The 115,343-nt window shown below is 53.9% G+C and carries 95 protein-coding genes and 1 tRNA gene (2 of these 96 running past the window's edge); 52 read left to right on the forward strand and 44 right to left on the reverse strand.

The genetic code is table 11. The features are described 5' to 3' along the window. The 4 genes in view from NHM04_RS12510 to NHM04_RS12525 are tightly spaced (at most 1 nt apart) and all read left to right on the forward strand, a layout consistent with a single transcriptional unit that may run on beyond the window. Window positions 1-5,541, forward strand: the 3' portion of a protein-coding gene (locus NHM04_RS12510) for an Hpt domain-containing protein (RefSeq protein WP_254264122.1). Its footprint begins 750 nt before the window's first position; the window shows 5,541 of its 6,291 coding nt (coding positions 751-6,291); its start codon lies beyond the left edge, outside the window; its stop codon occupies window positions 5,539-5,541. A 1-nt stretch (window position 5,542) separates the two neighbouring features. Next, entirely contained in the window at window positions 5,543-6,538 is a 996-nt protein-coding gene (locus tag NHM04_RS12515) for a chemotaxis protein CheB (protein WP_254264123.1), read from the forward strand. Continuing rightward, window positions 6,516-7,004 (forward strand): chemotaxis protein CheW, encoded by a 489-nt coding sequence (locus NHM04_RS12520; protein WP_254264124.1) that lies wholly within the window; start codon window positions 6,516-6,518, stop codon window positions 7,002-7,004. The genes NHM04_RS12515 and NHM04_RS12520 overlap by 23 nt, the downstream gene beginning before the upstream one ends. Beyond that, window positions 7,001-7,522, forward strand: a complete 522-nt coding sequence (locus tag NHM04_RS12525) for a hypothetical protein (protein ID WP_254264125.1) — start codon at window positions 7,001-7,003, stop codon at window positions 7,520-7,522. The genes NHM04_RS12520 and NHM04_RS12525 overlap by 4 nt, the downstream gene beginning before the upstream one ends. 10 nt (window positions 7,523-7,532) lie before the next feature. Here the strand turns inward: NHM04_RS12525 and NHM04_RS12530 are convergent, their stop codons facing one another. Then, on the reverse strand, window positions 7,533-8,258 hold the full coding sequence (locus NHM04_RS12530) for a 16S rRNA (uracil(1498)-N(3))-methyltransferase (RefSeq protein ID WP_254264126.1): 726 nt from the start codon (window positions 8,256-8,258) through the stop codon (window positions 7,533-7,535). Between the two features lie 102 nt (window positions 8,259-8,360). On the opposite strand from NHM04_RS12530, the gene NHM04_RS12535 reads away from it, so the two are divergent. Continuing rightward, the gene (locus NHM04_RS12535) at window positions 8,361-8,897 is read left to right on the forward strand and encodes a glutathione peroxidase (RefSeq protein ID WP_254264127.1); all 537 of its coding nucleotides are present in this window, start codon (window positions 8,361-8,363) and stop codon (window positions 8,895-8,897) included. A 2-nt stretch (window positions 8,898-8,899) separates the two neighbouring features. Here the strand turns inward: NHM04_RS12535 and NHM04_RS12540 are convergent, their stop codons facing one another. Genes NHM04_RS12540 through sugE form a run of 5 tightly spaced genes read right to left on the reverse strand, consistent with a single transcriptional unit; the run spans window position 8,900 to window position 10,715 of the window. Then, window positions 8,900-9,085 carry a CPXCG motif-containing cysteine-rich protein gene (locus NHM04_RS12540; RefSeq protein ID WP_254264128.1) on the reverse strand — a complete coding sequence of 62 codons (186 nt, stop codon included), beginning with the start codon at window positions 9,083-9,085 and terminating at the stop codon, window positions 8,900-8,902. Then, the gene (locus NHM04_RS12545; protein ID WP_254264129.1) at window positions 9,085-9,657 is read right to left on the reverse strand and encodes a porin family protein; all 573 of its coding nucleotides are present in this window, start codon (window positions 9,655-9,657) and stop codon (window positions 9,085-9,087) included. The genes NHM04_RS12540 and NHM04_RS12545 overlap by 1 nt, the downstream gene beginning before the upstream one ends. A gap of 46 nt (window positions 9,658-9,703) precedes the next feature. Further along, window positions 9,704-10,012 carry a hypothetical protein gene (locus tag NHM04_RS12550; protein WP_254264130.1) on the reverse strand — a complete coding sequence of 103 codons (309 nt, stop codon included), beginning with the start codon at window positions 10,010-10,012 and terminating at the stop codon, window positions 9,704-9,706. A gap of 11 nt (window positions 10,013-10,023) precedes the next feature. Continuing rightward, complete coding sequence (locus NHM04_RS12555) at window positions 10,024-10,392, reverse strand: PH domain-containing protein (RefSeq protein ID WP_254264131.1); 369 nt, start codon at window positions 10,390-10,392, stop codon at window positions 10,024-10,026. Window positions 10,393-10,400: 8 nt separating this feature from the next. Then, window positions 10,401-10,715: a quaternary ammonium compound efflux SMR transporter SugE gene (gene sugE / locus NHM04_RS12560; protein ID WP_254264132.1), complete on the reverse strand. Its 315-nt coding sequence runs from the start codon at window positions 10,713-10,715 to the stop codon at window positions 10,401-10,403. Between the two features lie 165 nt (window positions 10,716-10,880). Between sugE and NHM04_RS12565 the strand changes: the two genes are divergently transcribed. Further along, window positions 10,881-12,434: a cation:proton antiporter family protein gene (locus NHM04_RS12565; protein ID WP_254264133.1), complete on the forward strand. Its 1,554-nt coding sequence runs from the start codon at window positions 10,881-10,883 to the stop codon at window positions 12,432-12,434. Between the two features lie 8 nt (window positions 12,435-12,442). On the opposite strand, the gene NHM04_RS12570 is transcribed toward NHM04_RS12565, so the two are convergent. The 3 genes from NHM04_RS12570 to NHM04_RS12580 all read right to left on the reverse strand — a co-directional run bounded on the left by NHM04_RS12570 (window position 12,443) and on the right by NHM04_RS12580 (window position 18,230). After that, window positions 12,443-14,137 (reverse strand): hypothetical protein, encoded by a 1,695-nt coding sequence (locus NHM04_RS12570; RefSeq protein WP_254264134.1) that lies wholly within the window; start codon window positions 14,135-14,137, stop codon window positions 12,443-12,445. A 178-nt stretch (window positions 14,138-14,315) separates the two neighbouring features. Beyond that, window positions 14,316-15,821: an MFS transporter gene (locus tag NHM04_RS12575; protein ID WP_254264135.1), complete on the reverse strand. Its 1,506-nt coding sequence runs from the start codon at window positions 15,819-15,821 to the stop codon at window positions 14,316-14,318. Window positions 15,822-15,848: 27 nt separating this feature from the next. After that, window positions 15,849-18,230, reverse strand: coding sequence for a glucan 1,4-alpha-glucosidase (locus NHM04_RS12580; protein WP_254264136.1), 2,382 nt, complete (start codon window positions 18,228-18,230; stop codon window positions 15,849-15,851). 299 nt (window positions 18,231-18,529) lie between these two features. On the opposite strand from NHM04_RS12580, the gene NHM04_RS12585 reads away from it, so the two are divergent. From NHM04_RS12585 to NHM04_RS12600, 4 genes are all read left to right on the forward strand, one after another. Continuing rightward, window positions 18,530-20,146, forward strand: a complete 1,617-nt coding sequence (locus NHM04_RS12585; RefSeq protein WP_254264137.1) for an alpha-glucosidase family protein — start codon at window positions 18,530-18,532, stop codon at window positions 20,144-20,146. Continuing rightward, a complete protein-coding gene (locus NHM04_RS12590) occupies window positions 20,146-21,996 on the forward strand; it encodes a glycoside hydrolase family 13 protein (RefSeq protein WP_254264138.1) in 1,851 nt (616 codons plus the stop codon). The genes NHM04_RS12585 and NHM04_RS12590 overlap by 1 nt, the downstream gene beginning before the upstream one ends. Before the next feature lie 175 nt (window positions 21,997-22,171). Next, a complete protein-coding gene (locus NHM04_RS12595; RefSeq protein ID WP_254264139.1) occupies window positions 22,172-25,000 on the forward strand; it encodes a TonB-dependent receptor in 2,829 nt (942 codons plus the stop codon). 78 nt (window positions 25,001-25,078) lie between these two features. Beyond that, window positions 25,079-26,566: a tryptophan halogenase family protein gene (locus tag NHM04_RS12600; protein ID WP_254264140.1), complete on the forward strand. Its 1,488-nt coding sequence runs from the start codon at window positions 25,079-25,081 to the stop codon at window positions 26,564-26,566. 286 nt (window positions 26,567-26,852) lie between these two features. Here the strand turns inward: NHM04_RS12600 and xerC are convergent, their stop codons facing one another. Genes xerC through lysA form a run of 4 tightly spaced genes read right to left on the reverse strand, consistent with a single transcriptional unit; the run spans window position 26,853 to window position 30,617 of the window. Beyond that, window positions 26,853-27,785: a tyrosine recombinase XerC gene (gene xerC / locus NHM04_RS12605; protein ID WP_305881945.1), complete on the reverse strand. Its 933-nt coding sequence runs from the start codon at window positions 27,783-27,785 to the stop codon at window positions 26,853-26,855. Window positions 27,786-27,789: 4 nt separating this feature from the next. Then, complete coding sequence (locus tag NHM04_RS12610; RefSeq protein WP_254264141.1) at window positions 27,790-28,479, reverse strand: DUF484 family protein; 690 nt, start codon at window positions 28,477-28,479, stop codon at window positions 27,790-27,792. A 1-nt stretch (window position 28,480) separates the two neighbouring features. After that, a complete protein-coding gene (gene dapF, locus NHM04_RS12615) occupies window positions 28,481-29,311 on the reverse strand; it encodes a diaminopimelate epimerase (protein WP_254264142.1) in 831 nt (276 codons plus the stop codon). A gap of 58 nt (window positions 29,312-29,369) precedes the next feature. Then, on the reverse strand, window positions 29,370-30,617 hold the full coding sequence (lysA, locus tag NHM04_RS12620) for a diaminopimelate decarboxylase (RefSeq protein WP_254264143.1): 1,248 nt from the start codon (window positions 30,615-30,617) through the stop codon (window positions 29,370-29,372). A gap of 535 nt (window positions 30,618-31,152) precedes the next feature. On the opposite strand from lysA, the gene NHM04_RS12625 reads away from it, so the two are divergent. From NHM04_RS12625 to NHM04_RS12645, 5 genes are all read left to right on the forward strand, one after another. After that, window positions 31,153-31,857 (forward strand): ABC transporter ATP-binding protein, encoded by a 705-nt coding sequence (locus NHM04_RS12625; protein ID WP_305881946.1) that lies wholly within the window; start codon window positions 31,153-31,155, stop codon window positions 31,855-31,857. Continuing rightward, on the forward strand, window positions 31,838-32,794 hold the full coding sequence (locus NHM04_RS12630; protein WP_254264144.1) for an HlyD family secretion protein: 957 nt from the start codon (window positions 31,838-31,840) through the stop codon (window positions 32,792-32,794). The genes NHM04_RS12625 and NHM04_RS12630 overlap by 20 nt, the downstream gene beginning before the upstream one ends. After that, window positions 32,791-33,957, forward strand: a complete 1,167-nt coding sequence (locus NHM04_RS12635; RefSeq protein WP_254264145.1) for an efflux RND transporter periplasmic adaptor subunit — start codon at window positions 32,791-32,793, stop codon at window positions 33,955-33,957. Before NHM04_RS12630 ends, NHM04_RS12635 begins: the two co-directional genes overlap by 4 nt. 86 nt (window positions 33,958-34,043) lie before the next feature. Further along, entirely contained in the window at window positions 34,044-35,159 is a 1,116-nt protein-coding gene (locus tag NHM04_RS12640; protein WP_254264146.1) for an efflux RND transporter periplasmic adaptor subunit, read from the forward strand. Beyond that, window positions 35,156-36,394: an ABC transporter permease gene (locus tag NHM04_RS12645; protein WP_254264147.1), complete on the forward strand. Its 1,239-nt coding sequence runs from the start codon at window positions 35,156-35,158 to the stop codon at window positions 36,392-36,394. The genes NHM04_RS12640 and NHM04_RS12645 overlap by 4 nt, the downstream gene beginning before the upstream one ends. A 69-nt stretch (window positions 36,395-36,463) precedes the next feature. Here NHM04_RS12645 and glnG read toward each other — a convergent pair whose 3' ends face one another. The 4 genes from glnG to glnA form a co-directional block, all read right to left on the reverse strand. After that, window positions 36,464-37,882: a nitrogen regulation protein NR(I) gene (gene glnG / locus NHM04_RS12650; RefSeq protein ID WP_254264148.1), complete on the reverse strand. Its 1,419-nt coding sequence runs from the start codon at window positions 37,880-37,882 to the stop codon at window positions 36,464-36,466. Between the two features lie 16 nt (window positions 37,883-37,898). Further along, on the reverse strand, window positions 37,899-38,972 hold the full coding sequence (gene glnL / locus NHM04_RS12655; protein ID WP_305881947.1) for a nitrogen regulation protein NR(II): 1,074 nt from the start codon (window positions 38,970-38,972) through the stop codon (window positions 37,899-37,901). A 207-nt stretch (window positions 38,973-39,179) separates the two neighbouring features. Further along, window positions 39,180-39,731 carry a DUF4124 domain-containing protein gene (locus NHM04_RS12660; protein WP_254264149.1) on the reverse strand — a complete coding sequence of 184 codons (552 nt, stop codon included), beginning with the start codon at window positions 39,729-39,731 and terminating at the stop codon, window positions 39,180-39,182. A 117-nt stretch (window positions 39,732-39,848) separates the two neighbouring features. Next, on the reverse strand, window positions 39,849-41,255 hold the full coding sequence (glnA, locus tag NHM04_RS12665; protein ID WP_254264150.1) for a glutamate--ammonia ligase: 1,407 nt from the start codon (window positions 41,253-41,255) through the stop codon (window positions 39,849-39,851). 356 nt (window positions 41,256-41,611) lie between these two features. Between glnA and thiI the strand changes: the two genes are divergently transcribed. The 6 genes from thiI (at window position 41,612) to NHM04_RS12695 (ending at window position 50,305) form a co-directional block, all read left to right on the forward strand. Continuing rightward, entirely contained in the window at window positions 41,612-43,081 is a 1,470-nt protein-coding gene (thiI, locus tag NHM04_RS12670) for a tRNA uracil 4-sulfurtransferase ThiI (protein ID WP_254264151.1), read from the forward strand. A 24-nt stretch (window positions 43,082-43,105) separates the two neighbouring features. Then, window positions 43,106-43,570 carry a hypothetical protein gene (locus NHM04_RS12675; RefSeq protein WP_254264152.1) on the forward strand — a complete coding sequence of 155 codons (465 nt, stop codon included), beginning with the start codon at window positions 43,106-43,108 and terminating at the stop codon, window positions 43,568-43,570. A 139-nt stretch (window positions 43,571-43,709) separates the two neighbouring features. Next, a complete protein-coding gene (typA, locus tag NHM04_RS12680; protein ID WP_254264153.1) occupies window positions 43,710-45,533 on the forward strand; it encodes a translational GTPase TypA in 1,824 nt (607 codons plus the stop codon). Window positions 45,534-45,736: 203 nt separating this feature from the next. Beyond that, on the forward strand, window positions 45,737-47,062 hold the full coding sequence (locus tag NHM04_RS12685) for a glycoside hydrolase family 2 TIM barrel-domain containing protein (protein WP_254264154.1): 1,326 nt from the start codon (window positions 45,737-45,739) through the stop codon (window positions 47,060-47,062). A gap of 742 nt (window positions 47,063-47,804) precedes the next feature. Next, window positions 47,805-49,679, forward strand: coding sequence for a cellulase family glycosylhydrolase (locus NHM04_RS12690; protein WP_254264155.1), 1,875 nt, complete (start codon window positions 47,805-47,807; stop codon window positions 49,677-49,679). A 161-nt stretch (window positions 49,680-49,840) separates the two neighbouring features. After that, the gene (locus NHM04_RS12695; protein WP_254264156.1) at window positions 49,841-50,305 is read left to right on the forward strand and encodes a VapA/VapB family virulence-associated protein; all 465 of its coding nucleotides are present in this window, start codon (window positions 49,841-49,843) and stop codon (window positions 50,303-50,305) included. A 63-nt stretch (window positions 50,306-50,368) separates the two neighbouring features. On the opposite strand, the gene NHM04_RS12700 is transcribed toward NHM04_RS12695, so the two are convergent. The 3 genes from NHM04_RS12700 to NHM04_RS12710 all read right to left on the reverse strand — a co-directional run bounded on the left by NHM04_RS12700 (window position 50,369) and on the right by NHM04_RS12710 (window position 55,100). Then, window positions 50,369-50,713, reverse strand: a complete 345-nt coding sequence (locus NHM04_RS12700; protein WP_254264157.1) for a hypothetical protein — start codon at window positions 50,711-50,713, stop codon at window positions 50,369-50,371. A gap of 81 nt (window positions 50,714-50,794) precedes the next feature. Further along, complete coding sequence (locus NHM04_RS12705; protein ID WP_254264158.1) at window positions 50,795-51,784, reverse strand: two-component system response regulator; 990 nt, start codon at window positions 51,782-51,784, stop codon at window positions 50,795-50,797. Beyond that, window positions 51,777-55,100, reverse strand: coding sequence for an MHYT domain-containing protein (locus NHM04_RS12710; protein ID WP_254264159.1), 3,324 nt, complete (start codon window positions 55,098-55,100; stop codon window positions 51,777-51,779). The genes NHM04_RS12705 and NHM04_RS12710 overlap by 8 nt, the downstream gene beginning before the upstream one ends. A gap of 172 nt (window positions 55,101-55,272) precedes the next feature. Here NHM04_RS12710 and NHM04_RS12715 point away from each other — a divergent pair, with 172 nt between their 5' ends. Then, window positions 55,273-55,755, forward strand: coding sequence for a hypothetical protein (locus NHM04_RS12715; RefSeq protein ID WP_256527346.1), 483 nt, complete (start codon window positions 55,273-55,275; stop codon window positions 55,753-55,755). Between the two features lie 19 nt (window positions 55,756-55,774). After that, the gene (locus NHM04_RS12720) at window positions 55,775-56,137 is read left to right on the forward strand and encodes a cytochrome b562 (protein WP_254264161.1); all 363 of its coding nucleotides are present in this window, start codon (window positions 55,775-55,777) and stop codon (window positions 56,135-56,137) included. Window positions 56,138-56,152: 15 nt separating this feature from the next. Here NHM04_RS12720 and NHM04_RS12725 read toward each other — a convergent pair whose 3' ends face one another. From NHM04_RS12725 to NHM04_RS12750, 6 genes are all read right to left on the reverse strand, one after another. Beyond that, window positions 56,153-57,121 carry an ATP-binding cassette domain-containing protein gene (locus NHM04_RS12725; RefSeq protein ID WP_254264162.1) on the reverse strand — a complete coding sequence of 323 codons (969 nt, stop codon included), beginning with the start codon at window positions 57,119-57,121 and terminating at the stop codon, window positions 56,153-56,155. Next, window positions 57,108-57,770, reverse strand: coding sequence for a molybdate ABC transporter permease subunit (gene modB / locus NHM04_RS12730; protein WP_256526566.1), 663 nt, complete (start codon window positions 57,768-57,770; stop codon window positions 57,108-57,110). The genes NHM04_RS12725 and modB overlap by 14 nt, the downstream gene beginning before the upstream one ends. Before the next feature lie 4 nt (window positions 57,771-57,774). Next, a complete protein-coding gene (gene modA / locus NHM04_RS12735; protein WP_254264164.1) occupies window positions 57,775-58,476 on the reverse strand; it encodes a molybdate ABC transporter substrate-binding protein in 702 nt (233 codons plus the stop codon). Window positions 58,477-58,569: 93 nt separating this feature from the next. Beyond that, a complete protein-coding gene (locus NHM04_RS12740) occupies window positions 58,570-59,421 on the reverse strand; it encodes an ABC transporter ATP-binding protein (RefSeq protein ID WP_254264165.1) in 852 nt (283 codons plus the stop codon). 13 nt (window positions 59,422-59,434) lie between these two features. After that, entirely contained in the window at window positions 59,435-60,421 is a 987-nt protein-coding gene (locus NHM04_RS12745) for an ABC transporter permease (RefSeq protein ID WP_254264166.1), read from the reverse strand. A gap of 66 nt (window positions 60,422-60,487) precedes the next feature. After that, window positions 60,488-61,882 carry a CmpA/NrtA family ABC transporter substrate-binding protein gene (locus NHM04_RS12750; protein ID WP_254264167.1) on the reverse strand — a complete coding sequence of 465 codons (1,395 nt, stop codon included), beginning with the start codon at window positions 61,880-61,882 and terminating at the stop codon, window positions 60,488-60,490. A 336-nt stretch (window positions 61,883-62,218) separates the two neighbouring features. On the opposite strand from NHM04_RS12750, the gene NHM04_RS12755 reads away from it, so the two are divergent. The 4 genes from NHM04_RS12755 (at window position 62,219) to NHM04_RS12770 (ending at window position 65,659) form a co-directional block, all read left to right on the forward strand. Then, window positions 62,219-63,319 carry a tetratricopeptide repeat protein gene (locus tag NHM04_RS12755; protein ID WP_254264168.1) on the forward strand — a complete coding sequence of 367 codons (1,101 nt, stop codon included), beginning with the start codon at window positions 62,219-62,221 and terminating at the stop codon, window positions 63,317-63,319. Between the two features lie 137 nt (window positions 63,320-63,456). Beyond that, window positions 63,457-64,332 carry an endonuclease/exonuclease/phosphatase family protein gene (locus tag NHM04_RS12760; RefSeq protein WP_254264169.1) on the forward strand — a complete coding sequence of 292 codons (876 nt, stop codon included), beginning with the start codon at window positions 63,457-63,459 and terminating at the stop codon, window positions 64,330-64,332. After that, window positions 64,316-64,684, forward strand: a complete 369-nt coding sequence (locus tag NHM04_RS12765; protein WP_254264170.1) for a DUF5329 domain-containing protein — start codon at window positions 64,316-64,318, stop codon at window positions 64,682-64,684. The genes NHM04_RS12760 and NHM04_RS12765 overlap by 17 nt, the downstream gene beginning before the upstream one ends. 48 nt (window positions 64,685-64,732) lie before the next feature. Further along, window positions 64,733-65,659, forward strand: a complete 927-nt coding sequence (locus NHM04_RS12770) for a DUF6635 family protein (protein WP_254264171.1) — start codon at window positions 64,733-64,735, stop codon at window positions 65,657-65,659. A gap of 23 nt (window positions 65,660-65,682) precedes the next feature. On the opposite strand, the gene NHM04_RS12775 is transcribed toward NHM04_RS12770, so the two are convergent. The 3 genes from NHM04_RS12775 to NHM04_RS12785 all read right to left on the reverse strand — a co-directional run bounded on the left by NHM04_RS12775 (window position 65,683) and on the right by NHM04_RS12785 (window position 68,900). After that, a complete protein-coding gene (locus tag NHM04_RS12775; RefSeq protein WP_254264172.1) occupies window positions 65,683-66,810 on the reverse strand; it encodes an AI-2E family transporter in 1,128 nt (375 codons plus the stop codon). 83 nt (window positions 66,811-66,893) lie between these two features. Further along, a complete protein-coding gene (locus tag NHM04_RS12780; RefSeq protein WP_254264173.1) occupies window positions 66,894-67,205 on the reverse strand; it encodes a DUF805 domain-containing protein in 312 nt (103 codons plus the stop codon). 186 nt (window positions 67,206-67,391) lie between these two features. Further along, complete coding sequence (locus NHM04_RS12785) at window positions 67,392-68,900, reverse strand: beta-N-acetylhexosaminidase (protein WP_254264174.1); 1,509 nt, start codon at window positions 68,898-68,900, stop codon at window positions 67,392-67,394. A gap of 228 nt (window positions 68,901-69,128) precedes the next feature. Between NHM04_RS12785 and NHM04_RS12790 the strand changes: the two genes are divergently transcribed. Next, window positions 69,129-70,646 (forward strand): tryptophan halogenase family protein, encoded by a 1,518-nt coding sequence (locus NHM04_RS12790; RefSeq protein ID WP_254264175.1) that lies wholly within the window; start codon window positions 69,129-69,131, stop codon window positions 70,644-70,646. A gap of 10 nt (window positions 70,647-70,656) precedes the next feature. Here NHM04_RS12790 and dxs read toward each other — a convergent pair whose 3' ends face one another. The 3 genes from dxs to NHM04_RS12805 are packed head-to-tail and all read right to left on the reverse strand — an operon-like array spanning window position 70,657 to window position 73,714. Beyond that, window positions 70,657-72,546, reverse strand: a complete 1,890-nt coding sequence (dxs, locus tag NHM04_RS12795) for a 1-deoxy-D-xylulose-5-phosphate synthase (RefSeq protein WP_254264176.1) — start codon at window positions 72,544-72,546, stop codon at window positions 70,657-70,659. 41 nt (window positions 72,547-72,587) lie between these two features. After that, window positions 72,588-73,472, reverse strand: coding sequence for a polyprenyl synthetase family protein (locus tag NHM04_RS12800; protein ID WP_254264177.1), 885 nt, complete (start codon window positions 73,470-73,472; stop codon window positions 72,588-72,590). Beyond that, window positions 73,472-73,714, reverse strand: coding sequence for an exodeoxyribonuclease VII small subunit (locus NHM04_RS12805; protein ID WP_254266638.1), 243 nt, complete (start codon window positions 73,712-73,714; stop codon window positions 73,472-73,474). Before NHM04_RS12805 ends, NHM04_RS12800 begins: the two co-directional genes overlap by 1 nt. 181 nt (window positions 73,715-73,895) lie before the next feature. Here NHM04_RS12805 and pomA point away from each other — a divergent pair, with 181 nt between their 5' ends. From pomA to NHM04_RS12820, 3 genes are all read left to right on the forward strand, one after another. Then, window positions 73,896-74,660, forward strand: coding sequence for a flagellar motor protein PomA (gene pomA, locus NHM04_RS12810; RefSeq protein ID WP_254264178.1), 765 nt, complete (start codon window positions 73,896-73,898; stop codon window positions 74,658-74,660). A gap of 12 nt (window positions 74,661-74,672) precedes the next feature. Then, the gene (locus tag NHM04_RS12815; RefSeq protein ID WP_254264179.1) at window positions 74,673-75,659 is read left to right on the forward strand and encodes a flagellar motor protein MotB; all 987 of its coding nucleotides are present in this window, start codon (window positions 74,673-74,675) and stop codon (window positions 75,657-75,659) included. 627 nt (window positions 75,660-76,286) lie between these two features. Further along, the gene (locus NHM04_RS12820; RefSeq protein WP_254264180.1) at window positions 76,287-77,684 is read left to right on the forward strand and encodes an MFS transporter; all 1,398 of its coding nucleotides are present in this window, start codon (window positions 76,287-76,289) and stop codon (window positions 77,682-77,684) included. On the opposite strand, the gene NHM04_RS12825 is transcribed toward NHM04_RS12820, so the two are convergent. The 3 genes from NHM04_RS12825 to NHM04_RS12835 all read right to left on the reverse strand — a co-directional run bounded on the left by NHM04_RS12825 (window position 77,669) and on the right by NHM04_RS12835 (window position 80,666). Continuing rightward, window positions 77,669-79,039: an aspartate kinase gene (locus tag NHM04_RS12825; protein WP_254264181.1), complete on the reverse strand. Its 1,371-nt coding sequence runs from the start codon at window positions 79,037-79,039 to the stop codon at window positions 77,669-77,671. The two genes, NHM04_RS12820 and NHM04_RS12825, sit on opposite strands and share 16 nt — an antisense overlap. An 80-nt stretch (window positions 79,040-79,119) precedes the next feature. Then, window positions 79,120-80,388 (reverse strand): diaminobutyrate--2-oxoglutarate transaminase, encoded by a 1,269-nt coding sequence (gene ectB, locus NHM04_RS12830; protein ID WP_254264182.1) that lies wholly within the window; start codon window positions 80,386-80,388, stop codon window positions 79,120-79,122. Window positions 80,389-80,459: 71 nt separating this feature from the next. Next, window positions 80,460-80,666, reverse strand: coding sequence for a hypothetical protein (locus NHM04_RS12835; protein ID WP_254264183.1), 207 nt, complete (start codon window positions 80,664-80,666; stop codon window positions 80,460-80,462). Here NHM04_RS12835 and NHM04_RS12840 point away from each other — a divergent pair. The 3 genes from NHM04_RS12840 (at window position 80,665) to NHM04_RS12850 (ending at window position 83,076) form a co-directional block, all read left to right on the forward strand. Next, window positions 80,665-81,300 (forward strand): YigZ family protein, encoded by a 636-nt coding sequence (locus NHM04_RS12840; protein ID WP_254264184.1) that lies wholly within the window; start codon window positions 80,665-80,667, stop codon window positions 81,298-81,300. The two genes, NHM04_RS12835 and NHM04_RS12840, sit on opposite strands and share 2 nt — an antisense overlap. Window positions 81,301-81,474: 174 nt before the next feature. Further along, a complete protein-coding gene (locus NHM04_RS12845) occupies window positions 81,475-82,035 on the forward strand; it encodes an HNH endonuclease (RefSeq protein ID WP_254264185.1) in 561 nt (186 codons plus the stop codon). 72 nt (window positions 82,036-82,107) lie between these two features. Next, window positions 82,108-83,076 carry a sugar phosphate isomerase/epimerase gene (locus tag NHM04_RS12850; RefSeq protein WP_254264186.1) on the forward strand — a complete coding sequence of 323 codons (969 nt, stop codon included), beginning with the start codon at window positions 82,108-82,110 and terminating at the stop codon, window positions 83,074-83,076. Here NHM04_RS12850 and NHM04_RS12855 read toward each other — a convergent pair. Continuing rightward, window positions 83,073-83,432, reverse strand: a complete 360-nt coding sequence (locus NHM04_RS12855; RefSeq protein ID WP_254264187.1) for a hypothetical protein — start codon at window positions 83,430-83,432, stop codon at window positions 83,073-83,075. The two genes, NHM04_RS12850 and NHM04_RS12855, sit on opposite strands and share 4 nt — an antisense overlap. A 362-nt stretch (window positions 83,433-83,794) precedes the next feature. Here NHM04_RS12855 and NHM04_RS12860 point away from each other — a divergent pair, with 362 nt between their 5' ends. Beyond that, window positions 83,795-87,319 carry a HEAT repeat domain-containing protein gene (locus NHM04_RS12860; protein WP_254264188.1) on the forward strand — a complete coding sequence of 1,175 codons (3,525 nt, stop codon included), beginning with the start codon at window positions 83,795-83,797 and terminating at the stop codon, window positions 87,317-87,319. 67 nt (window positions 87,320-87,386) lie between these two features. Here NHM04_RS12860 and NHM04_RS12865 read toward each other — a convergent pair whose 3' ends face one another. The 4 genes from NHM04_RS12865 to NHM04_RS12880 form a co-directional block, all read right to left on the reverse strand. Continuing rightward, a complete protein-coding gene (locus NHM04_RS12865) occupies window positions 87,387-88,202 on the reverse strand; it encodes a DUF1080 domain-containing protein (protein ID WP_254264189.1) in 816 nt (271 codons plus the stop codon). A gap of 74 nt (window positions 88,203-88,276) precedes the next feature. Next, complete coding sequence (gene cysE / locus NHM04_RS12870; RefSeq protein WP_254264190.1) at window positions 88,277-89,077, reverse strand: serine O-acetyltransferase; 801 nt, start codon at window positions 89,075-89,077, stop codon at window positions 88,277-88,279. Between the two features lie 111 nt (window positions 89,078-89,188). Beyond that, a complete protein-coding gene (locus NHM04_RS12875) occupies window positions 89,189-90,187 on the reverse strand; it encodes a serine/threonine protein kinase (protein WP_254264191.1) in 999 nt (332 codons plus the stop codon). 44 nt (window positions 90,188-90,231) lie between these two features. Continuing rightward, window positions 90,232-90,828, reverse strand: a complete 597-nt coding sequence (locus NHM04_RS12880) for a ComF family protein (protein ID WP_254264192.1) — start codon at window positions 90,826-90,828, stop codon at window positions 90,232-90,234. A 204-nt stretch (window positions 90,829-91,032) separates the two neighbouring features. Here NHM04_RS12880 and bioB point away from each other — a divergent pair, with 204 nt between their 5' ends. The 15 genes from bioB to pnp all read left to right on the forward strand — a co-directional run bounded on the left by bioB (window position 91,033) and on the right by pnp (window position 106,418). Then, window positions 91,033-92,094, forward strand: coding sequence for a biotin synthase BioB (bioB, locus tag NHM04_RS12885; RefSeq protein ID WP_254264193.1), 1,062 nt, complete (start codon window positions 91,033-91,035; stop codon window positions 92,092-92,094). A gap of 8 nt (window positions 92,095-92,102) precedes the next feature. Continuing rightward, a complete protein-coding gene (gene bioF, locus NHM04_RS12890) occupies window positions 92,103-93,293 on the forward strand; it encodes an 8-amino-7-oxononanoate synthase (protein ID WP_254264194.1) in 1,191 nt (396 codons plus the stop codon). Next, entirely contained in the window at window positions 93,293-94,858 is a 1,566-nt protein-coding gene (gene bioC, locus NHM04_RS12895) for a malonyl-ACP O-methyltransferase BioC (RefSeq protein ID WP_256526576.1), read from the forward strand. The genes bioF and bioC overlap by 1 nt, the downstream gene beginning before the upstream one ends. Then, window positions 94,859-95,545, forward strand: coding sequence for a dethiobiotin synthase (gene bioD / locus NHM04_RS12900; RefSeq protein WP_254264196.1), 687 nt, complete (start codon window positions 94,859-94,861; stop codon window positions 95,543-95,545). Window positions 95,546-95,658: 113 nt separating this feature from the next. Beyond that, window positions 95,659-95,889, forward strand: coding sequence for a flagellar basal body rod C-terminal domain-containing protein (locus NHM04_RS12905; protein ID WP_254264197.1), 231 nt, complete (start codon window positions 95,659-95,661; stop codon window positions 95,887-95,889). Window positions 95,890-95,894: 5 nt separating this feature from the next. After that, window positions 95,895-96,770, forward strand: coding sequence for a putative metalloprotease CJM1_0395 family protein (locus NHM04_RS12910; protein WP_254264198.1), 876 nt, complete (start codon window positions 95,895-95,897; stop codon window positions 96,768-96,770). A gap of 143 nt (window positions 96,771-96,913) precedes the next feature. Continuing rightward, the gene (locus tag NHM04_RS12915; protein WP_254264199.1) at window positions 96,914-97,093 is read left to right on the forward strand and encodes a DUF3094 family protein; all 180 of its coding nucleotides are present in this window, start codon (window positions 96,914-96,916) and stop codon (window positions 97,091-97,093) included. A gap of 115 nt (window positions 97,094-97,208) precedes the next feature. After that, a tRNA-Met gene (locus NHM04_RS12920) sits at window positions 97,209-97,285 on the forward strand. A gap of 299 nt (window positions 97,286-97,584) precedes the next feature. After that, window positions 97,585-98,040, forward strand: a complete 456-nt coding sequence (gene rimP, locus NHM04_RS12925) for a ribosome maturation factor RimP (RefSeq protein WP_254264200.1) — start codon at window positions 97,585-97,587, stop codon at window positions 98,038-98,040. Window positions 98,041-98,080: 40 nt separating this feature from the next. Beyond that, on the forward strand, window positions 98,081-99,562 hold the full coding sequence (nusA, locus tag NHM04_RS12930) for a transcription termination factor NusA (RefSeq protein WP_254264201.1): 1,482 nt from the start codon (window positions 98,081-98,083) through the stop codon (window positions 99,560-99,562). 61 nt (window positions 99,563-99,623) lie between these two features. Further along, window positions 99,624-102,344, forward strand: a complete 2,721-nt coding sequence (infB, locus tag NHM04_RS12935) for a translation initiation factor IF-2 (RefSeq protein ID WP_254264202.1) — start codon at window positions 99,624-99,626, stop codon at window positions 102,342-102,344. A gap of 93 nt (window positions 102,345-102,437) precedes the next feature. Then, complete coding sequence (gene rbfA / locus NHM04_RS12940; RefSeq protein WP_254264203.1) at window positions 102,438-102,821, forward strand: 30S ribosome-binding factor RbfA; 384 nt, start codon at window positions 102,438-102,440, stop codon at window positions 102,819-102,821. Beyond that, the gene (gene truB, locus NHM04_RS12945) at window positions 102,821-103,771 is read left to right on the forward strand and encodes a tRNA pseudouridine(55) synthase TruB (RefSeq protein ID WP_254264204.1); all 951 of its coding nucleotides are present in this window, start codon (window positions 102,821-102,823) and stop codon (window positions 103,769-103,771) included. Before rbfA ends, truB begins: the two co-directional genes overlap by 1 nt. 113 nt (window positions 103,772-103,884) lie before the next feature. Then, the gene (gene rpsO, locus NHM04_RS12950) at window positions 103,885-104,154 is read left to right on the forward strand and encodes a 30S ribosomal protein S15 (protein ID WP_254264205.1); all 270 of its coding nucleotides are present in this window, start codon (window positions 103,885-103,887) and stop codon (window positions 104,152-104,154) included. A gap of 107 nt (window positions 104,155-104,261) precedes the next feature. Continuing rightward, window positions 104,262-106,418, forward strand: coding sequence for a polyribonucleotide nucleotidyltransferase (gene pnp, locus NHM04_RS12955; RefSeq protein WP_254264206.1), 2,157 nt, complete (start codon window positions 104,262-104,264; stop codon window positions 106,416-106,418). A 103-nt stretch (window positions 106,419-106,521) separates the two neighbouring features. Here pnp and NHM04_RS12960 read toward each other — a convergent pair whose 3' ends face one another. After that, entirely contained in the window at window positions 106,522-107,163 is a 642-nt protein-coding gene (locus tag NHM04_RS12960; RefSeq protein WP_254264207.1) for a ChrR family anti-sigma-E factor, read from the reverse strand. Then, window positions 107,160-107,744, reverse strand: coding sequence for a sigma-70 family RNA polymerase sigma factor (locus NHM04_RS12965; RefSeq protein ID WP_254264208.1), 585 nt, complete (start codon window positions 107,742-107,744; stop codon window positions 107,160-107,162). Before NHM04_RS12965 ends, NHM04_RS12960 begins: the two co-directional genes overlap by 4 nt. A 334-nt stretch (window positions 107,745-108,078) precedes the next feature. Here NHM04_RS12965 and NHM04_RS12970 point away from each other — a divergent pair, with 334 nt between their 5' ends. Next, complete coding sequence (locus NHM04_RS12970; RefSeq protein WP_254264209.1) at window positions 108,079-109,911, forward strand: fasciclin domain-containing protein; 1,833 nt, start codon at window positions 108,079-108,081, stop codon at window positions 109,909-109,911. A gap of 616 nt (window positions 109,912-110,527) precedes the next feature. Continuing rightward, window positions 110,528-111,739: a hypothetical protein gene (locus tag NHM04_RS12975; RefSeq protein WP_254264210.1), complete on the forward strand. Its 1,212-nt coding sequence runs from the start codon at window positions 110,528-110,530 to the stop codon at window positions 111,737-111,739. A 279-nt stretch (window positions 111,740-112,018) separates the two neighbouring features. Here NHM04_RS12975 and NHM04_RS12980 read toward each other — a convergent pair whose 3' ends face one another. Beyond that, window positions 112,019-113,206: a helix-turn-helix transcriptional regulator gene (locus tag NHM04_RS12980; RefSeq protein WP_254264211.1), complete on the reverse strand. Its 1,188-nt coding sequence runs from the start codon at window positions 113,204-113,206 to the stop codon at window positions 112,019-112,021. A 195-nt stretch (window positions 113,207-113,401) separates the two neighbouring features. After that, window positions 113,402-115,343, reverse strand: the 3' portion of a protein-coding gene (gene uca, locus NHM04_RS12985) for an urea carboxylase (protein WP_254264212.1). Its footprint extends 1,673 nt past the window's final position; the window shows 1,942 of its 3,615 coding nt (coding positions 1,674-3,615); its start codon lies off the right edge, out of view; it ends in the stop codon at window positions 113,402-113,404.

Raw genomic sequence — 115,343 nt, forward strand, 5'->3', positions numbered from 1 at the left:
GTGCATGGTGTGAAAGCGCTCGGCGTTTATACCGACAATGAGCTACTGAAAAACCTTTTGTACTATGTGGCGCGCTCGGGCAAGCATGCACCGGGCTTTGCCAGCGGCTCTTTTTTAAAACAAGTCTATGACAAGTACAGTTTGGAAACCGCGCTACTAGAGGCAAAGGAAACCTCTGACAGTGACGGTTTATTTACTGCACCTGATCCAGAGGCGATGCGTTCCGTAGTGGCCGCACTTAAAGCCGAGCTGGATGGCGTGAAATTGGCGCTCAACAACTGTTTGGCTGGCGCCGGAGATAACGCTTCTCTGGCCAACGCAGTTGGTATTATTAAACGCGTTGCCGATACCATGGCGGTGTTGGGCGTGGGAGATTTACGCCGTGAAGTCCTAGAGCAAGGTGCGGCCCTGGAGTTGGCCGTGAACGCCGATAGCGCGCTGTCTCACGATCAGTTGATGTCTGTTGCCAGCCGTATCATTGATATTGAAGGCGAGCTGGATGTATTGGCAGCCAACGCAGGGAAAAGCCCCAATAAGGTGGTTAAGGATCAGGCAGGGATAACTCTGTCAGATGCGAAAACATCTGTAATGCGAGAGTCGCGCAACGGCCTTGAACACGCCAAAGATGCGATCGTTGAGTACATTGCTTCGCAGTGGAATCGCGAACATCTGGTGAATGTGCCACAAATGTTGCGTGATATTCGTGGCAGTTTGGACATGCTGCCTTTGCCGCGCCCGGCAAAAATTTTGGGCGCCTGCGCCCGCTATATTGAAGAGCAATTGCTACAACAAGAGCTTACCCCGGAGTGGTCAACCCTGGACACCTTGGCGGATGCCATTACTAGCGTGGAGTATTATCTCGAGCGTCTCGGTGGTGAGAGCAGCGAAGAGGAAAACGACCTGCTGTTGTTGGTGGCTGAAGAAAGTGTGGCCGAGCTGGGTTACGCAGTAACCAAATATTCCTCAAATAAGTCTGAAGCTAATAACGAGCTTGATTCGGATGCAGGACTTCCTGAATCGGCAGACGACACGGTCGAGGTCGAGGTCGAGAACGAGGAAGATTTAGCAGATCAATTGCAAAGTGCTTACGCATCAGCGCTCGGGGATGGAGACGAATCGACGACAGATGCAGACGAAGATTCAGCCGAGATTGAAGAGATTGATTACTCCCTTGACGCTAGCACCGAGATGGCTGATGAACCATTCCCTGCAGATGAACTATCTCTGGATAGCCCCGTGCACCAAGCGGACGAGCGCGAGCCCGTAGAGAGCGCTCTGGCAACCGACTTTCAGCAGGATGATGAAGACGACGTTGACGAAGAGATTCTTGAAATATTCGTTGAGGAAGCTCAGGAAGTAACGGAGACGATTAATGAGTACTTTCCCCGCTGGGCGCAGAGCTTTGAAGACTCAGAGGCTCTGACCGAATTTCGCCGTGCCTTCCACACCCTAAAAGGCAGTGGTCGAATGGTTGGCGCTAGCGACATTGGTGAGCTCGCCTGGGCCGTGGAAAATATGTTGAACCGCATTATCGACGGTTCTGTGGCACCGGCAACGGCACACGTAACTTTTATTGAAAATGTCCGCCTCATGTTGCCGGGCATGATTCAGTCTTTCGCCGACAAACAACCGACACCTCAAATCGAATTAGTTAATCGGATGCGCGAACAGGGCGAGCAACTCTCCCGCGGCGAAGTACCCCACGACCTGCATGTTCTGCCTGCGCTTGACTCAACGGATACCGCTTTGCAAAGCGGAGCAGAGGATAATGTCAGTGAACATCATCACCTCCACGAAGATGTAGATAGCGAAGATGACGATGATAGCCAGCTGTGGGATATTTTTGGCAGCGAAGCTCTGGCGCATCTGGCGATCGTAGAAGATTATATCGAGCGCATGGATGAGGCGCGGCCATTGTTTGAGCCCCCCAGCGATGATATGCAGCGAGCTTTGCATACCCTGAAGGGCAGTGCGCATATGGCGGAGGTAACACCTATCGCCGAGTTGGCGACACCGCTGGAAAAATTTGTTAAAGAACTGCGCAGCTACCAGGTCAACATTAATGATGACATTTTGCAGCTTCTGCATGATGGCGTGAATTACACCCGTACAGCGCTAGACGATATCAGTGCTGGGCGCGATGTTGTTATTCCCAAGTTGGAACAGTACTTGGCGCGCGTTGCGGAGCTGCGGGAAATTTATGTTGCGCCATTAGCACAGTTGCAGGAAGCCGACGCTAATGGCAAGCGACCGGTTGATCCGGAGCTGCTAGAAATATTTATGGCTGAGGAGATGAACCTACTCCTCGATGCCGATCAGCTAATCGAACAGTGGAAATCTACCCCCGAAAACCTTGAGCAGTTGTTGCCGGTTATCGATGAGCTGAAAAACCTGACGCGGGGCGCCGCGCACGCGAACTTACCGCCTATGGCCAGTTTAGGGGATAAGTTACATCAGGTTTATCAGAGAGTTCTTGGCAATGAGTTGCAGTGCAGTGACGGTCTGTGTGCAGATCTTGTCAATATCCACACTGCACTTTTGGATATGGTAGATGCCATAGCGGCGGGGCAAAACTTGCAACCCATACCGCCTCAGATCGACGCGGCATTAGCACATTGGCTTGACGGCGCCACGGCGAGCAATAGCCTGTTAGCCGAAGCCGAAGCCGAAGCCGAAGCCGAAGCCGAAGCCGAAGCCGAAGCCGAAGCCGAAGCCGAAGCCGAAGCCGAAGCCGAAGCCGAAGCCGAAGCCGAAGCCGAAGCCGAAGCCGAAGCCGAAGCCGAAGCCGAAGCCGAAGCCGAAGCCGAAGCCGAAGCCGAAATCCCGCAGCCTGAGTCGCACGATAACTTGCCCGAAGTCGCAGCAGGCGAGTCATCGGATGCCGAGCTTGATGCTCCCTCTGCTGGTGTTGAGTTAGAAGATTTTGAATCATCTTCTGCGCCGGTAACGGTTGATAATACCGACGAGCAGCCTCTGGATGATGACTCGCAACAAGATACTGCCGACAGTCGCCACGAGCAGTCGCAGCAGGATAGCTCTGGGCAGCTTTCGGTGAAATCCAGTGGTGATTTTGCGGCCGATATTGAAGTAGAAGACGAGCTCGATGAAGAAATTCTCGAAATCTTTATGGAAGAGGCCGAGGAGCTTTGCGAAGAGATTGAGCGCGCTTTACATGATTGGCAGGAAGATTGGTCTAACCGTGAGTGCGCCGAAGAGCTCAAACGCTGCCTGCACACACTAAAAGGCGGTGCCAGGCTTGCAGGGCTGACTGAACTTGGGGATTTAACCCACGAGTTTGAAACTCGCTTAATCGAAATGAATCTTGAGGATATGGACCAGCCAACTTTCGCGGCGCTGGTGCAATATCAGGATCAGATACATCATGGTGTTACCGTTGTACGCGCTAAATTAAACGGCGAGGCTATACCGGTTGCTCCAACGACACAAGATTCGTCTAGTTCAGATAAAACGGCGGACGATAGCAATACTCTAAGTAACGAGCCGGCACCAACTTCAGATGAAGCGGGCGGAACCCAGCAGCTTGCTGGCGACGCGGGCAAGGTCCTCCCCTTTGCCCCCAAAGCTAAACCGCAATCGTCATTCAACGGTCAGCCGTCGCCAGGCGGCGGTGGTAGTGGCGCCCAGGTAGCTACCACAGCTGCCCAGGCGCAGCATCTGGCAGCGAAGCGCAGCGGCCCGCAAGAGGTCGTAAAAGTTTCTGCTGAGTTGCTGGAAGAACTGGTAAACCTCGCCGGTGAAACGTCCATTGCCCGAGCCCGTATTGAAGAGCAGGTGGGCGATGTGGGGCTGGCGCTGGAAGAGATGGATGCGACCATCGAACGCCTACAGGAGCAGCTGCGTCGTCTGGATATTGAAACCGAGGCACAGATTCTATTTCGCCAGGAACAAATGGCTCAGCATGAAGATTTCGATCCCTTGGAGATGGATCGCTATTCCGCTTTGCAGCAGCTTTCGCGCTCATTGGTCGAGTCAGCGTCGGATTTGTTGGATTTACGCATGACGCTCGCGGATAAAACTCGCGATACCGAAACTTTACTGTTGCAACAGTCTCGCATTAATACCGACCTGCAAGAAGGACTAATGCGCTCGCGTATGGTGCCTTTCTCGCGTTTGGTTCCGCGGCTGCGGCGTATCGTGCGTCAGGCCGCCTCTGAACTCAACAAAGAAGTCAGTTTTGAGTTAGACAATGTAGAAGGTGAACTGGACCGTTCGGTGTTGGAGCGCATGATTGCGCCGCTGGAGCATATGCTGCGCAATGCAGTGGACCATGGGATTGAGCCGGCTAAGGTTCGCGAGGCGAACGGCAAGCGTGAAGTGGGCACCATTTCTCTGAGTTTGTCACGTGAAGGTGGAGATGTTGTATTGCGACTGCGCGACGACGGACGCGGTATTAATCTGGAGCGTGTGCGTGCCAAGGCGATTGAGCGTGGCTTGATGAGTAGTGACGCTCAGCTTTCAGATCAGGATGTAATGCAGTTTATTCTGCACGCCGGCTTCAGTACGGCCGACAAGGTGACACAAATCTCCGGTCGTGGTGTGGGTATGGATGTCGTGCACTCCGAGATTAAACAGCTCGGGGGGGCCATGTTTATCGCTTCGGCGTTAGGCGAGGGCACCGAGTTCACCGTGCGTCTGCCCTTTACCGTATCGGTTAACCGTGCCCTGATGGTGGAAATCGGTGATGATCATTACGCCATTCCGCTTAACACGATCGAAGGTATTGTGCGTGTCAGTCCGTTCGAGCTGGAACACTACTATCAAGATGAAAGCGCGCGGTTTGAGTACGCCGGAGAAAATTATCTGGTGCGTTATCTCGGGTCGTTGCTCGATAGCGACGCGCTACCGAAGCTGGATGGCCAGGCCCTACCTCTGCCAGTGGTGTTAGTACGCAGTGCCGAAAACACTGTGGCGCTGCAGGTAGATAAGTTGATGGGTAGCCGTGAAATTGTGGTGAAAACCTTAGGGGCGCAGTTTAGCGCGGTTCGCGGTGTATCCGGGGCTACCGTAATGGGTGACGGCTCGGTTGTGGTTATTCTCGATTTGCACGCACTGATTCGCGAACAGCTGGCACTTGGCTTGGCAGAAACAACTTTGCTGGAGCCGTTCAAACAAGAGCCATACAGCAGCGCCGATGACGACGATGAAAAAACTATTATGGTTGTCGATGACTCGGTAACTGTGCGCAAGGTGACCGGTCGTTTCCTTGAGCGTGAAGGCTACAACGTGATAACCGCAAAAGACGGGGCCGAAGCGATATTATTGTTGCAAGACCATATTCCGGACGTGATGCTACTGGATATTGAAATGCCGCGTATGGATGGTTTTGAAGTGGCAAAGAATATTCGTACCAGCTCGCGCCTGAAGCATTTGCCCATCATTATGATCACCTCGCGCACCGGTGAAAAGCACCGCGAGCGCGCCCTGGGGCTTGGGGTTAACCGTTACATGGGTAAACCATACCAGGAAGATACTCTGCTGCAGAATATCGAGCAGCTTATCACCGAGGCCGGGGAGAAATGAGATGTCGCTGGCGCTGCGACTGGGCGTAATAGTCGACAGTGAAGCAAAGCTCGCATTGATCAAAACCGCTGTAGGGCAAGTGGGGCAAAGGATAGATTACAGTGCGCTGCTCGCTTGTGACGACAACTCAGGCGTCTCTGCCACGGTGTTAGCCGAGCTGGAGCAAATTCAGAATTTAGATGCCTGGGTGGTAGACTTAAATCACACGGGAATTAAATCCTCAGATGTTGAGAAGGTCTTACTGAGTGCTCCCTTGGTCGCCAGTATTCCCGTGATAGTTTGCGACAGCAGTGAGATGCGAGACGGTGCGGCCGAGCGTTTACAGTGGCTGAATAGACTCATAACACGCCTACAGCGTGTGCAGGGCGAAGTTAACCTGCAGTATCAACGCCCGGCGTCCAGCATTTGGCTATTGGCCGCATCTACAGGCGGTCCAAATGCTGTGTCTGAGTTCTTGCAGGCTTTGCCCAATGGCCTGGATGTCGCCTTCGTGTACTTGCAGCACATCAATGAAGGTTACTCTCCGGCGCTGTTGAATATGGTGTCTAAGGTATGCGGTTATAGCGCGCGTTTGGCGCAACAAGGTGATGTATTGGAAGCTGGAACTGTGACACTGGTAGATCCAGCGGCGAAAATAGAGGTGCAAAATAACGGAACATTAATGCGCTTTGATGAGCCCTGGAAGGGTTGCTACCGGCCTTCTATTGATCAGTTGGCGGCGAATTTAGCCCGTACCAGGGCGTTTCGCGGCGGCATCATTATTTTTTCTGGTATGGGGGATGACGGCGCTGCCAGCAGCCGCTTAATCGCCCAAAATAATGGCTTGGTGTGGGCGCAGGAGCCGGACTCTTGTGTTGTAGACTCCATGCCCCAGGCGGCATTGCAAACGGGTTGTGTCCAGCGCACCGGCTCGCCCGGCGAGCTGGCGCAGGCGCTGGCGCAGCATTTACATTTATTACAGGAGCGGCAGAGCCATGAAAGCTCAGCAACACATTGAAACCGAACAGGTGCAGGAGGTCGCAAGCCTGCTAGTGCCTCTGAGCGACAAATTACTGCTGATGCCCAACGTCACGGTTGCTGAAATCGTGCCTTTAGGGGAGCTGGAAACAATCGATAATGCTCCGGACTGGTTGCTGGGGCAGTTAATCTGGCGTGAACTGTCAGTACCTCTGATGTCCCTTGAAGTATTAAACGGACACGAGGCGCCAGAGACCGCTCGCAATGCTCGAGTCGCGGTTTTGAATACTACTGGTCTTAGCGAAGATTTGGGTTTTATTGCCATCCTAACCCAGGGGCTGCCGCGTTTGGCACGTATCACGCCCAGTGAAATATCCGAACGCGATGACCTTAGCCCCGAGGCCTACGACGATATGGTGGTCAGCTGGGCCGGAGAGACGGCGGTTATTCCTGCGGTGGCACGGCTAGAGCAAACTTATCTGGATTATCTGCACGAGGCGGTATGAGTTATAAGGCATGGTTTCTGACAGGTCTGGTCATTGCTTTGGGTGGGTGCGGTGCTGAAAGAGACGAACCTTTCGATCCCGACACCCCCGTTGAAGAGGATCCAGATGCTGTACGCATCAATGTCACCAAGGTGATTGACGGTCAGCAGCCACTGCTTGATATCGATGGCGAGAGGCAGATATTAGTCTTTCGCGAGCAGGAGGAGTACTGGCTTTTTTTAGACCGTTACACTGATACGCTACCTGCAAATGAGCCAGACTTTGAAGATGGCCAAGTGGTGTTGATAGACCTCGGCGAGCGCGATAATAGCCAGTGCGAGGAGTCTCTCAGCCTGACAACGGTGATCGGCGAGGAGTATGGTGATCGCGGCGCACGTCTGCGACTCAGTTATGATTTGACCGAGTCGGTAGAGGATGACACCTGCAGCGACGCAGAAGCCGAGCTGTTGCGCCCTTACTACTTTTATTATATTTCTACCCGGCGTCAGCTGGTTGTGTCTGAAGCGCTCAGCGAATAATTACAGATGCCTACAGGTCTCCCCACAAATGTTGCGCCAGGCTGATGGCGACAATCGGCGCGGTTTCTGTGCGCAGTACTCGAGGCCCTAACGTCAGCGGCTGAAACCCTGCAGTCCGGGCGGCAGTAATTTCCTCATCGCTTAGGCCTCCCTCGGGGCCGATCAGTAAAGAGACACTTGTCGGTGTGGGCTGGGCGGCCAGTCCCTGGCTGTCACGATGGTGCAGAACAAACTTGGCCGCTCCTTTGGCTTCGCCGATATAGTCGAGTAAATTGGTCAGTGGGGCGATCTCCGGCAGACGGTTTCTCTGGCTCTGCTCGCAGGCGCTGATGCCTATTTGTTGCCAGTGCTGTTGTTTTTTCTCCAGTCGGTCGCCTTTTAGTTTTACTTCGGTGCGCTCTGTAGATAGGGGTACAATTCGACTAACCCCTAGCTCGGTGGCCTTTTGCAGCACAAAATCCCAACGTTCACCGCGTGACAAGCCGATCGCAAGCTCAATGTCCAGCGGCGACTTTCGGTCATCTGGATTATAAGTATCAAGCTCAACGCTTACAGCTTTCTTGTCGGCGCTGACAATTTGGCCGTGATACTCCCCTCCTTGGCCGTTAAACAAAATCAGCGGTCGCCCCTCACCCATACGTAGCACACGGCTAACGTAATGGGCTGCATTGTCGCTTAAAACAATGACTTGCCCCTGACAAAGCGCTTGATCGACATAAACTCTGGGAATTCTCATAACACCTGTTTTCGACTACAGATTGGGCGTAAGATCATACCAAATACCTGTTCGGGTATGGGATTTTGGCGAGAGGTTCGCAATTTAGCGAAGGAGATAGAAATGAAAGTTGTATGCGCGGTTTTGTGGCTGGCACTTGTATTGCCGCTCAGTAGTGTGGCTGAGCAGTGTCCGAAGCATTTGCAGGGTGAGTATCGTAAGCTCCACTCGGCTGAATCCATTGATCTTTGTGATTTGCTGCAGGATGCTCCGGCACTGATTGTGAATACTGCCAGTCATTGCGGTTTTACCCCCCAGTTTGAAGCGCTCGAAGCCGTACATAAGAAATACCAAGGTCAGGGTTTGGTGGTAGTGGGCTTTGCCAGTGATGATTTTAAACAAGCGGCTAAGTCGGAAGAGGAGGCGGCGACCATTTGCTACACCAATTACGGTGTAACCTTTACGATGCTAGCACCGACCGCTGTTACCGGTGATGAAGCAAATGCCTATTTCAACTGGTTGGCAGCGCAGGCTGAAGAGCCCGGTTGGAACTTCAACAAATACTTAATTAACCCGAAGGACGGGTCCGTTACCCACTTTTCCAGCAAGGTTAAGCCTGATAGTGAAGAGCTTACAGAGGCCATTGAAGCCGCTTTGTGAGACTACTCCTGCTGCAGACTGACCGAGAAGCTCCCGTCTGCATCCTGAGTGATGCTAACTTCCATGGGTTGGCAGCAAACGTGACAGTCTTCGGTATAGGTTTGTGAGCCCGCCGACTCGTCAATCAGCAGAGTCAGGCGGGCGTCGCAAAAAGGGCAGTTGACGCTTTTCTCGGTCAATAAATCCATTAAAAGCGATAGTCGAGCGAAGCGGTAATGGTGGTAAAACGATACTCGGCCACATCCACCAGATTGCGGTATTCAAAGTTGAGATTCAGATGCGGGTCCAGAATAAAGCCCGCCCCTAGGCCCCAGGAAAAGTCATCTTCAGAGAGCGTATGGCTCACCTCAGAGCCCTTCATGGTGAACTCGATATCGGCGTAACCCAACAGGGCATAAAAACGTCCGGTTTGGTTGACTGCCTCGGCGCGATAATAAACGCCGCTGTAATGCTCAATATCCATGAGAACTTCGTCGCCAGCTGCAAGCGCTGCAGACTCGAAGGGTTCGTCCAAATACAGCCTTTCTTCGCCTAGGCCCATACCATAGCGGACTTCGCCGCCGATCCAGGGGTTAAACTTATAGCCGCCAAAAACCTCGCCCAGCCACAGGTTGGCTTTATCGAACGCGGGGCTGTCGTCGACATTAACGGCAGACACGCCGGCACCGGCGAAAAAGCCGCGGTTGTTGTCGGCGTGGCTTGGTGAGGCCAGCAGTGACAATGGTAGAGCAATAGCAGCGATACTTTTGAGGTAATTCATAGGGGGTAACCAGTAGTTGATTTAAATAGACGGTTGCGAAAAATTATTAAAAGATCCAGGCAATCATCAACCAGAGCACCAGAAAAAAAGAGAAAAAGCCTCCTAGTACAAATTGTAATTCGCCGATGAGCCCGTCGCCGGAGCTGATGGCGAAGACTACCAGAAGTGCGACTGTGACGAAAAAGGCAACGACGGCGGCGTCTTTTAAGCCCATGCCTTCGCTAAACAAGCCACTGGCGCTGTCGGCGATAAGCGGGACCATCACAAAAACCGCAGCCACCGCCAGTGCAAGTACCACAACCAGCGCAATCAGCGTGGTTCTGGCTTGACGTTTGTCCTTGTCGTCACTGCTCATGGTGGCGTCGCTCAGTCGTTGGCTTTAATAATATCGCGCACGGTATTCGGATCGGGCAGGCCTTTAGCAACAATCTCCGGGTTGTCGCCAGCGGTGTAGAGCTCTACGGTTCCGGTACCAAAAATCCGGTTGAGAAAAGACTGTTTTACCTTCACGGTACGGATGCTCCTCAGGCTAAGCTCAGAGCGCTCCTTACTTAACAGGCCCTGCTCAAATAATACGTCAGACTCGGTAATTACCAGTTTGGAGGACTTATTGTTAAGGTGCCAAATCAGCAGAATAATAAGACCTAGACCGAAAGCGGCGATCAGCAGAACAGCCAATAGAAAGCCAAAGGGGTTGTCCTTCATAACCGGGTGAGCGGAGTAGAGCTCTTTCATAAACCTGCCTAGTTGGTTAGTTTCAATCCGATAATGCCAAGGAGTATAAGGGCAATGCATCCCAGGCGCAAAGCACTCATGTGCTCGCCAAATATCCAGGTTCCGATCATTACGGTACCCACAGCACCGATGCCAGACCAAATGGCGTAGGCCGTGCTGAGAGGGAGCTGACGCAGGGACAGTCCGAGCATCGCCAAGCTTAAAACGATGGCTACAGCGGTGATGACAGAGGGCCAGAGGCGAGTGAATCCGTCTGTGTACTTAAGGCCTGTGGCCCAGATAATTTCAAACAGACCTGCGAGGAGTAAGAATACCCATGACATTGTGACTTTCCCAGGGGCCGTCCCCTAAAGTAGTCGGCAAAGGCCGCATCCGGCGGGTCGTCCCGGCGGTAGTCACTGATGAATACACCCAAATGGGCGGTATTGGATGATAATTGAGGTTGCTATAGTACTAAAACACGTTACTGAAAGGAACAGATAAAGTCTATGTTGGAAGCTGTATGGATTGCCTGTGCGTTTACTTTGGGGCTGACAGTCCGGGCGATTGGACTGCCGCCGCTTGTGGGTTACTTGGCGGCTGGGTTCGCGATTACGGGGTTGGGACGGTTTATCGAGCTGCCCGAATACGGTGGTGAGGTCATCAATCACCTCGCTCACCTGGGGGTGCTGTTACTGTTATTTACCGTAGGCCTCAAGTTAAGAGTACGCAACCTGGTGCAGCCCGAAGTTATTGGTGGTGGCGTCCTGCATTTTTTGCTTGCGGTAGTGCTATTTAGTCCCGCTGTTTATGTGTTACTGCAGGTTTCCTATTACGAGGCACTGTTGCTGGGGGTGGCGCTGTCGTTTTCCAGCACCGTATTGGCTGCCAAGGTGCTGGATTCCAAGCGTGAGCTGCGGGCCTTTCACGGCCGCGTTGCCATTGGCATCCTGGTAGTACAGGACTTGCTCGCTCTTTTGGTGATCAGTGTTGCAGGGGGATCTACGCCGTCACCCTGGGCTTTATTAGTACTGGGGTTACCGTTGTTGCGACCAGTGTTATTCAAGTTGCTGGATGTGTGCGGCCACGATGAGTTAATGGTGCTACTTGGGCTGTTGCTGGCCTTAGTGGTTGGCGGCTTGGGGTTTGAGTATTTGGGGCTTAGTTCCGAGTTGGGTGCATTGGCGTTTGGGGTATTGTTGGCCAAACACAAACGTGCCACCGAGTTGTCGAACTCGCTTTGGAGTATCAAAGAAGTCTTTTTGGTGGGCTTCTTTTTACAAATTGGCATGAGCGGTTTGCCCGGTATGGATGCTCTAATTTTGGCTTTGGCCGCCACCATAGTCTTGCCGCTAAAGGGCGCGATGTTCTTCCTTTTGCTGGTATTGTTTAAGTTGCGCGCGCGCAGCGCCTTTTTGTCGTCTTTAGCACTGACCAACTACAGCGAATTTGGTTTGATTGTGGCGGCGATTGTGTTGCCGCAATGGCTGGTACCTTTGGCGCTAACGGTCGCCGTATCGTTTGTAATATCGGCGCCTTTGAACCGCATAGCGCATCCTTTTTACGAAAAGTTATCAAAAAAACTGCTGCGCTTTGAGCGCAATATTCATCATCCAGATCAGCAGCCGGTCTCTCTGGGAGAGGCGGAAGTATTAATTTTCGGTATGGGGCGCACGGGCACTGCCGCCTATGACCAACTAAAAGATCGGATACCTCGCCTTATCGCGCTGGACTCAGATCCGGGCAAGGTGGAACGTCATCGCAGTGAGGGCCGTAACGTGCTATTTGCCGATGCGGAGGATCAGGTGTTCTGGCAGGGGCTGGAAATGAATAGTGTACGCGCGGTGATCCTCAGTATGAGTGACATCGAGGCAAAGATAATCTCCGTGCGCCAATTGCGTCAGCGAGGCTATCAGGGGTTTATCGCCTCGCACACCCTTTTCCAGGATGAAGCGGAAAAAATTAATGCCGCCGGTGCCAATGAAACCTATCTGACCATGTCAGAGGCTGGTGTGGGTCTGGCCGAGCATGTGCAGGAGCAGCTGCACTCGATAGCTAACTGATACTTTGTTTACGAAATCGATAGCTCATCGAGACGCTCGAGAACCGGTGGTAGCAGGTCAAGAGCATCCAGATAACGTTGTTGGCTGAGGTGCAGCAGGAGGCTGGCGAGATAGCTGGCAATCTCCGCCAGAGCCACGTTTACGTCTAAATTGGCGTTATCAATGGCGCTGCGGAGGCACTTTTGTCCATAAGGTGTCGTGGGATACTGACTGCCCAGAATGTCCATACCCCATTGTCCCCATTGATAGGCGAGGGCGCTTTGTTCATTGGCTAGCACGGTGTGAGGTGCAATGTTGGGGTTATGTAAGCAAACTGGAAGGGTTGCCAACGCGCTTTTAATTTTAGGTAGGCGTTGTTGTATTTGCGTAATCAAGGTTTGTTCATTGGCGTCGGCTGCAATAACAAGTTGTTCGAAAGTTGTCATGTCGAGCTTTTGCCACAGAAGAGGGTGTGCTTTTAGATAGGCGCTACGTAACTCGTCCGGGACAGGCCAGAGCACCAATTTTTCCTTTATTGCGGTGGCTAGTTCGGCAAACTGCTCTTGATCTGTTAGGGGGGAAAAACCGTCCGTTTTTAAAAGGTTAATAGGCAATCCATTCAGTGAGCCAGTATAAATAAGGTCAGGTGCGGGCAGGCAATCTGCACTTGCGCTGACAAGCAAGCTGGCTTCGTGTTGAGCCAAAGCTTTTTTATTGCTATCAAAAAGCTTGATAATACAGCTTTGTTCCGTTGCGTTGTTTTTGATCCAGAGTGCAAATACATTGGCGACATTTGTCTGTAACCACTTGGTGCTGATCTGATAGCGGTCATCGATTTGCCACTGCGTTTTAGCTAGTATTTCCGGTAGCCAGTTTTCTCGTGCCTCGAAAGTTAGCATGCTCGCGAGACTGTCCTGGTGCGGAATACTTGTGTTAAAAAGGATGTGCTCTTCAAAAAATATGGCTGATACTTTCTCGCGTTTGTTTGCAATGTCCGCAAGATCAATAGCTGCTGCGCAAAATTTGCTGGACGCTTGACGGGATAAAATGAGTGCGATAATCGTGAGCAAAATTGACGGGGCGGACAAATAGAGATGATCTACGACAATAAAGGCAAAGCTCAGTAAAAAGCTGATGGTCCCTAAGTTTTGTACGGCGCGATTATAAATAGCTGGTTTTCTTTGCCGGCGACTTTTGTTTAAAAGCCATCTGGCGATGGGCGCGCTGACAAAGACGACGGCAGTAAGAAGCAGGAAAAGACCTGGGTAAATGATTCCGACCACTACAAATACTAGGCCGTTGAATAGTATTCCTGCTATCGAAGTGACGATTTTTTGGTAGGCGTTCTTTGCCAGCTCTTCTTGGTTTTCAAATAGTATTACCTTTCCAGTTTGCCTGACGATTTTATCGCACGATTTATGAATGCATTGTGCGCAAAGCTTGTCCGAGGCTAGGTATACAGTGAACATGGCAACTGCTACAAGAGTCAGCAGAAGAATTAGAGAGTCTTTGGATAATTGATCAAAAGGCGTGGGAATATACGCGGGGACGTCAGGAGTCCCCAGTAACATCACGACCTTAATGGGCAGTAAGGTACCCACCATAAGAGCGGCTTGGCTTACCAGTGACAAAAAAATCGCTGTATAAGAGTATGCAGGCGTGGACTGAAGCAATCGGACAGAGAGCTTGCTAATCCAGTTAAAGAAAGATGATTGATCTTGCAAGGCCGGCTCACGCTATTAAGTAGGAGGAATTAATTCGCGCTTTTACGCGCCATAAGCCAACCAGTAAAATTTTACCTGGTTGGCTGGGGCTCAATGTTAGCGGATTGGCTGGCTGAAAAGAAGGTGACGAGCTTGCTCGATTGGATTTAATGAATCCAGCAGCTTAGCCTGCGGGTGGCTAGGCCAGGGGTTGCTTTACCCTCAGTGTGGCTAAAGCCGCTATGCCAAAACAGACACCGCCTAATAGCATGGCGTAGATGCTTTGATCTTTGAAGACGGTGTGCACAATCAGGCCTAGCACGCTGGCGGCGAGTATTTGCGGAATGACGATAAAGAAATTAAATATTCCCATATATACGCCCATTTTATGGCCGGGTAAGGCGCAGGAGAGCATGGCGTAGGGTAGTGAGATAATCGAGGCCCAGGCAAAGCCAACGCCTACCATCGAGGCCAAGAGCCAGGCTGGGTCTTTTACCCACAAAAATGAAACAAACCCTAAGGCGCCCAGCAGCAGGTTGATGCTGTGTGTGAGTTTCTGGCCTAGCTTGCGCGCCATAGCTGGGATAATAAATGCGGCCAGCATAGCGTAGCCGTTGTATGAGCCCAGCAAAACACCGGTCCAGTCAGCCCCCTGGTTGTAGAGCTCGCCGTTTGTGTCCAGCGCCCCGTAGTGGTGGCTGGTGACAGCGGGCGTGATGTAAATCCACATTGAGAACAGAGCAAACCAGCTGAAAAACTGCACCAGTGCCAGTTGAACCATGGTGCGCGGCATGTGGAAAAAATCGTGGGTAATTTGATAAAGACCATGATTTGTGGCGCCGCGATCTTGCAGGCTGGCGGCAATGAGCTGTAAAACGCCAAAGCCGGTACTGCAGGCCGCGAGTATGTAGAGCTCTGCGTGCAGTGAAAAAACAGCGATCAGTGCTGCGCCCAAAGCCCCGATAGCAAACCACGCCAGGCCGCTTTTTTTGTAGTAGCTGGCGGGCTTAATAGCTGCCGAGTGCTCCGGGCTCAGCTGGCCTTCGGCCTCGTTGTATTTTGCCAGTTGCTCGGGCGAGTACTCTCGCGTGCGGATAATCGTCCAGCCCACCGCCAGTAATACGGCCAAACCGCCCAGGGTAAACGACCAGATAACCGAATCGGGTACAACACCGGGGGCCGCTGTATTGCTAATGCCGATAACATTGGCCATAAGCCATGGCAGGCACGAGGCGACCACAGAGCCAACGCCGATAAAAAACGCCTGCATGACAAAGCCGAGGGTGCGCTGCTTTTGTGGCAACATGTCGCCGACAAACGCGCGGAAAGGCTCCATGGAAATATTGATCGAGGCATCCATAATCCACAGCATTCCGGCTGCGATCCATAGCGTGGGCGAGTGCGGCATAAAAAATAACGATGCACTGGTCGCTATGGCGCCCACCAGAAAGTAGGGGCGGCGGCGGCCGAGCCGGTTCCAGGTTTTATCGCTGAAATAGCCGACAATAGGCTGCACCAGCAGTCCGGTCAGTGGTGCGGCGACCCAGAGTATGGGTAAGTCGTCTATTTGGGCCCCGAGGGTTTGGAAAATACGGCTGACATTGGCATTTTGCAGGGCAAAGCCAAATTGTATGCCGATAAAACCAAAGCACATGTTCCAGATTTGCCAGAAGCTAAGCTCTGGCCGTTGCGATGGTGTGCTCATAACTCAGTCTCGTCTGTTGTTATTCTTTTAATCGGCTGGCTGGTAGCGCTCGCCTACCGGAGGGTAATAGTCCCACACGGCTTCATCGGCAAGCGAGCGCAACAGTTTAATGTATTCGGCATGGGTCCAGGCCAGCGGGGTTGCCGAATTTGTGCCTTCGCCCAGCTCGTAACCGTACGCCTCGTTGCTGCCGACACCGTCCCAGACTTGCTCGGGCAGCATCAGCCCTTCGTTGGCAAAGTACTCCATGCTGGCCACATAACGACTTTTTAGCTGTGCGACATCTAATTCGCCGCGCACCTTTTGTCGAGCCAGCTCATAGTGAGCGCGTTCTCCGGTGAGAAATGGCCAGACACGGCCGCGCTGCGCCGGATGGTTTTCGCCCTCGGCTTGGTATCCTCGGCCATCAGTAATGCGCTCACCGTATCCGTCTCCACCGTAGCGGCGCCAACCGACATACGTATTGGATTTCTCTGGAAATTCGTAGCGTACGCGCAGGTAATCCGGGAGGGCATCGCTGTCCACTTCCTCCAGCGAAGCGACCACCTCAGGATGGTTGGCTGCGTGAACGCCGTAGCGCACCAATTCCAAAAAGCCCGGATCCACAATTTCGATTTCGTTCAGCGCGCCTTGGCCATTGCGTGGAGTAAGGCCGCCCTGATCATTAGGGTCCTCATTCTGAGAGATGCGCAAATAGTAGCGACCGTCTCCGGCCAAGGTTCCTTTATTGGTGAAGGTCTGCTGATCAAGCTGCTGACGATACTGATCCGCACGGGCCAGGTAACGCGCAGCGCGCTCGCTATCGCCCGTCTGGGTGGCAAATTCCGCCGCGGTGACCAGCCCCGCAATAATCGCTGCGGTAGTGGAAGGCGAGTAGCCCTCTTGTTCTTCCCAGCGCTCTTGCTGTGTATAGGGGGGCGTGATGTGAGTGTCGTTCCAGCCCAGGTTTACCTGGCCTCCGTCGGCTAAAAAGTCGGCCGCCGGGCGCAGCATTTTTTCATACCACTGGGTGGCGTCTGCGTTGCTGAGAATGCCTTTTTGCCAAAGCTGCCAGCCCAGCATAATCGGCATGGCCGTTTGGTCCAGTTGCACGGCGTACCACTCCAGTGTGCCGTCTACATGGGTTTTTTGCAGAAACCAGCCGGGCGCACCGGAATAGCCTGGGGTATTGGACGATGCCTGTACCTTTTCCAGATAACGGAACGCCACCAGTGGTGTTTCGGTATCGCCCATCGCCAGGAAAGCCATTGCGACTTGATAGAAATCCCGTGGCCACACGGCTTTATAACCGGTTGAGGATTCTGTGGCCGGGACAACGTCGCCCCAGGGGTTTGATAGTGAGGCAATCAGGGCGCCGGCGTGGGTTTTGTCTTCCTGCGCTTTGAGTACCATGGCGCTGGCGTAGGCGAGCTTTCCCCCGTCGGTAGCGGAGGCAGAGAGCTCTGATAAGGGGGCGAGGCCGGCTAGGTAATCTTCCCAGCCGATGGCATCGCCAGTGCCGTTGTAATGAGCCAGGGTGTCCGCGTAGCCCTGCGTTAAGCTGGCGTTGGCAACGGATTGCGCTTGCTCAGTGGTGTTGCCGTAGGCGAGGACAAAATCCCAGGTCTGTGGGTTTTTGCTGCCCACCGGTAAAGCATGGCTAATGCTTACATTGCCCAAGGCGTCACCGGTGGAGTTGTAATGCCAATCTTGGCTGCTATCGGCGAGGTCTGTGGCTAGATCAGAGGTGCCGACAAAGCCCACGCTTGGGTTACTGCCTTCTGGTCCGACAATGGCAATGACATTGTCGCCGTCGCGCGCGAAGGCTGTGCCACCTTGGGTCCAGGCGGAATCATTGGTGCCGGTGTTGGCGACGTGAGGGTTGGTCACCATATAGGCACTCAGGCCGTCTTCAAAGGCGGTAAAAATAACCCGCTGCCACAAGCTATTGCGATTGGGGTCGGTGAATACGTGTTTTTCGATTCGGTAGCGACCTTGTGGGTCCGTATTGGTGATTTTATAGGCCAAGGACAAAGGCCGGCCCGCGGCGTCCTTGTACAGATAATCAATTTTCGTGGTGGTGTCCTGGCTCTCGTAATGGACAAAGTCTGCTCCCTGAATCACCAGCTCCATGTCTTTTATTTGCGCCTCATGTATCAGCCCAAACATGGTTTCCGTGACAATGCCTTGGGCGATAGAAAACCACACCTTGCTGACATCACCGGTCGCGGCGGCATTGCTGTACTGCCCATCGAGGTATTGTTCATAGCTGGTGCCAATGCCGGTTTTGCCCGAGTAAGCCCAAGTGGGGGGCTGACCCGGAGCGCCGTGGGCCATGGCTGAAGGCGGCTGAGTGTTTAAATCGTTACAGCCACTGGTGCACAGGGCGCCGAAGCTGATAACCGAACAGGCAAGAAGTTTCTGTAGCATGATTATTTTTCTCATTCATCTTATGTTAGCTAGGTAAAAATCACACCTTGGCTAGTAGTGCTTGCACAATAATAGCTCGAATGTGTCCACTCAATGAATTACATACGTATTCAATGCATCTTTGTCATGCATACGTATGCAGTCTATTGCGCCTAATTTCCTCGCTGCACTAATCTAGCCTCATGCTATTGCAACTCGGCCCGCGCTCAAAGCAAGCCAGTTTCGGTTTTGCGGCGGGAGGCTTGAGGTTGCAAAAAACAATAACGATGCCAGCGCGTAACTGGTGAGGAAGTAGTTTCATGCAGCAGCAACCCTGGTGGCGCGGCGCCATCATCTATCAGGTATATCCCCGCTCTTTGATGGACAGCAACGGCGATGGTGTCGGTGATATACCCGGTATTATCAGTAAGCTTGATTACATAAAAAGCCTGGATGTGGATGCCATTTGGGTATCCCCGTTTTTTAAATCGCCAATGAAAGATTTTGGCTACGACATCAGCGACTACCGCGATGTTGATCCGCTGTTTGGCACATTGGATGATATTGATCGATTAATCGCCGAGGCGCACAGCCGCGACATTAAAGTCATAATTGATCAGGTGCTGAGTCATACCTCCGATCAGCATCAATGGTTTAGCGAAAGTCGGCTCGATAAAACCAATGATAAATCTGACTGGTATGTGTGGGCCGACCCCAAAGAAGATGGCACGCCCCCCAACAACTGGTTGTCTATTTTTGGTGGCTGCGCCTGGGAGTGGGAGCCGCGCCGCGGCCAGTATTACTTGCACAACTTTCTTAAAAGCCAGCCGGATTTAAACTTTCATAACCCGCAGGTGCAGGCGCAAATATTAGAAGAAGTAGAGTTTTGGCTGCAGCGAGGCGTAGACGGCTTACGTTTGGATGCCATTAACTTTTGCTTTCACGACCAGAAGCTTCGCGACAACCCGCCGAAACCACCGGCGGAAAGGCAAGGTAGAGGCTTCAGTGAAGACAACCCCTACGCCTTTCAGCGGCATTGGTACAACAATACCCAGCCAGAAAATTTAGCGTTTTTGCAGCGTTTGCGAGTTTTGCTGGATCACTATCCCGGCACAGTTAGTTTGGGCGAAATTTCGTCGGAAGATTCACTGGCCACCATGGCAGAGTACACACGCGGCGGTGACAAGCTGCACATGACCTACAGCTTTGAGTTGTTAACAGACGACTTCTCTCCTGAGTATGTGCGCTCGACGGTGGAATCCTTAGAGGAAGGCATAGGCGAGGGCTGGCCCTGCTGGGCTATTGGTAACCATGATGTTGCCCGAGTACTGAGCCGCTGGGGTGGCGACAAAGCCTGCGATGAGCTCGCCAAAATGCTTAACGCCATGGTGTTTTCCCTGCGCGGCAGTGTGTGCTCTTATCAGGGTGAAGAGCTGGGGCTGACCGAAGTCGATTTACCCCTGGAGCAATTGCAGGATCCCTACGGCATCACCTTTTGGCCTATGTTTAAAGGGCGCGACGGTTGCCGAACCCCTATGCCCTGGAGCGATGAGATAAACGGCGGTTTTTCCAGCGCCGCAAAAACCTGGTTGCCCGTTGCCTCGGAACACAAAGCGATGAATGTGGCCAGACAAGATAACGACCCCTCATCTGTCCTCAATGCTTACCGGCATTTTTTACACTGGCGCAAAGACCAGCCCGCGCTTTGTCATGGAAGCATTCAATTTTACGATCTCAACTCGGATGTGTTGGCTTTTACGCGCGTGGCCGAGGAAAAACTGTTTTGCTGTTTTAATTTTTCCGCCAAGCCGCAAACGCTCGAGCTACCCGAAGGTTTTACCCGTTTGTTAGAGGAATCCGGTTTTGCGGCAGAGCTGTGCGGCAATAAGCTACATTTGCCAGGTTATGGTGTGGCCTTTATGGCGGAGGCTGTGTAATGAACAGACTCCGCTCGATTATTTTTGTTGCTGCTATTACGGTTTTTGGCTATGCCGAAGGTGCTGACATAGATCGTATAGAACCGCCTTTTTGGTGGGCGGGAATGAAATCTGACACCTTGCAACTGATGGTGTACGGTGAAGATATTGGAAGCACTGACTCTGTCGTTATTGACGGGCCCGGCGTTAGCGTAACGCAGCTGCACTCTGCCGATAGCCCCAACTATTTGTTTGTCGATCTAAAACTTAAGGATGCGCTTAGTGCACAATCGGTGTCCTTAAACTTTTACGCCGATCAACAGTTACTGGCCAGTACTCAATATATCTTCAAATCCCGTCGCCCCAATTCAGCGGAGCGTAAAGGGTTTTCAGCGCAAGATGTCATTTACCTGATTACCCCCGATCGCTTTGCCAATGGCGATTTGCATAATGACCGGGTAAAAGGGTTAAGCGAAGGCGTAAACCGCGATAACCCCGGCGGTCGTCACGGTGGCGATATTGCGGGTGTCATACAAAATCTGGATTATTTAGCCGACATGGGCTTTACCCAATTGTGGTTAAACCCCGTATTGGAAAATGCTCAAGAAGATTATTCCTATCACGGCTATTCCACTACCGATTTTTACCGTGTCGATCCGCGCATGGGCAGTAACCAGCTCTATGTTTCTCTATCAAATCAGGCCTCTGAAAAAGGGTTGGGATTAATTAAAGATATTATTCTCAACCACTGTGGTTCCGGCCATTGGTGGATGAACGACTTACCCTTCACCGACTGGATAAACTACAACGCCTCGTTTTCTCCCACCAGTCACCGACGCGAATCTCTGCGCGACCCACATGCGGCCGAAATAGACAAGCAGGAATTTAGCGATGGCTGGTTTGTTCCCACCATGCCCGACTTGAATCAACGCAACCGGTTTATGGCGCGCTACCTGATGCAAAATTCTATTTGGTGGATTGAATACGCGGGGCTTTCGGGCATACGTGTGGACACTTACTCCTACCCGGACAAAACATTTTTGTCTGACTGGAGCCAAGCGGTAATGACCGAGTACCCCAATCTTAACATTGTCGGAGAAGAGTGGTCAGAAAACCCTGCGGTGGTTGCCTACTGGCAAGAGGGCAAGCAAACCTTTGATGGCTATCAATCTTTTACCCCCAGCATGATGGACTTCCCCTGGCAGCGCGCGCTTTTGAATTCGCTGAACAATCCGGAATCCTGGGGCGAGGGGATGGTGCAGATGTATCAGGCCCTGAGTAACGATTTTCTCTACGCCGACCCTTACAATCTGGTGATTTTTCCCGATAACCACGATATGAGCCGGATCTATACATCGCTGAATGAAAACTATGAGCACTGGAAAATGGCGATGATTATGACCCTAACGCTGCGCGGGATTCCGCAGATATATTACGGCACCGAGATTCTAATGACGAACCCCGGGACCGATGATCACGGCGTGATTCGCACGGATTTTCCCGGCGGCTGGCCGAATGATCAGGTTAACGCCTTTACCGCAGAAGGATTAACCGAGCGGCAAGTAGAGGCTCAGGAGTTTCTCAAATTCTGGCTTAATTGGCGCAAGAACAACGCCGCAGTGAAACAGGGTAAGTTAATGCACTATGCACCTCGCGACGGTGTGTATGTCTACTTCCGCTATACCGACGACACTAGCGTAATGGTGATGATTAACCACAGTGATTCCGCGCAAAGCCTGGACCCTGAAATTTTCGAGCAGCGACTGGCAGGCTTCAATCAAGCGCACGATGTCGCCAGCGGCAAAACAACCACGCTGTCGCAAGCCTTACGCAGTCAGGCGCAATCAGTTTCGGTGTATGAGCTGCAATGAATACGTATGTAATTCAGCACTGCATAGGGATTGAATACGTATGCAGTGTGTTGTTTGGCAACAGGGCCAAGCCTAGTATTAACCACAGGTAATGTTGGCTTAATAAGATAATCACCGGCATCCCATTTAGATAAATCAAAACAATAAATTACTATCCTGGCGAGAGGATCAAATCATGATAAAACGTAAGTTCAATCCCGCTCTGGCGCTCCTGTCGACTGTGGCTATGGCCGCAGGTTCTATCGATGTATACGCGCAAGAAGACTCAATGTTAGAAGAAGTTGTGGTAACTGGCTTTCGCTCGGTAATCGAGCGGTCGCAAGAGATCAAGCGCGAAAGCACATCCGTTACCGAAGCCTTAACCGCCGAAGATATCGGTAAGCTACCCGATACCAGTATCGCCGAGTCCCTGGCCCGCCTGCCCGGTTTGGCCGGTGAGCGTCGCGATGGTCGCACCAGCGGTTTGTCGGTGCGCGGTTTTAATGAAAACTATGTGGGCACTACCCTCAACGGCCGCGAGCTTCTGGGGATGGGTGATAACCGTGGGGTTGAATATGATCTGTATCCGGCAGAGATCATTAATCAAGTGGTGGTGTATAAAACTCCCGATGCTAGCCTGATGACTCAGGGTGTGGGTGGCACGGTAGATATGCGTACCATTCGTCCGCTGGATAACGATCGCATTATTGCCTTTAACGCCAGCTATGAGCAAAATGGGATGGAGTCCGCCAACCCGGACTTTGACGATAATGGTCACCGCTTAGCCTTTACCTACTCTGACTCTTTTGCCGATGACACCTTGGGCGTGTCACTGTCACTGGCCTCTATGGAGTCGCCTAGCCAAGAGCAATACTTTCGCAACTGGGGCTTTGCCAACGTGACCGGCAACGCCACATTGGCCGATGGAGTCACATTGGCTGGCGATGAGGTCATTAACGGCGGCCATGACTCGTTTGTGCGTTCGGGCTTGATGGAGCGCGACTCGGTAGCCGGCGTGATTCAGTACGAACCCACTGAGCGTCTAAGCATTACCGTTGATGCGCTCTATATCGACTTTCGCGAAGACAAAGTATTCCGCGGCTTAGAAGAGGGCGGTGCGGAATGGGGCACACCTAACTACACCGTTACCGGGGTTGAAGACGGTCTGGTTACCAGCGGCTACTTTGAAGGTTTCCACTCCGTGGTGCGCAACGATGCTGAGCGTAAAGACGCCGAGTTGACCACCTTTGGCGTGAACGTGGAATACGATATCAGCGATGATTGGTCGGTGGCTTTTGATGCGTCTACTGGCGATGTGGAAAAAACCATTACCAACATCGAAAGCTACTCGGGCGTGGGCCGCGCTCAGTCTCCCACTCAGGGCCCTGCCACCGCGCGTGCCTGGACCATTACCGATACCGGCGTTATGTACAGCGCTCATCCCAGTATTAATGCACCCGATTTGTCCGATCCTGACTTAGTGCGCCTGGCTGGGCCACAGGCTTGGGGCGGCTCCTTGGCTCCGGTTGAAGAGTTCCAGGCCAGTGAAGGTCAACCCATGGGTTACGCCACCGCTCAGGATGGTTTTGTCAACTCGCCTGACTTTGATGAAACCCTGGACAGCTTCCGTATGACCGTAAACGGCGAGGTTGACTGGGGCTTGATCAGTGGTCTGGAGATGGGTGTGAATTATTCTGATCGCTCTAAAACTAAGCTCAATACCGGCGCCTACCTAACCGCACCTACTTGGCCCAGCGACGGACCTATTCCGCAGGAATACTACGAAGGCAGCGCCAACCTGGACTTTATCGGCCTTGGTGACATAGTCGCTTATGACTCCATCGCGCTGTATCAAAGCGGCTTCTACACGGAAACTGCAGCCGAAGATCTGGAGACGGGCCGTAAGGGCGACACTTACACCGTCGATGAAGAGATCACTACTGTCTACGCCATGGCCGACCTGGCTGCTGATTTTGGCGGTGTAGAGATGACCGGTAATCTAGGTGTTCAGTACGTAGAAACCGACCAGCAGTCTACGGGTTTCAGCTCTTACACTGGCCCCGATCTCTATGTGCTGGCCACTCCGGTGAGCGGCGGCACCAGCTTTGGTAAGTGGCTGCCCAGCATGAACTTGAACTTTATGTTGGCTGAAGATCACACCCTACGCTTTGCGGCTTCTAAAACCATTAGCCGCCCGCGCATGGATGATATGCGCCCCAATACCACAGTGCAGTTCTCGTTTAACGATGCGCAGATTCTAGAGCCCTCGGACATTAACAATAGCCCTTGGAGCGGTAGTTCGGGTAACCCTGAACTCAAGCCATTGGAAGCCAACCAGTATGACCTGTCTTACGAGTGGTACTTCGCCGCCGACGGTATGCTGGGCGCCGCCGTGTTCTATAAAGATTTAGTGAACTGGCACCGCGAGGGCGAAACCGTACAAGACTTTACGCCTTACTATATTCCCGGCTACCACCAGAGCGCTAATACCGGAGAACCCCCGGTGCTGTTTGAAGGGCTGGTAACCAACCGTGAAGACGGTTTAACCGGTGAGGTTAACGGGATTGAGTTGCAGGCCAGCCTGCCTTTCCACCTCTTTAGCGATGCTTTGGATGGTTTTGGTTTATTGGCCAGCGCCACCTTTAACGATGGTGAGTTAGACGATGAATCGGATGTGCCCGGTCTGTCGGATGAAATTTATCAGCTGACGGCATACTACGAGCGCGGTGGTTTTGAGTTCCGTATCAGCGGTCGCAAGCGCTCTGAGTATCTCACGGAAACTCGTGGTGTGAGTCTGTCGCTGGTAGACACCAGAAGTCAGGGCTCGGAGCTGTGGGATGCGCAAATTGGCTACGACTTTAGCGAATCGGGTATTGAGTCGCTCTACGGTCTAAGCGTCACCCTGCAGGCGCAGAACCTCACCGACGAGGACACGGTGCAGTTTAACGAAGATGACCCGCGCCAGATCACTCAGTATCAGAGCTTTGGCGCCAACTACTTGTTAGGTGTTAACTACAAGTTCTAGTCTGGTTAAAGTAAGTCGCTATAGCCCTGCTACACTTTCCCTGTGTAGCGGGGCTTTTTTATTATGTGGAGAGAAGGTGTGCAAAAAACAATAACAAAGGTAGTGGTATTGGGTGGTGGAACAGCCGGCTGGATGAGCGCCGCACTGCTCAAAAAAGTACTGGGCACCAGCGTGGATATTAACCTGGTTGAGTCCGAAGATATTGCCACCGTGGGCGTGGGCGAAGCGACCATCCCGCCTATTCAGCACGTTAACCGAGTGCTGGGAATCAACGAGGCGGAGTTTCTGCGTGAGACTAACGCCACCATGAAGCTCGCGATTAAATTTGAAAATTGGTATCAGCAGGGGGAGGGCTATTTTCACACCTTCTCATCGGCCGGACAAAGCAGCGCTTTCTGTCAGTTTCATCAATACTGGCTACGCGCCAAGCGCGCCGGGCTGAATAAAAGTTTATGGGATTACGATCTAAATTATTTGGCTTTAAGCGCCGGAAAATTTGCCAAGCTCAATACTCGCGATCCGCGTTTGGAGCTTCCCTACGCCTATCATTTTGATGCGGGCCTCTACGGCGCCTATTTGCGTAAGATCAGCCAGGCACTAGGTGTAAAGCGAATAGAGGGCAAGGTTGAGCATATCGCCATCAACCACGATACAGGGGCGGTGGAACAGCTGCTGTTGGCCTCGGGTGAAGTCGTCGGTGGAGATTTATTTATCGACTGCTCCGGTTTTCGCGCTTTGCTATTGCAACAGAAATTAGGTGTTGGCTTTGACGATTGGAGCCATTGGTTACCCTGTGACCGCGCCGTGGCTGTGCCCTCAGAGCGCTTGGCGCAAACTCGTCCTTACACTCGTGCTATTGCACATGGCACGGGCTGGCAGTGGCAAATTCCGTTGCAGCATCGCCAAGGTAATGGCCTGGTCTACAGCAGTCGCTTTAGCAGTGATGAACAAGCAACTCAAACCCTGTTGCAACATTTAGAGTGCAAGCCTGTAGCCGATCCTCGGGTTATTCGCTTTCGTACCGGGCGGGCACGCCAGCAGTGGCATAAAAATGTGATTGGGGTGGGGTTGGCCAGTGGCTTTTTAGAGCCTTTAGAGTCAACCAGTATTCACCTGGTGCAATCGGCCATTGTCCGCTTGCTGAAATATTTTCCTCACGCAGGGATTCAGGCTGATGTTGTTAAACAGTACAATAAAGAGTCGCGCATTGAGTATGAACAGGTGCGGGACTTTTTAATCCTTCACTATAAGCTCAATTGCCGTGAAGACAGCGAGTTTTGGCAGCAGATGGCGCGCATGAGTATTCCCGAGAGTTTGCAGCATAAAATCGATGTGTTTGCGGCCCAGGGCGTATTGGTACGCGAGCGCAACGATGTGTTCGCTGAGTCGTCCTGGCTGCAAGTGTTATTAGGGCAGGGTATAGAGCCGCGTGATTTCCACCCCCTGGCCGGGGCAATGGATGAGACTCAGTTGCAGGGATTTATGCAGCAAACCGAGCGATTAAAACGCGAGCCGCTAGAAACAATGCTTTCGCACGATGACTTTCTGCAGAGGTATTGTGCATAAGTCATAGAAAATGAATCTGTTTTTCAGATAACAGTGTGTTTGCCGGATTGGGTTCTTACTTTTCTGGTTCGCCAGGGCCGGTTGAATACGTATACATACCGAACTACTGAATGAATACGTATGTAGCGGCTTGAGAGATGTATGCCTCGGGCGTAATCTGATTATGTGAGCTGCGGAGTGCGTGTATGGGCACACGATTGGAAGAGTAAGTTCTGAGCTCCGCTCATGCGAGTTAGGCATGACCTCCTTGTTATTTTATGTTTTGCGCGGCTTTGGCCGCGCTTTTTTATTCCTCTCCGTTTTTATCCTTGCGCTTTTGCGCTCGCGGATGCGCCTGGTCATAAACCTTGGCTAAGTGCTGAAAATCCAAGTGAGTATAAATTTGCGTCGTAGAAATATTGGCGTGCCCCAGTAACTCTTGCACTAAGCGTAAATCCGAGCTGGACTCCAGCATATGGCTGGCAAAAGAGTGGCGCAGCATGTGGGGGTGAACCGGTTGGCCCATACCCTGGCGCAAACTTATCTGCTGCAACCGCGCTTGCACGTTGCGCTGGCTGATACGCTTGCCGCGATTGCTTAAAAATAATGCGGGTTCAGCGGCCGGGGCGTGTTGCTTACGTTCGTTAAGCCAAGCCTGTAACGCGGTTATGGCGCAGCGCCCAACGGGAACCCGGCGCTGGCGATTGCCTTTACCCGTCACTAAAACCGAACCGTCGCGCAAGTCTAAATCTGTGACGTTAATACCGACCAATTCGGAAAGGCGTAAGCCCGATGAGTAAAACAGCTCGACGATGGCGCGGTCGCGCACACTGACAAAACCATCGCCTTGTACTTCCACAAATTGGTTGCTTTGATCTACATCCAGCGTTTTCGGTAATTTGCGGGCGGCTTTGGGCGCTTGCAGGCCGTTACCTGGGTTGGCATCGAGCCAGCCACGCCTTACCGCGTAGCGAAAAAAACTGCGCAGGCTGGAGAGCCAGCGCTGTAGGGTTTTACTGCTGGCGCCTTTGCGGTGTTGCTCGGCCAGCAGCATGCGAATGTCTTGGCTGTGAATATTGTCGAGAGAGGTAATGTGCCGTTCTTGGCAGCCGCTTTGCAATTTGTTCAGATCTCGCCGGTAGGCATTCAGAGTCCGCTCGGATAACTGCTTTTCGCTTTGCAGGTAACGACAAAACCCATTGATCTCGTCGTTAAAAGGTAGCCCCTGCGTCATAGCCATGGTCTTAGCTGGGCAAATAGCGCGGCATGATTCGATTGAGTACTTCGGCGATGTAGCCCAAAAATAGTGTACCCATACTGGAGCGGTAATACTTGGGGTCGCGATTGCCAATGGCAATTAGGCCGAAGGTTTTGCCGTGTACCAGAGGCACCACGGCGGCCGAGCCAATCTGTTCGGCCACATCGGTGAAAATGTAGCGGCATTCGGTATCGTTTAAGTGACCGCAAAAAGCGCGGTTGTCGCGAATCAAGGAGCCTATATGTTCGCGCGCTTGATTCATACTGACTACCCGCGCCTGGCTGCCGCCAAGGGTTGCCGCATCGCCGAACAGCATGGTGCGGGTGTAGTGAATATTGAACTCTTTATCGAAACTGTGGTGCAGGGCGTCGATAATATCGCCGAGGTCCTCGCCTTCCAACAGCTCGAGCACCAAGCGTTTGGTTTTGTCGAACAGGCGGTCGTTGTCGCGGGCGTTGTCCAGTAGCTGACTTAGGCGGTGGCGCATGTCCATGTTGCGATCGCGCAGTACGGATACCTGACGCTCTACCAGAGAAACGGCGCTGCCGCTGTCGTGGGGCAGTTCAAGCTCGGCCAATAATGATGGGTGCTCAACAAAAAAGTCTGGCTTGGCCGCAAGATACCGCGCAACATCAGTGGCACTCAGGGTTTCTTCAATATCGGTGGCGTCGTTCATATTACAGTCTGACTTGTCCGTGAAATACGTTGGTGGCGGAGCCTTTCATCAACACCGGCTGGCCTTCACCCGCCCACTGAATGTGTAAGCTGCCGCCGGGCAGGTGCACAGTGACGGTTTCATCCAGCAACCCCTGCAGGCGACCGGCAACCACTGCGGCGCAGGCGCCTGTACCGCATGCCAGGGTTTCACCGGCGCCACGTTCGTACACTCGCAGGCGTATCTCGCTGGGGGTGACAATTTGCATAAAGCCCGCGTTAACCCGCGAGGGGAAGCGTGGGTGGGCCTCAATCATCGGCCCGAGAATGTCCACCGGTGCCTGCGCGACATCCTCAACGATGGTGACCGCATGAGGGTTGCCCATGGAAACGGCGCCAACCTCAACGGTGCGCGCTTCAATCTCCAGCGGGTAGGTGACGGCCCGAGAGGGTGCGCTAAACGGAATGTCGGCGGGATCCAGCACAGGTACACCCATATCCACGGTGACCTCGTCGTCGTCGTGGACATTCAGGGTCATGATGCCGCTGGCGGTTTCGACCTTGATAGAGCTTTTGCCCGTCAGGCGACGGTCGCGTACAAAGCGGGCAAAGCAGCGCGCGCCATTGCCACAGTTTTCTACCTCGCCGCCGTCGGCGTTGTATATGCGGTAGCGAAAATCTACATCGGGGCTATTGGGCACTTCGACTAACAATACCTGATCACAGCCAATACCGAAGTGACGATCGGACAGCTTGCGCACTTTGTCGGGGGTTAGCCTGATTTTCTGGCTGATGCCGTCGATGACAACAAAGTCGTTGCCAAGGCCGTGCATTTTGGTAAAGCGCAATCGCATAGTTTCGTCCGGTTGATGTGCTGTTAGCCGGTTAGTATCCCATTTGTTGGCGGCTGTGTCAGTGTTCGATCACGTGCTCGCCGCGAATCAGATCGACGAAGCTTTCGCGCTCGCGAATCACGTGTACCTGGTCGCCATCTACCAGCAGCTCGCAGGCACGTGGCCGGGTGTTGTAGTTTGAGCTCATGGTAAAGCCGTAGGCGCCGGCGGACATCACCGCGAGGGTGTCGCCGGGCTCCAGCGCCAGTTCGCGGTCTTTACCCAAAAAGTCGCCGGTTTCACATACGGGGCCTACCAAATCCCAGCGCTTTTTCTCGCCGCGGCGCGCTTTCAGCGGGCGAATATCCTGCCACGCCTGGTAGAGCGCCGGGCGGATATTGTCGTTCATGGCGGCATCGATAATGGCAAAGTTATGCGCCTCGGTGGGCTTTAAATACAGTACTTTGGTCAGCAGCGCGCCGGCGTTCGCGGCTATGGAGCGGCCGGGTTCAAACATCAATGCCAGCTTGCGACCGCCGAGCTTGGCTTTGATAGCGGCCATATAATCGGCCACTGCAGGCGGTACCTCATCGCGATAGGTCACGCCCAGGCCACCGCCTAAATCCAGATGGCTGATGTGAATCCCCTCGTCGGCCAGGCCATCGACCAATACCAGCAGGCGATCCAGGGCATCCAAAAAGGGATCCAGCTCGGTTAATTGCGAGCCGATATGGCAGTCGACACCTTGCACATCAATATTGGGCAGTGCGGCGGCGCGGCGATAGACCTCGGGCGCGCGGGCGATATCAATACCAAATTTATTCTCTTTTAAACCGGTAGAAATATACGGGTGGGTTTTTGCGTCCACGTCCGGGTTGACCCGCAACGACACCCGCGCGGTTAATCCTTGCTCCACGGCTACCTGGCTCAACAGTTCCAGCTCGGGCTCAGACTCGACATTAAAGCAGTGAATGCCTACTTGCAGCGCCTTGGCCATCTCTGCGGCGGTTTTACCCACGCCTGAAAACACAATGCGCTTCGGGTCACCACCAGCGGTCAGCACCCGCTCCATTTCACCGCCCGAGACGATATCGAAGCCCGCGCCCAGGCGGGCCAGTAGATTGAGCAGCGCAATATTGGAGTTGGCCTTAACCGCGTAGCAGATCATGCCCGGGTGTTGACCGAGTGCCTGGGCATAGGCCAGATAATGTTGAGTAAAAGCGGCGCGGCTGTAGACATAGGCGGGCGTGCCGTATTGTTCGGCAATATCGCTCAGGCGAACGTCTTCAATGGTCAGCTCGCCGCTGCGCTCGGTAAAAAAGGACATACAAATCTCACTTTTGGGCAGAATCCGACTCGGGGGCGGGTTCGTCAGCGGGTAAATACAGCGGGCCTGTCTGCCCGCAGCTGGCGCACAGGCAAATCAGTAGCAGGCAGAAAGATAAAGGTATCAGGCGCATCATCCAGGCTTCGGCAGTATTTAAACAAAGGGCGCAGTATAGCGTTGTGCAGAGGGTGGGACAATTGCAGGGGTTGACGCAGTGATGGGGTGCAGGCACAATTGTAACCGGTTTCATTTTGAGGTTGAGTGAGTCCTCAAGGTGGACATCTCCTGCGATGGTGATCTGGTTGTTCACTATCGGGGTCGATATTCGGCCACAGGGAGAGCCGCGTTTTACGCATAGATATTACGGGTGCCTGCGGGCACCCTTTTTTATGCGTGTTTGATTGATTTATTGGGTCAATGCTGTCTCTGGCCATTCTTTGCACTTCCTTTCTTGAAAAGCACACCCACCTCGGGATACAACGTTGCGCTGGATCGACCATTACAATAACAGTCGAGTCATGCCAAAGGATTATCCGTGAATAACAAAGCCATGATTGAGCTGGATCAACTGCGCAAAGAATATCGCAGCGGCGAGATAACCGTCGCCGCGTTGCAGGGGGTCAGTCTCAGCATCAACGAGAACGAATTTATCGCCATCATGGGGCCATCCGGCTCCGGCAAATCCACCATGATGAATATTCTCGGCTGCCTGGATCAGCCCACCGGTGGTCGCTATTTGCTCGGTGGTCGCGAGGTCAGCGCCATGAGCGACAACGAGCTGGCTGCGGTGCGCAATCGCGATATCGGCTTTGTGTTTCAGTCGTTCCACCTGTTGCCGCGTTTAAATATTGTGCGCAATGTGATGTTGCCGCTGCGCTACAGCGATATCGACCCCGCTGAGGCGCGTCAACGCGCCGAGCAAATGCTCGCCCGGGTCAACCTTGAGCACCGTCTTGAACATGTTCCCAATGAATTGTCCGGCGGTCAGCGCCAACGGGTCGCTATTGCGCGGGCGCTGGTAAATCGCCCCAAAATTATTTTTGCCGATGAGCCTACCGGCAACCTGGACAGCAAAACATCGGTAGAAATTATGGAGTTGTTCAGCGAGTTACACCGCGCCGGACAAACCATTATTTTGGTGACGCACGAGCCGGAAATTGCCGAGTACGCGCAGAAAGTCATTCATATGCGCGACGGCGTAATAGAGAGGGTGGAGCACAATGCCGCGCTTGCTGATTAGTCTGTTAAGTTTGCTGCTGTGTTATTCGGCCGCGGGCGAAAGCCTTTTATTAAGCGGCGAAGTGGCGGCGCGCAACTCTCAGGTTTTTGTCACTCCCGAGTCAGACAGCTGGATGATGCAGATCTCCTGGATGATTGAAGAGGGAGAAAAAGTCGCCCCCGGTGACCCGGTGGTGCAATTTGATACCGCAAGCTTGGTGGCGAGCCTGGAGCAACTAGAGGCGAACCTGCGCAAAGTCAAAGCCGAAAGCAAGCGCAACGATTTAGTGCAGAACTTAGAGTTACGAGAAGCCGAGCAGGCGCACGAAGTAGCTCGGCTGACTCTGCAAAAAGCCAAGCTGGATGCTGGCATTCCCCGCGAACTGCTCAGCCAGCTGCAGTATGAGCAGTATCAACTGGCCCTTACTCGCGCCCAGGGTGATACCGATGAAACAGCCAAGGCGCTAGCCAATAAACGCAAAGACGTAGAAGCCGAGAAAACCCGCAACCAGGTACAGATAGCAGGCGCCGAGAATGAGCTGCGCCGGGTTCAAGTAATGCTGGACAATATGACCTTGCGCGCAGATCGCTCGGGAACGGCCATGTACGTAGACCACCCTTGGACGCGGCAGAAAATTCGCGAAGGGGATTCGGTGCAGCGCGGCTTCAGCGTGTTGGAGATCCCTTCCACCGACGATTTACAAGTACGGGCCTGGCTAAACGAGGTGGATATAGCGCGAATCTCCGAGGGGCAGCAGGTTCAAATTTATTTCGATGCCATGCCCAGCCTGACATTGCAAGGTCGAGTGGCGCGCATCGGCAATCAGGCCGAACCCAAACAATACTGGGGCAACTCTGGCTACATCAATGTGGACATAAGCTTCGCCGCCGAGCCGCAGCAGCAACTGTTGCCCGGTATGAGCGTTATGGTTGAGTTGGCACAGGAGGCGACGCAATGACGTACAGACTGCTTCTGGTTGTGGTTTTGATATTTATGGCCGGCTGCAGCGGCGATGATCAGGAATTGTTGCTGGTAAAAAAGTCTGCCATCCCCCTTGCCATTCGCACTACAGGTGAGCTCACTTCGGCGCAAACGGTCGAATTGGGGCCGCCCGCGGTAAAGTACACTTGGCAGCACAAGCTGTCGTTTTTGATTCCTGAAGGCACTTGGGTGGAAAAAGGCCAAAAAGTAATGGCTTTTGATGCTCAACAACAGCACTCGCGTTTGCGCGATTTGCAAAACCAGCTGGCTACCGAGCGCCAACGCCTGGAAAGTCAGGCGCTTGATACTGAGCAAGAAACCGAACAGCTCGAGTTGGATTTGGCACAGGCGAAAATGGAACTGGAAAAAGCCGAATTAAAATCCAGTAATGTGGATAATTTAATGGCGCGGCTAGAGGTAGAAAAACTCAAAATCGACCGCGAAATTGCACAGAAAAATTATCAAATGGCTAAAGTGCGGCAGCAAAATCGCATCGCACAAATGGCTGTAGACAAAGAGATTACCCAGTCAGAGGTTGAACGTTTGACCTCAGAGGTCAACGAGCAGCGCGATGCCATAGCGGCCATGGAAGTAACAGCGCCGCGCTCGGGTATAGTGGTGTATGTTCCCAACCGCGAGGGCAACAAGCCCGCCGAAGGCGATGAGTTTTCACTGATTCAAAAAGTAATTGAGCTGCCGGATTTAAACAGCTTAATCATTGAAACCACCGTGGATGAACAAATCGCCTACAAGGTAAGGCCAGGGGACCGTGTGGACATTACTTTTGATGCTATATCCGGCCGCACCTTTAGCGGCCGGGTGGAATCTTTAGGGAAAATTGTGCGCCTGAAGTCTCGCCGCGAGCCGAGCAAAGTGTTTGATGCCGTCGTCAGTATTGATAATGCCGATACCGACGTTATGCGCCCGGGAATGGCGGCGCGACTTTCCATTGTACAGCGTGTTGAGCCAGAGGCAGTGGCCATACCCCAGCACGCCATTGTCTATCGCGATAACAAAGCCTATGTGCGCGTTAAAACCCTGGCGGGCGAGCGTGAGCGCGAAGTGACTATCGCCGCCCGCCAGGCGGGTGAGGCGATTGTTACAGACGGCCTGGATAACGGCGATGAGGTTATCTTGTGAAAATAAGGTTTATAACAATATTTTATTGCGCGGTGGTCTTAGTAGTCGCAGGCTGTGGTGAGAGTCCGCAATCCAATACACTGACGATGACAGTCACGCAGAAGCCTTTTGACTTCTCTGTGCCCGCCAAAGGCGAGCTGGTTTCCGCCGCTGAATCCCCGGTTAATGCCCCTTCTGGGAATCGGGGCCGCCTGACATTGGCATGGATGGCTGAAGAAAACAGTTCGGTTAAAAAAGGCGATATTATCGCGCGCTTTGATGGCACCGAGCACGAGTTGGAAAAACAGCGCGCCGAACTGGAGCTGACCCAAAACGAGCTGTCGCAAACCATCACGTCACGCGAGCTGAATCAGAACCAGTTTGCTATTGCGCAGCAGGCCGGTGAGGTAAAGCAAGAAAAAGAAATGGTGGAAAAGTTCAGTGTCGATGATTTAACGGTTTATTCAAAAAATGAAATTATCGATCAGCTGTTGAGCAAAGATTACTTGACCGCGCAGCAGCTCTATCTGGCCTGGCGGGAGGTGAGTCAGCAGACCCAGGGGCAGGCGCAGTTACAGTTGTTGACTCTGGAAGGAAAGAGTTACCGCGACGCCATTTCTCTGAACGCGCAAGCGCTTAACAACCTCGAGGTGGCGGCGCCCGCCGACGGTATTTTTGTCCATGCTAAGAACTGGCGCGGGGAAAAAGTACGCGAAGGACAAACGCTATGGCCGGGTTCCAAGCTCGGTTACATCCCCAGCTTGACGCAACTGCAAGCCAAGCTCTATGTGCTGGAAACCGAGGCGGCGGGTATTGAAATGGGCCAGCGCGCCAGTATTCGCTTGGATGCCTATGCCGACCAGCCGTTGGGCGGAGAAATTGTCGCTTTGGCGAATATCGCCGCGCCGCGCGATACCCGTAGTCCTACCAAGTATTTTGAGGTCACCGTACAGCTGGATACATCGGACCCGAGTTTTATGCGCCCAGGACAAAAGCTCGAGGGAAAGATTTTGGTGGCCAACAAAGAGGCGGCGCTGGCGGTGCCCAACCAAGCGGTATTTAAAGACAACGACAATAGTTGGGTGTATGTGGCCAGCGGCGCCAGCTTTGCCAGGCGTGAAGTAAAAACCGGTTTGCGGAGTTTAACCCAGACGGAAATTATCGATGGCTTGAGAGTGGGTGAGAAAGTTGCTCTGCTTGAGCCCACGGGAGAGATCAAGTGAAGAAGTTAAAAACCAGCTTACTGGAAGCGCTGGAGCAGCTTTGGTATCACCGCCTACGCACGTTTTTAACGCTACTGGGGATGATTTTTGGTGTGGGCGCGGTAATTGCCATGGTTAGCGTGGGCGAGGGCGCCGAACAGGAGGCGCTCGAGTTGATTGAATCTATGGGGCTGCGCAATGTGTTAGTGGAAGAAAAACAGGTGTGGGGAGAAAGGCTGGAAGAGGTACGTAAACACTCGGTTGGTTTGTCGCTGGATGATGTGCAGGCCAGCATGGAAACCCTGCCTTTTGCCACGGCCTACAGCGCGGAAAAAGAAATTGAAGTCTACGCCTTGTACAGTCGTAACAGCAGTAGCGACAGCGAAGTTTTGGGGGTGACACCTAGCTTACTGGAGCTGGCTAGCTTGCAGGTGGCCGAAGGGCGCTGGCTGAACGCCGATGACGATCTCTATTATCGGCAGGTCGCCGTTATCGGCACCGCCGTGGCCAGCCAGTTGTTTCCCCGTGGCGATGCCGTGGGGCAGCGTATCAAGGTGAATCACCTCTGGCTTGAAGTGGTAGGGGTGCTGGAAAGTAAAAACCTGAGCAAGGACAGCTTTCAGGGGGTGCAATTATCCGGTGAGAACAATCGCATTTATATTCCACTGCAAACGGCGCTGAAGCGTTTTGAATTTCGCGATATGGCTTCGGAAATTGACAGCTTCCGCCTGCAGCTCGCAGACGGTGTCGCGCCCCAGGCGGCGGCAGATAACCTTTCCCACTTGCTGGATCGGCGCCATGGCCAAGAGGACGATTACAACATTGTTGTTCCCGCTCAGCTGCTGAATCAACACGAGCAAACTCAGCGTATTTTCAACATCATTATGTCGTGCGTAGCGGGTATTTCGCTGCTGGTGGGCGGTATCGGCATTATGAATATTATGCTGGCAACGGTACTGGAAAGAACCAATGAGATTGGTCTGCTGCGCGCTATAGGGGCAACGCAAAATAATGTGCGCGACCAGTTTATTGTTGAAAGTGTCACCATCGCCGGTATCGGCGGGCTGCTGGGAATTGTACTGGGCTTTACGCTGGCAGCGGTGATCTCGACTTTTGCCGGTTGGCCGGTGGCCTGGTCGTTAAATGCGGTGGTGGTGGCGGTGGTGTTTTGTACCGCCACAGGTTTGATTTTCGGAATTTACCCAGCGATTAAAGCGTCCAAGCTCGATCCGATTACGGCGCTGCAGCATGATTGATTGACTAATGAGTCACATGGAAAGAATACTCGCGTCAGACATCTGACCTCAGACGTCTGACGCTCAGGCTTAGGCCTCTTCTTGCCCGGCCATATCCAACTCTTTCAGTTTGCGCGTTAGCGTATTGCGGCCCCAGCCCAAAAGGTTGGCGGCATCGCGCTTGCGCCCGGCGGTGTATTTGAGCGCGGTTTCAATCAGGGCGCGCTCAAAGGTGGGTACCGCTTCACTCAGCAGCTGGTGATGGCCGCGGGCCAGAGCTTGGTCGGCCCAGTGGCGCAGGGCTTTTTCCCAGTCGTCGGCCGGCGCGTTGCCCTCTTTGTTGTCCATCAGCTCGGGGGGTAAATCTTCCGTGTGCACCTCGCGCCCGGAAGCCATAACGGTAATCCAGCGGCAGGTGTTTTCCAGCTGGCGCACGTTACCGGGCCAGGGCAGGCTGCACATAAAATCTTCGGTTTCCGGCAGCAGGATTTTGGTGTCCACATTCAGCTCGCCGGCGGCCTTTTGCAAAAAGAATTGCGACAGCTTGGGGATGTCCTCGCGGCGGTTAGCCAGCTTGGGAATATGAATGCGAATAACGTTTAAGCGGTGGAATAAATCTTCGCGAAAGCGATTGTCAGTCACCAGGTTTTCCAGGTCCTGGTGCGTGGCGGCGATAATTCGCACATCCACTTTGACGGGGGTGTGACCGCCCACGCGGTAAAATTCTCCGTCCGCTAACACGCGCAACAAGCGCGTTTGTGTTTCGGCGGGCATGTCGCCAATTTCATCCAGAAACAGCGTGCCGCCATTGGCTTGTTCAAAGCGGCCCTGACGCTGAGTGGCGGCGCCGGTAAACGCGCCTTTTTCGTGGCCGAATAATTCCGATTCCATCAGGTCTTTGGGAATGGCGGCCATATTCAGAGCGATAAACGGCTCGCTGCGACGGGGGCTGTGGCGGTGCAGGGCGCGGGCTACCAGTTCTTTACCAGTACCGGATTCACCGTTAATCAGCACCGTAATGTTCGATTGCGACAGGCGGCCAATCGCGCGAAACACTTCCTGCATCGCCGGCGCTTCACCGATGATTTCGGTATCGATTTCCACTGTGTCTGTGTGAGTGCGCTCGGATTTTTGTTCTTCGGCGTGGGCCAGGGCGCGCTGCACTACGGCTACGGCTTCGTCCACATCGAAAGGTTTGGGTAAATACTCGAATGCGCCGCCCTGGTAGGCCGCCACCGCGCTGTCCAGATCCGAGTGTGCGGTCATAATAATAACCGGCACTTCCGGGTGGTTGGTGTGTAAGTTGGATAGCAAGCCGAGGCCGTCCATCCCGGGCATGCGGATATCGCTGACAATGGCGTCGGGCACTTCGCGACTCAGCTGGTGCAGCGCGCTGTCGGCGGTATCGAAGGTGCGGGTTTCAATACCGGCACCCTGCAGCGCTTTTTCCAAAACCCAGCGGATTGAGCGGTCGTCATCAATGATCCATACGCGATTAGACTTCTGCATGGCGGTTTCTCACAGATTAAGTATTGGTGGATGTGGTTTCCATGGGAAGGTACAAGCTAAAGCGTGTCTCCCCTGGCTCGCTGTGGCACTCAATCAAGCCGTTATGCTGGTGGATTAAGTGCTGTGAAATTGTCAGCCCAAGCCCGGTGCCTTCGGCGCGGCCGGAAATCATGGGGTAGAAAATTTGTTTCACCATGGCTTCGGGAATGCCCGGGCCATTGTCGATAACTTCTATATGCACTACCAAGGGATGATGCTGACGCCCGATGGTGTATTGGCGTCGCACCCGCGTGCGCAGGGTCAATGCCGGGTTGGGGGTGTCGTTTTCGAACATGGCCTGCATGGCATTGCGGGCAATATTGAGCAGCGCCTGAATCAGTTGCTCTTTGTCGCCGCGAATATCTGGAATGCTGGGGTCATAGTCGCGCACAATGCGGATAGCGCCACTGCTCTCGGCGCGAATCATGGTGGCTACCCGTTCCAAAACCTCGTGAATATTTAAATTGGCGACCTCTGGCAGCTGGTTGGGCCCCAGCATGCGGTCCACCAAATTTCGCAGCCGGTCTGCCTCATCAATAATAATGCTGGTGTACTCGGCCAAATCATTGCCGGGCAACTCCCGCGCTAGCAGCTGAGCTGCGCCGCGAATTCCGCCCAGAGGGTTTTTAATTTCGTGCGCCATGCCGCGTATCAACACGCGGGTGGTTTCCTGGGAGGAGGTCAGCATTTCCTCGCGCGAAATACGCAGCAAGCGGTCGATAGGTAAAATTTCTATCACCAGGCCGTCGTTATCGGCAAAGGGTGTGACCGTGTAGTCCACTGTAATTTGCTCGCCATTAAGCAGCTGCCATTCGGCGTGGCGTTTGGTGTAGTGGTTGGCATTGTTGGCCGCGTGTAGCAGCTCGCCCGGTGTGTCCGACGACTCGTGAAAAAAGTGGGTAATGGCCTCGCCGCGACAGCGTTCACAGCTGATAGACAGCAGAGCCTCGGCCGCCGGATTCATGTGACACAGCTGTAAGTGGCTGTCCAGCAGAATAATGGCGGTGCTCAGGCTGTCGAGCAGAGGTTTGTGGATGTCTCGGGGTGTCACGGTTGTACCTACTCCAGAACCGCAGCGCGGTGATTTATGAAGGTGCACCATGCAATAAGCAAACCAACACAAAAAGGTGCGAAAAACGGGCGTTTTCACACAGTGCACGATGAATTTGTACACATTCTTGCACAGAAGTGGGGCGCTTGCTTCGCTTTGGGGCGAAAGTCGGTACTGGTGGGGTGCCTGTGGGGGCAGTGGCGCCGCTTAGGGGCTTAGTACTGAGGCCCGGTGCACGTATACGGTCACAGTTTCGCTGCTGCCGAGCACCTCATCCATGGCATTGAGTACATCGACGCGTATTTGGTGTTCGCCGCGTAGAATTTCGCGAATGGAAAAGTTATTCACGGCGGCCCGGCCCAGCAGCTCGCCGTCCATGTAGTAGGCGAACTCGGCGTCGCCCTGCAGCGGGCGGTCTGTCGCTGCGGCGATAATCAGGTCGCGCTGGCCGGGCGTGACGGTGTATTCGTTGGTGGGGCTGACAATGCGCACGTTGTAGCTGACGTTGTCAGCCTCGGATTGGTTCTCCTGCTCGTTCTGGGGGCGGGCATTTAAATCGATGGGTTTGGTGCCCGGTACGACATTCGTTGGGGGTACGGTGATTTTTTCCGCTTTGTCGCCGTAGCGCTCCACGCTGCTGGGGTCGTCTGTGTAGGTGACATTGCCGTATTTATCGACCGATTTGTAGACCTCGGCCTGCGCGCTGAAGCATAGGGCGGTAAAGCAAGTTGCCAGGCCAATCAATGAAGTTAAGCGCATAAGATCATTCCGTTTGAGCAGTGGCAATAAGATAGCGCTTTGTGAGGTAAAGAAAAAGGCCCGCCTGGCAACAGGCGGGCCTTTTTGCGACTTGGTACGCGAGGTACCAAGTGTGACTTACACGCTGTAGTAGAGTTCGAATTCTACTGGGTGTGGAGTCATTTGCAGACGCTGGATGTCGGCTTTTTTCAGCTCGATGTAAGAGTCGATGAAGTCTTTGGTGAATACACCGCCGGCTTGCAGGAACTCGTTGTCCTCTTCCAGAGCGTTCAGAGCTTGCTCCAGGCTAGAGCACACAGTTGGGATTTGTGCTTCTTCTTCTGGAGGCAGGTCGTACAGGTCTTTAGACGCCGCTTCACCTGGGTGAATCTTGTTCTGCACACCGTCAATACCGGCCATCAGCAGAGCTGCGAAGCACAGGTAAGGGTTAGCGGTGGGGTCAGGGAAGCGAGTTTCAACACGCTTGGCTTTGGGACTGGTTACAAACGGAATGCGGATAGACGCAGAGCGGTTGCGCGCAGAGTAGGCCAGCATAACAGGCGCTTCAAAGCCTGGAACCAGACGCTTGTAAGAGTTGGTTGAAGCGTTACAGAAAGCGTTCAGGGCGCGGGCGTGCTTGATGATACCGCCAATGTAGTACAGAGCAGTTTCAGACAGGCCAGCGTAGTCGTCACCGGCAAACTGGTTGACGCCGTCTTTAGAGAAAGACTGGTGTACGTGCATACCAGAGCCATTGTCGCCGATCAGCGGCTTAGGCATAAAGGTGGCGGTTTTGCCGTAGGCGTGGGCAACGTTGTGCACGCAGTACTTCAGAATCTGTACTTCGTCGGCTTTTTTCACCAGAGTGTTGGCGCCAACACCAATTTCACACTGACCGGCAGTGGCCACTTCGTGGTGGTGAACTTCAATTTCCAGGCCCATGGCTTCCATGGCGTTACACATGGCGCCACGCAGATCGTTCAGTGAGTCCACGGGAGGAACGGGGAAGTAGCCGCCTTTGACGGTTGGGCGGTGGCCGGCGTTACCGTCTTCGAACTCGTCGCCAGAAGACCAAGCGCCTTCTTCGGATTTGATTTTGTAGAAGGCGCCGCCCATTTCGGAGGCCCAGTGGACACTGTCAAATACGAAGAATTCTGGCTCAGGACCGAACAGAGCGGTGTCGCCCAGGCCGGTAGATTTCAAATACTCTTCCGCGCGCAGGCCGATAGAGCGGGGATCGCGGTCGTAGCCTTGCATGGTGGTAGGCTCAACGATGTTACAGCGAATGATTACAGTGCTGTCTTCGGCGAAAGGATCCAGAATAGAGGTTTCGTCGTCTGGCATCAGAATCATGTCTGATTCGTTAATGCCTTTCCAGCCGTTGATGGACGAGCCATCAAACATTTTGCCTTCTTCAAAGAAATCGTCGTCGATAGAAGCGGCGGGAATGGTAACGTGCTGTTCTTTACCGCGAGTATCGGTAAAGCGCATGTCTACCCAGCGTGCTTCGTGTTCTTTGATCAGTTCCAGTGTCTTTTTGGACATCGAGTGCCTCCAATTAGTAAAGCCTACGGGCTACGGACGTTAAACATGTGTGCCTGAAGTGCGTGGGCAAATCAGGCTTTGCGCCCTACTGCGCTCAGCGGACTGAGCCGGGCGACTATTAGTGTCCCGGGGTAAGGGCAAGAACTGTGCCAGCAAATAAAACATGGGTGGCGGGCGATGTTACAGGGCCTGCCATCCGGTGGCTCAGATCTTACAGGATTGGCGCGAACCAAAATGGTGCTTATGCACAAAAGTGTGCATCATTATGGTGCTTTGGCATAATGGCGGGTTTTTGTTTCGCCACCAGCCATGCATTATAATGTCGCGCTTTTACCGCGCGCTTACAGTAGGCTCTCATGCATTTCATCGTCAAGGTTTTCCCAGAAATAATTATCAAGTCACCGCCGGTGCGCAAGCGCTTTATCAAGCAGCTGCGCGACAACCTGCGCGCGCTGATTGCGCCCGTGGGGCCGGGTATCCGGGTGGATCGCGACTGGGAGAAAATCGAAATCAGTGCCGATGACAGCAATCTGTCCGGCGACGAGATCGCCCTGCGCGAGGCTCGGGTAGCTGAGATTCTCGCGCATACGCCGGGCATCGGCAGCTACCTAAAGGTGCTGGAGTTTCCCCTGGGGGATTTGCACGGAATATTCGAGGCGACTTTAAGTTGCTGGCAGGGGCGCCTGGCGGGTAAAACCTTTTGCGTGCGTGCCAAGCGCAGCGGTAACCACGACTTTACCTCGCATGAGGTGGAGCGCTACGTGGGGGGCGGTCTGGCGCAGCACACTGACAATGCCGGCGTCGAGCTGCGCAAGCCCGAGATTACCGTGCGCCTGGAGATTAAAGACGAGCGGTTGTTTGTCGTATCCAGTCAGCAGCAGGGCCTGGGGGGCTACCCGTTGGGGTCGCAGGAGTCAGTGGTTTCGCTGATCTCGGGCGGTTTTGACTCTACGGTGTCCACCTACCTGACCATGAAGCGCGGTATTCGCACGCATTTTTGCTTTTTCAACCTGGGCGGACGGCAACACGAGCTGGGAGTGAAAGAGGTTTCCTATTACCTTTGGCACAAGTACGGTGCATCCCACCCGGTAAAGTTTGTGACTGTACCGTTTGAGGGCGTGGTGAGCGAAATTTTGCAGCATGTCGATAACTCTTATATGGGGGTGGTGCTCAAGCGCATGATGCTGCGCGCCGCCAGCCGTGTGGCGCAAGAGTTTAAATGGCCGGCACTGGTGACTGGTGAGAGTGTGGCCCAGGTTTCCAGCCAGACTTTGCCCAACCTAAGTGTGATCGACCGGGTCACCGACACTCTGGTGCTGCGCCCACTGATCACCATGGATAAAGGCGAGATTATCGATATCTCACGCGAGATTGGCACCGAGACTTTTGCGGCCAATATGCCAGAGTACTGCGGAGTGATTTCTGTTAAGCCCACCACCCGAGCGCGCATGGACAAGGTGCAGGCGGTTGAGGAAAAGTTTGATTTTGCCGTGCTCGAGCAGGCGATTAGTTCGCGAGTAGTGGCGGATGTGCGCGATCTGGCCGAATCGGTAGAGGGGGCCGCTGAGGTCGATGTAGTGAGTGAGCTGCCTGACGCTGCGGTGGTGATCGATATCCGCCATCCGGATGAAGAATCTCTAAAGCCCTTGCTGCTAGATGCCGAAGTACTCAAAATTCCGTTCTATACCCTTAACAACGCGCTGGGGCAACTGCATGGTGGTAAACAGTATTACCTGTATTGTGAGAAAGGTATTATGAGTCAGCTGCACGCCTCGCATCTGGCCGATGATGGCCATACCAATATTGGTGTATACCGGCCGCAATAGCCCCATTAGCTTAGGTTTTACACGATGCCCAGAAAAACACCTCTGCGCCAAGTGCTTGGCTTTTTAGCCATTGCCCTGGCGATTGTGGCTTTGTCGGTGCTGGCTACCCTGCAGGTGTTAGACGTTTCTGTGGGTGAGTTTGCACTGCGCGCGGGCAGCGAAGAGGCCGGCCCCTATCGCCACGCCACCATGACCGATGGCCAGATGGCCTGTGAAGAAAAGGCGGAAAACTCATTCGACGGGCGCATTCGGGTATTGCATGTAGACACCTTCAGTAGCCGCCAGGATCACAGTAAAGACCTGTATAAAATTTTCCTTGAGGCATTGATTTACGCCGACTCTGACCAGGAGGGGGAGCCCCGCGAGATTTTTATCAGCTGTTTTGTGCACGCGAAAAGCGGCCGGATCGAGCGTTTTCAATTTGCCGGCGACAGCGAGGGAGAAGTGGGCCCCGATGGCGAAGAGCCGACCAACTACTTTGGTTTGTAATGCATTTTGCCGTTAATTTGGTAAAAAGTGCCTAAAAACTGTTCTTTTTGATTCCTGTTGTCGCTTTCGATCGCTATAATGCGCGCCTTTTCAGTCGTCCTGTAGGGCGCTGCCATTCATTACCTCTGAGAGCAACATTGTGACCACCCAACCCGACATCGCCAAGCTGCGCAATATCGCTATTATCGCCCACGTTGACCACGGCAAAACGACCCTGGTGGACAAGCTGCTGTCCCAATCCGGTACGCTGGACCGTCGCGACGAAGGTGCCGAGCGCATCATGGATTCGAACGATCAGGAAAAAGAGCGCGGCATTACCATTCTGGCAAAGAACACCGCCATCCGCTGGAACGACTTCCGCATTAACATTGTGGATACTCCCGGGCACGCCGACTTCGGTGGTGAGGTAGAGCGCGTACTGTCGATGGTGGATTCAGTACTGTTGCTGGTAGATGCCGTTGACGGTCCTATGCCGCAAACTCGCTTTGTAACCAGCAAAGCTTTCGAAAAAGGCTTGAACCCCATTGTGGTGATCAACAAAGTTGACCGCCCAGGTGCGCGCCCCGACTGGGTGGTGGACCAGGTGTTTGATTTGTTCGATCGCCTGGGCGCGACCGACGAGCAGCTGGACTTTCCGATTATTTACGCCTCTGCCCTGAATGGTGTTGCCGGCCCCGAGCCGGACGAGCTAGCGGAAGATATGACGCCGCTGTTTGAAATGATCACCCAGCACGTACAGCCGCCAAATGTTGATATTGACGGCGCTTTCCAGATGCAGATCTCGGCGCTGGATTACAACAGCTACGTGGGCGTTATCGGTATTGGCCGTATTAAGCGCGGCAGTCTGTCCCCTAATCAGCAAGTGGTAGTGGCCAAGCGTGAAGGCGGCACCAAAAAAGCCAAGGTTCTGCAGGTGATGGGCTACCACGGTCTGGAGCGTGTGGACACTGATCGCGCTACCGCCGGTGACATTGTGTGCATTACCGGTATTGATGGTCTGGATATCTCCGATACCCTGTGTGCGCCCGACACCATCGAGCCGCTGCCCGCTTTGACAGTAGACGAGCCCACCGTGAGCATGACCTTTCAAGTCAACGACTCACCCTTTGCCGGTAAAGAGGGCAAATTTGTTACTAGCCGCAATATTCGCGAGCGCCTCGATCAAGAGCTGATTCATAACGTGGCGCTGCGGGTCCAACAGGGCGATAGCCCCGATAAGTTTGTGGTGTCTGGCCGCGGCGAGTTGCACCTGTCGGTACTGATTGAAAACATGCGCCGCGAGGGCTTTGAGCTGGGTGTATCTCGCCCCGAGGTAATTCAGCGCGAAGTAGACGGCGAGATTCACGAGCCCTACGAGCAGGTGGTTATCGATGTGGAAGACCAGCACCAGGGCAGCGTAATGGAAGAGCTGGGTCTGCGTCGCGGCGAAATGACCAACATGGAGCCGGACGGTAAAGGCCGAGTGAAGCTGGAGTTTTTGATTCCCTCGCGCGGTTTGATTGGCTTTCGTGGCCAGTTCCTGACTATGACCTCTGGCTCGGGCATTATGACCAGCATTTTTGATCACTATGGCCCGGTCAAGGCCGGTGAGGTGATCAGCCGTCACAACGGGGTGCTGGTATCCATGGTGAAGGGTAAAACCCTAGCCTACGCACTGTTTAATCTGCAGGATCGCGGCCGTCTGTTCTTGGGCCACGGTGAAGATATCTACGAAGGACAGATTATCGGTATTCACTCTCGCGACAACGACCTGGCGGTTAACCCCACCAAAGCCAAACAGTTGACCAACGTTCGTGCCGCCGGTACCGACGAAGCTCTGACTTTGACGCCACCTATCCAGCACACTCTGGAGCAGGCGCTTGAGTTTATTGAGGACGACGAGCTGGTAGAAGTGACTCCTGAGTCTATTCGTTTGCGTAAAAAATTGTTGACCGAAAACGAACGCAAGCGCGCGAAGAAGTAAACCGACTAAGATTTACCTATTGTGGCATACGAAAGCCTCGCAAGCGTTGCTCGCGGGGCTTTTTTTATGCCTGCGATAAAACCCTAGGAGGTGGCTAAGTCTCACTTTTGTCTGGGCGTCCCACTTTTATTATTTTCTGGATGTGGGCTGACTCTAAGCACCGAGCCTGATTTTATAACCTCAAAATAAAAGAGGTTACCCCTATGAAGTTTAAGCCTGCCGCTGTAGCGCTTTTGAGTGCGCTCTGTTCCGTAAATGCCGTCCTTGCGGGCGAGCCGAAAGATGTCGATATCGTGAAAACCGAGGGCGCGTACCAGCTGTTAGTTGACGGTCAACCCTTCGCCGTAAAAGGTGTTGGTTTTGGTGGTTCCGATCTCGCCACTCTGGAGCTGTTAACCCAGATAGGCGGCAACAGTATCCGTACCTGGAGTGCCGATAACGCCGATGCCATATTGGCCCGCGCCGCCGAGCTGGGGATTATGGTGGCGCTGGGGTTTGACACACAAAAGCAATTGCATGGTTTTGATTACAATGATGAGCAGGCGGTGGCGGAGCAGTTTGCGCGCTTGCAGAAAACGGTGCAAAAGTACAAAGATCACCCCAACCTGTTGGCCTGGGTAGTGGCCAATGAGCCAAACCTGCTGTTTGACGACGACGGCTCGTTAACGGATGTAAACCCCAAGGTTTATATGGCCATTAACCAGATGATTGAGTATATCCACCAGGAAGACCCCAATCATCCGGTGACTTACTCTTTCGCCGGTGCCGATAAAGCGCATATTCAAACCGCCCTGAAGTACACGCCCAGCGTGGATTTTATATCCGTACAGTTGTATGCCGATGTGGCAAATTTGCCCGCGATTATTGAAGAAGTCGGGGTGGACAAGCCCTTCATGGTGACCGAGTATGGCGCCATAGGTCACTGGGAACGACCTACGACACAGTGGGGCCGAGAGATAGAAGAGCCCAGTGGAGTTAAAGCAAAAACTTTTGCCGAGCGTATGCATCAGGCCTTCGATGGCAACCCCACGGGCCAGGTTATTGGTTCCTATGCGTTTTTGTGGGGGCAAAAGCAAGAGCGAACACCGACCTGGTACGGCATGTTCAATGCCGACGGTAAGCCCAATGCGCGCGTCGATGAGCTGTCGCGCTATTGGACCGGAAGCTATCCAGACAATCGCGCCCCACTAGCCCATTCCATTCGTCTAAATGGGCAGCCCGCCGAGAGCAGTGTTTATGTTAAGCCTGCACAGGCACTTACCGTCGATGTTGCGGCAGGCGACCCGGATGGCGATCCTTTGCGTTACCAATGGCAGCTATTGCACGAGGTGGGAGAGCGCAGTCAGGGCGGAGCCTTTGAAGCCAAGCCCGAAGCCTTAGAGTTGAAGGTTATTAGCCAAGAGCCGGGAAAAATGGTTTTTACTGCGCCCAAAGTAGCTGGAGACTACCGAATCTTTGCCTATATCTACGATGATCGTGGCAAAGTGGGTAACGCAAACTTTCCCTTTTATGTTTCCTCGGGGCAATAGCCATGTATATGCCAGCGGGCCGATGCATTGTACTGATGTTATGCCTGCTTAATCTCGGCGCTTGCTCGGGATTCTATTATAACCCGGAGTATATTCGCAGCGGCGATGATGTGGACTATAAGGACGATTTGCTGGAGTGTTCGCGCCTGCATAATCTCCCCGGTTCTGCGTCGGTAAAACAGTGTATGCAGCACAAGGGTTGGCAGTCAGCCGATTCAGTATCTATTAGCCTATAAGGCTAAGCCTTCGAGCTTTCTTCGGTTTTCATTTCAATATTCCATAACTAACGCTTTATCAATAAAGCGTTAGTTTTTCTCTTCGTGACTTCTTTATTCTATTCGGTAATGTGTTATCGATACCGACAACGTGCAATTGAAATACCCGTTTTTATTCAGTGTTTTTTTTGCTTTTCGGATTTAATTTTTTCGAAAAATTTTGTTATCGATAACCTGTGTCGCGAAAAATTTTATTGTTGATTTATGAGAAAAATATAAATTTTTTCTGTGACTTTCCTCTCAGAGGTCGGCGCGTGAATTCCTTTTTTACTTGTCTCTTGTGTCTATACTGCCTGCTTCGTAAACGGCCGATTAGTATTTAAAGGTTGTTGCGAATATAAATTTAATAATTTTCTTGCTAGCTATCGCAGAGGATGTGGGTCGTTAAAAAGCTAACTATTTTTTTGGCGGCTTAGTATTGAGGTGTGTTCGCGATTCTGCGATGCAACGCTATGGAGAGTAATAAAATGTTTAAAGTGAAGAGACGTGTTAGATCTACGGCTATTCTCGGGTTAGCCATTGCTGCAGTTGCCCAGGGCGCTGGAGCACAAAGCGCCAGCTGCAGTTATACGGTTAACAGTGATTGGGGCTCAGGTTTTGTGGGTAGCATCAATATCACCAATACTGGCAACGAGCCCATCAATGGCTGGAATGTAAATTGGCAGTATGACAACAACACATTAGGTAATACCTGGAACGCTAATTTAAGCGGCTCAAACCCTTACAGTGCGTCCAATCTTAGCTGGAACAGCACCATTCAACCGGGGCAAACAGTAAGCTTCGGTTTTCAGGGTACTACTAACGGCGGCGCGGCTGAAGTCCCGGTCGTCAATGGCGATGTTTGTAACGGGGCAAGCTCTTCCTCCAGTAGCTCGAGCAGCTCAGTTTCCAGTAGTTCTTCTTCGAGCAGTTCCTCCAGCTCATCATCAAGTTCTTCCAGCAGTTCCTCGTCATCCAGTGAGCCCTCCGGTGACGGTACCTTCCGTGTAGACGAGACTGGCAACATTACTAAAAATGGCGAGTTGTTTCCGGTTAAGTGTTCTTCCTGGTTTGGTTTGGAAGGTCAGCACGAGCCGCCGGATGCAGAAAACAACCCCGACGGCGCACCAATGGAGTTGTATGTGGGCAATATGTGGTGGGTTGAAAGCGGCCGCGACATTCAGCAAACCATGGATGAAATTACCGCCCAGGGTATTAACACTATCCGCCTTCCTATTGCTCCGCAAACTTTGGACCCCAATGATCCCCAGGGGCGCGGCGACATTCGTCAGGGCGGGGTTTTGAAAAACGCGCCCTCTGTGCGTCAGGATAACGCGCGACAAGCGTTGGAAGACTTTATTGTGCAGGCCGATCAGAACGACATTCAGGTGATAATCGATATTCACTCCTGCTCCAATTATGTGGGCTGGCGCGCCGGTCGTTTGGATGCCACACCGCCTTATGCCGACCGCGACCGTGAACACTACGAATTTACCCGTGAAGGTTATTCCTGCGGCGTCGTGGACGACGAAGGTGTTGTGGTTCACGAGTACAACGAGCAACTCTGGCTTGAAGACCTGCAAACCATTGCCGGCTTCTCCGAGCAGCTGGGTGTAGACAACATTATGGCCATCGATATTTTCAACGAGCCATGGGATTACACCTGGGATGAGTGGAGCACCCTGGCCGAAAATGCCTATGCAGCCATCAACGAAGTCAACCAGGATATTCTGGTGATGGTTGAAGGTATTTCTGCCGGCACCAGTGATGGCACCGAAGTCGCTCACGGTGGCGAAGATACTAACCCCAACTGGGGCGAGAACTTCTATCCACTGCAGTTTGATCCTCTGGATATTCCTAAAGAACGTCTGATTCTGTCGCCCCACACCTATGGTCCTTCGGTTTATGTGCAACCGCAGTTTATGGACCCGGCCGAACCCGAGTGTGATGGCCTGGAAGGCGACGAAGCCGGTGATGCCGGCTGTAATATTGTGATTGACCCGGCCCGTATTCGCCCCGGTTGGGATGAGCACTTTGGCTATCTGCGCGAGCAGGGTTATGCCATGGTAATCGGCGAGTTTGGCGGCTTCTTTGACTGGCCGAATGGCGCGCCTGTGCGCGATCGGGAACGCTGGGGTCACATTCAGACCAATGTCGATGAGCAGTGGCAGAATACCCTGGTTGATTACATGATCGAGAAGGATATTCAGGCCTGTTACTGGTCTACCAACCCAGAATCCGGTGATACCGGTGGTTTGTACAACCATGCCTATGACCCCGTCTCGAACGAGGCCGGCTGGGGTACTTGGGAAGGCTTTGACCAGGACAAATGGAGCTTGCTGCAACGCCTGTGGCAAGACTAGACATCCCCTGTTACTAGCCACACTGTCAAGCCGGGCCCAGTGCCCGGCTTTTTTATGCCTGGTGTAATGGTCTGTAATGGTGTTGCAATCGCCTGTATCGCTATTGTGTGAGCTGTTCGCGGTGATAGCCGCCGCAAGTAAAAACACAATTGGGGGTCGGTATGTCGGTGTTGCAGAAAAGTCCAAAACAATTGGCGGTAGATTTTCAAAAATACTTTACCGGTATGTTGGACGAGTCGTCCATGAGGCGCACAGTTCAGACCCTGGAAAACACTACCGAGAACCGCTTGCGTACCGCCACGCCCTATGACGCCGAGGGTTCCTTAAGCAGCTTGATCTACTATGTCAAAGCCAGCTGTAACGTCGAGGGCGGACGGGCATTTAGCGGTCGGGTTTGGGGGCAGGGGTTGCCCACAGGTGGTGCCCTTGTCGGCGACATATTTCTCGCAGATGGCTGCTCAATTGACGATCTGTACTGCCGCACCTGTGAGTTTACCTACACAGCGACGCCTAGCTACACGGCGTTTTACTTTTTTGACTTTAACGAAATGTTATTGGGTCATTTTCAGGCCGGTGCCATATCCAGCGTTTTCTCGGTGGGTAAGGGTGACGGCGTATGGCGTTGAGGTTGCGAAGACTTGAGCGCAATAAGGGGGCTAAGCCCCCTTTCTCTTTTTTGCTTGCTTGAATTACTGCCCCCAAGCCCTTTCGAACATCTGGCAGCCGTCAAACAGGTAGGTGTGACCCTTGCGACAGGTGAAGAGTAAGGTGCGCCCGCCGCTGATAGCAATGTGAATCTTGCGACCTCTCGCGGTTAAGTGTGCCGCTTGTAGCGGGCCAATTTTCTTATCTTCAAAAGAAACCCAGCGTACTCGGTCGGATTCGTCGTAGGTTTTTACGCTAATGCTGGAACTTGTTTGATTAAACAGAGTGACCGCACTTAATTCAGTGCGTTGTAACAGTGGTAGTCCTTTTACAATAAGTTGAACGTCCTTGCTCAGAGCTTTCGTGCCGAAATCTATGAGCTGGTACATACACTTCCCCGCAGGAGTCAAAACTGCAGTGTATGTATTTGCCATCTGTTGGCGATTACATGCCATTACATCGGTTGAGCTTTATTTACTGTACTCTTGCCGGATCGCGAGAATGTCCGCTTCCAGCGTAATAAACAAATTTGCCAGCGCGGGATCGAAGTGATGGCCGGCCTGATCGGCGATCAGGGCGAATGCATCGGCTGTAGGCCAGGCGGGTTTGTAGGGCCGTTTGGAGGTAAGAGCATCGAAGACATCGGCAATTGCTACTATTCGTGCCTCGAGAGAGATTTGCTCGCCACGGAGGCCTTTGGGATAGCCTGAGCCATCCCACTTTTCATGGTGCTCGAGTGCCAGAGTATGTGCGAGCTTTATGAGGGGCGATTGCGAGCCGCGCAGAATATTGGCTCCGATTTGCGCGTGCGCCTTCATATGCTCAAATTCCTCGGTGGTTAGACGCCCGGGTTTGAGTAAGATTGCATCGGGGATACCAATTTTTCCCACATCGTGCATGGGGGCTGCTTGGCGGATTAACTCGGCGTGCGCTTCGTTTAAGCCCGCTGCCAAAGCCAGCAGTTTGCTGTAATGGCTCATGCGCAATATATGCTCGCCTGTGTCTTCATCCTTATACTCGGCCGCACTACCGAGGCGTTGTACTAAATCGATATGCGCCTGCTGTAAAAGTTCTGCCTGTACCAATGACAGGTGATTTTTTACACGCGCGCGCACCAGTGCAGGGGTGATGGGTTTGGTAATGTAGTCTACGGCTCCCACTTCGAAGCCATTGTATTCATCGTCGTGATCGTTCATGGCGGTCACGAAAATAACGGGAATAGCGCGGGTGGCCGGGTCTTCCTTGAGTGCCTGGCAGACTTCAATACCACTCATGCCGGGCATCATTACATCGAGCAGAATAAGTTTGGGCGGCTCTTGTGCTACCAGCTCTAATGCTGCCGGCCCTGATTTGGCGAAGGCTAAGCGATAATCCTCAGCCAGCACTCGCTGCATCACCTTTAAATTTACCGGTTCATCATCCACCACTAAAATACGCGGTTTTTCACTTGGGCTAATCATCTTGGGCTTCGCTTTTTGTGGGGCAGTCCAGCTCTTGCAGCAGCTCGTTTATACGGGTGATGGCCAGAGAAAAATTAAAATCATCCAGCGCCTGGACGATGGCTTCTACCTTACTGTCCGTCAGAGCAGAGGCCAAGCGGTTCAGCTCGGTCAGGCTCGCCTCATCTATTTCGGCCGCCATTGCGCTGGCTCTAAGCCGTGCCAGCAGTGCTGCTAATTGTTCCGGGTTTACATCTATGTGCTCTTCTAGGTCTGCCATTGCCTGGTGCTGCGCGTCGAGCAAGGCAGTAACGGTTTTCAGCTCGCGAGTAATTGCGGCAAATACCGGTTGCGTCTGTGCGCCCGCTTGTTCCAGATCGCCCAGTAGTCGGGCTAGTTGCATCAACCCCAGGTTGCCGGCTAAACCTTTACAGGTGTGTACCAGTCGGCGGTGCTGTTCGAGTTTCGCATCGTAGCTATCTTGGCATTGGCTAAGCTCGGCAGCTTGGTGGCGTAAAAAGTGTTTTATTTCTTTGATTTGTTGATTTCGGTTGCCCCACAGCAATGCGCCGTGGGCAAAGTCGATATGCTCGGCGGACAGGGAAGCGGAGGGCGCGCGGTGTTGGCTGTGGGGGTGCTGTAGTACTCTCGCTATTTCAGCGTAAAGTTGAACCGGATTGAGCGGCTTGTTAGCGAAGCCATTCATACCAGCATCTTCCGCCGCTTGTTTGTCTTGGCTTAACACGCTGGCGGTCAAAGCGATAATCGGTGTGGCGCGGCGTTGTTGTTGCGCCTCCAGTGCGCGAATTCTTTGGCTCGCCACTATGCCATCGCACAGCGGCATATGAATATCCATTAAAATGATATCCACCGCTTCACGCTCATAGACTTGCAGCGCCTCCAGCCCGTTGCCGGCACTGATGACCTGGTGCCCGTTGCGGGATAATAGTAACGCCAGCAGCTCAAGGTTTTGCTCTATGTCGTCCACGATTAATACTTTTAGCGGCGCAAGTTGTGTCGGCTCAGAGCGAGATGCGGATTTTTGGTTAGCGTCAGTTTTCTCAAGTGGTAAGTGAAAGCAGAATCGACTGCCTCGGCCCGGCTCACTGGTTGCGCTAATCTCTCCGCCCATTAGTTCGACCAGTTGTTTGCTGATGGTTGTTCCCAGGCCGGTGCCACCGTAGCGACGAGTCGTGGTGTCATCGGCTTGTTCGAAGGGTTTAAAAATTTTCGCTAGTTGGTTCTCGGCAATGCCTATGCCCGAGTCAATGACTTCAAACACAATGCCCAGGCCTGATTCGTATTTGACGGCAACGCTGACTTCGCCGTCGTCAGTAAATTTTATCGCGTTACCGATTAAATTATTGAGCACCTGACGAATTCGATCAGCATCGCCGAGGTATTGCGGATGCAGATCATCGGCCAAACGTAGATTGAGTTCTATGCCTTTTTGTTTTGCCAGCAGCCAAAACGTAGAGATAATTTCGTCGAGCAGTGCGTGTAGGGAGAAGGGTTCTCGGTGAATGAGCAGCTTTCCCTTTTCTAACTTGGCGGAGTCGAGAATGTCATTGAGTAGATGCATCAGTGAGCGCGCCGAGCTGTTAATGATGGCCAGGTGCTTGCGCTGCTCCGCCTGCAGCGGCTCGTCCAGTAAGATGTCGCTGAAGCCGAGAATGGCATTCATGGGAGTGCGGATTTCATGGCTCATATTGGCCAAAAAAGCCTGTTTAGATTGCGCCGCCTGTTCGGCGGATTGTTTTGCCTGTTTTAATTGCTCTTCATAGTTATGGCGCTCGGTAATGTCGGTGAGTACTCCGTCAATCCACTTGGCTTGGCCGTCATGGTCGAAACTAAAGCTGCCTTGATCCAGTACCCAAATGGTTTGCCCATTGCGGTGACGAATACGGTATTCGGTCGAATAGGCAGTGCGTTGAGACAGCGCCAGGTTGACGCTCTTGTCGACAATAGCCTGGTCTCTGGAGTCGATAAGGTCACCCAAATCTACTCGTCGCTGAAGAAAATCGTCCTGCGGGTAACCGGTGAGCTCCTGAATGCTGGGACTGGCAAAAAGCATTGGCCACTGTTGACTGATTTCACAGCGAAACGCCACGCCGGGCAAATTGTTAACCAGCGAGCGATATTGCTGTTCTTTTTCCAGCAGACTTTCCTGCAGCGCTTTTTGGGCGCTTAGATCGGTAATAAACGCGACGTACAAGGTTGCCTGGCCTTTTTGTCGCACCTCGCCAACGCCTAAGCGAATTGGTAATGTATGGCCGTTTTTATGTCGCGCCATAACCTCGACATTGCGGCCGCTAAACTGGCTAAAGTCTACCTCTTGGTCGTCGATGTGGCACAGGCCGACATCGTTTTTATCGCCATGTGTCAGCAGGTTAAGGCTTTGGCCTGCCAGCTCGTCGGCAGTAAAGCCGAGAATCTTTTCTGCTGCCTGGTTAGCGCTCAGCATCTGGCCCTTTTCATTTAGGGTGATAATGCCATCCACGGCGGTGGATAAAATCGCCCGCAGGCGTGACTCGCTGTTCGACTTTTCCGTTAGCATTAAACGGTAGCGCACCAGGCCATTGATTATTGCCGCCAACAACGTGAGAAAGACCGTCGCACAAGCGACGCTCACTGCAATAAATGATAAGTCTGAGCTGATGGCTGGCAACTGCGTTTGCGCGACGCTGCTGCCCACAAAGCGGGTGGCAACCATGCCCATATAGTGCATGCCCGATACCGCAAGACCGAGTATGAGGGCACAGATAAGGCGGCTTTGTTGAATACTGAGGGAGGGAATATAGGTGCCGAGATAAAAACGCGCACACAGGCCGATAAACGACAGTCCTACCGCGACCAGGATAGACAGTGCAAATTGCAGCGGGTCGTAGCGCAGTAATGGCGCCAGCTCCATGGCCGCCATGCCGCTGTAGTGCATGGTGCCTATGCCAGCACCTAAAAGCACTGAGCCCAGCGCGACATTGTGAAAATCAACACTGCGAGAGAGGAGAAAAATCGCGTAGAGGCAGGAGAAAAAAGCCGGTAAAAACGATAGAAATGTAATGCCCGGATCGTAGTTGATCTCAGTGCAGAGGGAAAAGGCCAGCATGCCGATAAAGTGCATACTCCAGATGCCCCCCGACATGATCAGCGCCGAGGTGACTTTGGCAAGCTGGCGATAGCTGCGCAGCGGGGTTTGCTTCGCTAGGTCCAGCAGGTAAACGGTAAAATAACTGGCGAAAATGGCAATGCAAATCGACAGGGCGACCAAGCGGTAGTTGTATACGCCGCTGAGTATCAGGCTCGGATCATGATCGGTAAAGAAAAAGTCTGACAGCACAGAGAACCTCTGGGCGGCACTGGGCCTGCTGGGTGGTTCAGGATAGTTTCGAGTGTAGTCTAAAACGCCTTTGTAGAATAGTGCGCCATTCCCCAGCGGTAGATAACAGGAGGTTAAAGGATGCTGCTTGCGGGTTTAGATATGGGGCTGGTTGTGGTTCTGACGGTGCTGGCTGGCCAACTACTTGATTGATGGGGCCAGAAGCGTGCGCCGGAGGCTGGGCGTTTCTCAGGTGGTTATTGGGGCGCTGGAGACAGGCTTCGGCAGATCGACCCCCGAGCTTGCGGTCAATGTTAAATCGGCTCTGGCGGGTGACACGGATTTGGCGCTGGGTAACCTGTTGGGCAGTAACCTCATTAAAATAGGGGGTGTCGCCTGTTTGGTGGCAGCTCACAAACGCAACACCGATATGGTAATAGGTAATGTGTTGGGCTCAAATTTGTTCAACATCTTTTTTGTACTTGCGATAACTTCTATGATTGCGCCGGTATCGGTAGATGGCAGTATGAACCGGGTAATTCTCGCCAATCTGGCGCTGGCACTCGCGCTTGGGTTCCGGCTTGGTTTCGCGCAGGAAAGCCTCTGGGGCGCGGCGCCGGTGCTTTGCTGCTGGCCGGCTACGGTGCGTATCTGGCGGTATCTTTACTGTGATTAGTGATTAAAAGAGGTACAAAATGAAAAATTGGTTAATGGTCGCGGCGCTGGCCGTTGGTGTCACTGCGTGTTCGAAGCACGACCCACTGCACGACTCTATGGAGGATATGGGCGGTGCCTTTAAAGCGATACGCGAGAGTCAAACCGACGAGGCCCTGTTGAGTGAATGGCAACACTTTAAAGACGCTTTGGCGGTAGCCAAGGCTCAGACAGTGGCGCCTGAGGATCAAGCCAAATTTGATGAGGGCATACAAAAGCTAGAACAGCTGAGCGCTCAGGTTGATACTGCTCTGGCGGCAGGTGATATGGCAGGGGCGAAAGCGCTGCTTAAGCAAATGGGTGAGGCGCGCAAAAAGTATCACGACGCCCTTGGGGTCGATTAAACGTCTCCGCTCGGCTCACGCCGCTTGCACCGCGTGAGCCTTAAACTGGGCGTACACCTCTAATTCTTCTGCCAGGCCCAGACTCTGCACCGCGCCCGGCGTTACCAGGGCGTATAACGTCTGGCCGTTGCAGTTTAGCCTCAGCAGCACGCTGCCGGCCGTGATCTGACGAAGCTCGGTAATGACTCCCTTGATGGTATTGGCGATACTCGAAGGTCCAGGCGCCTGCCGCGCCACGGATACATCGTGGGCGTCGATACGAACCCGGCGGGTGTAGCTGGACAGAGGCCCGGTTTCAAGGGTGATGGCTCCGCTGCGGACGCGGCCGTGTGCCGGCGCCGTGTCCAGCTCCCAGAGCGCGGCCGCCAGCTCGGGGTTATGGGTCACATGGGCCCGGTGGGCCTCGGCTAAAGGTACAACACGGCGCGACTGCCAGTGGTAAATGGCGTCGCAACAGGTGGCAAAATCGCGCTGACGGTGGCTGACCATCAGCGCCGCCAATTGCCGCTCGCGGGCCCAGTGGCGGGCCGCCTGCAAAACATTAATTGCCGAGCTTTCGTCCAGCGCCGATACCGGTTCATCCAGTAGCAGCAGCTCCTTGGCGCAAATTAATGCACTGAGTAAGGCCACACGCTGGCGCTCGCCGCCGGACAAAGTGTCGCTGCCGCGCGCCAGTAAATCCTGAACACCCAGCGGCTCGACCAGGGGCTGCCAGTCTACCTGGTGCAGTTGCCCCAGTGATTGCAATTGAGTTGCTACGCTCTGACCAGGCCAGAGTAATCCCCCCTGGGCGGCCCAGCCAATTCCTCTGCGCTTTGGCGGTCGCTCCATCAGGTTATCGCCGGCTCTGTTTAACTTGATCTGCTCTCCCGCAGTGAGCTGCACTAATAATTGGGTTTTGCCACAGCCCGAAGGGCCGCTAATGCCCAGCCATTGCCCGGCGCTCCAGCTAAATTGATGCGCTGCGCTGTTAAGCTGCCACATAGCGCCCCCGCCTGTGGCGCTGCCAGCCATATAAGAGAACCAGCAGCAAAAACGAGGCACCCAGCAGGCTCGCTGCGATGGTATGGGCGGCTTCAAAGTTGAGAGTCTCTACCTCGTCAAACAGCAAAATAGACAGCACCTGGGTTTCGCCCGGGATATTGCCGCCTATCATCAGGACTACGCCAAATTCCCCTAAAGTATGGGCAAAGCCGAGTACGGCGGCGGTGACAAAAGCGTGGCCACTCACGGGCAGTACCAGCCGCTGCAGCAATTGCCGTTTCCCCAGCCCCTGGCTGCGCCCGAGCTGCAATAGGCGCGGGTCTATTTGGGCAAAGCTGGCGCTGAGCGGCTGCACCACAAAAGGCAGAGAGTACAGGACCGAGCCGATCACCAGTCCGGTAAACGTAAACGCCAGCCCGGTCTCGGTAAATTGGCCAATCAACCCCGAGGGCGAAAATAAAATCAGCAGGTAAAACCCCAGCACCGTGGGCGGTAGAATTAAAGGCAGCGCCACCGCTGCCTCGGTAAGTGTGCGCAGGTGGCGCGACTTGCCCTGCGCCACCCACCAGGCCAGTGGTGTGCACAGCAGCAACAAAAGTATGCTGCTAATGAGCGCTAATTTACAGGTGACCCAGAGGGCGGCTAACACTGTTTTATTCTGCCTTTAAATAACCGTGTTCAAGAATAAGTTGTTGTGCCGCGGGCGATTGCATAAATGCTACAAAGGATTCGGCCTGGGCGGTTGTTTGTAACTGTACTAAAGCCTGCTTAAGAGTAATGGCATTGGGCAAGGGGTACCAGTTAAGTTGTGGTGCCAGGGTGGCAAAGCTGGCCGCTACCAGGGCGCAGTCGGTATTGCCCGTCACCACGTGCTGCAGGGCGCCGGCAACCGAGCCCGCCTGCAGGCGTTGGGCGCTCAACTGGCCGCCGTATTGCGTAAGCCACTGCTGCGCCGCCATGCCATAGGGCGCCGTGCGCGTGTTGGCGAGAGCCAGACGTCGGGCCTGAGCCAGTGCCTGAGCTGCATTCGCCGCGCTGTGTTTACAGGCCAGAATAAGTTGGCCGCGAGCGTAGGTTACAGGCTTGGCCCCCAGCCCCAGGCTGTGTATTTTATCCGCAAAGCTTTCATCCGCCGAGAGAAAAACCGCGAAAGGCGCACCGTGTATTATTTGCTGGGTGAGGGCGCCGGAGGGGCCGCTGGAGATAACCCAATCAGTCTCGTGCTGTTGTGCCCACAGTTTTTCCAGGGCCTCAAGAGTGGGCTTAAAATTGCTTGCCACGGCAATTTTAAGTGGCTCGGCGGCGAGCTTGCCGCTCAGAGAAAATATTAATATCAGACCGATAAAAGCGCGCATAACTGGCTCGCGGGGTTAGCTTGTGCTGCAGAGCAATAAAACAAAAGCGCCCGCAGGCGCTTAATTCAGGAGTCGATTGTGCCACAAGCGGGCTCAGGCCGCATGATGAGCACCGGCTTTGCTGTTGTTAGGTTTATCGCGCTTGCTATTAATTGGCTCGACTTTCTTTTGTTTTTCATACAAAAAGCGCAGCACCGCACTGCGGTAGTGGTTGTAATCAGCGTTGTCGGCCAGTGCCAGGCGATCGCGAGGCCTGGGCAAGTCCACCTCGAGTATTTCACCGATGCTGGCAGCGGGGCCGTTGCTCATCATGACAATGCGGTCGGATAGCAGTACCGCTTCGTCAACATCGTGAGTAATCATAATAACTGTGTTACCCAGATCGGCCTGAATATCCATCAGTGAGTCTTGTAGGTGTGCCCGGGTCAGTGCATCCAGCGCGCCAAAGGGCTCATCCATTAATAGTACTTGCGGCTCCATTGCTAGAGCGCGGGCGATACCGACGCGCTGTTTCATACCGCCGGAGATCTCGTCCGGTTTTTTATGCATGGCGTGTCCCATCTGTACCAGCTGGAGGTTGTGCTCGATCCAGTCGCGCATCTCAGAGCGGCTTTTCTGCCGGCCAAATACGCGTTTAACGGCCAGCTCTACATTTTGATAGGCGCTGAGCCAGGGCAGCAAAGAATGGTTTTGAAATACCACCGCGCGCTCTGGGCCTGGCTCATCCACTTCGCGGCCGTTGAGAATCACACCGCCGGTGGTGGCTTTGTACAGGCCCGCGACAATATTCAGTACCGTCGATTTACCGCAGCCGGAGTGGCCAATCAGTGAAACAAATTCGCCCTCCTTAATTTTCAAATTAACATCCTGCAAGGCGCAAAATGGCCCCTTGGGGGTGGGAAAGCTGATGCCGACTTGCGACAGTTCAAGGTGTGTCTTGTGCATAAGAATTCTCCTGTTAGCGAACCACGGCGGTTTTGTCCCAATTAACCCAGCTTTGTAGCAAGAGCAGGGCGCGATCCAGCAAAAAGCCGATAAAGCCAATCATTAATACCGCCACGCAAATACGACCCAGTGAGTTGGATGAACCATTTTGAAATTCGTCCCAGACAAATTTACCTAGCCCCGGGTTTTGTGCCAGCATTTCGGCGGCAATCAGAACCATCCAGGCAATACCTAAGGACAGGCGCAGGCCGGTAAACATCATCGGAATAGCGGAGGGCAAAACGATGGTTTTAACATGGGTAAACCAACCCAGGCGCAACACCCGGCTGACGTTTTGTAAATCCTGATTCAGACTGGCGACGCCCACGGCGGTGTTGATCATGGTGGGCCACAGGCAGCAGAGGGTGACGGTTACCACCGAGGTGATAAAGCTCTTCGCCAGCATCGGATCATCGGTAACGTAAACGGCGCTCACGACCATAGTGACCAAGGGCAACCAGGCCAGGGGTGATACGGGTTTAAAAATCTGGATAATCGGATTAAGTGCCCGGTACACGGTGTTGCTAAGGCCAATGCAAATACCCAGAGGAATCGCAATGGCTGTGGCCAGCAGAAAACCGGTCATGACGGTGACCAGACTGGTAATAATCTGGTCGAAAAAAGTGGGCCGACGGTTAAAGTCACGCCAGCGCACTTCGGCGTTGGGATCAGCGGCTAACTTCTTTTCATTGCGCGCTTGTTGGCGCTCGTAAAATGCCGCTTCGCGTTCGTTTTCGGCGCGGTGTTCTGACAGCAAATTGTTCCACTGTTCATGAACTTCGGCGGGACCGGGAAACTGTCCCAGCGAGGTGTCGACCTGCTTGGCTCCCAAATGCCAGAGTCCGAGAAATAACAAAAGCCCCACCAAAGGTATTAATACGGCTTTGCCCAGTGCTTGCACTTCGGCCTTGCCAAAACGCAGGCTCTGCCACTTTTGTTTTACGGCGATTGCGGAATTCATAACCTGCTCCTCGCGAAATAAAAAACAGCGCTTTAGCCCGTGGCCAAAGCGCCAAGGGGTTACTACTTACAAAGTGTCTTTGGATTTCAAACCGATGGTCAGCTTTTCCAGGTACTCGTTGGGTTTGCTGCCGTCGTAGCTAATGCCATCGATAAACTCAGGCTGCGGGCCTTTAAAGCCAGTTTCGCTGGCGAAGTCAGGAAACTCAGTCGCCTCGGCTTCACCGTCTTCGATCAGGGCCTTGGCCGCTTCGGCATAGATGTCCGGGCGGTACACTTTCTTGGCGGTATCGAAGTACCACTGATCGTCCTTGTGCTCTGAAATTTGGCCCCAGCGACGCATTTGCGTGAGGTACCAAATAGCATCCGAATAGAAAGGGTAGGTGGCGTGATAGCGGAAGAATACATTGAAGTCAGGTACTTCACGCTTATCGCCTTTTTCGTATTCAAAGGTGCCGGTCATAGAGTTGGCAATCACTTCATAATCAGCGCCAACGTAATAAGGCTTGGAGAGAATCTCTACCGCTTCAGGGCGATTGGCGTTGTTGTTGGCGTCTAACCATTTGGCGGCGCGAATCAGTGCTTTGGTTAAGCGCACCGTAGTATTGGGATACTGCTCGGCAAACTCTTGAGTAATGCCGAATACTTTTTCAGGATTGTTTTTCCAGATTTCATAGTCGGTAATAACCGGCACACCAATGCCTTTAAATACGGCCTGTTGATTCCAGGGCTCGCCCACGCAGTAACCGTAAATAGTGCCCGCCTCAAGGGTTGAAGGCATTTGCGGCGGTGGGGTAACGCTCAGCAGGGCATCGGCCTGCAGTTGGCCCGAGGTGTCACCCTTATGGGGGGCGTAATAGCCTGGGTGAATGCCGCCGGCGGCAAGCCAATAGCGCAGCTCATAATTGTGTGTGGATACGGGAAATACCATGCCCATATTGAATGGTTTACCCTGTTTTTTGTATTCCTCAACCACCGGCTTTAACGCATCAGCCTTGATCGGGTGTACGGGTTTGCCGTCGGAGTTTTCGGGAATGTGTTTTTTCATCTGTTGCCAGATGTCATTGGAAACGGTAATGCCGTTACCGTTCAGGTCCATGGAAAAGGGGGTAATAATATGCGCTTCGGTGCCATAGCCGATGGTGGCCGCCAGTGGTTGCCCTGCCAGCATATGCGCGCCGTCCAGCTCGCCGGTAATGACTCGGTCCAGCAGGACCTTCCAGTTGGCTTGGGCCTCAAGCTCGACAAATAGACCTTCGTCTTCGAAGTAACCTTTTTCCAGCGCAATGGCCAGTGGTGCCATGTCAGTGAGCTTAATAAACCCAAATTTAAGATCTTCTTTTTCCGGCTCGCCTACTGCCAGGGTGTGTACGCTGACGCACATGACTATGGCCGTTAATGCTAATTTTTTTACTGGCTTAAGCCAGCTTGTTATTCCCGTTTGTTTGTTCTTGTCGATCATTGTGTTCTCCCATTCCCCAAGATTGAAATGATTGATGGACGAGTCGTTGCTCGTTAATAGCCTGTATTTCAAAGCCTGTGCCAACAACTGGGCTCGCCAAACTTGTGCGTTTTTGTTGGCTTTTTTTTATGGCTTATCAGGCGTTTAAAAAACTTTGCACTGTGAAAGCGCTGAAAATATTTTTCGATGCATAAAACGGCGCTAAAGTTGTGCGTGATAGGCGAAATAAAAATGTCAGTAAAGAGTGCGATAAAAGCGCGAAGTGGTGCATCACAGTGCAGCTGTAGTGTGGATTGCTATACTCAAAAGATGGGCAATGGCACTAAAAGGCTCGGTATGAATCTTCTTTCGCTGCGGTTTTTCCTGTTATTGGGGCTGGCGTGCGTCAGTCTTGGTTGTGCCAATCAGGCTCTTGTTGGGTTATTGGCAAAACCCGATCCGCAGCTGGTTGAAGTGGCAAAATTGCAGCCCGAGGACACACAAACGCAAGTTCGCTACCCGCCCACAGCGGTAATGGCGCTAACACAGCAAATGCAGGCCTATGCTGAACAGGCTGTGGCGGGGTTAAAAGGCGACGATCGTAAAGTCAAAGCTCTTCATCATGCGTTAATAGCCCCACCGGCTGCCGGCGGCCTGGGGATTTCCTATCAGCCCCTGGCCACCCTGACGGCTGCCCAAGTATTCGCCCGGCGCGAGGCGAACTGCCTTAGCTTCTCGCTGTTGTTTGTCGCTATGGCGAGGTACGTAGGTTTGGCCGCCAGCCTCAACGATGTGCAGGTGCCGCCAACTTGGGCGATGAACAATGAGCGGGTGCAGTTTATGCGGCATGTAAATGTTAAAGTAGACCTGCGTTTTAGCACCGACGATATAGTGGTCGACCTGGACATGCGGAACTATCGTCCCTATTACCCGCAGACATTGATTCGTGACGAGACGGCCATCGCGCAGTACTACAACAACCTGGCTATGACAATGGAGCCGGGCGATACGGCGTCGCCGCGCAAGTTGGCGCTAATGCGTTTGGCCATTTCGCTGGCGGATGAGCAGAGCTATTTGTGGAATAATCTGGCGACGCTGTACTGGCGAATGGGGCTGCCCCGCACGGCTGAGGCGCTGTATTTACAGGCAGCGCACATTAACCCGGAAGATTTAACCGTAGTCTGGAATTTGAGTGAGTTCTATCGTTCGCAGCACCGCTATGAACTGGCCGAGGCTCTGCTGCAAGTGGTAGAAAATTACCGCGACAGTAACCCCTATTACCAATACCGGTTGGCCGGGGTGTATTTCTCTGAGGCGAACTACGAACAGGCGGCCCGGCGGATTGAAGCGGCAATTGATAAACAGCCAGAAGAGACACGCTTTTATCGTCTGGCGGCAGATATCTATGAGCAGATGGGACTGACCCGCAAACAACGGCAGGCTCAACAACAGTTTTGACTCTGGGGTAGCTGTTTTGAACTGTGCAGCAGGGGGGAACTCGCCGGGGGTTTAAGGCTCTAAACTCGCCCCTATATATCGGCTGTATTTAAAGTGTTTGGCAGTATGCGCTGCTGCGCACTCAGTGATGACTTTTTATGACAACATTAGCGGTTAGGTCTTTTACCCTTGGCCTCGGGTTATGGTTGGCCAGCGGGGCTCTGTGGGCGCCAGCGGAAAATTTATCCGATGAGCAGGCGGGCTTAACCGATTATGCCGCCACCCCCGAGCTATGTCACCGGGCGCTGCGCAACAGTCGCGCTCAGCTGTACGACGATGACTACGCCATGCCTGCAGCCGTCAGTTTGCTGAGCTGGAACATCTACAAGGCGCAGCGCGAAAACTTATTGCCCGATCTGACGGCGTTGAGCAGCGATGTGGATATCCTGCTGTTGCAGGAGGCGCTGTTAAGCGAGCGGCTATCGCGCCTTAAGCCCTACTGGCGCTTTGCCCCGGGTTACAGCACCGACGAAGCGCAAACCGGTGTCATGACTCTAAGCGCCTGGCCCGCCAGTGTGCACTGTCGTTTTGAGCACACCGAGCCCTGGTTGAGAACGCCTAAAGCCACCAGTATTGTCGAGTATGTGCTGGCCGACGGACGCCGCCTGTTGGCCGTTAATATTCACGCCATTAATTTCGAGCTGGGTACCAGCGCCTATCAGCAGCAATTGCAGGACGCGCTCGAAATAGTCGCAGCCCACGAGGGGCCGGTGATTCTGGCGGGAGACCTCAACAGTTGGAGCGACAGCCGTCGCGAGCTGCTTAATCACTTGTTCGAGCCGGTGGGCTTAACGCCTGCGGTATTTGCCGAGGATAACCGCACCCAGGCCTTCGGTATGGCGCTGGATCACGTCTGGACGCGCGGTGTGTCCATCAGCGCCGCCGAGGTGCCCGTGTACCAAAGCTCAGATCACAACCCACTGCTGGTGAGCATGGAGTTTAATCAAAGGAGCGATCATGTTGCGCAAGATTAGTGTGTATTTTTTCAGTTTATTTATCAGTATTGCCGCCTGCGCCGCGAGCGATGAAGAAGAGATCCAGTATTTGATCGACTTTGTTGCCGAAAGTGGGGTGACCTTTATTCGCAATGGCAGTGAGCACTCGGCTCGAGAAGCGGCGGAGCATTTGCAAATGAAATATAACCGCGCCAGCCGCTATGCCAAAGACGCGGAGGGTTTTATCGATAACCTCGCCAGTAAAAGCTCTATTACTCGCCGCCCTTACCAGGTCGTATTGGCGGATGGCACCATGCTCAATGCCAGCGATTGGCTGTACAGTGCGCTGCGCCAATACCGCGCGCAAGCCGATAGCGAGGCGGCGCCCTGACGCCATAGCCAGCCGAAATCTTAGTTACTTGTCATGCCTGTATAGCCTATGAGTCCGCGCGCAGAGCAGCATCTGCTCGATGCCATTGATCGAGGGATAGCGCAGTATTTTGCCCAGCGGCGCGACGCCATTCCCCTCTTTGTGTGTCAGCATTTTCGCTACCCGGGTGCCTGGAGCACCAATCGCCGGGCGCTGGGGTGGGATTTGTTGCGCGCGCCGCTCAATTTGCTCTGGGCGCCGTTTTACCTCCTTAGTCAGCTTCTTGCCTGGCTGTTGCACCAAGCGGGACTTAACTCCGTCGCGCGTTTGCTGCGTAAAATGCCGAGCGGTCTGCAGACCCAGGTGCAGGCGTATTTGATGGCGCAAACACAACGTCAGCTGCTGGGACTGGGTGATGGGGCCAGCCCGCTGCGCGATGCTATCGCCCAAACAATAGTCGCCGATGAAAATCTGGGCCGGTTGAGCACAGAACAGGAGCAGCACCTGCACAAGGCGCTGGTAGATGCCCTGTCGCAATACGCCTTGACCCGAACCGCTACAGCTGACATCGGCAACACCCTGGTAGCGACTATTGCCGGCGCCTTTACCCTGCAAAAGTTTACCCCCGGCGGTTTAGCCATAGGTGCGGTATTGGCGGGGGTGGTCGCCAATCGGTTGGCGGTGGCGGATTTTTTTCTCGGCCCCTGGCTTGGCAGCTGGTATTACGCGTTGTTTCCCGCCGAGCCTGAGACGGCCTTGTTGGTGTTATCCACCGCCAGTGTCATGGCGTTGTTTGCGGTCTTTGCCTGTTTTTCAGGGTTGATTTCTGACCCGCTACAGGCGCTGTTGGGAATACATCAAAGGCGCTTGGAGAAAATGCTTTACAGTCTGGAGCGGGATATGCGCAGTCGCACCACAGGCGGCTTTCGCCCCAAAGACGCCTACCTTGCCCGTATTATGGATATTGTCGATGCCGCGCGTATGGGGCTGCGCTGACAGATAATACAGTTCGGCCCTGCTCAGTCTTCGCGCTGCTGTCCTAGTTCGCTTGGCTGCTGGTCATTTTCAACTGGCGCTGGCAACTCCTCAGGCTTTTCCCGCACGTTAATCTCGCGCATAAAAATGCCCCAAAAAGCGATAAACAAAGCGGCGATTAGCGGGCCAATCACAAAGCCGTTAATACCAAACAGCGCCATACCGCCCAGGGTGGAAAGCAGTACCAGATAGTCCGGCAGTTTGGTGTCGCGGCCCACCAGTATGGGGCGTAGCAAATTGTCCACCAGGCCAATGACGCCGCCGCCAAAGGCGACCAACACCAGCCCCTGAATGTAGGAGCCGGTCGCCAGCAGATAAATGGCTACCGGGCCCCAAATAATGGCCGCGCCAACAGCGGGCAACAGCGACGCAAACGCCATTACCACCGCCCACAACAGCGCGGCGGGAATGCCCAGAATCCAAAAAATAACACCGCCCAGAGCGCCCTGTACCATGGCGACCACCAAATTGCCTTTTACTGTGGCGCGGGTCACTTCGGCGAACTTGGCGAACAGCAGGCGCTCGCGAGTGTCGCCCATGGGTAGGGCGCGAATCATCAGCTCTTTTAGCCAGCTGCCATCGCGCAGGAAAAAGAAGGTCAGATACAGCATGAGGCAGAAGTCGAGCACAAATTTAAAGGCGTTGGAGCCGATATTAAAGGTGTACTGGGCGATAAATTTGCCACTGTTCATGGCAAAGTTCATGGTCTGCTTTTTTAAATCGTCAAAGTTAACGCCAAAGCGCTCCAGGGTTTGTTGCAGCAGCGGAAAATTGTTTTGAAACTGCTCGATATATTTGCCGAGATTTAACTCACCGGACTCGATGCGCTGGTAGAGCTCAGCCGCTTGAGCAACCACTGAACTGACCAGAAAAATGACCGGGAGGATGACGATAAGCAGGCACATCATCAGGGTAATCAGCGCCTGGATATTGGGCCTGTGTTGCAAGGATTTAAGAAACCGTGTCTGCGCCGGGTAAAAAATAATGGCCAGCGCGCAGGCCCAGAATACCGGGCCAAAAAAGGGCTTTAAAATCCATAAAAAGGCCGCCGACACCAACAGCAAGAGGCCGAGGAAAGATCGGGTTTCGAGTTTTTCTTGCAAGTCGTGCATGGTGTGGAGTGCTTTTGCTGGTGCGCCCAAGAGGCGGGGAATATGTGTTGTTAACAGGCCGTCGCCTTGCGACGGCCGGTGGGTTAGGCAGATTGAGTTGGTTGTGCCAAGAGCACAATCAGGATAATCCAACCGATCACCGGAATAAGCCCTACCAAAACCCACCAGGGCGATCGGCCGGAGTCGCGCATGCGCCGCACCGCCGCCGACAACGAGGGGATAAACAGCACCAGGGCGTAAAGCGTGCTTAGAATGGACAACCCGATAATGCCTGCGACTACACCGACTGCCAGGGCAATTAAGAAATTGATTAAAAAGAACATCCAGTACTGGGTGCGATTCCAGCGCCCGTCAAAATCCGCAAACTGTTTAAACGCTTGAACGTAGTATTCCATGTTAACTCCCTTTTTCTGACTCTTATGTCTGGTTCGCTCATTCTTACCTAAGTGCTCAGCCTTGTCGATAGGAGCGTGGCGCGAATGGTGCGTTGATCGGTGGATGAGTGTGTGGCGCGGCGGTGACAGTTTGATGAACGCTGGACAAGCGAGGCGGACAGAGGCTCTGCCCGCCAGCAAGGGCTTTTACCAGCCGAGTTCCGGTGCCTGATAGTACTGTATACCCAAGGCGTCCAGCTGTGGGCGCAGCTTGCTAAGGCGATCGGTAAACTGCTGGTAATCGCGCTGCGACGCCTGGCTCCAGCCCAGCTCAGCGGAGACTGCCAAGCGCGGCCAGAGGCGGTTGTCGGCTGCGGCGTCGGTGTGGACTAGTTCGGACCACATGGCCGACTCAACCCCAACGGCGGCGCCAAACGCGTTAGTGTCCAGACTGTAGGCGCGTTCTAAGGGGACACCCTCTTTGCGGCACCAGTCGTAGGTTTGCGGCTGACCGGCATAGTTGCCGTGATCAAAATAGCTGTAACTGCAGGGCGAGAGAATTAACTGATGGCCGCGATCTAGCGCCGGTTGAATATCGTATTCGTCGTTCCACAGCTGAAGAAGTACGTCGGGATCATTGTCGGCGACCGAACCCTCTTCCCAGGCGATGGCGGTGCGCCCCAGTTCATCCACAATTTGCGTGGCGCGGGCAATAAACTCGGGGTAGAGCGGGTCTTTAATTTCATCGCCGCCAATGTGGATATATTCCGAGGGGAACAGCTCTACTATCTCGCTCAGCACGTCTTCTACCCAGGGGTATATTACCTCTGGCTTGGTCAAGCACAGCTTGCTAAAGCCCACTTCCAAACCCGAGTAAGTAGACAGGTTGGTTACGTCATCGCAGGCCAGTTCATTGTATGAGGCCAGCGCCGCCTGGGTGTGGCCGGGCAGATCAATCTCTGGCACCAGGGTTACCTGGCGCGCTTGGGCATAGGCGACCAGATCGCTCATTTCAGCCTGAGTGTAAAAGCCTGAGCGCCCGCCCTCTACCGCGCTGGCACCTCCCACTTGGGTGAGCTTGGGGTATTTGTTAATGGCAATGCGCCAGCCCTGGTCGTCACTTAAATGCAGGTGCAAGCGGTTGAGTTTAAAACGAGCCATACGATCAATGTGTGACTTTAAATAGTCGGTGGGTAAAAAGCTGCGCGCGACGTCCAGCATATTGCCGCGCCAGGCAAAGGCTGGCACATCGGTAATAGCGACCATCGGTAAGGTGTACTCGGCTTGCACTTCGGTGGGCAGCAACTGGCGCAGAGTCTGCACGCCATAAAACAGGCCGGCATCTGTGTTGGCGCTGATGCTAATCTGCGAGTCGATCAGCAGGCGATAGCCTTCATCGCCAAGCTCAGGCTCTTGCACTCGGATTAATTCTATTTGGCTCGGGGCGGTGTCGCTGTCAGTGATGTCCAGCTGTGCCAGCAGGCGCTGTAGCGCGGGTAGTGAGGTTTCGCTGCCGTCGGCGGCTTCTATATGAACGCGATTGGTAAGGGTGAACTGGCCGCCGGCGACTTCTACTGAACTTGGGTAGGGGACCAGCGCCAATTGCTCGCTTGGCTTGGCAGCTTGGCTCGGCTCGCGCGAGCTTTGGGGGTCTGATTGGGTACTGCCACAGCCCGCGAGAGTGCAGGTGATGGCTAAAGCCAGAAGAATTCTCATTGTCTGCTCCAAAGTCTTAGATGACGGGCATTTAGCTTGCACAGTGGCTCTGGGCGCGCTGTATATCGGGCAACAGTGCTTCGCTCTGTGGCGGTTATTGTCTGTCTGTTGCTCTGGCTCAGGGGGAAATTAGTCGAACATTATCCCCGTGCGCAACCAACTTTGTGTCTCCATGCGGTATGCTTACATTTCTTAAAAAACAATAACAGAAAGTGAAAGAGCGACTCTATGGGCGAACAGACTACACCAATTAAACGATTCGTTATTGTCGGCGGTGGCACAGCGGGTTGGATTGCGGCCACCACGCTGGGGCGAATTTTCCAGCACAGCGATGTCAGCATTGAGCTGGTGGAATCTGAACAGGTGGGGGTGATTGGTGTAGGCGAGGCCACGGTGCCGCTGTTTGTGGATTTTTTGCGCCGCTCGGGTATCGACGAGGCTGATTTTATTCGCCGCACCCAGGCGACTTTTAAATGGGGAATTGAATTTGTCGACTGGCGCCGCCAGGGCGAAAGCTATTTGCACACTTTTGGCGATATTGGCCGCAGCATCGATGGCCACGATTTTTATCAAATTTGGCTCAAGGCCCGCGCCCAAGGGGACCCAACACCGCTGTTGGATCATTCCCCCGAGGCTGTGCTGGCCTCGCAAAATAAATTCTATTTACCGTTTAAAGCCGCCGGCACGCCGCTGGCCAATGTTCGCTACGCCCTGCATCTGGATGCCACCTTAGTCAGCCGCTACCTGAGCGAGTACGCGCAAAGCCTGGGGGTAAAGCGCACCGTGGGGCATGTGCAAGAGGTGCAGAAAAATGATGCTGGCTATATCCAAAGTCTGCGACTTGAAGGTGGCCAGCGTATCGAGGGCGAATTTTTTATCGACTGCTCGGGGTTTCAGGGGCTGTTAATAGAGCAGAGCTTGAACGCCGGGTACGAAAGCTGGTCACGCTACTTGCCCTGTGATCGCGCCGTGACTGTTCCCTCAGCTAAGGCTGCGGTAACGACCGCCCATACTATCGCCACCGCTCGTGCGGCCGGCTGGAGTTGGCGTATTCCCTTGCAGCAGCGCCATGGCAATGGCTATGTCTATGCCAGTAAATTTATTGGTGATGAACAGGCCGCGCGCGAATTGCTGGCCTCGCTGGATACCGAGCCTTTGGCCGAGCCGCGGGTTATTCCATTTACCTCCGGCATAAGACGTAAAGTGTGGGATAAAAATTGTCTCGCGCTGGGCTTGGCGCAGGGCTTTCTGGAGCCGTTGGAATCGACAGCGATTCACTTGGTGTCAAAGTCTTTAGCGCACTTTATTCGCTTTTTTCCCGGCACTGACTGTAGTGAGCGTTTACAGCGCGAATTTAACCGACGCCTGTATCAGGACTACTGTGAAATCCGCGACTTTTTGGTATTGCATTACTGCACCACCGAGCGCAGTGACACGCCTTTCTGGCGTGCCTGCCAGCAAATGGAGATGCCGGATTCGCTAGCGGATAAATTGAGCCTGTTTCGCGAACAGGGTAATTTATTGCCGGGGGTAGAGGACTTTTTCCAGCCCAGTAGCTGGCAAATGGTGTTAACCGGCATGGGGGTCATGCCGGCCCACTACAACCGCACCGTAGATGCTCTGGATTATTCCGCTTTGGCCCGTTCGCTGGCCGCCGGTAAAGAGGCAATTGGCAAAGCCGCCGCCATGCAACCGAGCCACGATGAGTTTATCAACACCTACTGCAAGGCAGAGCTAAGGGAGTGACGTCCGGGCTCTAGGGGGCGAGTTTGTTCTGATCCAGCGCTGCAAGTTCGCCCAAGCGCCGATCAATAGCCTTTTCGATACCCTCTGCATCCAATCCCTGGCTTGCCATCTGATCGGCCTGGCTGGCGTGGCTGACAAACTCGTCTGCCAGCCCCAACTGCAGCAGTGGGGTGATAATGCCCGCCGCACTCAGGTACTCGGCTACCGCCGAGCCGGCGCCACCGGCAATGGCGTTTTCTTCCAAGGTCACAAGCAGCTTATGGCGCTTGTGCATGGATTCAATCAGCTTGGTATCCAATGGTTTAACAAAACGCATATCGCACAGAGTAAGCCCCAACTTATCCGCCACTTGGCGGGCGACCGCACCCAGAGTGCCAAAGCATAAAATGGCCGCGCCTGTGCCTTCGCGCTTGATGACCCCTTTGCCCATTGGCAGAGCGTTCATCGCGCTGTGCACTTGTGCGCCCGGCCCGCGTCCGCGTGGGTAGCGCACGGCGCTCGGCCCCCGGTGTTGATAGCAGGTGTACAGCAGCTGGCGGCACTCGTTTTCGTCGCTGGGCGCGGCGATTACCATATTGGGAATACAGCGCAAAAAGGTAATGTCAAAACTACCTGCATGGGTGGCGCCGTCTTCACCCACCAGGCCGGCGCGGTCGATGGCAAAGGTTACATCCAGGTTTTGCAGCGCGACATCGTGAATTAACTGGTCATAGGCGCGCTGCAAAAAGGTGGAATAGATGGCCACCACCGGTTTCTTTCCTTCACAGGCAAAACCCGCGGCCAGGGTCACCGCGTGCTGCTCGGCGATGGCGACATCGTAGAAGCGCTCGGGGTAGTCGCGGGCAAACTCCACCATCCCTGAACCTTCGCACATTGCCGGGGTGATACCGATTAGGCGCGGCTCAAGGGCGGCCATATCGCACAGCCAACGGCCGAAAATATCTTGATATTTAGGCCGGTTGGGCACCGGCTTTTTGGGGCTGGGTTCGAGTTTATTGAGCGCGTGGTAGCCCACCGGATCTTGCTCGGCGGGCTCAAAACCTTTGCCCTTCTGGGTGATAATGTGCAGCAGCTTGGGGCCTTTTACTCCACGCAAGTTGCGCAAATAGCGCACCAGCGATGACATATCGTGGCCGTCGATGGGGCCCACATAGTTAAAGCCCATTTCTTCAAACAAGGTGCCCGGCGAAACAAAGCCTTTAAAGTGCTCTTCGGTGCGCTTGGCAAATTCCCACGCCGAGGGGATTTTGGTCAGTACCTGTTTGCTGCCTTCGCGCAGCGAGTTATAAAACTTGCTACCCCAGATTTTCGACAGATAAGTCGCGAGCCCGCCCACATTGGGCGAGATAGACATATTGTTGTCATTGAGAATCACCAGCATGTCGGCGTCGGTGTGGGCGGCGTGGTTGAGCGCCTCAAAGGCCATGCCCGCGGTCATGGCGCCGTCACCGATAATGGCGGCGCACTTGCGGTCATCGCCGGCCAGAGCCATGCCCAGTGCTGCACTGATTGATGTACTGGAATGGCCCACGCCGAAGGTGTCGTACTCGCTTTCGTCGCGCTTGGGAAAGCCAGACAGTCCGCCCGCCTGACGCATGGTGAGCAATTGTTCGCGACGGCCGGTGAGAATTTTATGCGGATAGGTCTGGTGGCCCACGTCCCACACAAGGCGGTCTTCGGGAGTGTTATAGATGTAGTGCAGGGCGATGGTCAGCTCTACCACGCCCAGGCCCGCGCCGAAGTGGCCGCCGGTTTGCCCCACGCTGTAGAGTAAAAACGCCCGCAACTCGTCCGCCAGCAGTGGCAGCTCTTTTTCACTGAGCTCGCGCAGATCCGCCGGTGACTCTATGGTGTCCAGCGTCGGTGTGGACGGGCGTGTGGTCGGTATTTTGTTCAGCATGGGTAATATCTTGTTTCAGCGAGGGGCCATTGTAGGCACCACTAGCGCTCTCGCTCAACCACATATTGGGCAATCGACTGCAGTGGCGCAGTATTGCCGGGCAGGGGAGAGATGGCGGTTAGCGCTTCATCCAGCAGGCGGTGGGCGTGTTGCCGGGCGGCATCAAGGCCCAGCAGGGAGACATAGGTGGGTTTGTTTTTGGCCGCGTCGGCGCCCTGGGTTTTGCCTAGAGTTTTGGTGTCGGCGGTGACGTCGAGAATATCGTCCTGTACCTGGAAGGCCAGCCCTACCGCCGTACTAAAAGTGTGCAGCGCTTTAAGGGTTTGTGTATCTGCCTCGGCCACCTGGGCGCCCATGGTAACGCTGGCGTTAACCAGTGCGCCGGTTTTGCAGCGGTGCATATGCTCCAGCTGTTGCAGGTTCAGAGTGTTAGCCACCGCCGCTAGGTCAATCGCCTGCCCCAGCACCATCCCTTGGCTGCCCGCAGCGGTGCTCAGGCTTTTAATTAAGCTGATCCGCACCGGTGCGCTTATCGAGGTCTCATGGGCCAGCAGCTCGAAGGCCAGGGTCTGCAGTGCGTCACCCGCCAGAATGGCAAGTGCTTCGTCATAGGCAATATGACAGGTTGGCTTGCCCCGGCGCAGATCGTCGTCGTCCATGGCGGGCAGGTCGTCGTGGATCAGGCTGTAGGCGTGTATCGCCTCAATCGCGCAGGCCACACTGTCTAGCGCCGCAGACTCGGTATGGCCCTTTAGAGCTTCATAGCTGGCAAACACCAGCAGTGGGCGAATACGTTTGCCGCCGCCGGCAAGGGCATAACCCATGGCTTCCCCCAGCTGGCTGTTGGCCGTGGTGGGAATGACTTTGGTCAAGGCCTGTTCAATGCGCGGGCGCAGGCCGTCGGCGTATTGGCGAAAACTGCTCATCAGGCGTCGTCTGTGGGATCAAAATCCTGTAACACCGGCTGACCGTTTTCCTCGATCAGGGTTTGCACCTGCTGTTCGGCCTGGGTGAGTCGCTGCTGGCATTCGCGGGTTAACTTGATGCCTTGCTCAAACGCCTGCAGAGATTCCTCCAGGGTAAGTTCGCCGCTTTCCATGCGCGCTACCAGAGCTTCAAGCTCGGTCAGTGAAGATTCCAGATCTGGGGCTTTTTTCTTTGCGGGCATTGGTGGCCTGTGTATCGGTTGTTGGTTCAGCTTTGCGCCCAGCTGCCGATAGACTTGGCAGATACGCACTTTTATGGGCGCCATTATACGGTTTGCCACTGACAGATTTACAGCCCCTGGCGGAATCCGACTAGAATAGTGCATTAATTAAGGGCTCTGCGCCGAGAAGAAGGAGTAACGGGTGGATTTAGCAACGCTTATCGGGCTTTTGGGGGCCCTGGGTCTGATTGTCGCCTCCATGTTTATGTCCGGCGAAATCGGTATGTTTGTCAATGCTCCCTCGCTGGTCATTGTGGTGGGTGGCAGTGTTTTTGCCGTGATGGCCAAGTTTGGTCTGGGACAGTTTCTCAGCGCCTTTAAAGTGGCGGGCAAGAGCTTTGTGAATAAGCTCGACGATCCGCTGGATATGATTGATGAAATTGTCGATCTGGCGGATGCCGCGCGCAAGGGTGGCTTGCTGTCACTGGAAGGCAAGGAAGTCAGCAATGGTTTTTTGCAAAAGGGCATTCAGCTTTTGGTGGATGGCCATGATCCGGATGTCGTGCGCACCATGCTCTCCAAAGACCGCTCGCTGGCCGAGCGCCGTCATAACAGCGGCGCATCAATATTTGCATCGCTTGGCGATGTGGCTCCCGCCATGGGAATGATTGGCACCTTGATCGGTCTGGTCGCTATGTTGGCCAATATGGACGATCCCAAGGCCATTGGCCCCGCGATGGCGGTTGCGCTGCTGACAACGCTTTACGGTGCCATGCTCGCTAACGCAGTGTTTTTGCCCATTGCCGATAAGCTCAAGTTGCGTGCCGGCGAAGAATTCATGATAAAAAGCATGATTATTGACGGCCTGCTGGCGATTCAAAACGGCCAGAACCCCAGGGTAATTGACACGGTACTGCGCACCTATTTGCCCGAGCGCAAGCGCGACGCCGCCGATGCTGCAGGTTAACAGGCCCAACCCATGAGTGCAGATGACGAAGAAAAAGATTGCGAATGCCCGCCCGGCCTACCGGCCTGGATGGCGACCTTTGCCGACTTGATGGCATTGTTGATGTGCTTTTTTGTGCTCTTGTTGTCGTTTTCGGAAATGGACGCGATGAAGTTTCGCCGCCTGGCCGGCTCTTTGGCTCAGGCGTTTGGGGTTCAGGCGAAGGTCAATGTCAACGAGATCCCCAAGGGCACCAGTATTATCGCGCAGGAGTTTAGCCCGGGTAAGCCCGAGCCCACCCCGGTAAATGTGATTTTTCAGCGCACCGAAGACATCACCGAGATGAGCCTTGAAGTGCGTGATTCCCAGGAATACGACATTGAGCGCGGCGAGCCGGATATGGATCAAAGTGCGCAAGAGCGCTTGCAGCGTATTGTCGAAGAGCTGGTAGAGCAGACCCGACAGGATGCCACCGAGCTGGCTGATAAGCTCAAAGACAGAATCGCCAGTGGCGATATCGAAATTGAGACCAAGGGGCGGCAGATTATTATCCGTATTCGCGAGAAAGGCTCGTTTGAATCCGGCTCGGCCACTTTGGCGCCAGATTATTACGATGTAATCGATGAAATTCGCGCGGTGCTGATGCTAAAGCCCGGGCATATCGCCGTGCAGGGGCACACCGACAACATACCGATTCGCTCTGACCGTTTTCGCTCTAACTGGGATTTATCCGCAATGCGCGCTTCGTCTGTCGCGCAGCAGCTAATGCGCGGCGGCTATCTGGCACCCGAGCGCTTCGAGGTGGCCGGTTACGCCGCTACGCGGCCGTTGGTGGCAAACGACTCGGCCTTTAATCGCGCGCGTAACCGCCGGGTGGAAATTGTGATTCGCCAGGGGCTTGGCAGTGAGCTAGAGGCCGAAGATTTGGAGCTGTTAAAAAATGAGGGTGACGATATCATTCGTCAGTTGGACGTGGCCCCCGAATATCTCTTCGACTTAGAGCCAGAAGAGGTGTTTTAACGCCAGTTAGGCTACTTTGTAGGAAATGTCTTACAGCGAACTGTGACATCCGCCGCTATTTTTGTCGCCAGCTTGGGCGCATAATATCCTCAATGGAGAAATTCATAGGGATATGGGGCACGGAACAGAAGGATCTTGCCGCTAAGAGTCACGGTTTGACTCCATCCTGTAAACCCCGCAACAGGCCCCCTTGTTGCGGGGTTTCCTTATTTTGGTCATGCACTTTACCCGCTTATTCATCTTGTTCTGCGTCAGGTATGTTTTAATAGTCGCAAAGCAACAATAAAAGCCGAGCCCGTCCCAGGCTCGGCTTTTTTGTGCTCTAGGGAGCCTCTGATTAAGTCATCAGTGGCCTCTGTAAGCCCCGAAGAGCGCGGCCAAAACGTCCACCCGCTGTGTTGCCTACACGGATGTAGGTAAGGGCCGTGAGCAGGACGCGAAAGGCTTGCACTTCTTGTCAAGGACTATGGCCATTGCCTGCGAAGCGCGCCAAGGGCAAGGGATTGCCCGAATGCCGGAAAGGCAGGAGCATTTTCCGGCAAAGGATTGAACGTTTTGACTTGCGCAGAGACCCCTGGGGACTTAATCAGAGGCTCCCTACTGTTCTTCATCTGAATTGGGCGTTTAATGACCTCAAAACCTAAGCAGATAACATCCTCCGCCTGGCTATTGCTCATGGTCATTTGTATGGGGGCGTTTATCGCCCCTTTAGGAATGGCATCGGTGAATGTGGCAATCCCGGCCCTGGCGGCGGAGCTCAATGCCAACGCGGTACTGGTCAGCTGGATTCCAACCACGGTACTACTGGCAAATATTGTGTTTATGTTGCCGGCGGGCAAGCTGGCCGATCTATTCGGCCGCAAGCGGGTATTTCAGTGGGGGATTTGCCTTAACGCGCTGGCAGGCATTGGCGCCAGCTTTGCTGAGTCTGTGCACTGGGTATTGGTGATGCGGTTTGTGCAGGGCCTGGGCTCGGCAATGATGTTTGCCACCAGTATGGCCTTGCTGATTTCGGTGTTTCCGCCGCACAAACGAGGTTTACCGCTGGGTCTAAACGCCGCCTGCGTGTATCTCGGCTTAACCCTTGCGCCGGCGTTGGGGGGCTGGGTCACTGAAGCCTTGGGGTGGCGCTATGTGTTTTTACTTCCTCTGCCACTGGTGGTGGTTGTCCTGCTGCTGTTGCAGTGGCGTATCAGCGGGGAGTGGCGCTCAGAGACGGTAGACAGGTTTGATTGGCGCGGTGCCTTGCTGTTTGCACTGTGGGCGCTGGCTTTGGTCGTGGGCTTAACGGGCCTGCCCGAGCCGCTGAGTATTGCCTCGTTGTTGCTCTCCTTCGTTTTGTTGTTCGGTTTTATCCGTATGCAGGCCCGCGCGCAAAACCCGCTCATACGGGTACAGATGTTTCGCGAATCGCGACTGTTTTCCATGTCACTGCTGACGGCCTCGTTTATGTACGCCTCCAGCTACCCGCTTGGCTTTATGCTTAGCCTTTACCTGCAATACGTACGCGATTTCAGTGCCTCACAGGCGGGTCACGTGCTTTTGTCTCAGGCCCTGGCAATGGCCTGTGTGGCGCCACTCGCCGGCAAGCTGTCGGATTATTTTCCCGCGCGGTTTCTCGCCACGGCGGGTTGCGCCTGCACACTGGCAGGATTTTTCTGGTTGAGTCGGCTGGATGCCGATACCAGCCGCACCGCAATCAGCCTGGCGCTAGTGTTGGTGGGGCTGGGGTTTGGATTTTTCTCCAGCCCCAACAATCATGTGGTGATGCACTCGGCGCGCGCCGACGAGGTGGGAGTGGCGGCCGCTACGCTAAATCTCGCGCGGGTGACGGGGAACCTGGTGGGCATGAGCCTGGTGAATTTATTGGTGTACTGGCACTTGGGGGATCAGCCTCTGGACGCCGGGGTCTCGGACGCATTGCTGGCAACCTTCCACGGGGCACTGAATTTGGCGCTGGGGTTTTTAACGGCCGCCACAGTGATCTCGCTACTGCGCGGCCGCACTTATCAGCCCGAAGCCTGACCAATAAGAATGTTGTACAAAATCCGCGTGGCCTCGTCGGCGACGGTTTGTGGCACTCCTACATGAAAGCAGATCTGCGACGGGCTCTGGTCGATTAAATCGATGGGAATATGCGCATCACCCAGCGCGCTCAAGGCTTCGATAATCGGGTAGGTGTTGCGATTTAACCCCAGTCCCACTGGCGTGATGATGGACAGGTTGTACACGACCCGCATGTTGTCCGGCTTAAGACGTTTCTCTATCACCCGGCGCAAATCGTTAATGCTGCCGAGCAAGTCATCTTTGCTTACCAGCACGGCAATATCGTCTTTGTCTGTGGGGTAGTGATAGGTATTAATGCCAAAGTCGTGAAAAATCTGCAGCAGTGAAGCAGTAAAGCCGACTTCTTCGCCCAACATGTCTTTTTCAATATGAATGTAAGACATATTGTCCAGCCTGGCGATTCCTACCACGCCCTCTTCAGGTACCCGCTCATTGAGAATGAGGGTGCCAGGCTCTTTGGGGGAGTTGGTGTTGCGAATATTAATGGGTATTTTTCGATCTCGGCACTTCAGCATGGCGTCGAGATGGAAGACGTTAAAGCCTTTGCTAGAGAGCAAGCGAATTTCTTTAAACGTCAGCCTGGGAATGGCTCGAGCCTCTTTGATAATGCGCGGGTCCGCTTCGTACACGCCGTTAACGTCGGTCCAGTTTTCGTAAGTATCGGCGTCTAGGGCGTAGGCAATTTCACCGCCGGTTAAGTCGGAGCCGCCACGGGAGAAAACCGCGATATTACCGTCTTCGGTAACGCCGTAAAAACCGGGCATCACTGAAATGCCGTCGTACTCTTGCAGGCACTGCACGTTATCGTAGGCTTGGTCCAACGTGCGCGCTGCCAAATAGTTATCACTGACCAAAAAACCAATGTCTTCTGGCAATTGCGCCTTCGCTTTAAGACCGCACTTTTCTAAATAGGCGGCGATAATGCGGGCGTTGTAATGCTCACCGCGCGAGGCGAGAAACGCGACACGCTTGTCGCCACCTAAGTCGGTATTTAAATCTTGTTTTAGTGACTTAATAATTTCTGGCGCCTCGATTTTCAGCTCGCGCATAATCGCGGTGAACTTATCGATTACGGCCTGGCGGCTATCGTCGGCAGAAATGCCCTGGCGCTGGTTGTAAAAGTGAATGCCTTTGGTGGCAATGTTAATCAGGTGGTCGGTGACTTTCTCTTCATTTTTGTGGCTGCGGCCCGGTCCGGAGACCACGATTACGCGACGCTTTTTGTCGCTTTTTACAATGTCGGTAACTTTAGCGATCTGTTTGGCGTCGGCCACAGAGCTTCCGCCGAATTTGCTGATAATAATATCTGACATGGCTGCTGGCTGTCCGTAATAAGTTTTAAAAGAGAGGATGGGAGACGCAAGCCGCACTGGCGCGACTTGCGTAGGGGTGGTTAGGCACCGGTCATCATTTTTTCGCGTTTATCGGCCAAAGCCTGCAGCGAATCACGAATAATCTCCAACCCTTCAGTGACCAGCTCTTCTTCAATTAACAGTGAGGGCAAAAACTTCAGCACTTGATCGTCAGCACCTGAGGTTTCGATGATTAGGCCGCGTTGGAAAGCTTCCGCGGAAGTTTCCGAGGCCACTCCCGGTGTCATTTCCAGCCCCCAGATCATGCCCAGGCCACGTACCTTAGGGTTGAACTGCGGAAATTCATCAGCAATTTTCTGCAGCCCTTTCTGAATGAACTCGCCCTTGTGAGTCACCGCTGTGGCGAGATCATCGTTATCCCAAAAGCTCAGAGCCTGGGTGGCGGCAACAAAGGCCAAGTTATTGCCTCGGAAGGTGCCGGTATGCTCGCCTGGTTGCCACTGGTCAAGCTCGGGACGCATGAGCAGCAGCGCCATTGGCAGACCGCCACCAATGGATTTTGACAGGGTGACCATGTCGGGATGGATTCCGGCGCGCTCAAAGCTGAAAAAGGTACCAGTGCGGCCATTGCCCACCTGGATGTCGTCGATAATTAACAGAATGTCGAATTCGCGGCACAGTTGCTCGAGCTTTTTCAGCCATTCAATACGCGCAACATTTACGCCGCCTTCGCCTTGCACTGTTTCCACAATGATTGCCGCGGGCAGGTCAATCCCGCTGCTACCGTCGGAGAGGAATTTGCGCAAATAGTCGATGGTATCGACATCTTCGCCGAGAAAGCCGTCAAAGGGCATAAACGCTGTATTGCTGCGGCTGCCGTAGGATTCGTCTTTGTAAAAGTAGTTACCTGTAGCCGCCAGCGCGCCCATGGTTAAGCCGTGATAGCCATTGGTAAAAGCAATTACGTTCGAGCGCTGCTTTACCATACGGGCCAGCTTAAGCGCGGTTTCTACGGCATTGGTACCGGTGGGGCCAGTGAACTGAACTTTATATTGCAGGTTGCGTGGCGCCAAAATGGTATCGCGAAATTTCTGCAGAAAGGCGCGCTTGGCGATGGTGGCTTTATCCAGACCGTGGACGATGCCGTCGCGCTGGAGGTGCTCGATTAGCGCTTCGCTGATCATCGGGTGGTTGTGGCCGTAGTTGAGAACCCCGGCACCGGCAAAAAAATCGATATAGCGGGTGCCGTTTTCGTCAAACAGCTCCGAGCCTTTGGCTACATCAAATACCGTTGGAAATGAGCGTACATAGCCGCGAACTTCCGATTCCATTTCTTCAAAAATTCTCATGCTTGTCTTTCTCCCGATGAAATTAGCTGTAAATCAGGTTACAGCGTTGATGTTTGATCTGCTTGGCGCTGTTAGAGAACGCCGATTAAACGATTGATTACGCAGCGGTCGCTGGCTTGGCTCAGTACGCTGTTGACAGAGGGGCGATCTTGCCGGTACTGCGCCGCAAGCGCCACCTGAAGATGTTCAATGGTTTTTATCATAGCAAGAGCAGGCTGCAAACACGAATTTGCGATCCGGATTTGGTAAGATTTGCGCTGCAATTGAGGAGCTTTCATGAGTCAATCTTATTCTGTGCTGGCTGCCCCTGCGGCCTTCGAGCATGTCGAAAAGCGCAGTGTTTTCCACGCCATATTGCTGCCGGTATCGTCTCGTGAAGAAGCCATGGCGGAGCTTGCGAAAATTAAAAATGCACAGCCGGGGGCGAACCATTACTGTTGGGCTTATATTATCGGTGCGGCAGCGCAGCCGAAAACCTTGGCGTTTAGTGACGACGGTGAGCCCTCGGGCACGGCGGGCAAGCCGATGCTCAATGTCTTGCAGCACCGCGAAGCGGGTGATTGTCTGGCCGTTGTGGTGCGTATTTTTGGCGGGGTGAAGTTAGGTGCCGGCGGCCTCGTGCGGGCGTACAGTGCGGCGGTGTCCGGTGCGCTCGATTTGGCACAGTGGCAAACGCTGGTGCCCACATGCAGTGTTACTATCGCCATCCCCTTTGCGCTGGAGCAAAAGGTACGTCACTTTCTGGCCGAGCGGGACATTACGCAGATTGACGCTCACTATACCGAAAAGGTGTATTTGCACTGTGATGTGCCCGAGGATGTCTACGCCCAGCTGGATTCTGCGCTGGCCGATTTAAGTGCGGGTGCAGCGATGCTGACCAGGCCAGAAGAAAAAGCTAGAGAAAAAGAGTAGGAGATTAGGTAAAAAGACGGTACATTTGACATATTATCGTCACAGTTAGCAGACAAAGTACTAGCAGACAAATCGCGGCCAAGTTGAAAATAACCGGTTCGCTAAGCACATAAAAACTGTGCGATACCACGCTTTACCAGTAGCAAACGCAGTTTGCCGCCACGGGAGGTGTTGATGGAAGAGCGAATACTACGGCTCAATATAGCCGGGCAGCCAATAGAATGGCTGCATTGGCAGGATGCCGTTTGTTTGTACGCAAGGGACTTAGTTGCCTGGAGCCTGGGCGGCCCGGTGAGAAAAGTCATTGGAGGCTACGCTCGATGTAGCGGGGTGCGCTCCCAAATCACCCTCCCCGCCATTATCGCCTGCGGCGGCCGCCGCATCGCCCGCTACCGTCAAATTCCCCCTCTTACCAACCGCGCACTGTTCGCCCGCGACAATTACCTTTGCCTTTACTGCGGTAACTCCTTCGTTTCCAACTTGTTGTCCCGCGATCATGTGCACCCGGTGAGTCGGGGCGGACGCGACGTGTGGCAAAACGTGGTCAGTGCCTGTAAGCGTTGTAATCAGCGTAAAAGCAATCATCTGCTGCAGGATATAGATATGGAGCTTCTCGCTCTGCCTTTTTGTCCCAACAATGCGGAGTATCTGGCGCTGATTAATTCAGATCGTATCCGCGGCGACCAAATGGAGTTTCTGCGCCCGCAGTTCTCGGAAAACCGCATCTGGCATTAGCCTGTCTTTTCCCGCTAAAATCCTCGGGTTGATTAATAACTCGCCGGTATTGGCCGGCGCTTGAGGTGTTCTATGGCTGATTTTTCCCGCCGTCGGTTTTTACGTGCGGCCTCTGTAGTGTCTGGGGGTGCCTTGTGCGGAGTTTTGCCCGGCCTGCCTCGGGCGCAAACTGAGCCCGCATTTGACTTTGATATTTCGCTGGCGCAGTGGTCGCTGAATAAGGCCTTTTTTGATCGCTCTCTCAGCCCGCTGGACTTCCCCGCAGTGGCGCGCACCAGTTTTGATATAGGTGCGGTGGAGTACGTTAATCAGTTCTTTATGGATAAGGCGCGCGATAAAAAGTTTTTGCAAGAGCTGAAAAGCCGCGCCTCTGATCACAATGTAAAAAGTCTGTTGATTATGGTGGATGGCGAGGGTGATTTATCCACCTCGGACGAGGCCCGACGCAGGCAATCGGTAGAAAACCACTACAAATGGGTAGAGGCTGCTCATCAGCTCGGTTGTCACAGTATTCGCGTTAACTTGCATGGTGTGGGCAGTGCCGAGGCTTGGCATAAGGCGTCGGTAAACAGCCTGTTAGAGTTGGCGGAGTTCTCCAAGCCCATGGATATTAAAATCCTTGTGGAAAATCACGGTGGTTATTCATCCCACGGCGCTAAACTCGCCGCTGTGTTGCAGGAGGCTAACTCGCCATACTGTGGTTCTATGCCGGATTTTGGTAATTTCTGCTATCAGCGCGCCAGCGGTGATTTATGGGATTCCCCCTGTGTGAAACAGTACGATATCTACCAGGGTGTGGCCGATTTAATGCCCTACGCCGGCGCCATCAGTGCGAAAACATTTCGCTTTGATGAGCAGGGCAATGAGCCGGATATTGACTACCGCCGCATTTTCGAGCTGGTGAAAGCGTCGCACTACTCGGGTTATGTGGGCATCGAATATGAGGGGCATGAGTTGCCCGCCGATGAGGGCATACGCGCAACGAAACGCCTGTTGGAAAAAGTTAGAAGCGAGCTGTCGGCCCAGGATTCGGCCGTCTAGCGGTAGACTACCTGACCGCGATACATACGCACTGGCTTGTCCTTTTTTTTCGCCTCTTCTTCGCCGGGGTTTGGGCGCTCAGTCAGCGTCACCTGACCTCGGTAGACTTTTACTTGGTGTGACTTTTCCGGTTTGGCTTCGCTTTTGGGTTCAAGCTCGGCCATCCAGTCATCGCCTGCCATCTGGAAAAGCTCTTTAATCAACGCGCGGGTTACAGTCTCTTTGCAGTGGGGGTAGAAATCCGCCAGCTCTTGAAGTACTTCGGGGTTGGCGAGCTTGATGCCCGGTTTCAATTGCGAAGGCACCCGGCGGCGCAACTCGAGAATTAGATCAATCATGGGTTTGCTGTACTGCATAGGCAAAGTCCTAACTGGTGACGGCATTGAAGTGAGAGAGACACAACTCCACGGTCAGCAATTGACTGCAAGATATTCGCCAAGCCAGTTAATCTGAATAAAACTCGTGAGAATGCCGCTCCTAATGGTGTGCCTGCCTAAGCCGATTAAAATCTGTGCAACATTTCAGGGCCCGTGCACGGGTGAGTAGTCCAAAACGGGGCGGACTTGAAAATTGCAAACATTACTTAACTTGCGCGCTTACCCCTCTGACTTATACTGCCGAAGCTTGGCGCCCCTGGCTTTGGGGGCTATGATCGAGAGCTGCGCGGCCATTTGCATGGCGCGCCGGAGACCACACTCATAACGATAATGTGAAGCCTATGTTCAATATACAATCGGGTACCTTTAAGGCACCTAGTACTCTGCGTCTTTCCACTCTGTCTTTAGCAATAGCCCTTGCCGCTTGCTCGCCTCCCGACGGCTCAGACACTGAGAGCGTGGCTGCCGCTGCCTCCAGCACTGCCACCGAGCAGCAGCCGCAAACCCCCAAAGGCGCGCCATTGGCGCCCCAGCATGTGGTTGAAATTGACGATGCCGCGGCGGCCAAACGGGCTGAAAGCCTGGAGTCGCAAATCAGCCTTGAGCTGGCAGAGGGGCTGGATATGACGTTATGGGCCTCGGAAAAGCTGCTCGCCGATCCGGTGGCTTTGAGCATGGACTACGACGGTAACGCCTGGGTGGCTATTACCCATCGCAGCAATAACTCAGAGTTCGACATTCGCCCCTACCCGCACTGGTTGACCCCGGCGCAGGCCATGCAAGATGTGGAGGATCGCCGCGCCTTCTTAAAAGATTACTTTAACGCTGATAAAAACCTCACCGCCGAAGATGTGCCCGATCGCAATAAAGACGGCATTCACGACTGGCGAGATTTGGCGGTAGTGAAAGAGCAGGTATTGCAGGTGTCCGACACCAGCGGCGACGGCCGCGCCGACCGCGCCCAGACTTTCCTGGAGGACTTTAACAGCGAGGTCACCGATGTGCTCGGTGGTATTTATTATCACAACGAGCTCAAAGAATTATTTCTGGCGGTGGCGCCTAACGCCTGGCGCGTAAAAGACAGCGATGGCGACGGTATCGCCGATGAAAAGCAGCAGTTGTCTGATGGTTTTGGTGTGCATATCGGCTTTAGTGGCCACGGCATGTCGGGCGTCACCATGGGGCCGGACGGTCGCATTTATTACGGTATCGGCGATGTGGGCGCCAATATCACCGACAATGACGGTAATAATTATCCGCACCCCAACCGTGGGGTGGTAGTGCGCAGTGAGCCGGACGGCAGTAACTTTGAGGTCTTTGCCTATGGCGTGCGCAACACTCACGAGTTTGTCTTTGATAAATACGGCAATTTAATTAGTGTGGATAACGACGGCGACCACCCGGGTGAATACGAACGCGTAGTTTATCTGGTGGATGGGTCTGACTCGGGCTGGCGTATCAACTGGCAGTTTGGCAAGTACACAGACCCGAAAAACAACACCTACAAAGTGTGGATGGACGAGGAGTTCTATAAGCCGCGCTTTGAATCTCAGGCGGCTCATATTCTGCCGCCGGTTGCCCCCTATCACGCCGGCCCAACGGGCATGGTGTACCACCCGGGCACAGGCTTGAGCGAGCGCTGGAAAGATCATTTCTTTATCGTCGAGTACACCGGCAATGCGCCGCGCTCGGGTATCAATGCCTTTACCCTCAAGCCAGAGGGTGCCGGTTTTGCGCTGGATGCCGATGAAAAAGTTGTGCGCGGCGCGCAAATTACCGGGCTGGACATTGGTCCGGATGGCGCTCTTTACGGCAGCGACTGGATTGAAGGTTGGGGGCGCAATGGTAAGGGACGTATTTGGAAAATCGACACGCCCGAGGGCGCCGATCAGGCACAGCGTGAAGAAACCAAAGCCTTGCTGCAGGAAGACCTGAGCGAGCGAAGCGCTGAGTCAGTGGCCGCATTGCTGGGGCACGCCGATATGCGGGTGCGCTCGCGCGCGCAATTTGAGTTGGTGGCGCGCGACGATCAGGCCACCTTGCTGCAAACCCTAAAGGATAGTGATAACCAGATGGCGCGGATTCACGCCATCTGGGGTATCGGCCAGTTTGCCCGTCGGGACGCATCCGCCGCAGAGCCTCTGACAGCTTACTTGCTAGAAGAGGAAGATCCGGAAATTCGTGCCCAGATCGCCAAGGTTATGGGCGATGCCGAATTCGCCGGTGGTGCCGATGCGCTTGTTGCGAATCTTACGCATGAACAGGCTCGGGTGCGCTTTTTTGCCACACAAGCTTTGGGTCGTTTGCAGCTAAAATCCGCAGTTCAGCCAATTGTGGCGATGCTGCAAGCCAACAACGACGAGGACATTTACCTGCGTCACGGTGGTGCAACGGCGCTGGCGCGCATTGGCGATAGCGAGGCGCTGGCGGCATTGGCGGAGCACGAGTCTGAGGCTGTGCGTATTGCCGCTGTGGTGGCCCTGGGACGTTTGCAAAGCGCCGAGCTGAGCAAGTTTTTACAGGACGACAGCCAGTATGTAGTGACGGCGGCGGCGCGTTTGATAAACGACGACTTGTTTATCGACGGTGCCCTCAAGCCCCTGGCTGAACTGCTGGGCAGCACGCCCTACAATAACGAAGAGCTGCTGCGCCGGGTGATCAATGCTAATGCGTTTGTCGCCGATCAGGCCGCTGCAGAGCGTTTGGCCACTTTTGCCGCGGACACCTCGGCAGAGGCTGCGCTGCGCGCCGAGGCCCTGGAGGCTTTGACCTACTGGGAATCGCCCTCGGTGTTTGACCGCGTCAGCGGTCGCTACCGCGGTGAGCGCGAAGGCGATGCTGCTGTGGCCCGCGAGGTGCTGGCGGATATTTACCCGGCACTGCTGCAAGATAAGCAAGCCAGTGTACGGGCCGCTGCTGCCAATGCCCTGGGCACACTGGCCTTTGCCGATGCCGCCGAGCGCCTAGTCGATTCGGTACAAAACGATGCCGATGCCGAGGTGCGCTCCACGGCCCTGAACAATTTGCAGCAGTTGGGCTACAGCGACATGCAGAAAGTGGTTTACGGCGCGCTCAACGATAAAGACGAGAGTGTACGTATGACTGCTCTGGCGCTGGTACCCGAGCTGGGTATTGCGGTGGAAACTAAGGTGGATATGCACACCATTTTGTTGGCCGAGGGAACCGTGGGTGAAAAGCAGGCGGCCTATAAGTCGCTGGCCAATATTAAAGATCCTGAAGCTTACAAGGTGCTGGCCACTGAGCTGCAAAAGTTAATCGCAGGAGAAATAGTGCCCGAGGTGAAGCTTGAGCTGGTAAACGCCGCGGCTGCGGCCGAGCAACCAGATCTTACCCAGCTGTTGGCCGAGTACGAGGCAGGCAAGGATCCGGCTGACCCGATCGAGAAATACGCCGAAACCCTTAAAGGTGGCGATGCCCGCAGCGGTTTTGCTCTGTTTAGCTACAACAGCACGGCTCAGTGCGTGCGCTGCCATGTGATTGGCCCGCGCGGCAGTCATGTGGGGCCAGAGCTGACCGATATTGGCAGTCGCCTGACCCGTGAGCAGCTGCTGGAGGCGATGGTCGATCCGGGCGCGCGCATTGCACCTGGCTTTGGCAATACCACGGTAACGCTTAAAGATGGCAGTGTCGTGGAGGGCATGTTTGCCGCCGAAGCGGATGCCAGTATCACGGTTAAATCCAGCGACGGCAAAGAGCACACTATTGCCCGCAGCGATATTGCCGAACAGACCTTCTCGCCCTCAGGCATGCCGCCCATGGGCTTGATGCTGGAAAAAGGACAATTGCGAGATTTGGTTGAGTACCTGCATTTACAGCGGGGGCAGACCGAAGCGGTATCCCATTAATCTGAGCCAATAAAAAAGAGCCGCAATTGCGGCTCTTTTTTTTACGCGTACTAGTAAGTGGGCCGCGTTAAGGGTAGCGGCAGCTTTGGGCGTTGTGTTTGACCAGGTAATCTTTGTAATTGCTGGCATCCTTGTCCATGCAGCCTTCCAGGTTCAGTAGCTTAACGCTGCGAAAATCAATCGGTGCCGACTCTGCTTGCAAAGCGATATAACCTCCTGCCAGTGCAGTACCATCGTCTTTTTGCAAATCCGTATAGCGCATCACTTCTTCGCCATTGACCTTATGCACCGCCAGTTCGCGACCGTGCACTTCCAGCTCTACCGTTACCCACTGATCGCCCGGGTAGGTTTGGCTGCTGGAATTAATGCAATGGTCTTTGCGCAGCACCGGGGTCATTACCACATGGGTGCCAGGGGTACACAGGTTGGCGGTACTGCGCTCGCCCGTGTCTTTACCGCCCAGCAGTTGGTACTCAATGCTCAGCGGAAAATCCTGCTCCAGGGCCATAGTCTCGGGTGCCTGAGCGTGATACATAATGCCGTTGTTGCGCCAGGCCCACTCGGGGCCGCCATCCACCTGAGGGCCGGTAAAACGGTACTCAACCTGCAAGCGATAGTAGGAAAAGGGCTGTTCTTTGTAAAAAATATGACCGAAGTCGTCGTTAAAATCCGGATATTGGTCATAGCGCACTTTTAGCAGACCGTCTTCGGCGCGGAAGGTGTTGTGGGTATTCTCGCCCAGCTTGGAGTGACGAATTTTAATCGCCCAGTTTTCTAAATTTTTGCCGTTAAACAGCGCTTGCCAGTCACTATCGGCGGGGGCTGCTATCACGGCGGCGGGACTAAGTGCAAAAACAAGGGCGAGAGGTTTGAGTGGCGACATAGCGGCTCCGTTATTTTATTGGTGAAATTGTTGCCAAATATACACGAGAGCGGCTTGGTTGGGGAGCTGGATGCTCACTCCCCAATGGTGTGGTTCATCGCCCGTGATGGGTGGTCGCAGTCGGCGCTGCCCACGACCTTAGCCGGTACACCGGCAACTGTCGTGCGCGGCGGTACGGGTTTTAATACCACGCTGCCCGCTCCCACCTTGGCGCAGTGGCCAATTTCGATATTACCGAGAATTTTCGCCCCGGCACTGATCAGTACGCCACTGCGTACCTTGGGATGGCGGTCGCCACTCTCTTTGCCGGTGCCGCCCAAGGTCACTGCCTGCATGATTGAAACATCGTCTTCCACCACCGCTGTTTCACCAATCACGATACCTGTGCCATGGTCGAGCATAATGCCGCGGCCGATACGGGCAGCTGGGTGAATATCCACGGCAAATACCACCGAGATACGGTTTTGCAGAAACAGCGCCATGGCGCGGCGCTCGCGTGCCCACAGCCAGTGGGCGATGCGGTAGGCCTGCAGGGCGTGAAAACCTTTAAAGAATAAAAACGGCGTGGTCAGCGAGCAGCAGGCCGAGTCGCGTTCGTTAATCGCTTGAATATCCGCGCGCATGGCTGCACCTATGCTGGCATCATCGGCCAGCGCCTCGTCGATCACTTCGCGCACCGAAATGGCGGGCAGGGCGGGGCTTTCCAGTTTATTGGCCAAGTGGAAACTAAGAGCGTCTTCCAAGGTGGTGTGGTTGAGAATGGTGGCGTACAGAAAACTCGCCAGCATGGGCTCTTTGGCGGCTTGTTCGGTGGCGCTTTGACGAATTTGTTCCCATACCGGGTCGGCGCTGGTAGCGGCCTGCTGAATGGTCATAGTGGCTCCTTTAAATACTCATGCCATTATTGAGGCAGGGCGGACAGATTTCCAGAGGCGGTAGGGGCCTGTTTACACTTATTTGTCTGCAGCTGTTAAGCGCCTTTAGCCTTAGTAAACTTCCAGCGCCGGTTCATTGAGCGCCGCCAACTGTTCGCGCAACTCCAGTATATGTTCGGCCCAGTAGCGCTCGGTGTTAAACCAGGGAAAGCTGTGGGGAAAGGCGGGATCGCTCCAGCGCTTCGCCAGCCAGCCGGCGTAATGCATGATGCGCAGGGTGCGCAGCGCTTCAATCAGCAACAGCTCGGCGGGGTTAAAATCGCAGAACTCGCGATAGCCCTCTAATATCTCCGCCAGTTGCGCGGTCTGCTGGGCGCGGTCGCCGGACAGCAGCATCCATAAATCTTGCACCGCCGGGCCCGAGCGGGCATCGTCAAAGTCGACAAAGTGAGGTACATCGTCGCGCCAGAGAATATTGCCTGGGTGGCAGTCGCCGTGCAGGCGAATATTGCTGTAATTGTTATCGGCGAATATGTCCCGGCAGCGAGTAATTAAATCCTGCCCCAGGCTGTCGTATGCGGCCTGCAGTGATTCGGGAATAAATTGGTTGGTGCGCAGAAAATCATAGCTCTGGGCGGCAAAGGTTTCGGTGTTGAGCTCGGGGCGATGGGCAAATGGTTTGGCTTTGCCCAGGGCATGTATCCGCCCCAGTGCCCGGCCCAGGCTGAGCAAGTGGTCAAAATTATCCAACGTGGGAGCGTGACCGCCCTGGCGTGGATAGAGGCTAAAGCGAAAGCCGTGATAGCTAAATAGTGTTTGTCCATCCTGCGCCAAGGGCGGCACAACCGACACACCCAAATCAAATAATTGCTGTGAGAATTGGTGCTCCTCCAGAATTTGCTCGTCGCTCCAGCGCTCGGGGCGATAGAACTTGGCGATCAGCGGGCTTTTATCTTCTATGCCTACTTGATAGACACGGTTCTCGTAACTATTGAGGGCGAACACCCGCGCGTCGCACCAGTATCCCAGGCTCTCCACGGCGTCCATCACCAGGTCTGGCGTTAAAGCTTGATAGGCGTGGGGCTGTGGTGTTTCCGAGGTGTCGCTCATAACTCATTCTGCATCCGCATGACTGTGGGCGACATTGTACGGCTTTAGTGCTCGGGAGTGCGCGCCAAAGCCCAAATTTGTACCGATGCGGCACCGGCCCTGATCAGCAACTTGCTCAAAGTGCGAGAGGTGGTGGTTGTGGTCACAATGTCGTCCACTAGTGCCAGGTGTAATCCAGAAACCGGGGCAGCGCGATAAGCACCGCGAATGGCGAGCATCCGGTCTTTGCGGCTCAGCCCATGTAGCGCCGGCGAGTGGCGTATCTTCTGCAAAATATCAGTGCGCACGGGCACATGGGTGGTTTTACTGGCGGCGCGCGCCAGCCACAGGGTCTGATCAAATCCGCGTTTGACAAGGCTGCGCCAGTGCATGGGAACTGGCACTATCGCGTTGGCCGCTGCTTTGTGCTGACGCAAATGGTGTTGAAACTGCAGCGCCAGCCAGTGGGCGCTTGTGAGACAGCGCTCGAACTTAAACCGGCCGATTAGATAATCCAGCGGAAATTGGTAATGGAAGGCAATCAGGCTATGGCTAAATGCCGGGGGCTCTGCCAGGCAGCGACCGCAGTATCGCGAGCCGCCATCCAGCGGTAAGGCGCAACGGCAGCAGGCGTGCTCGGGCAGGGTGTGCAGCTGGCGCATAAGAAGCTCACAAGACGGACAGAGACGTTCGCCGCTGGGGCGACGGCAGAGCAGGCATATTTGCGAGATAAGCACTTGTTAACCAAATTCCCTTTTTTAGGTTGACAGCGATAGCGCCGCCTTTATGATGTCCACTTACCGAGATTAGCAGCTGCGCGGCCTGTTGCCAGAGCGAGCGCACCAAACCGACCCGATGGAAAGATTATGAACGCTTCTGTATCCGCTCCCGCCGTACGCCACGACTGGTCGCGGCAGGAAATTTTAAACCTGCTGGCACTGCCGTTTAACGACTTATTGTTTCAGGCGCAAACGGTGCACCGCGCGCACTTTAATCCCAACGAGGTACAGGTAAGTACGCTCTGTTCCATCAAAACCGGTGCTTGCCCCGAAGACTGCGCCTACTGCCCGCAAAGTGCACGCTATGACACCGGCCTGGAAAAAGAAAAGCTGATGGCGGTGGAAAAAGTGATTGAAGAGGCGCGCGCCGCAAAAGCCAATGGCGCTAGCCGTTTTTGTATGGGAGCGGCCTGGCGCTCGCCACGCGGCAAAGACATGCCCTATGTCACCAAAATGGTAAGCGAGGTTAAATCGTTGGGGCTGGAAACCTGCATGACCCTGGGCATGCTGGACGAAAACCAAGCCCGCGAGCTGGCTGATGCTGGGCTCGATTATTACAACCACAACCTGGATACTTCACCCGAATACTACGGCGAAATCATTACCACCCGCACCTACCAGGATCGTCTGGATACTCTTGCCAATGTGCGCTCGGCGGGTATGAAAGTCTGCTGCGGTGGCATTGTCGGTATGGGTGAAGAAGCCGGTGACCGTGCCGGTCTGCTGCAGCAATTAGCGAATATGCCGGAGCACCCTGAGTCTGTACCTATTAACATGCTGGTGCGGGTAGAGGGCACGCCGCTGGAGCAAGAGGCAGATCTGGATCCACTCGACTTTATTCGCACCATTGCTGTGGCGCGCATCATTATGCCGCAGTCTCATGTGCGCCTGTCGGCGGGCCGCGAAGAGATGAGCGACGAAATGCAGGCCATGGCCTTTTTTGCCGGAGCCAACTCGATCTTTTACGGCGAGAAGCTGCTCACTACTGCTAACCCCGAAGCCAATAAAGATATGCAGCTGTTTGCGCGTCTGGGTATTAAGCCCGAAGAGCGTCATGTGCATGGCGATGACGATGCCGTAGAGGCTGATATCGCCGCTTCCATCGAAGCGGCTCACAACGACAAGTTCTTCTATAACGCGGCTCAATAAGCCACAGCATGAACCCCTTCGAACATCACCTGCAGGCGGTGCTGCAAGAGCGCCGCCTGCAGCACCGCTATCGCTCGCGTCCTGCTATATCCTCGGCTCAGGGGCCTGAGTTAGTGGTTGATGGCGCCAGTTACACCAGTTTTTGCAGTAACGACTACCTGGGCCTGGCCAATCACCCGGATATGCGAGCCGCCATGCTTGAGGCGGCGTCGCAGTGGGGTGTCGGCAGTGGTGCATCCCACCTGGTGTGCGGCCACAGCGACGAGCATCATCAACTTGAGCGTGAACTGGCAGAGTTTTGCGGACGCGAGCGTGCACTGGTGTTTTCCACAGGCTATATGGCCAATCTCGGTGCTGTAAACGCGTTGGTGGGCAAGGGCGATGCGGTGCTGGAGGATCGTCTCAATCACGCCTCATTGCTGGATGCTGGATTACTCAGTGGTGCCAGGTTTAGCCGTTTTCAGCACAATGATCTCAATTCGCTGCGCCAACACTTGAGTCGCTCGGCGGCAAAAGCCGCGAAAACACTGGTGGTGGTTGACGGCGTATTCAGTATGGATGGCGACCTCGCTCCGCTGGTGCAACAAGCGGAGTTAGTGGCGGAGCACAACGCCTGGTTAATGGTGGATGACGCCCACGGGTTTGGTTGCTTGGGGGCAACAGGAGCAGGCGTGCTAGAGCATTACGGCCTGGGCCAAAATGAGGTGCCGGTGCTGATGGGTACTTTGGGTAAAGCAGCGGGCAGTTTTGGCGCCTTTGTCGCCGGCTCCGAGGCGTTGATTGAGACCCTGATTCAGCTGGCGCGCAGTTATATCTACACCACAGCGCTCCCGCCTGCGGTGGCGGCAGCGTCTCGTCAGAGTTTGCGAATCATGAAATCCGAGCCCTGGCGACGGCAACATTTACGGCAGTTGGTGGAGCGCTTTCGCGCCGGTGCCAGTGCCCTCGGCTTGCAATTGATGGATTCGCCCACCGCCATACAGCCCATCATTATTGGTCGCGATGATGCCGCGCTGGCCTATTCCGGTGCCCTACGACAATTGGGGTTCTGGGTGAGCGCGATTCGCCCGCCTACCGTGCCCGAGGGCAGCGCGCGTTTGCGGGTTACCCTAACGGCGGCTCACTCCGACGCTCAAGTAGACGGTTTGTTACGAGCGCTGGCGCAGGTGCATCAAGAGCTGCAAGGGGGCTCTCGCTGATGCTTTTTTGCCACAAGCACAGGGCTTTAGTCGAAGGCGGCTGCGCGCCTGTTGTGTTGCTACACGGCTGGGGATTTGATCATCGAAGTATGGCGCCAATGGTAGAGCCGCTGCGTCAGTTGGCGGACGTCTGGTGTATTGATCTGCCGGGTTTTGGCCAATCCCCGGCGCAGAATTTTAACCTGCCGGATATCATCACCGCTTTGGTCGCAAGCTTGCCGTCGCGGGCTCATATTGTGGGCTGGTCGCTGGGCGGTGCCCTGGCGATCGAATATGCCAGCTGCCATCCCGAGCGAGTTCAGTCACTGATAACCTTGGCCACCAACCCCTGTTTTGTTGCCCGCAAAGACTGGCCAACGGCTATGGCTAAGGCCACTAATCGGGCATTTAATACAGGGTTTGAAGGCGACCCCGCCACAAGCCTAAAACGTTTTTGTGCTCTGGTGGCTCAGGGCGGCGCAGACGAGCGCAGCCAGACTAAGCAGTTGCGCGGGCTTGCCGTGCTGCCTGAGCGCGAGCGAGTTAGTGTTTGGGCCCAAGCCTTAACTTATTTGGCCGGTACCGATTTTCGCTCCAGCTTGGCGCAGCTACAGCTACCGGGCTTACATCTGTTTGCCGCAGGCGATCATCTAGTGCCTGCGGGCGCTTGTGACGCTACCGCTGAATTGAACCCTGCGCAAAAGACTTGCCTGATAGATGACGCGGGTCACGCATTGCATTGGGATCAACCCCGCCAGGTGGCTGCACGGGTGGCTGAATTTGTCGCCTCTGCTTGCGCGCAGTCAGATTCACAGTTGGATAAGGGGCGGGTGGCGCGTTCTTTTAGCAAAGCGGCCTCCAGCTATGAGTCAGCGGCACGCCTGCAGCGCTTGGTTGGTGAGCGCCTACTTGCAAAAATATCTGCGCCCGCTGGTAGGGTGCTGGATGCTGGCTCGGGCACCGGCTATTTCTTGCAGGGCTTGCGCGAGGCCGCTGGAGCCTCTCAGCTAACCGCTTTAGATTTAGCCTCGGGCATGTTGAGTTTCGCGCGCCAGCATCACCCCTACGCGGATAACTGGTTTTGCGCCGACCTCGAAGCTATGCCGCTGGCGAATGCCAGCGTTGATTTGATTTACTCCAGTCTGGCGGTGCAGTGGTGTGAGGATCTAACACGCCTTGCGCGCGAGCTTTACCGGGTGCTGGCTCCGGGCGGGCACTTGTATTTGGCAACGCTGGGGCACGGCACCTTGCAGGAGTTGCAGACGGCATGGCAACAGGTGGATGGCTATGTGCACGTCAATCGGTTTCTGCCGGTAGAGCTTCTTCAACAGGCGCTGACGCAGGCGGGCTTTACTGATATTCAATTAGAAGTTCATAGCGAAACCCTCTACAGCGACAATGTTCGTCAACTGGCGCGGGAGTTAAAAGATCTTGGCGCCCACAATATCAATGCTGGCGCACCTCGCGGATTGACCGGGCGGCGCAGATTGCAGTCGTTAGAGCAGGCCTACGAGCCTATGCGCACCGCCGAGGGCCTGCCCGCCACCTATAAGGTGTGTTACCTCACAGCGAGAAAAGGGGGTTAAATGCCTGCATTTTTTGTCACAGGTACGGATACGGATGTGGGTAAGACCCGCATTGCTGCGGCACTTCTGTATCGCGCGCGTCAGCGTGGCATGACCACCGCTGCAGTCAAGCCAGTCTCGGCGGGTTGTGAGCTGACCCGTGATGGGCTGCGCAACGACGATGCCCTGCGCCTGCAGCGTGAGTGTTCTCCCTCGCTGGAGTACGACGCCATTAACCCTGTGGCTTTTCAGCCCCCGATTGCCCCTCATATTGCAGCCCAGCAGCTGGGGCACACGGTGTCGATGAGCGAGTTGTTAAACGCCACCGAGAAGACACTTGCGGCCGCCGCCGAGTTTGCTTTGGTAGAGGGGGCCGGCGGTTGGCGAGTACCGCTCAATGACGACCAAACCTTGGCCGATCTTGCCGTCAGTTTGGGGCTGCCCGTGGTATTAGTGGTGGGGGTGCGGCTCGGGTGTATTAACCACGCGATGCTCACCTGCGAGGCAATCCTGCGCGACGGTTTGCCGCTTGCGGGCTGGGTGGCGAACATTGTTGACCCAGATGTCTGCAGCGGTGCAGAGAACATCTCCAGTTTAAAAGCGCGATTACCCGCGCCCTGTCTGGGGGTGGTACCTTTTTGTCACGCTACCGAGCCCCCTGATCTCGCTGACTATTTGGATTTGGCTCCGTTATTGAAGCGGCAGTAATAAAGAATGATTTTTTGCGCCCAGTTAATCTGGTTGGTAGTTGTTTCTGGTTGTTTATTGAACGATTTTGGCGCTAAAATAATAGTATATGTAACTTATTTTCCGAGGCGCTTATGGATGTGGGATCTATCGTCAATCAAAGTCTGATCGGCTTGCACAGCTCCAGGGCGGAGATTGTGAAATCCGCCGAGCAGATCAATCAGGTGGCTGCTGGTGATACCTCGCAAAGTATCGTCGAGCCGCTGGTGAACATGCAGCAGAGCCAACAAGTTTTTGACAGCTCCGCCAAGGTGCTAGAGACCGCTAGTGAAACCATTGGCACCTTGTTGGATATAAAGGCTTAATCCCCATGATCGCTAACTCGCTGCCTTCAAATTACGCCAATGCGGTTGCGCCCTATGCGCCGCTGGGGCGGCAGGCTGTGAGTGAGGAAAACACAGAGCTCAAAAGTACCGTCTTTAAAGCCCTGGAAGAGGGCGCAGCGTCGGCGCGCGGGGAAAATCGCCGCTCACCCGAGGATAGGCCCGCCGAGGTAGAGGAACGCGAGCGAACCCGCGGGCAGCGCGGCTCTGCAGCGCTAGATGCCGAGTCGCCTCAAGCTAATAAAGATGCCGAGCGCGAGGCTGAAAAAAGCACTGCTGCTCAGGAGCAAGCCGAGCGCGAGCAAATCAGTGAGCTTGCTGCGCGGGATCGCGAGGTGCGCGCTCACGAACGAGCCCATGCCGCCGTCGGGGGCCAGTATGCCGGGGCGCCGCGCTACGAATATACCCGTGGACCAGACGGCATTAATTACGCGACCGCTGGCGAGGTTAGTATCGATACCAGCCCCATTCCTAATGACCCTGAGGCTACTTTAGAAAAGGCGCAGCAAATCCAGCGTGCGGCGACGGCGCCTGCCGAGCCATCTGCGCAGGATCGTCGGGTTGCGGCCCAAGCTGCACAGCTGGAAATTCAGGCTCAGGCCGAGATAGCGGCTCAGGCGCGAGCAGAGCGACAAGCCGAGGCAAAGGCGGCTGAGCAGAGTCGCAGTGAGCGGGAGGCGGGGACGGCAGATACTGATGGCAGTGACGTCGATGCGGCGCAGGCCGAGCGAGAGCGCGATGAGCGGGCACAGCAGTTTGCTGAAACTAGCGCGCGCAATATCGATATTAATCGCAGGTTGATTGAAATAGGGGTTATAGAGCCACCTTTAAACACAGCTCCGTCGGTCAGTTGGCGCGCCTGAGTTTTTTAACTTCAAGCTTCTGAGCTCCCTCCATCCCAGGCCGATATTTTTCTTCGTTCTATTTGCTGGTAATCTCATCGCACGAATGGTTGTAACTCTAATTTCAATAAAACCAAATTAATTACCATACGAAGAGAAGCTCTATGCCCAGCAAGCTGACCCCCGAAGACCAAGCCCGCGTTGACAGAGTCCTGCAGCAGCCAGGTAATCGCAGTGAGCGCAAACCTTTTAAGGTCTGGACGCTGTTCGCTTGCCTGCTTGGGCTGTTGACTCTCATGAGTGGCCTTAGCTATTGGATTGCCTGGCAATACGGCGTTGTATAAATACATAACCCAGATATATTAAAAAGAAATAGCAAAACGGCCTTGACCGCACCAAATTGGCTCCCTATAATGCGCGACCTCGGTTGGGGGAACACACTTACAACTGAGTTGAGGATGCGGGGTGGAGCAGCCTGGTAGCTCGTCGGGCTCATAACCCGAAGGTCGTTGGTTCGAATCCAGCCCCCGCTACCAATTTCTGGAGTTGATGCTATAGTGCATTAGCTCGCAGCCACGGCAGGTGGCTCGCCAGTGTTAGTGCTGGCACTACAGTCAGCCAATCGGCTGATCAGCGCCGGTGAAGTTGGCGCGTCCGGGGCCCCTGCAAGGGGCTTTTTTGTATCTGAAAGTCAGTGGGTTACCGCTGCCGCAGATCACTGTGGTGAAGTATTAAAAGTGGGCCTAGGGCCCATTTTTTGTTTCTGGGGCGCCTCCGGCGTCTTGATTCTGGCGCACAAAAGGCGCCACAGGCCCAAATCCTTGGAGTTTCATTTATGGCGTCTATAGAAGAGCGTTTGACAAAAATGTTTGCGCCGGCTGTGGATGCCCTTGGCTGTGAGCTTTGGGGCGTTGAATACTTGACCGGCGGCAAGCCTAAGGTGCTGCGGGTTTATATTGATAAAGCCGACGGCGTGCAGGTGGAAGACTGTGCAAAAGTGAGCCGTCAGCTGAGTAGTTTAATGGATGTGGAAGATCCGATTGCCGGCGAGTACACCTTGGAGGTGTCTTCTCCGGGTATGGATCGGCCGCTCTATACGCTGGAGCAATTTGCCGACTACAAGGGCCAGGTTGCTGCGGTGAAATTGCGTGTTCCGTTTGACGGGCGCCGCAAATTTAAAGGCATTTTGCAGGGCATCGAAGATCAGGATGTCGTGATACTGGTGGATAACGAAGAGTATCTGCTGCCCATTGAATCGATTGAAAAAGCGAACATAGTCCCCCAGTTCTAGTCGCAGTGCGGTTGGATACAGGAGTTAACGAGGCAAACTCATGAACAAAGAAATTTTGCTGGTCGCCGATGCCGTTTCCAATGAAAAAGGCGTTGATAAGGATGTGATCTTTGAGGCGATTGAAAGTGCGTTGGCTATGGCCACCAAAAAACGCTTTGACGAAGATTCAACGATCGAAGTAAACATCGACCGGATTACTGGCGACTATGAAACTTATCGCAGTTGGGAAGTGGTAGCAGATGATGTCTTGGCAGAATTGGGCACTCAATTAACCACCGAAGAGGCCGCTGAAGTCGATCCGGCTTTGCAGGTGGGCGACATTCACCGCGAAAAAATTGAAAACGTTGATTTTGGTCGTATCGCTGCGCAAACCGCCAAGCAAGTTATTGTGCAAAAAGTTCGCGAAGCCGAGCGCGCGCAAATGGTGGACGAGTACCGCGATCGCGTGGGTGAGCTGATTAACGGCACCGTAAAAAAAGTCACCCGCGACAGTATTATTGTGGATTTGGGCAACAATGCCGAAGCATTGTTGCCGCGCGACCAGTTAGTGGGCCGCGAGATTTTCCGCATGGGCGATCGAGTGCGTGCGTACTTGCAAGAGGTGCGTTCTGAAGCGCGCGGCCCGCAGCTGTTTTTAAGCCGCTCTTGCCCTGAAATGCTGATCGAGCTGTTTAAAATTGAGGTGCCGGAAATTGCGGAAGGCATTATCGAAATTAAAGGTGCGGCCCGCGACCCGGGTCTGCGCGCAAAAATCGCCGTGAACACTAACGACGGTCGCATCGATCCTGTGGGGGCTTGCGTTGGTATGCGCGGTTCGCGCGTACAAGCCGTGTCAAACGAGCTGGGCAATGAGCGTGTCGATATTGTTCTGTGGGATGACAATCCCGCGCAATTTGTAATTAACGCCATGTCGCCTGCAGAGATTGAGTCTATTGTTGTGGACGAAGATGCGGGCTCTATGGATTTGGCTGTGGGCGAAGAGAACCTCGCCATGGCTATTGGCCGCGGCGGACAAAACGTACGTCTCGCATGCGAGCTGACTCAGTGGGCTATCAATGTGATGAGCTCCGCTGAATGGGAAGAAAAGCAGGAAGCGGAAACGGGCGGCTATATCCAAGTGTTTATGAACGCGCTGGATGTCGATGAAGACGTTGCCCAGGTGTTGGTGGAAGAGGGCTTTACCAGCATCGAAGAAGTGGCATATGTGCCTCTGGATGAAATCGCCTCCATTGAAGGCTTTGACGAAGATGTCGCCGAAGAGCTGCGCGCCCGTGCGAAAGACGCGCTGTTGACTCAGGCCTTGGCCTCTGAAGAGCAGCTGGAAGGCGCGGCCCCGGCCGACGATTTGTTGAATATGGAAGGTATGGATAAAGAGCTGGCGGTAATTTTGGCCAGCCGAGGCATCGTGACCATGGAAGATTTGGCCGAGCAGGCAATTGATGAGTTGTTGGATATCGAAGGTGTCGATGAAGAGCGCGCCGCTGCCCTGATTATGAAAGCCCGCGAGCCCTGGTTTGCCTGATCACTGCCGCTGATAAGTGTTGCAGTAGGTTAAAGGCAAAATTCAAAACTGAGGAAATAGAATGGCAGAAGTAAAAGTAAGCGAACTCGCCAAATCAGTGGGTACCCCCGTTGAGCGGCTGCTTAAACAAATGCAGGAAGCCGGGCTGAAGCATACCGCTGAGGATGCGTTGGTCTCTGACGACGAGAAACAACAGTTGTTGGCTTATCTGAAAAGCAGCCACGGTGAGTCGGCATCGGACTCCGAGCCGCGCAAAATTACTCTGAAGCGCAAAACTACTACCACACTAAAAGCGGGCGGTCGTAAAACCGTGAATGTGGAAGTGCGGAAAAAGCGCACTTACGTGAAGCGCAAACCTCTTGATGAAGAAACGCCTGAGCCAGAAGAAACACAGCTGGCGGCCGAGGCTGTGCCAGAGCCGGAAGTGGCGGTAGGGCCCGTACCGGCGCCCGCGCCTGAACCGGCTCCGGAGCCCGAACCTGAACCTGAGCCCGAGGTTGTTGAGCCGGTTGCACAAGAGCCGGCCGAAGAGCCCGCGGCGCAAGAGCAGCCTCAGCCCGAGCCCGAAGTGGCCGCGCGCAAATCCTTTGTCGATGACATTGAAGAGAAGCGCCAAGCTGCGATGGAGCGCCGCAAGGCAGAAGAAGCTGCGCGCGACGCAGAGCTGAAAGCGTTGGAAGAAAAGAAAGCCGCGGACAAAGCTGCGGCCGAGAAAAAAGCTCAGGCGGCTGCGTCCAAGCCTGAGGCAGCAGATCCTGCTGCCGCGGCGCCCGGCCCGGCCAAACCTGATACCAAGCACGGTCGCAAGAAAGAGCGTCGCGAAGAGTTTGATGACGACGATGGTAGCCCGCGCGCCAAGCGTGCTGGCAAAGCGGGCAAAAAAGGTATGGGGCCGAAAAAATCATCTAAGGCCGATTTGTACGAGCTGGCTGAAGAAGAGGACGATTCAGCATTTATGCAGCGTCGTCGTGCCGGCCGCGCCGCGCACAAAGCGTCTAACAAGCACGGCTTCAAGAAGCCGACGCAGAAAATTGTGCGCGAAGTAGAGATTCCTGAAACCATTACCGTTTCAGACCTTGCCCAGCGCATGACCATTAAATCCGGTGAGTTGATCAAGCAATTGATGAAGCTGGGTGTTATGGCGAATATCAACCAGCCGTTGGATCAGGAAACTGCCCAGCTGGTGGTAGAGGAAATGGGCCACAACTTTAAGCTGGTGAGTGAAGACGATATCGAAACAGATCTGGAAGCCCAGGTAAAAGTGGACGGTGAAGAAAAGCCGCGCGCACCTGTGGTAACCGTTATGGGTCATGTCGACCATGGTAAAACCTCTTTGCTGGATTACATTCGTAAAGCCAAGGTAGCCGCTGGTGAAGCCGGTGGCATTACCCAACACATTGGTGCCTACCGAGTGAAAACCAGCCAGGGCGAAATTGCCTTCTTGGATACTCCCGGCCACGCCGCGTTTACCGCTATGCGTGCACGCGGTGCCCAGTGTACCGATGTGGTGATTCTGGTGGTGGCGGCGGATGACGGTGTGATGCCGCAAACCGAAGAGGCCATTAACCACGCCAAAGCCGCCGGTGTGCCGATTGTTGTCGCTATTAACAAGTGTGACAAAGAGGCCGCTGATCCGGATCGCGTTAAAAACGAGCTGGCAGCAAAAGAAGTGATTCCCGAAGACTGGGGCGGTGATACTCAGTTTATCGAAGTTTCGGCCCACACGGGTGACGGCATCGACGAGCTGTTGGAAGCTGTGTCATTGCAAGCCGAACTGCTTGAGCTTAAAGCGGTAGAAGATGCGCCAGCTCAGGGCGTGGTGGTTGAATCTCGCCTGGACAAGGGCCGCGGTGTAGTTGCTACCTTGCTGGTGCAGCAGGGTACCTTGAATCACGGCGACTTAGTGCTGGCCGGGCAAAGCTATGGGCGTGTGCGCGCCGCGATGAACGAGCTGGGCCAACAGGTGAAAACTGTGGGGCCTTCGTCTCCGGTAGAGATTTTGGGTCTGGATTCAGCCCCGAGCGCCGGTGATGAATTTGTGGTGCTGGATGACGAGCGCAAGGCGCGCGAAGTGGCCGAGTTCCGCGCTGAAAAAGAGCGTAAGGAACGCATGCAGCGTCAGCAGGCAGCCAAGCTGGAAAACATGTTTGCCGGTATGGACGGCGGCGAGAAGAAAGTGTTGTCGGTGGTGGTTAAGGCCGACGTACGCGGCTCGCTGGAAGCAATTCTCGCCTCCCTCGGGGACATTGGTAACGACGAAGTGGAAGTTCAGGTTGTTTCTTCCGGTGTGGGCGGAATTACCGACAATGACGTTAACCTGGCATTAACCGCTAACGCCATTGTGATCGGTTTTAACGTTCGTGCCCCGGGCAGCACTCGTCGCTTGGCGGAGCAAGAGAGCATCGAGATCCGTTACTACAGCATTATCTATCAGCTGTTGGACGATGTGAAAAGCGCTCTGTCCGGCATGCTTGACCCTGAGCGTGTGGAAGAGATTGTCGGTATCGCCGATGTGCGTGAAGTCTTCAGCTCGCCCAAGTTTGGTCAGGTGGCAGGTTGCATGGTTACCGAAGGTACTGTTTACCGCAACAAGCCCATCCGCGTGTTGCGCGATAACGTGGTTATCTTTGAAGGCGAGCTGGAGTCTCTGCGTCGCTTCAAAGACGATGTCAACGAAGTGCGCAACGGCATGGAGTGTGGTATCGGTGTGAAAAACTACGACGTTAAAGTCGGTGACCAGATCGAAGTCTTTGAAGTTAAGGAGGTGGCGCGCGAGCTGTAAGCCCGCAGCGTTTTCCTCGCCCCGCCTCCCTTCGGGGGAGTCGGGGCTTTGTTATTTTAGGCGGTTGCCCCGCCGGGATAAGTAGGTGACAAAATGCCCAGAGAATTTGCCCGCGCTGATCGGGTGGCCGATGCCATCCAACGCTATTTGGCGAATATGATTCAGCAGGAGATTCGCGACCCCCGGGTCGGTATGGTGAATATCAATAGTGTCACCGTTAGCCGGGACATGGCCTTCGCCAAGGTTTATATTACGGTGGTAGGCGGCGATGAAGACGAAGGTCGCACCAGCGCTGAAGTGCTTAACAAGGCCTCTGGTTTCTTGCGTTCACTATTAGCTAAAGAGCTGGATATGCGCACCGTGCCCAAGCTTAATTTCCACTACGACCACACCTCGGTGCGCGGCCAGGAGTTGTCGTCTCTGATCGATCGCGCCGTGGCGGCCGATAAGGCCAAGTCGAGCGACGAGGACGAATAATGGGGCGCAAGCGTAAAGGTCGCGCCATTGACGGTGTGCTGCTGTTGGATAAGCCACTGGGTATGAGCTCGAACCACGCCCTGCAGCGTGCCAAGCGTTTATTTTTTGCCGCTAAAGCCGGTCACACCGGCAGTCTCGATCCTCTGGCGACCGGGGTTTTACCCGTATGTTTTGGCGAGGCCACTAAATTCTCCCAGTTTTTGCTGGACGCCGACAAAACCTATGAAGCCACTTTTGTGCTGGGCGAGAAAACCTCTACCGGTGACGCTGAAGGGGAAGTGCTGGAAGACATTGATGCCTCCGAACTGAGCGAGGCCCAGGTCGCCAGCGCCATGACCAGATTTATGGGGGAAATCGACCAGGTGCCGCCTATGTATTCGGCGCTAAAGCAAAACGGCCAACCGCTCTATAAACTCGCCCGTCAGGGGATAGAGGTCGAGCGCGAGGCTCGTCAGGTTGAGATCCTGGAGTACAACCTATTGGCGTTTCGCCCAGGGCAGCGCGCCGAGCTGGATGTAGAGGTGCACTGTTCTAAAGGTACTTATATCCGCTCGTTGGCCGAAGACCTTGGCGAGGCGCTTGAGGTGGGCGGCCATGTCAGCGCTTTGCGCCGTACCTTTACCGGTGGTTTTGAGATTGAGCAGTGTATAACTCTGGATGAGCTCAGCGATGAACGCGGTGAGGGGCGGGCCGAAACCTTGGATCATCACTTGTTGCCGGTGGATACGCCGGTGGACCATCTGCCTAAAATCACACTTCCAGCGGATAGCGCCCACTATTTTCGCCTGGGTAATCCGGTTATGGACGCGCAGGTCTATCGCACGGGCGAAGAAGGTGATATGGTGCGTGTCTTTTGTGAAAGTGGCCAATTTTTAGGCGTTGCCACCCTCGACGAGGGCCGGGTGGCGCCCAAACGTCTGTTGGCGAGCGCCACATCCGAGACAAACTGAAGAATTTGCCGGCTACCGCTGGCAAACTGCCGGGCTAACCGGTGATACCTGGCCTGCCTGTAAATATGCACGGGTACGGCTGTAATCAATGCATATTATTAGAGGAAATTGACATGGCACTGAGTGCACAAGAAAAAGCTGAAATCGTAAAAGAGTATCAACAAGGTGAAGGTGATACCGGTTCTGCAGAAGTTCAGGTTGCGCTGTTGACCCACAACATCAACAAGCTGCAAAACCACTTCTCTGGCCACAAGCAAGATCACCATTCACGTCGCGGCCTGATCCGCATGGTAAACCAGCGTCGCAAGCTGCTGGATTACCTGAAAGGTAAAGATACCAGCCGTTACGCCGCTCTGATTCAAAAACTGGGTCTGCGTCGTTAATTGCAAAGTGCCCGCATTTGCGGGCACTTTTTTGTTGGATATCGGTATTTAGCTGAAAGAAGCTTGCGTATAAAGAAACGCATTATTGGTAAGTAAAGGATAGAAGAGTGAATCCGATTATTAAGAAATTTCAGTATGGTGATCAAACCGTAACCCTGGAAACTGGCCGCATTGCTCGCCAGGCCACAGGTGCGGTGATGGTGACCATGGGCGAGACCTCGGTACTGTGTACCGTAGTGGGCGCCAAAGAGGCCAAACCAGACCAAGCGTTTTTCCCGCTGTCTGTTCACTATCAAGAAAAGGCCTACGCCGCCGGTAAAATCCCCGGTGGTTTCTTCAAGCGTGAAGGTCGTCCGTCCGAGAAAGAAACCTTAACCTCACGCCTGATCGACCGTCCTATTCGTCCGCTGTTTCCCAACGGCTTTATGAACGAAGTGCAGGTTGTTTGTACGGTTATGTCTACCTGCAAGGCAAACGATCCAGATATCGCCGCCATGATTGGTACCTCAGCGGCATTGGCCGTTTCTGGTATTCCCTTCAGCGGCCCTATAGGTGCGGCGCGCGTGGGTTACACCACAGAGGGTGGCTACCTGCTGAATCCGAGTTATGAGGCGCTGCAGACCTCTGAGCTGGACATGGTAGTGGCTGGCACCTCGGATGCGGTTCTGATGGTTGAGTCAGAAGCCAATGAGCTGCCCGAAGACATCATGCTGGGTGCGGTGCTCTACGCTCACCAAGAGATGCAAGCCGTGGTGCAGGCCTGCGCCGAACTGGCACGCGATGCTGGTAAGCCCAAGTGGGATTGGCAGCCTGAGCCGGAAAACACCACCTTGCTGGATGCGGTTAAGCACGGCTTTTCCGAGTCTATTGGTGTTGCCTACCGCATTACCGATAAAGCCAAGCGCTATGATCGTCTCTCCGAGCTGCGCAGCCAAGCGGTTGCCGAGCTGGTAAAAGAAGGCGGAGATGTCAGCGAAGAAGACGTTAAAAAAGTTTTCGGCAAGGTAGAGAAATCTATCGTGCGTTCGCGCATTGTTGATGGTGAGCCACGCATTGATGGCCGCGACCAAAAAACCGTTCGCGCTATTGATGTAGAAGTGGGTGTGCTGAACAAGGCCCACGGCTCTGCGCTGTTTACCCGTGGTGAAACTCAGGCGTTGGTTGTTGCCACTTTGGGCAACGCCCGCGATGCGCAAATCATCGACGCCCTGGAAGGCGAGCGCAAAGATCCTTTCATGCTGCACTACAACTTCCCTCCTTACTCGGTAGGTGAGTGTGGTCGCATGGGCGCTACTGGTCGTCGTGAAATCGGCCACGGTCGCTTGGCCCGTCGTGGTATTGCCGCGGTGTTGCCAGATCAAGAATCCTTCCCTTACACCATGCGTGTGGTGAGCGAAATTACCGAATCTAACGGTTCCAGCTCTATGGCCTCTGTATGTGGCTCATCGCTGGCATTGATGGACGCCGGTGTACCGCTGAAAGCCCCCGTAGCCGGCATCGCCATGGGCTTGGTAAAAGAAGAAGACAAGTTCGCGGTTCTGACCGATATTTTGGGCGACGAAGATCACCTGGGCGACATGGACTTTAAAGTGGCCGGTACGTCTTCGGGTATCACTGCCTTGCAGATGGATATCAAAATTGAGGGCATTACCGAGCAGATCATGGAAATCGCTCTCGAGCAGGCGCTGCAAGCGCGTTTGCACATTCTGGGCGAGATGAACAAAGTGATCGCTGAGTCGCGTGAAAATGTAAGCGACAACGCGCCACGCTTTGAAACCATGAAGGTTCATCCAGACAAAATTCGCGACATCATTGGTAAAGGCGGTGCGACTATCCGTTCTATTACCGAAGAGACTGGCGCGTCTGTTGATATCGATGACGATGGCACGGTTAAAGTCTACGCTGACGATAACAGCGCGCTGCAAGCGGCCGTTGATCGTATTCTGGGTATTACCGCTGAAGCTGAAATTGGCGAAATTTACGAAGGTACCGTGGTTCGCATTGTGGACTTTGGTGCGTTTGTGAACTTCCTGCCCGGCAAAGATGGTCTGGTACATATTTCACAGATCGCTGAGGAGCGCGTTAACAGTGTTAGCGATTACCTCAAAGAAGGTGAAGTGGTTAAGGTTAAGTGCCTGGACGTAGACCAGCGCGGCCGTATCAAGCTGTCTATCAAAGAAGCCAAAGCGGAAGAAGCGGGTAACGCTGAAGCCGCTCCTGCAGAAGCGCCTGCAGCTGCAGAAGAGACTAGTGAAAAAGAGTAAGTTTCTTTTTCGCTAGAAGATAAAAAAACCGCGCTTAAAGCGCGGTTTTTTTATGTCTGTTAAAACTGCTGCAGCAGTCTTGTGAATCTGCTGTCAGTACAAGCTACCAGCGTAAAAACGGGTTTAACAAGCGATAAAATCGCCCTACAAAATAGATGGGGGCATCCAGAACCGTCAGGCAAATGCAGTCCTCGTTTTGCAGAGCCGTTGGCGTGTGACGGTGGCTCGGGTCGCGGCTGATAAAATCACCCTCGTGGTAAACGCCCAGCTCATCGGAAAACCCGCCCTGTAAAATTACAGTAAACTCTTGGCCCTTATGAGAATGCTGCGGCACACGGGCGCCGGCGCGAATTTTTTGCAGCGCAATGCGAAACCCCTGCACCTGCAGTTTATCGGTCAAATCATACTCGGCAATATCCCGGGTTTGTTTACGCCAAGTGATTCGATCCAGCGGCTGAGGCAGCAGCGCTGCCAGCGGATTTTCGTAGCGGCTGTGAATCTCGGGTTCGGGCTTAACGGGTTCGTCATCCATTGCCTGCATAAAATCGTCAAAGCCCTGAACCTCTAATTCGCGAGGCTCGCTGAGGGTGAGCAGCTCCCCGCCCAGGTTGTTAAACTGCTTAACCTGATTGCGGCAATGAGTGCACATAAACAGATGCACAGACACAGCGAGTGCCTGTGGCATGGCCAGCGTCCCAGCGGAATAATCCATGAGGGTGATCTCATCTGGGTGATAACCGCTCATAAGTCTTTTGCCTCTAACATCACGCGAAGTTTTTGCATGGACAAGCGCAACCTTCCCTTTAACGTCCCAAGGGGAATGTCCAGCTCGGCCGCCACCTCCTGATGGGTTTTGCCTTCGTAATATACCTTGCGCACAGCGATCATCTGGTCTTCGGGCAGCTCGCCGATGGAAGCCTGTAGATGCCGGTGTGCAGATAGCTCTTGAATTGAGCTGATGGTGTTATCCTCGGTGGGAATCTGCCACAGCTCTTCGGTTTCAACTTTAATTTCCGCCTTCATACGTCCATTGCGGCGCAGTAGATCAATTCTCTGATTGCGCGCAATGGTAAAAATCCATGTTGATACAGACGCTAGGGAGTCAGCATACTTGTCCGCGCTGCGCCACACGCTTGTCATAACTTCCTGCACCAATTCGTCGGCCTGCTGGCTTACGCCCTGATTGATGGCATAGGCTTTTATGCGCGGCGCAAAATATTCATAAATTTCGCGAAAGGCCAGTCTGTCTTTGTCGCGCGCAACGCGATGGAGTAAATCTATCCACTTTTGCGCACGCGGATCTTTCTGTCCGCCGGGGGCAGTCATAGTTCTGACCTTTGAAGGTGTGGCTTCTTGGCTGGCCATTGGCTGCGAGATCCTCAACTGGTTATTTCAGACAAAGATACGCGCCTTCAAGCCGTTTGGATCATCAGCATACCACGCTCATACTCAGCTATACATTGATGAATCTGGCGACAGCCGCGCATGGGTTCAAAGAAGGGCTTTTCGCGGTATACGGGAGGCTCGGTAAGTAAGATCAATTTTATCAATTTTTAGAAGCTAAAAAATCGAATAATCCCCTCAACGTTGATCCTTCAATCGATGCTTCGCGTAACCGGCTAGGCGTAACAACAACTCACTCATGTGCAGGAGATGCAAAATGAAACAGCTAACAGTGAAGTGCTTGGCTGCAGTTGCCCTGGTCGCCGGGCTAGCCGGATGCGGAAGCGACGACGATAACGACAACCCACTACCGCCCGAGCCAGAAGTGAACACCATTGTCGATGTCGCAGTCGACAATGGTAATTTTACGACTCTGGTTACGGCGCTGGAGGCCACAGGCCTCGATGAAACGCTCGATGATGAAGACGGTACCTTTACCGTGTTCGCCCCCACCGACGATGCCTTTGCGCTATTGGGCGAAGAAACCATCAACGGCTTGCTCGCTGACACGGATACTCTGTCGGATATTCTGCTTTATCACGTGGTTGTCGATGCCGAAATCGACGCCTCGGCTGCGGTAGCCAGCGCTGGTTCTACCGTTGAAATGGCGAATGGGAAGAGCGTTGGCCTTTCGCTGGAAGGTGAATCCTTGATGGTGAACCTTGCCTTGGTAACGACCACGGATATCGAAGCGGACAACGGCGTTATTCACGTTATTGATGCGGTGCTAATGCCACCGGCGGATCGCGGTGAGCCGACCATGAATATTGTGGAAACGGCGGTTGAGGCCGGCAGTTTCACCACCTTGGTTGCCGCTTTGCAGGCCGCGGGCTTGGATACGGTCTTGGCCGATGAAAGCCAAACGTACACGGTATTTGCGCCGACCGACGACGCTTTTGCAATGGTAGGTGAAGAAAATATCAACGCTCTATTAAACGATGCGCAAGCACTGGAAGCTGTGCTGCTGCAACATGTGGTAAGTGGTGCGGAGCTGTCTTCTATTGATGCTTACGCGGCCAACGGAACACAAGTGGGAACGGCAAGCGGTGCCAATGTTCTGGTTGATATTGTCGATCGCATGTTAACCGTTGGCGGTGCAAAAGTTGTGACGTCTGACATCTACACCACTAATGGTGTTATACACGTGATCGACACCGTCATTGTGGGGGATATAGAGCTGCCCGCGCCGCCACAATCGATTGTTGACGTAGCGATGGAAGCTGGCAGTTTTTCAACCTTGATTGCGGCGTTACAGGCAACGGGTTTGGACACCACCTTGGCGGATTTGGATGGCGAATTTACCGTATTTGCGCCTACCGATGACGCGTTTGCCGCACTTGGGCAGGACACCATCGATGGTCTGCTGGCAGACACGGATACCTTGACCGACATATTGCTGTATCACGTAATCGTGGACGGCGAAGTGTTGGCCGATGCCGCCATTAGCGTCGCTAACTCCGATATGCCAAAAATCGAAATGGGCAACGGTGATATGGCGGCGCTGTCACTGTCCGGTGATAGCTTATACGTGAATACATCGATGGTTGCTCAGCCTAACGTGATGGCGGATAACGGCGTTATTCATGCCATTGATCAGGTGATGATGCCACCCGCTGAAATGGGTATGCCGATGGATAACATCGTCGAAACCGCAGTGAATGCCGGTAACTTCACAACACTGGTAACGGCGTTGCAAGCGGCTGGGCTGGATGCGACTTTGGCGGACGAGAATGAAACCTTCACAGTGTTTGCACCCACTGACGCTGCGTTTGAAAAAATCGACAGCGCTACCCTGGATGCGCTGCTGATGGATACGCCCGCGCTGACTCAAGTGTTGTTGCAGCATGTCATTCAAGATATGGCAGTAGACTCTGTTACCGCTTTCACTTTGAACGGCACCAGCGTAAACACCGCTGCCGACGAAGACGTAACCATTGAAATCGTTGACGGCATGCTACAAGTGCAAGGCTCGAACGTTATCATGTATGACATCTACACCAGTAATGGCGTGATTCATGTTATTGATACGGTGATTACCGAAAGTTTGTAAGCAGTGCAGCCGCCCCTGGTCTAATGCCTGGGGCGGCTTTGTAATTCACGAACCCCTCTCGTCTTTAGAAGCTCCATAGCTAAAATCCCCTCCAGTGTACACCCCTAATGTTAGGGGTAGGTTTAAATTGTGTGAAAAATTACTATAGCGATTAGGGGCGCTGTTTTGCATATTGCAGCGGGTGTCGGGTCGTTACAGCAGAAAAACAGATAAGGTGGCATCAGTGAAGACAATTAATGGATTGTTTGGTGTTATAGCCGTTACGTTAGTAACCGGTTGTGGGGGAAGCTCTGAGGGGGGTGACAGCTCAAATTCGAGCAGTGTGTCGAATTCTCAGGTTGCAAGCTCTGAGTCATCAGTGAGCTCGGAGGCTTCATCCGACTCATCCGAGATTATAAGTAGCTCTTCAATTTCAAGTGTTAGTTCCAGTGTAAACTCTTCTAGTTCAGTTGTCTCAAGTGCCGAGTCTTCGCTTAGCTCAATATCAAGCAGTGAGCAATCATCCAGTTCTATTGCATCCAGTGTTGATCTTTCATCGAGCTCGGTGGGTTCATCCTCACTAAGTTCGGTGAGTTCGTCTTCGTCAAGCTCTGAGGAATCATCCTCATCAAGTTCAGTGAGCTCGTCTTCATCAAGCTCTGAGGAATCATCTTCATCAAGTTCGGTGGCTTCATCTTCTTCATCAAGCTCCGTTACCTCCTCTTCCAGTTCCTCTCAGGCTGCGCTTATAGGATCGTTTAGTGGTTTGCCTATCTCGGGCCTAAGTTATAAAACAGATGCCCGTGAAGGAGTTACCTCGGAAACCGGCGATTTTGAATATGATTTTCCGTATGATCTTGTTACTTTCACCTTGGGTGATATAGAGCTTCCAGCTATAAACGCGGAGCCAGTTTTATCGCCTCTTTCTTTTACCGGTGAAATTATTTATTCGTCAGAGATTGGTGCTAGGGGCTTTAATGTCTACTGGTTGCTCTTAAGTCTGGATGACGACTCCGACTGGAGCAATGGCATTCAGATTCCTGAACAAGTTAGTGAGCTTGCTGGCCCCATTGATTTTAATCTTTATCCGCAAGACTTTGCCAAAAGCAGCGGCGTGATCAATGCCTTGGCAAACTCTGGGAAAAGCGAAGGAGCGTTAGAGTTGTCAGACCGTCTTGAGGCGGGGGCTGAGTACCTAAAAGCAATCGCTGAAGTTGAGAGGTCGGAGCCTGGATTTGCGTCTCTTAAAGCTGTAGAGACAATGGTTTATTTTACCGGTGCGCCAGTTGAAACTGTAGAAACAGAGGCCCTACTTATTCCTATTTGGAGTGATTGTGCAATCGTTCACCAAAGTGGAATGATGGTTTTTGAAAGCTGTAGCGATTATCAAATCGGCTATGATGAGCTACTAGTTGGGACCAAAACTCAGAACACATTGCATGGTATGGCCAAGCTAAGCCACATTTTTGCAGAAGGGGCGAGTGAGCCTTATGGTTTCTGGTCTAGTATTTTCAGTTATTCTGACAGTGTAGCGCCAAGTGGTGCGCCAGTTGTTACTGGTAATTTTGAGTTGCCAGGGAAAGAGCTGGTTGCAGATTTAACGGGTAGCACACAAGATAGACTGACAGAAAATGTCGTGGTCAAGCTTACAATCAACTCAGATGGAACCTGTCTATTTAAACTGTTTGAAGATGATTTTGTTTCCTGCGAAGTGACAGGTGATCGTATTGAGGGCCTAGGAGAAGCTGCTGGAAAGCTTAAAGGCGCCATTTCGGATTCTGCCATTGTGGTAACTTGGCTAAGTTTGGATGATGAGTTGGTTTACGGTTACGGGTTTGCCGAAAGGTAGCACTGTTACATCTGGCAGCGCTCGATAGGAGAGCGCTGCCAGATGCTAGATGGGTTTCTGTGGGAGTAAGCTTAACCTTTCTCCAGTTAACTTTTCTTATAAGAAAGTGGTTAAAACTGATATCATTGAGGCTGATTCAGGTGAGCGTTCAGGTGGTAATTTTTTTCGGTGTAGGTCACAGGGCCAGAGCCCAAAGGTAGCCACTTTTTTTACGTAATTGATACATTCATGGCTGAAATTTTTGAATTTTATCGGCTAATCTCAAAGCATGGACGGCGATTAGGTCGCCTCTGATTCTGCCGCAGCGGGAACGCTAGCCAGAAGGTTTATCAGCTGCATTTGGTTTGCGACCCCTGTTTTCGCAAAAATCGTTCGTAGCTGTTCACGCACAGTATAGACTGACTTGTGTTCTTCCCTTGCAATATCTTTGGCTGATTTAAGCTTGGAAAAATAATGGCACACCTTGGCTTCGGCGTCTGTCAGAGAGAACATGGATTTTAGGGCTTGCTCTGATAAGTGGCCTATCAACTCTGGCGCCAGGATGTATACCATGGCACCACGAAAAGTGGTATTGCCCGCCTCTCCCTCAATAATTGAATCAACACCTATAAATGCCTTGGTGCTTCCTGTTTCTGTATGGATGGGAACCAGGTTGGTGCTGTAGGTTAAATCAATATTTTTAGTGCTTGAAACGGATTGGGTAATAGCTAGCTGTAACGAGCGATTAAAGTTCTTGTTTTCCAGCTTTAAGTGAGTTCCCTGTGAGAGGGTTAGACTAGCTTGCGACTCAATAAAGCCCTGCATTAGGTTATTTTGTGCGAGTAATTCTCCAAACTCGTTTAATACCGCTACCGGAACTCGCATTTTATTAAGCGCAGCACGTATGTATACCTGTCCCTCTTTGGCCTTTGATAAGTTAAGCCGTAACCTCATCGCGTGCTCAATGTACGGTGACAGAGCACAGAATCGCTCTATTTCGAGCTCTTGATACTCTCCTTGAGCTTTAGACCGGTTGTGAACAATTACACAGTTATTCTGGTTGTCGCGAAAAATAGTGCCGCCAGCCACATAATGTATATTGTTTCTATGGGCCCATATGTACGCTTTTGCTTTTTCCACTTCTTCTCGATTGGGCATCAAATTACTAGCAATCCAGCTGTGAGGCTCACTGTTTAAGATTGCGATATGAGCTAAATCGTGCTGAAAGTACTCTTCCATGTAAGCTTTGAGTTCAATCGCTGACGGCTGAACACCCGCGCACTCCTGGAATACGGGTGACATTTGCTCGGGGTTGGCTATGTATAAATGCACGCTGTGAAGATTAAAATGTGAACAAAAGGCGTCAAGGAATATTTTCCAGCCGGATTCAGAGCTGTTCGCCTGCATTAACAGGCCGACGAGAAAAACATCTTGAGACGAAACTGCAGGAAGGAAGCCTTCTGTACTGCTGGATGAAGAACTAAGCATTGTTTTTTCTTAATAAACCAGACATCAGGGGCCACGTAGGTCGAATAACTAAACCCCTAAAGTTAGGGGTTTAGTTATTATTGTTAACTGGGTCACGGAGTCAAGAAGAAACTCGCCAGCCAGTAATACCTATTTTGCATAGGTATCAGCCCAAATGCAGAGGTTTATTATTAGTGTGGCACTCATGGACTATGTCTAATCAGAAATTACGACCAGTGATTGTCCGGGTTTTACCGCTCCTCCCGTGCTTTTTAGCACTTGCTTAACCGTGCCCGAAACCGGGGCGGGAATATTAATTTCCATTTTCATGGATTCGAGAATCAGCAGAGTTTGACCCGCCTCTACGGTATCTCCCTCTTCCACCAGTACTTGCCATACGCTTCCAGAAACAGAGCTGTCTACGAGGGTGTCGCCGTCTGCCAAGTCCAGTTCGCTTTCGGTTTCGTTTTGTTCAATGGGGGTAAAGTTAAACTGGCCATCGGCGTGCCAGCGCGCAAGCTCCTCATCAAAAGCATTCTGTCGATGAGTCTGAAACGATTGGATGTCTGAGTCATGATCGGCAATAAACTGCTCGTAGTCCGCTAAGCTAAATTCAGAGGTTTCGATCTTAATCGGATACTGACCACGGGGAAAATCCCGTCGCGTCTGTTTAAGCTCATCGCTGCTGACCTCATAAAAACGTATTTGGTCAAAAAAGCGCAGCAGCCAGCGTTGGTCGAACTCCGGTGTCTTACGGTAGCGGTTCCACATTTGAATGGTACGCCCCACAAACTGATAACCACCGGGGCCTTCCATACCGTAAACGCACATATAGGCACCGCCAATCCCCACCGAGTTTTCCGCTGTCCAGGTGCGCGCTGGGTTGTATTTGGTGGTGACCAGACGATGGCGGGGGTCCATGGGGGTCGCAACCGGTGCGCCCAGATATACATCGCCCAAGCCCATCACAAGGTACGAGGCATCGAAGACAATGTCTTTGACTTGGTCAATACTGTCCAATCCGTTAATACGGCGAATAAACTCCAGGTTAGACGGGCACCAGGGGGCGCCGGGGCGCACGCTCTGTTCGTACTTGGCGATGGCCTCGCGGCAGGCTTCGTCATCCCACGACAGTGGTAGGTGGACAATTCGCGAGGGCACGCTTAGCTCTGCAATTTGTGTGGCGAGATACTTTTCGCCTTTTTGCAGGTGGGCGATTAGCTCATCCAAAGAAACTTGTTGGCTATCGTAGTGAATTTGCAGCGAACGAATACCGGGGGTCAGCTCGCGCATACCCGGTACCGGATTTTGCTCCAGCCACTGCATTAAGGCGTGGGCGCGAAAGCGTAATTTAATATCCAGCTGCAGTGGGCCATATTCCACCAGCAAAAAGTGATCGCCAGCGACGCGATAGTTAACCTCTTCGCCGACTTCGTTTGCGGGCAGGTTAGCAACTACGGGAGAGGGTAAAACATCCAGCGGGATGGGGGCGGCTTTCTCGCTCGCCGCTGTCAGTGTGTTAATAGAGTGTTGTTGCGCTTGCTCTAGGGCGACTGCAGTATCTACCGATACCGGGACAAAGCGAATCTTATCCCCGGCGCGCACCTGGCCGAGCTTCCATAAATCAGCGGTAATCACCGTGGCGGGGCAAACAAAGCCGCCCAGCGATGGGCCATCCGGTCCTAGAATAACCGGCATGTCGCCGGTAAAATCCACAGTGCCAAAGGCGTAGGCGTTGTCGTGAATATTGGAGGGATGCATGCCCGCTTCGCCCCCTGTGGTGCGGGCCCATTCAGGTTTGGGGCCGTTTAGTCGTACCCCGGTGCGGCTGGAGTTGTAATGCACTTCCCAGTCGGTATTAAAAAAGGTATTGATATCGCTGTCGGTAAAAAAGTCCGGCGCGCCGTGGGGGCCGTAAACGACGCGTAGCTCCCACTGATTATCAATGCCCGGTTTCAATCTGGGCGGCACTTGTGTCTGTTTTACGGGGGACGTTTTTTGGCAGTGCAGCACGTCGCCCGCTAGCAGGGCGCGACCATTGTGGCCGCCAAACTGGCCCAGGGTAAAGGTAGAGCGTGATCCTAAATAGCTGGGGCACTGAATGCCCCCGGCAACTGCGAGGTAGGCGCGGGCACCCTGTTCGCTGACCCGACCCAGG

Source organism: Gilvimarinus sp. DA14 (genome assembly GCF_024204685.1).
Lineage (GTDB): Bacteria > Pseudomonadota > Gammaproteobacteria > Pseudomonadales > Cellvibrionaceae > Gilvimarinus.

What these genes read in the sequence shown, in the direction of transcription:
- NHM04_RS12840 (WP_254264184.1), top strand. Translation starts at nt 80,665, where the DNA reads ATGAGTCAATCTTATTCTGTGCTGGCTGCCCCTGCGGCCTTCGAGCAT.
- NHM04_RS12860 (WP_254264188.1), top strand. Translation starts at nt 83,795, where the DNA reads ATGTTCAATATACAATCGGGTACCTTTAAGGCACCTAGTACTCTGCGT.
- xerC (WP_305881945.1), bottom strand. Translation starts at nt 27,785, where the DNA reads ATGGCTATGACGCAGGGGCTACCTTTTAACGACGAGATCAATGGGTTT.
- NHM04_RS12740 (WP_254264165.1), bottom strand. Translation starts at nt 59,421, where the DNA reads ATGCACAAGACACACCTTGAACTGTCGCAAGTCGGCATCAGCTTTCCC.
- thiI (WP_254264151.1), top strand. Translation starts at nt 41,612, where the DNA reads ATGCATTTCATCGTCAAGGTTTTCCCAGAAATAATTATCAAGTCACCG.
- NHM04_RS12875 (WP_254264191.1), bottom strand. Translation starts at nt 90,187, where the DNA reads ATGAGCGACACCTCGGAAACACCACAGCCCCACGCCTATCAAGCTTTA.
- rpsO (WP_254264205.1), top strand. Translation starts at nt 103,885, where the DNA reads ATGGCACTGAGTGCACAAGAAAAAGCTGAAATCGTAAAAGAGTATCAA.
- NHM04_RS12550 (WP_254264130.1), bottom strand. Translation starts at nt 10,012, where the DNA reads ATGAGCAGTGACGACAAGGACAAACGTCAAGCCAGAACCACGCTGATT.
- nusA (WP_254264201.1), top strand. Translation starts at nt 98,081, where the DNA reads ATGAACAAAGAAATTTTGCTGGTCGCCGATGCCGTTTCCAATGAAAAA.
- NHM04_RS12545 (WP_254264129.1), bottom strand. Translation starts at nt 9,657, where the DNA reads ATGAATTACCTCAAAAGTATCGCTGCTATTGCTCTACCATTGTCACTG.
- NHM04_RS12630 (WP_254264144.1), top strand. Translation starts at nt 31,838, where the DNA reads ATGCCGCGCTTGCTGATTAGTCTGTTAAGTTTGCTGCTGTGTTATTCG.
- NHM04_RS12815 (WP_254264179.1), top strand. Translation starts at nt 74,673, where the DNA reads ATGAGTGCAGATGACGAAGAAAAAGATTGCGAATGCCCGCCCGGCCTA.
- NHM04_RS12640 (WP_254264146.1), top strand. Translation starts at nt 34,044, where the DNA reads ATGACAGTCACGCAGAAGCCTTTTGACTTCTCTGTGCCCGCCAAAGGC.
- NHM04_RS12690 (WP_254264155.1), top strand. Translation starts at nt 47,805, where the DNA reads ATGTTTAAAGTGAAGAGACGTGTTAGATCTACGGCTATTCTCGGGTTA.
- NHM04_RS12755 (WP_254264168.1), top strand. Translation starts at nt 62,219, where the DNA reads ATGAATCTTCTTTCGCTGCGGTTTTTCCTGTTATTGGGGCTGGCGTGC.
- lysA (WP_254264143.1), bottom strand. Translation starts at nt 30,617, where the DNA reads ATGTCCTTTTTTACCGAGCGCAGCGGCGAGCTGACCATTGAAGACGTT.
- NHM04_RS12770 (WP_254264171.1), top strand. Translation starts at nt 64,733, where the DNA reads ATGAGTCCGCGCGCAGAGCAGCATCTGCTCGATGCCATTGATCGAGGG.
- NHM04_RS12845 (WP_254264185.1), top strand. Translation starts at nt 81,475, where the DNA reads ATGGAAGAGCGAATACTACGGCTCAATATAGCCGGGCAGCCAATAGAA.
- NHM04_RS12635 (WP_254264145.1), top strand. Translation starts at nt 32,791, where the DNA reads ATGACGTACAGACTGCTTCTGGTTGTGGTTTTGATATTTATGGCCGGC.
- NHM04_RS12530 (WP_254264126.1), bottom strand. Translation starts at nt 8,258, where the DNA reads ATGAGAATTCCCAGAGTTTATGTCGATCAAGCGCTTTGTCAGGGGCAA.
- NHM04_RS12765 (WP_254264170.1), top strand. Translation starts at nt 64,316, where the DNA reads ATGTTGCGCAAGATTAGTGTGTATTTTTTCAGTTTATTTATCAGTATT.
- NHM04_RS12515 (WP_254264123.1), top strand. Translation starts at nt 5,543, where the DNA reads ATGTCGCTGGCGCTGCGACTGGGCGTAATAGTCGACAGTGAAGCAAAG.
- glnG (WP_254264148.1), bottom strand. Translation starts at nt 37,882, where the DNA reads ATGCAGAAGTCTAATCGCGTATGGATCATTGATGACGACCGCTCAATC.
- NHM04_RS12660 (WP_254264149.1), bottom strand. Translation starts at nt 39,731, where the DNA reads ATGCGCTTAACTTCATTGATTGGCCTGGCAACTTGCTTTACCGCCCTA.
- bioC (WP_256526576.1), top strand. Translation starts at nt 93,293, where the DNA reads ATGCTTTTTTGCCACAAGCACAGGGCTTTAGTCGAAGGCGGCTGCGCG.
- infB (WP_254264202.1), top strand. Translation starts at nt 99,624, where the DNA reads ATGGCAGAAGTAAAAGTAAGCGAACTCGCCAAATCAGTGGGTACCCCC.
- NHM04_RS12520 (WP_254264124.1), top strand. Translation starts at nt 6,516, where the DNA reads ATGAAAGCTCAGCAACACATTGAAACCGAACAGGTGCAGGAGGTCGCA.
- NHM04_RS12790 (WP_254264175.1), top strand. Translation starts at nt 69,129, where the DNA reads ATGGGCGAACAGACTACACCAATTAAACGATTCGTTATTGTCGGCGGT.
- NHM04_RS12905 (WP_254264197.1), top strand. Translation starts at nt 95,659, where the DNA reads ATGGATGTGGGATCTATCGTCAATCAAAGTCTGATCGGCTTGCACAGC.
- ectB (WP_254264182.1), bottom strand. Translation starts at nt 80,388, where the DNA reads ATGAGAATTTTTGAAGAAATGGAATCGGAAGTTCGCGGCTATGTACGC.
- truB (WP_254264204.1), top strand. Translation starts at nt 102,821, where the DNA reads ATGGGGCGCAAGCGTAAAGGTCGCGCCATTGACGGTGTGCTGCTGTTG.
- bioB (WP_254264193.1), top strand. Translation starts at nt 91,033, where the DNA reads ATGAACGCTTCTGTATCCGCTCCCGCCGTACGCCACGACTGGTCGCGG.
- glnA (WP_254264150.1), bottom strand. Translation starts at nt 41,255, where the DNA reads ATGTCCAAAAAGACACTGGAACTGATCAAAGAACACGAAGCACGCTGG.
- NHM04_RS12785 (WP_254264174.1), bottom strand. Translation starts at nt 68,900, where the DNA reads ATGAGAATTCTTCTGGCTTTAGCCATCACCTGCACTCTCGCGGGCTGT.
- NHM04_RS12685 (WP_254264154.1), top strand. Translation starts at nt 45,737, where the DNA reads ATGAAGTTTAAGCCTGCCGCTGTAGCGCTTTTGAGTGCGCTCTGTTCC.
- NHM04_RS12865 (WP_254264189.1), bottom strand. Translation starts at nt 88,202, where the DNA reads ATGTCGCCACTCAAACCTCTCGCCCTTGTTTTTGCACTTAGTCCCGCC.
- NHM04_RS12965 (WP_254264208.1), bottom strand. Translation starts at nt 107,744, where the DNA reads ATGACTGCCCCCGGCGGACAGAAAGATCCGCGTGCGCAAAAGTGGATA.
- NHM04_RS12585 (WP_254264137.1), top strand. Translation starts at nt 18,530, where the DNA reads ATGCAGCAGCAACCCTGGTGGCGCGGCGCCATCATCTATCAGGTATAT.
- NHM04_RS12980 (WP_254264211.1), bottom strand. Translation starts at nt 113,206, where the DNA reads ATGCTTAGTTCTTCATCCAGCAGTACAGAAGGCTTCCTTCCTGCAGTT.
- NHM04_RS12700 (WP_254264157.1), bottom strand. Translation starts at nt 50,713, where the DNA reads ATGTACCAGCTCATAGATTTCGGCACGAAAGCTCTGAGCAAGGACGTT.
- dapF (WP_254264142.1), bottom strand. Translation starts at nt 29,311, where the DNA reads ATGCGATTGCGCTTTACCAAAATGCACGGCCTTGGCAACGACTTTGTT.
- cysE (WP_254264190.1), bottom strand. Translation starts at nt 89,077, where the DNA reads ATGACCATTCAGCAGGCCGCTACCAGCGCCGACCCGGTATGGGAACAA.
- NHM04_RS12835 (WP_254264183.1), bottom strand. Translation starts at nt 80,666, where the DNA reads ATGAAAGCTCCTCAATTGCAGCGCAAATCTTACCAAATCCGGATCGCA.
- NHM04_RS12535 (WP_254264127.1), top strand. Translation starts at nt 8,361, where the DNA reads ATGAAAGTTGTATGCGCGGTTTTGTGGCTGGCACTTGTATTGCCGCTC.
- NHM04_RS12555 (WP_254264131.1), bottom strand. Translation starts at nt 10,392, where the DNA reads ATGAAAGAGCTCTACTCCGCTCACCCGGTTATGAAGGACAACCCCTTT.
- NHM04_RS12760 (WP_254264169.1), top strand. Translation starts at nt 63,457, where the DNA reads ATGACAACATTAGCGGTTAGGTCTTTTACCCTTGGCCTCGGGTTATGG.
- NHM04_RS12725 (WP_254264162.1), bottom strand. Translation starts at nt 57,121, where the DNA reads ATGTGGCAGCTTAACAGCGCAGCGCATCAATTTAGCTGGAGCGCCGGG.
- NHM04_RS12705 (WP_254264158.1), bottom strand. Translation starts at nt 51,784, where the DNA reads ATGATTAGCCCAAGTGAAAAACCGCGTATTTTAGTGGTGGATGATGAA.
- bioF (WP_254264194.1), top strand. Translation starts at nt 92,103, where the DNA reads ATGAACCCCTTCGAACATCACCTGCAGGCGGTGCTGCAAGAGCGCCGC.
- NHM04_RS12915 (WP_254264199.1), top strand. Translation starts at nt 96,914, where the DNA reads ATGCCCAGCAAGCTGACCCCCGAAGACCAAGCCCGCGTTGACAGAGTC.
- NHM04_RS12750 (WP_254264167.1), bottom strand. Translation starts at nt 61,882, where the DNA reads ATGATCGACAAGAACAAACAAACGGGAATAACAAGCTGGCTTAAGCCA.
- NHM04_RS12695 (WP_254264156.1), top strand. Translation starts at nt 49,841, where the DNA reads ATGTCGGTGTTGCAGAAAAGTCCAAAACAATTGGCGGTAGATTTTCAA.
- NHM04_RS12800 (WP_254264177.1), bottom strand. Translation starts at nt 73,472, where the DNA reads ATGAGCAGTTTTCGCCAATACGCCGACGGCCTGCGCCCGCGCATTGAA.
- NHM04_RS12595 (WP_254264139.1), top strand. Translation starts at nt 22,172, where the DNA reads ATGATAAAACGTAAGTTCAATCCCGCTCTGGCGCTCCTGTCGACTGTG.
- NHM04_RS12805 (WP_254266638.1), bottom strand. Translation starts at nt 73,714, where the DNA reads ATGCCCGCAAAGAAAAAAGCCCCAGATCTGGAATCTTCACTGACCGAG.
- NHM04_RS12580 (WP_254264136.1), bottom strand. Translation starts at nt 18,230, where the DNA reads ATGCTACAGAAACTTCTTGCCTGTTCGGTTATCAGCTTCGGCGCCCTG.
- NHM04_RS12525 (WP_254264125.1), top strand. Translation starts at nt 7,001, where the DNA reads ATGAGTTATAAGGCATGGTTTCTGACAGGTCTGGTCATTGCTTTGGGT.
- NHM04_RS12745 (WP_254264166.1), bottom strand. Translation starts at nt 60,421, where the DNA reads ATGAATTCCGCAATCGCCGTAAAACAAAAGTGGCAGAGCCTGCGTTTT.
- NHM04_RS12610 (WP_254264141.1), bottom strand. Translation starts at nt 28,479, where the DNA reads ATGAACGACGCCACCGATATTGAAGAAACCCTGAGTGCCACTGATGTT.
- rimP (WP_254264200.1), top strand. Translation starts at nt 97,585, where the DNA reads ATGGCGTCTATAGAAGAGCGTTTGACAAAAATGTTTGCGCCGGCTGTG.
- NHM04_RS12880 (WP_254264192.1), bottom strand. Translation starts at nt 90,828, where the DNA reads ATGCGCCAGCTGCACACCCTGCCCGAGCACGCCTGCTGCCGTTGCGCC.
- NHM04_RS12970 (WP_254264209.1), top strand. Translation starts at nt 108,079, where the DNA reads ATGAAACAGCTAACAGTGAAGTGCTTGGCTGCAGTTGCCCTGGTCGCC.
- bioD (WP_254264196.1), top strand. Translation starts at nt 94,859, where the DNA reads ATGCCTGCATTTTTTGTCACAGGTACGGATACGGATGTGGGTAAGACC.
- NHM04_RS12565 (WP_254264133.1), top strand. Translation starts at nt 10,881, where the DNA reads ATGTTGGAAGCTGTATGGATTGCCTGTGCGTTTACTTTGGGGCTGACA.
- NHM04_RS12720 (WP_254264161.1), top strand. Translation starts at nt 55,775, where the DNA reads ATGAAAAATTGGTTAATGGTCGCGGCGCTGGCCGTTGGTGTCACTGCG.
- NHM04_RS12775 (WP_254264172.1), bottom strand. Translation starts at nt 66,810, where the DNA reads ATGCACGACTTGCAAGAAAAACTCGAAACCCGATCTTTCCTCGGCCTC.
- NHM04_RS12820 (WP_254264180.1), top strand. Translation starts at nt 76,287, where the DNA reads ATGACCTCAAAACCTAAGCAGATAACATCCTCCGCCTGGCTATTGCTC.
- sugE (WP_254264132.1), bottom strand. Translation starts at nt 10,715, where the DNA reads ATGTCATGGGTATTCTTACTCCTCGCAGGTCTGTTTGAAATTATCTGG.
- NHM04_RS12960 (WP_254264207.1), bottom strand. Translation starts at nt 107,163, where the DNA reads ATGAGCGGTTATCACCCAGATGAGATCACCCTCATGGATTATTCCGCT.
- NHM04_RS12780 (WP_254264173.1), bottom strand. Translation starts at nt 67,205, where the DNA reads ATGGAATACTACGTTCAAGCGTTTAAACAGTTTGCGGATTTTGACGGG.
- NHM04_RS12825 (WP_254264181.1), bottom strand. Translation starts at nt 79,039, where the DNA reads ATGTCAGATATTATTATCAGCAAATTCGGCGGAAGCTCTGTGGCCGAC.
- NHM04_RS12855 (WP_254264187.1), bottom strand. Translation starts at nt 83,432, where the DNA reads ATGCAGTACAGCAAACCCATGATTGATCTAATTCTCGAGTTGCGCCGC.
- modA (WP_254264164.1), bottom strand. Translation starts at nt 58,476, where the DNA reads ATGCGCGCTTTTATCGGTCTGATATTAATATTTTCTCTGAGCGGCAAG.
- NHM04_RS12850 (WP_254264186.1), top strand. Translation starts at nt 82,108, where the DNA reads ATGGCTGATTTTTCCCGCCGTCGGTTTTTACGTGCGGCCTCTGTAGTG.
- NHM04_RS12590 (WP_254264138.1), top strand. Translation starts at nt 20,146, where the DNA reads ATGAACAGACTCCGCTCGATTATTTTTGTTGCTGCTATTACGGTTTTT.
- NHM04_RS12910 (WP_254264198.1), top strand. Translation starts at nt 95,895, where the DNA reads ATGATCGCTAACTCGCTGCCTTCAAATTACGCCAATGCGGTTGCGCCC.
- NHM04_RS12540 (WP_254264128.1), bottom strand. Translation starts at nt 9,085, where the DNA reads ATGGATTTATTGACCGAGAAAAGCGTCAACTGCCCTTTTTGCGACGCC.
- NHM04_RS12575 (WP_254264135.1), bottom strand. Translation starts at nt 15,821, where the DNA reads ATGAGCACACCATCGCAACGGCCAGAGCTTAGCTTCTGGCAAATCTGG.
- rbfA (WP_254264203.1), top strand. Translation starts at nt 102,438, where the DNA reads ATGCCCAGAGAATTTGCCCGCGCTGATCGGGTGGCCGATGCCATCCAA.
- dxs (WP_254264176.1), bottom strand. Translation starts at nt 72,546, where the DNA reads ATGCTGAACAAAATACCGACCACACGCCCGTCCACACCGACGCTGGAC.
- NHM04_RS12675 (WP_254264152.1), top strand. Translation starts at nt 43,106, where the DNA reads ATGCCCAGAAAAACACCTCTGCGCCAAGTGCTTGGCTTTTTAGCCATT.